Genomic DNA, 112,490 nt, shown 5'->3' with positions numbered 1-112,490 from the left:
CGGCTTGGCCAGGTAATCGTTCATTCCGGCGGCCAGGCAGAGTTCACGATCGCCCTGCAAGGCGTTGGCGGTGAGGGCGATGATCGGCAGCTCGGCGCAGCCCGGCAGTTGGCGAATCTGGCGGGTGGCTTCGTAGCCGTCGATCAGCGGTAGCCGGCAATCCATCAGGATCGCGGTGAAAATCAGGCTCTCGGCGCTGCGGATCGCTTCGGCGCCGTCGGTGGCCAGGCTGACTTCAAAGCCCAGGCTGCGCAGCATGGCTTCGACCACGGTGCGGTTGACCGGGTTGTCTTCCACCAGCAGCACATGGCGGCCGTCGCCCGCGCTGGCTTTGCCTTCGGCGTTGGCGGCGATGGCCGGCACGCTGTGCTGGTCGATGGCCAGCGGGATTTCCAGGGTGAACACCGAACCGCGACCTTCTTCGCTTTGCGCGCGCAGGGTGCCGCCCATGCGTTCGGCCAGGGTGCGGGCGATGGGCAGGCCCAGGCCGGTGCCGCCGTAACGTCTTGAAATGGAACTGTCGGCCTGCTGGAACGCATCGAACATCAGTTCCAGGCGCTCGGCGGAAATGCCAATGCCGCTGTCGCGCACGGTGCAGGTGAACCACACCAGTTCATGGTCGAGGGGTTGCCAATGGGGCTCGACGCTGACGCTGCCGTGCTCGGTGAACTTGAGCGCGTTGCCGATCAGGTTCACCAGAATCTGGCGGATACGCGTCGGGTCGCCCTGCACGCGCAACGTGTCCAAGCCCGGCGGGATCGGCAGTTCGAGGCTCAGCCCGCGCTGCTGGGCGCTGTGCTGGAAGGCCTGGGCGCAGCTGTTGATCAGGTCTGCGAGGTTGAACGGAATGTGTTCCAGCTCCAGGGCCGCGCGTTCGATGCGCGAGAAGTCGAGGATGTCATTGATGACCTTGAGCAAATGTTCCGTGGACTCAGAGGCCAGCGCCGCATATTCGGTCTGCTCTTCGGTCATCTCGGTGGTTTCCAGCAACTGCAGCATGCCCAGCACGCCGTTCATCGGCGTGCGCAGCTCGTGGCTCATCATCGCCAGGAAGTCCGACTTGGCGTTGTTCGCCCGTTCGGCTTCCTCGCGGGTCTGGATCAGTTGCGCCATGGCCTGCTGCTGTTCGCGGCTGGCCTGGTTGAGGCCTTCGGCAAGGTTGTTGATGTGCCGCGAGAGGTCGCCCAGTTCGGAGTCATCGACAATCGGCAGCGGGGTCTTGTAGTCGCCTTGCTGGATCGCCTTGACTGCATTGCCCATCGCGCTGATCGGCTGCGACAGGCTGGCGGCCAGGCGCCGCGCGAGCAGGAAGGTGAACAGCAGGGCGAACAGCGCGAGCACACCGGCCTTGAACAGAATCTCCTGTTGGCGCTGGCTGAAGGCATCGTTGGACATGCCGACGATCACCCGGCCCAGGTAGTCGGCACGCGGCGCCTTGGGTTCGTTGAGGTTGTCCTGGAAAAAGTCATTGCCCAATTGGATGTGTTGCAGGCGGATCGGGGCCTGGAACACTTTGACCGACAGCGAGCGGTCGTGGTTTTCCGAAGGTTGCTCGACGTACACCAGGATGTTCTCGGCGCTGTCCTGGATCTCCAGGAAGCGCACATGGGGCGTGGCCAGCGTCGCGCGCAGCAGGCTGTCGAGCACGTCGTTGTTGCCGGAGATCACCCCGTATTCGGTGGCCGGGGCCAATTGGTTGGCGATCAACTGGCCGGTGTGGTCGAGTTCCTGGCGCAGGTCCTGGATCCGCACGAAGGTGAAGAAGCTGATCAACAGCAACGTCAGCAACAGCGCCGGCCCCAGGGTGATGAGCTGGGTGCGGGTGTTGATGTCCCAACGACGACGTAAGGTCATGGGCGTTGTTCTCCTTCGGCCAGGCGGGCGGCGACGTTGGCTTCGTCGACCTGTTCGATGCCCAGTGAGCGTGCGACTTGCGGGTTGCCCACGACTTTGAAACGCTCCGGGTACACGGCGCGCGGCCAGCCGGCCGGCGGGTGATCGAGCAGGCGGTCGAGCACGGCCAGCCAGTCGGTCTGGTCGCTGTAAGTACTGGCCAGGCTGCCGGCCTTGACGAAGCCGGCATTGGGCCCCACCAGCGGCAGTTGCCGGGCATAACTGCTCAGCAGCAGGTTCTTCGCGGTTTTCGGGTTGTATAACTGCGGGTCGTCAAGGCCGAGCAGCACATCGCTGTTTCTGAACAAATGCTGCAGCGGGCGACTGTCGTTAATGTCGTCCCAGCGCTGGGGCACGATCTCCAGGCCCATCGGCGCGGCGTACTGGCGCAACTCGCGGAGCAGGAATTCACTGTCGGCGCCGTAAAGCACGCCGATGCGGCGGGCCTGGGGCAGGATTGTGGCGATCAGCCGCAGCTGGCGCTCCAGCGGCGGGTCACTCCACAGCAGGCTGATTTTGCCCGGCACGCCCTGGCCCAGGCGCTGGTGGGCCTGCAGGCGGCTGATGCGCAACACCAGGGTCGACGGCCCCTGGGCGTCCTGCAGGCGCCAGTCGAGGCTGGGCAGGTCCAACAGGATCAGGCGCGTATTGGCCGGTAAGCGGCTGGGCACGGGCAGGTTGGCGAGGGGGGTGAAGGTCACACGGTCGTCGGGGCGCTGCTGGGTGAGCGCCTGGACGAAGGCCTGCACCCCGGCGCCGTCTTCGGCGGCGGTCAGCAGGATATCGGCGCTCCAGGCCGGTACGCTGAGCAGCAGGCACAGCAGCAGCAGGCCGCGTTGCCAGCGTCTGGGGAGAGAGAGGAGGGTCATCCGTGACTGAGCGCCCATGTCAGAACTCTAACTCCGCGCTGAAGTAGAGCACTTGGCGATGGTCGTAGTTGTTGTCGGCCCAGGTGGTGGGCTGGTTGTCCAGGCGTTGTTGCAACATGCCGGCCAGTTCCACGTTGGCGTTGCCCAGGGCCATGCGCTTGGCGACCCGCAGGTCGACCCGTTCGAAGCGATAGCGGTTAAGGGCGTCGTCGCCATAGTAGAACAGGGCGCTGGACCAGCCTTGCCCCCATTCGCGCAACCAGCCGGCCGAACCGCTGTTGCGTGCGGTTTGCGCCTTGTCCAGCGGGTTGCTGGTGCTTGCGTCGACGTAAGCGTAGGTCAGCCGCAGGCGGTCGGCGTTGCTCATGCGCCAGTCGAATTGGGATTCTGCGCCGGTAAAGCGCGAGCTGTTGGCGTTGCTGGCAATGTACTGATTGTTGCGCAGCGGCGAACTGATCATGTCGGTGATTTCGTCGTAGAACAGTTTCACGTCCATGTTCAGCCCGATGTCGGCAAAAAAGCCGTTATAGCCCAATTCACGGGATTTCATCAGTTCTTTGTCGAGGTTGCCCGGACCGCGCGTGACCACGAAGTACTGCCCGGAATTCTGCCCGTAGGCCGGCGAGTCGAGGTTGGTGACGCGATAGCTCCAGTTGACGTTGTTCTCGAACATGTCCGGCGAACGGATCGCCTCGGAGTACACCGCGCGCAGGCCGTGGCGCGGGTTGATCAGGTAGTTGACCGCCACCCGCGGCGTCAGCGAGTTGCCGCTCAGGTGGGTGTCTTCGTACATGGCGCCGCCCTGCAGCAACCAGTGCTCGCTGGCGCGCCATTCAAGCTGGCCGAACAGGCGCCAGGTGGTGTCATCCAGAGTGCCGTTGAAATAGGTGTCGGAGTCGGCGCGGTCATAGCGATAGTTCATACCGCTGACCAGGCGCAGGCTGTCGGACAGGCTCAGGGTGTCCTGGATCTCCAGGTCGTAGCGGCTTTCGCGGGTGCTTTGGTCGATGTCGCCGCATACCGGGTCTTTACCGCCATCACCCCATTGCTTCAGCACTTGCTCGGCTAGCGCCTGCTCGGCGCTACTGCCTGGCGGCGGTTTGTCTGGGGTGTAAGCGTCCATATGCCGGGCCAATCGCTCGGCATAATTGGGGTTGAGCTGCCACAGCCGGGTCAATTCCGGGCTGAACGACACCTTGGCGTCACAGGCTTTCCAGATCTGCCGGCGGTCCCATTGTTGGGCCGAGCCCTGGATATACAGGCTGTGTTCGGGATTGAAATCGAAATTCCAGCGCAGGGAGCCGGCATAGTCCTTGGCGGTAACGTCGGAATTGTTGCCGCCCTCGGTAATCCCGGCGAATACCGGCGTGTAGGTATAAGGACGCTGGTTGGTCCCTTCCTTGGCATTCAGTTGCCAGTCGATGCTCTGTTGCGTGTTCAGCGTCTGGCTCACCGCCAGGCTGAAGCGGTTGAGACGCCGGCCGTCACGACGGTCGGCGCCCACCGCGTTGCTGTCAAAGCCATCGTCCTGCTGCCCGGACATCGACAGGCGCAGGTCGCCGGTTTCCCAGCCTACGCCCTGGCTGGCATAGAAGTCGTTGATCCCGCGTTCGCCGCGTACCACTTTTACCCTTGAACCGTGGCTGTCGGCCGGTGAGCGCGTGAGGATATTCACCACAGCCATCAACGCATTGGCGCCGTAGCTGACGGTGTTGGGCCCGCGGAACACTTCGATGCGCTCGATGTCTTCCATGGCCACCGGAATATCGCTCCAGTCCACCGTGGCCAGGCCTGCGCGGTACACCGAGCGGCCGTCGATCAAGACCTGCATGCGTCGCGCATCGCTGGCATTGGTGCCGTGGTAGTTCACCGCCGCCTGGTTGCCGCTGGTGTAGCCGACCATCATGCCCGGCACCAGCCGCAGCAACTCAGCGATGTCCCGCGCGCCGCTGGCCTTGATCAGTTCGCTGTCGATCACGGTCATGCTGCCGGGCACGGCGGCGGCCGATTGTTTGAGGCGAGTGGCAGTCAGCACCTGTGGCAGCGGTTGGTTGTCGAGGAACAGGTCGTCGGCGAACACCGCGCCGCTGCACAACAGCATCAACCACAACGATGAACGGGGAGGAGGGCCCAAATACACGGCACGGCCTTGATAATTACGGATAGCCGACCATGTTAACCGAGGCCGGGCCATTTGCCAGTCGTCGCCTTTGCAATTACCCCGCGTCGCTATGGCATTTTCCGACAGGCGTGTGAATTGATACGGGGGCTGGCCGCAAGCGGGGGGCTCCGTATAATGCGGCCATCGCCACTGGTATGGATTAACGGATTGCATATGACTGAACAGCGCCCTATTGCGGTCCTGGGAGGCGGAAGTTTTGGTACCGCCGTGGCTAACCTGCTGGCTGAGAACGGTCATGCGGTGCGCCAGTGGATGCGCGATCCCGAACAGGCCGAGGCCATTCGCGTCCATCGAGAAAACCCTCGTTACCTTAAAGGCATCAAGATTCATCCGGCGGTCGAGCCGGTCACCGACTTGCAGGCGACCCTGGAGGCCTGCGAGCTGTGTTTCGTCGCGCTGCCTTCGAGTGCGTTGCGTTCGGTACTCGCGCCTCACGCCGAACGCCTGGCGGGCAAGCTGCTGGTCAGTTTGACCAAGGGCATCGAGGCGCACACCTTCAAGCTGATGAGCGAAATCCTCGAAGAGATCGCCCCGCAGGCGCGCATCGGCGTGCTGTCCGGGCCGAACCTGGCGCGGGAAGTGGCCGAACATGCGCTGACCGCCACCGTGATCGCCAGTGAAGATGAAGCACTGTGTGAGCGGGTCCAGGCCGTGCTGCATGGGCGCACCTTCCGCGTGTACGCCAGTGGCGATCGTTTCGGCGTCGAGCTGGGCGGTGCGCTGAAAAACGTCTACGCGATCATTGCCGGGATGGCGGTGGCGCTGGGCATGGGCGAGAACACCAAGAGCATGCTGATCACCCGCGCGCTGGCGGAAATGACCCGCTTCGCGGTGAGCCAGGGCGCCAACCCGATGACGTTCCTGGGCCTGGCGGGCGTGGGCGACCTGATCGTCACCTGCTCGTCGCCGAAAAGCCGTAACTATCAGGTCGGTTTCGCCCTCGGCCAGGGCCTGAGCCTGGAGGACGCCGTGGCGCGCCTGGGCGAAGTGGCCGAAGGGGTCAATACCCTCAAGGTGCTCAAGGCCAAGGCCCAGGAGGCCGGCGTGTACATGCCGCTGGTCGCCGGGTTGCACGCGATCCTGTTTGAAGGGCGCACCCTGAATCAGGTCATCGAATTGCTGATGCGCGCCGAGCCGAAAACCGATGTCGACTTTATTTCCACCAGTGGTTTCAACTGAGGAACGCGTCATGAACGATCCGAAAGCAGCTCCCAAGTACGAGTCCATCGCCCTGCGCATCTTGTGGATGCTGGTGTTTGCCCTGGTGTGGCAAGTGGCGCAATTCCTGCTCGGTGCGTTGGTGGTGGTGCAACTGATTTACCGGCTGGTCTACGGCGCGCCGAACCTGGGCCTGATGAATTTTGGCGACAGCCTGAGCCAGTTCCTCGCGCAGATCGGCCGCTTCGGCAGTTTCCACACCGAGCAAAAGCCCTGGCCATTCGCCGACTGGCCGACGCCGCGTGCGCCGGAAGGCGAAGCCGCCCACAGCGTGCCGCCAGCACCGCACCCGGTGCGCGATGAAGAGCCAAAACTGTGAAACTGTGGATTTTGCGGCACGGTGAGGCCCAAGCGCATGCCCGCACCGATGCCGAGCGCGAGCTGACCGAGCATGGCCGCGCCGAAGTCTTGCGCAGCGCGGCGCACCTGATCGGCCAGCCCATCAGCGCGATCATTGCCAGCCCGTATGTACGGGCGCAGCAGACCGCGCAGTTGGTGCGTGAAGCGCTGGGCTTCGTGCCGGACATCCGCACCGTGCCCTGGCTGACACCGGACGGCAATCCGCAGCAGGTGCTGGAAAAGCTCGACACGGATGAGAATGTGCTGCTGGTCAGCCATCAGCCGCTGGTCGGCAGCCTGATCAGCTTTTTGCAGCATGGTCATCAGCGTCAATCGCTGCCGATGTACACCGCCAGCCTGGCGGAGTTGGAGGGGGAATGCCCGCTGGCGGGGCTGATGAGCCTGGTCAGTGTGAAACATCCGTAGGCGCTTTCACTGCTTTGTGTGTGCTATATAGTCAGCCGAGCAAGTGCTTGGTTGGCTATCATCGGACCACAAAGGAGCGCGTCCCATGCCCGTCGCTTTTCGTTTGCCGTTGCAGGTCTTCTTCGAACGTGAAGCGCGGCATCCGCGCAAACCCTTCCTGGTGCAGCCCGTCGGCGGCGACGAGGTACAGACCCTCACTTGGGCCGAGGTCGGCCACCAGGCCCGCTGCGCCGCGCATTGGCTGCGTGCGAGGGAACTGCCCCAGGGTTCGCACGTAGCCCTGATCTCGAAAAATTGCGCGCACTGGATCATCGCCGACCTGGCCATCTGGATGGCCGGGCATGTCTCGGTGCCGCTCTATCCCAACCTCACCGCCGATTCCGTCGCCCATGTGCTGAAGCACTCCGAGGCGGCGCTGGTGTTCATCGGCAAGCTCGATGACTGGCCCGCCATGGCGCCCGGGGTTCCGGCCGACGTGCCCACCATCGGCCTGCCGCTGTGTCCGGCGGGCGACTTGGATTTCAGCTGGGCCGAGCTGCAAGCCTGTTCACCGATCCAGGATCAGCCGCTACCTGCCGCGTCGGATCTGGCCACCATCATCTACACCTCCGGCACCACCGGCCTGCCCAAGGGCGTGATGCACAGCTTCGGCGCCCTGGGCTTTGCCGCCACCGGTGGCACCGAATTGTTCGGCCTGGGGGAGGGTGACCGGCTGCTGTCGTACCTGCCCTTGTGCCATGTGGCGGAGCGGATGTTTGTGGAATTGGCGGCGATCTATACCGGGCAAACCGTGTATTTCGCCGAAAGCCTTGAGACTTTTTTGAGGGACCTGCGTCGGGCACGGCCGACGGCGCTGTTCGGGGTGCCGCGTATCTGGACCAAATTCCAGATGGGCGTCTACGGCAAGATCCCGGCGACGCGCCTGGAGCGCCTGTTGCGGCTGCCCTTCATCGGCAAACGCGTGGGCCGCAAGGTGCTGGCCGGCCTGGGCCTGGACGCGTTACGCATTGCGCTGTCCGGCGCGGCGCCGGTGCCCGAAGCCTTGTTGCGCTGGTATCAGCGCCTGGGCCTGGATGTGCTGGAGGTGTACGGCATGACCGAGAGTTGCGGCTATTCCCATGTGTGTCGCCCCGGCCAGCAGACAATCGGCTGGATCGGCCTGCCATGCCCGGGCGTTGAAGTGCGTATCGACCCGCTCGGCGAAGTGCAGGTGCGCAGTGGCGCGACCATGCTCGGTTACTTCAAGGACCCGGAAAAAACCGCCGAAACCCTCACCCCGGACGGCTTCCTGCGCACCGGCGACAAGGGCGAGCAGGACGCCGAGGGCCGTCTGCGCCTGACCGGGCGCCTCAAGGAAATCTTCAAGACCAGCAAGGGCAAGTACGTGGCCCCGGCGCCAATCGAAAACCGCCTGGCCGAACATGCACGGATCGAACAGGTGTGTGTGGTCGGCGACGGCCTGCCTGCGCCGATGGGCCTGTGCGTGCTGTCGGCGGCGGGCCCGGCGGATGCGCGCCAGGCCTTGCACGGCAGCCTTGAACGCTGGCTGGAGCAGGTCAACGCGGCGTTGGACAAGCATGAGCGCCTGCGTCAATTGGTGGTGGTGAAAGACAGTTGGGCGGTGGAAAACGGCTTCCTGACACCGACCTTGAAGATCAGGCGCAATGTCATCGAATCGACCTACGGCCCACAGTTTCAGGTGTGGAGCGAGCGCACCGAAGTCATTCTGTGGCAGGATTAGGGCCATCATATAACCAATAGGGACAACGGTATGAGCCTGTGGCGCACCCAACCCAATATCGAACAACTCAACGCTCTGCAGAAAAACACCATCGGTGAAGTGCTGGACATTCGCTTCGAAAGTTTCGACGAAGAATCCCTGACCGCCAGCATGGTGGTCGATCAGCGTACCCATCAACCCTACGGCCTGCTGCACGGCGGCGCGTCGGTCGTGCTGGCCGAAAGCGTCGGCTCCATGGCGGCCTACCTGTGCATCGATGCGAGCAAGTTCTATTGCGTCGGCCTCGAGGTCAATGCCAACCACCTGCGCGGGGTGCGCAGCGGGCGGGTGACGGCGGTGGCGAGGGCGATTCATATCGGCCGCACCACCCAGGTGTGGGACATCCGCCTGACCAACGATGATGGCAAGTCCAGCTGCGTCTCGCGCCTGACCATGGCCGTAGTGCCCCTGGGCGAGAACCCGCCGGCGCGATAGGCGTGGCGTGAGTGTCATCATTCCTGGCGGTTACGGTCATTGCCGTAACGGTCGGGCGTGGTGACAATCAATGTCTGTTTTTATAGATGGAACCGGTATGTCGCAGCACGTGTTTTTTGCCCACGCCAATGGCTTCCCTTCGGCTACCTACGGCAAGTTGTTTGCCGGCCTGGCCCCGGAATATACCGTCGCGCACCTGCCGCAGCACGGCCACGATCCACGGTTTCCGGTGGACGACAACTGGCAGAACCTGGTGGACGAACTGATCCACCATCTGCAACAGCAGCCCGAGCCGGTGTGGGGCGTGGGCCATTCCCTGGGCGGCGTGTTGCATTTGCACGCGGCCATGCGCTGCCCGCAGTTGTATCGCGGCGTGGTGATGCTCGACTCGCCGGTGCTGACCCGTGCCGACCGCTGGGTGATCCGCGCCGCCAAGCGCTTTGGTTTTATCGACCGCCTCACCCCGGCCGGGCGCACCCTGGGCCGCCGTGAAGAATTCGCCGACCTGGACGCCGCGCGCAGTTACTTCGCCGGCAAGACCCTGTTTCGCGGCTTCGACCCGGAATGCTTCGACGCTTACCTGCAACATGGCCTGTATCAGGTCGGCGATCGCCTGCGCCTGCGTTTCGATCCGGCCACTGAAATCAGTATCTACCGGGGCGTGCCCCACACCAGCCCGGGCCAGGTGCGCCAGTTGAAAGTGCCGCTGGCGGTGGTGCGCGGGCGCCAGAGCCGGGTGGTGATGCGCCACCACGCCAGCGGCGTCGGGCGCCTGCCCATGGGAGAAATGCTCACCATGCCCGGCGGCCATATGTTCCCCCTCGAACGCCCCCAGGACACCGCGACCTTGCTCAAGCAGCTGTTCGCCCGTTGGGAAGCCCGCGAGCGCAGTTGCGCATGAGTACGCCGGTCGAAGAAGTGCGCCTGAGCCTGCCGCATATCGAATTGGCCGCGCATCTGTTCGGTCCCGAAGACGGTCTGCCGGTGATCGCCTTGCATGGCTGGCTGGACAACGCCAACAGCTTCGCGCGGTTGGCGCCGAAACTGCAGGGCATGCGTATCGTCGCCCTCGACATGGCCGGCCACGGGCATTCGGCGCATCGTCCGACGGGGGCCGGTTATGCCTTGTGGGATTACGTCCACGATGTGCTGCAGGTCGCCGAACAACTGGGCTGGAAACGTTTTGCATTACTTGGCCATTCCCTCGGCGCCATCGTCTCCCTGGTATTGGCCGGTGCCTTGCCGGAGCGGGTGACGCACCTGGGTTTGATCGACGGTGTGATCCCGCCGACCGCCTCCGGCGAGAACGCCGCCGAACGCCTGGGCATGGCGTTGCAGGCGCAATTGAACCTGCAGGGCAAGCGCAAGCCGGTCTACAGCAACCTTGATCGCGCCGTCGAAGCGCGGATGAAAGGGCTGGTGGCCGTCAGCCGCGAAGCCGCTGAACTGCTGGCCCAGCGCGGTTTGATGCCGGTGCCGGGCGGTTACACCTGGCGAACGGACAGCCGCTTGACCCTGGCATCGCCGATGCGTCTGACCGACGAGCAAGCCATGGCTTTCGTGCGCCGCGTAGGTTGCCCTACTCAACTGGTGGTCGCCGCTGACGGCATGCTGGCGAGACATCCCGAATTGCTTTCCCAGCTACCGTTTACCGTGACGACCCTGCCCGGTGGCCATCATTTGCACTTGAATGACGAGGCGGGCGCGGTCCTTGTTGCAGACTGTTTCAATCGGTTCTTCTCTGCACCTTGACTTGGCGCGGTCAACTGCCGAGGCTGGGCGGATTGAAAGGGAGTCAACCATGAATGATCTCAACACCGATCTTGAAACTGCTGCGACCTCCGATGGCCAGGGCTCAACTATCCGATGAGCGTGCGTAAAGGCTGTATCCGTGCCCTCGGGCTGTGTGTGTTCAGCCCGTTGGTGTTCGCCGCCGATGTGCCGGGTAGCCAGGACTTGCCCGCCGTGGCCCGTCAGGTCGACGCGCAAATCGTCGATTATCGTCCCGCCGAAGAAAAAGAGCGCATCTACCCCATGGGCGCGATCCGCAAGATCAGCGGCCAGTTGCGTTACGAAGCCCAGGCCACCGCGCGCGGCCAGGCCACCGCCATCACCTATGAACTGCCCGCCGAGCACACCTCCAGCGCTGCGTTCACCGCCACGCGCGAAGCGCTGCAGCAGCAGGGCGCGCAGCTGTTGTTCTGGTGCCAGGCCCGTGACTGCGGTGAAAGCAGCCTGTGGGCCAATGAAGTGTTCGGTAATGCCAAGTTGGTCGGCGCCGATGGCCAGCAGGAATACCTGCTGTTGCGTCTGGCCGCCCCGCAGGACAATTCCCTGGTGGCGTTGTACGGCATCACCCGCGGCAATCGCCGGGCTTACCTGCATGTCGAACAGATCGATGCCGACGCCCCGCTCGGGGAACTGCTGCCGACCTCCGCCACGCTGTTGCGCGAACTCAAAAGCACCGGTGAGCTGGATTTCCCGGCTTTGGGTGCAGACCCCGATGCCACCTGGTTGACCCTGATTTCCCGCGGTTTGAACCTCGACACCACCCTGCGTGTCAGTTTGACCGGCCCCCATGCCGAAGCTTGGCGCCAGGCCCTGATTGACAAGGGCGTGCGGGCCGCACGCCTGGAAACCGGTACCGAGCCAGCCAAAGGCCTGCACCTGCATCTGATACGCTGACCGAAACAGGGCGAACGGACCCGCGCCGTTCGCCTAAACTGACTGCCTTCAGCCTTTTCCTAGAGAAACTCCATGCTCAATAACGATCGCCTGCTGGTGCAAATCCTGCTGCTGGTGCTGTTCGGTGCCAGCTTCTGGGTGATGGCGCCGTTCTGGTCGGCGCTGTTCTGGGGGGCGGTGCTGGCGTTTGCCAGTTGGCCGCTGATGGTGTTGCTGACCCGCTGGCTGGGCGGCCGCGAATCCCTGGCCGCTGGCATCCTGACCTTGGGCTGGATGCTGCTGGTGGCGGTGCCGCTGGTATGGCTGGGGTTCAACCTTGCGGACCATGTGCGCGACGCGGTGACGTTGATCAAGGATATTCAGGTCGACGGTTTGCCGGCGGCGCCGGCTTGGTTGGGGTCGATTCCCTTTGTCGGAGAACGGCTGGTGGCGATGTGGGACAGCATCGACCAGCAGGGCGCGGCGCTGATGGTCAGCCTCAAGCCGTACCTGGGGCAGGTGGGCAACTGGCTGCTGGCGCGCAGCGCGCAGATCGGCGGCGGCATCCTGGAGCTGACCCTCAGCCTGGTGTTCGTGTTCTTTTTCTACCGTGACGGGCCGCGCCTGGCGATGTTCGTCCACCGCCTGCTGGAGCGCTTGATCGGCGAACGCGCCGGTTACTACATCGAACTGGTGGCCGGCACCGTGCAACGCGTGGTCAATGGCGTGATCGGTACGGCCGCCGCTCAGGCCGTGCTCGCGCTGATCGGCTTCCTGATCGCCGGGGTGCCGGGCGCGCTGGTGCTGGGTATCGTCACGTTCCTGCTCAGCCTGATCCCCATGGGGCCGCCGCTGGTGTGGATTCCGGCCACGGCCTGGCTGGCGTGGAAGGGCGATTACACCTACGCAGTGTTCCTCGGCGTGTGGGGCACGTTCATCATCAGCGGCGTGGACAACGTGCTCAAGCCGTACCTGATCAGCCGTGGCGGCAACCTGCCGCTGGTGATCGTGTTGCTCGGGGTATTCGGCGGCCTGATCGCGTTTGGCTTCATCGGCCTGTTTATCGGCCCGACCTTGCTCGCCGTGGCGTACAGCCTGCTGATGGATTGGAGCGCGACCCAGGCCCAGAGCCGCCGCGAAGACGAACCGCTGTAGCTGATTGACCAAGATTTATGGGGGGGCTGGCGGGCGTTGGCCGTCAGGCGCGGGGCAACCACATCACGGCGGTCAACCCGCCGCCCGGGGTTTCCTCCAGGCTCAACCGCCCGCCCAGGCGTTCCACCGCGTCCTTGGCGATGGTCATGCCCAGGCCCACGCCGCCGGAGTTGCGGTTGCGCGAGCCTTCCAGCCGATAGAACGGTTCGAACACCGCCTCGCGCTTGTCGGCGGCAATCCCGGGGCCGTGGTCAATCACGCGGATGGTCAGGGCCTCGCGGCTGTCCTCCAGTTCCACGCGCGCGCTGCCGGCGTAGCGCAAGGCGTTGTCGATCAGGTTGTTGAGGCATGAACGCAACGCCATCGGCTGCACCTGCAAAGGCGCACAGGTGCCGGCACATTGCACATTGGAACCTTGGTCCTGGGCGTTCTCACTGATCGACTCCACCAGCGCCTGCACATCCAGCCAGTGCCGGCTTTCGCTGGTGCGTTGTTCGTGCAGGTAGCTCAAGGTGGCGTCGAGCATGCCGATCATGTCGTTCAGGTCCTGGCGCATCTGGCCTTGCAGCTTGGCGTCTTCGATCTGCTCCAGGCGCAGCTTGAGGCGCGACAGCGGGGTGCGCAGGTCATGGGAGACCGCGCCGAGCATGCGCGCGCGCTGACCGACTTGTTCGCGAATACGTTTTTGCATCAGGTTGAAGGTTGACGCGGCCTGCTGGGCTTCCCGGGGGCCCGATTCGTCGAGAGGCGGGCTGTCGAGGTCCAGGCTCAAGCGCTCGGCGGCCTCACTCAGGCGCTGGATCGGCCGGCTCAACAATTTGGCGCCATACCAGGCGGCGATGATCAACGAGAAAAACTGAAACGTCAGCGGCACCACCGGGCCGCCAAACCATGGGCGAGGGCGTTTAGGCAGCGGCCTCATCGTGCCGTCCGGTTGCTCGACGAAGGTGTCCTTGCGCGGTGGCGGAGGCGGGTCATAGTGGTGGAACCAGAAAAATGCCAACGCATGGGCCAGTACAATCGCCAACAGCAACACACCGAACAACCGGCCGAACAGCGTGTTGAGGGCGTTGCGCATCAGCCGATATCCCGTGCGTCGAACAGATAGCCTTCACCGCGCACGGTCTTGATCAACTGCGGTGCTTTGGGGTCATCGCCCAGCTTCTGGCGCAGGCGCGAGACCAGCAGGTCAATGCTGCGATCGAAGGCCTCGATGGAACGACCGCGGGCCGCATCCAGCAACTGTTCGCGGCTCAACACCCGGCGCGGCCGCTCGATAAACACCCACAGCAGGCGGAACTCGGCGTTGGACAGCGGCACCACCAGGCCATCGTCGGCCACCAATTGGCGCAACACGCTGTTGAGCCGCCAGTTATCGAAGCGGATATTGGCGCGCTGCTCGGTGCGGTCGTCGCGCACCCGGCGCAGGATGGTCTGGATGCGCGCCACCAATTCACGCGGCTCGAACGGCTTGGACATATAGTCGTCGGCGCCCAGTTCCAGGCCGATGATGCGGTCGGTGGGTTCGCAGCGGGCGGTGAGCATCAGGATCGGAATATCCGACTCGGCGCGCAGCCAGCGGCACAGTGACAGGCCGTCTTCGCCCGGCAGCATCAGGTCGAGCACCACCACATCAAAGGTTTCGGCTTGCATCGCCACGCGCATCGCGGTGCCGTCGGTGACGCCGGTGGCGAGAATATTGAAGCGCGCCAGGTAGTCGATCAGCAGTTCGCGGATCGGCACATCGTCGTCGACAATCAGCGCGCGGGTGTTCCAGCGCTTTTCATCGGCGCTCACCGCGTTTTTTTGCTCGTCGTTCAGCGGGACGGAAGTATGCATAGTGCGATCATCTGCCTGGTGGTAGCGGTCAGCATAGGCGCCCAGCCCCATGGCTGGTAGTGCTGGTCGGTGGGTCGTGCGGGCGAGGCTAGCGGTAGGGCGTGTTGAGGGCATGTCGTGAATGTATCTGCTTTGATACAAATGGCCGAAAGGTCCGCCTGAGTGCGCTTGGTCAGTATTTACCGATCATCGGATCCCGCAACGGCGTCGCTTGCGCTACAATCCGCGCCGATTTCGACTTGCCTGAGAGCCCATTCCAATGTCCGTCTGCCAGACTCCTATCATCGTCGCCCTGGATTACCCCACCCGTGACGCCGCACTGAAGCTGGCTGACCAGTTGGACCCGAAGCTGTGTCGGGTCAAGGTCGGCAAGGAACTGTTCACCAGTTGCGCCGCGGACATCGTCGGCACGCTGCGTGACAAAGGTTTCGAGGTGTTCCTCGACCTGAAATTCCACGACATCCCCAACACCACCGCGATGGCGGTCAAGGCTGCCGCCGAAATGGGCGTGTGGATGGTCAATGTACACTGCTCCGGCGGCCTGCGCATGATGGCCGCCTGCCGTGAAGTGTTGGAACAGCGCAGCGGCCCTAAACCCTTGCTGATCGGTGTGACCGTGCTGACCAGCATGGAGCGCGAAGACCTGGCCGCGATCGGCCTGGATATCGAACCTCAGGAGCAAGTGCTGCGCCTGGCGGCCCTGGCGCAAAAAGCCGGCCTCGATGGCCTGGTCTGTTCGGCGCTGGAAGCCCGGGCGCTCAAGACCGCCCACCCGTCGCTGCAATTGGTCACCCCGGGGATTCGCCCGGCGGGCAGCGCCCAGGATGACCAGCGCCGTATCCTCACGCCGCGTCAGGCCCTGGACGCCGGCTCGGACTACCTGGTGATCGGCCGCCCGATCAGCCAGGCGGCGGACCCGGCCAAGGCATTGGCGGCAGTGGTCGCCGAGATCGCCTGATCGATCACCGATCAACCATGTGGGAAGGGGGCAAGCCCCCTCCCACATTGACATCTGCTGTGTATCAGCTGACTTTGAGCACCAGCTTGCCGAAGTTCTCCCCGTTGAACAGCTTCATCAGCGTCTCCGGGAACGTCTCCAGTCCTTCCACAATGTCTTCCTTGCTCTTGAGCTTGCCCTGCGCCATCCAGCCGGCCATTTCCTGCCCGGCGGCGGCAAAGTTCGCCGCGTGATCCATCACCACGAAGCCTTCCATGCGTGCGCGATTGACCAGCAATGACAGGTAGTTGGCCGGGCCTTTTACCGCGTCCTTGTTGTTGTACTGGCTGATCGCACCGCAGATCACTACGCGGGCTTTCAACGCCAGGCGGCTGAGCACGGCGTCGAGAATGTCGCCGCCGACGTTATCGAAATACACATCCACGCCCTTGGGGCACTCGCGCTTGAGCGCGGCGGGCAGGTCTTCGTGTTTGTAATCGATGGCGGCGTCGAAGCCCAGTTCATCCACCAGGAACTTGCACTTGTCGGCGCCACCGGCAATGCCCACCACGCGGCAGCCTTTGATCTTGGCAATCTGCCCGGCAATGCTGCCCACCGCCCCGGCCGCGCCGGAAATCACCACGGTTTCGCCGGCCTTGGGTGCGCCGGTCTCGAGCAGGGCGAAGTAGGCGGTCATGCCGGTCATGCCCAGCGCCGACAGGTAGCGCGGCAGGGGCGCAAGCGTGGGGTCGACCTTGTAGAAACCACGCGGCTCGCCGAGGAAGTAATCCTGCACCCCCAGGGCGCCGTTCACGTAGTCCCCGACGGCGAATTTAGGGGTGTTCGAGGCGATTACCTTGCCTACACCCAGCGCCCGCATCACTTCGCCGATGCCGACGGGCGGAATGTAGGATTTGCCCTCATTCATCCAGCCGCGCATGGCCGGGTCGAGGGACAGGTATTCGTTGCGCACCAGCACCTGCCCATCCTGTGGCGTGCCCACCGGCACTTCCTGGTAGGTGAAGGTCTCCCGCGTGGCCGCGCCGACCGGGCGTTTGGCGAGCAGGAACTGGCGGTTGGTCTGGGCAGTCATGGCAAGGACTCTTGAGAAATGAAGCCTGATTGATAGACCCATAATGGCCTGCGAGCAAGGTCGGCCGAGGACTGCGAATGCTTGGCGATAGGCTTCGATGATAGTCAGCCGGGCGGTCTTATCATTGTGATTCATGCAGCGCCAACCGGCCTTCTGATAGTGCTGACGCGCCCGTGTCGGGCTTGGCTAGACTCGGCCCACGGCTATTTCTCCCATAGGACATCCCCCATGAGCATGACGTTTTCCGGCCAGGTTGCCCTGGTCACCGGCGCCGCCGCCGGTATTGGCCGCGCCACCGCGCTGGCGTTTGCCGCCGAAGGTTTGAAGGTAGTGGTTGCCGACCTCGACGTAGCGGGCGGCGAAGGCACTGTCGCGCTGATCCGCGAGGCCGGTGGCGAGGCGCAGTTCGTGCGCTGCAACGTCACCCTGGAAGCCGATGTGCAGCAATTGATGGCGCAGACCGTCGCCGCGTATGGCCGCCTGGACTACGCCTTTAACAACGCCGGGATCGAGATCGAGAAAGGCAAGTTGGCGGACGGCACCCTCGATGAGTTCGACGCGATCATGGGCGTCAACGTCAAGGGCGTGTGGTTGTGCATGAAGTACCAATTGCCGTTGCTGCTGGCCCAGGGCGCTGGTGCGATCGTCAACACCGCGTCGGTGGCGGGGCTGGGTGCCGCGCCGAAGATGAGCATCTATGCCGCGTCCAAGCACGCGGTGATCGGCCTGACCAAATCGGCGGCCATCGAGTACGCGAAAAAGAACATCCGCGTCAACGCGGTATGCCCGGCCGTGATCGACACCGACATGTTCCGCCGTGCCTATGAAGCTGACCCGCGCAAAGCCGAATTCGCCGCGGCCATGCACCCGGTCGGGCGCATCGGCAAGGTCGAGGAAATCGCCAGTGCGGTGTTGTACCTGTGCAGTGACGGTGCGGCGTTCACCACCGGCCACGCCCTGGCGGTGGACGGCGGCGCCACCGCGATCTAGGACTCCAAGCCGCACCTCATTCGAAAAAGTTTGAGGTGCTGTGGGGCATTTCCATAGCTGGCAAAACGCCGTGATCCAATGTGTATCAGGAGGTAAATAAGTCAATAAAATCAATACTTTAGTTACTGTTGGCGACCGGTTGGAGCGGGCTTCTGTGCTTAACTGTTTTGGGTTGAATAACAGATAGTTAAGTGAGTGGCTCATGGATTTAGGGATCGATCGACAAGCCCTTGTACCGGTGGTGCAGCAAATCGTCAGCGCGGTGGCGGAATGGATTCGCAAGAGCGGGGTCAGCCCCGGTACACGCTTGCCGTCCATCCGCCAACTGGCCCTCGACAACCTGCTCAGCCAGTCCAGCGTGATCGAGGCATTCGAGCGCATGGAGGCCCAGGGCCTGCTGACCTCGAAGCAGGGCTCCGGGTTTGTGGTGGCGCAGCCGCCGGTGGCTCAGGAACGCCACTGGTATGAAGGCGCGGAGCGAGAGTGGGGCGCTTTCACCGACAGCCCGTTGGGCGAGTTGAAACTCGGCTGCGGTTGGCTGCCGGACGCCTGGCGCGAAAGCGATGACATCAGCTACGCGATCCGCGAAGTCAGCCGCATCGATACCGGCGGCCTGTTCAACTACAGCACGCCACTGGGGCTGCCGGCGCTGCGCGAGCAACTGCTCAAGCGCCTGACCCAGATTCACGTGGCCACCAGCCTCGACCGCATTCTCACCACCCATGGCGCCAGCCATGCCCAGGACCTGCTGATCCGCACCTTGCTCAAGGCCGGCGACACGGTGGTCGTGGAAACCCCCGGTTATGGCAACCTCTTTCGTCAGTTGGCCTTCCACGGCGTCACGCTGCTGGAAGTGCCGCGTACCCAGGGCGGCCCGGACGTCCCGGCGCTGGAAGCCCTGCTGCGTCGCCATCGTCCCAAGTGCCTGTTTATCAACAGCCTGTATCACAACCCCACCGGCACCAGCCTGTGCCGCAAGGTGGCCGAGCGTTTGCTGGCGCTGGCGCACAGCGAAGACTTTCTGATCATCGAAGAAGATGTCTACGCCGACCTGCAACACGCCAGTTGCACGCGGCTCTCGGCGCTGCCCCATGATGACCGGGTGATCTATGTCTCGAGTTTTTCCAAGACCCTCAGCAGTGCCCTGCGCGTCGGCTACCTCAGCGCCAGTTCGCCGATCATTGCGCAATTGGTACACCTCAAGACACTCACCGGCATCGGCACCTCGCGTTTTGCCGAAGCGGTGATGGCCACGTTGCTGGCCAACGGCACCTATCGCAAATGGGTGCAGCGCCTGCGCAAACGCCTGAACGCGCAAATGGCCGCGACCTTGCAGGTGCTGGAGGATGAGGAATGGCAGGTGTTCGCCGTGCCCGCCGGCGGCATGTTTGTCTGGGCGCGGCCTCGCATGGCCGACCGTTCACGCTTGCAGGCGTGTGCGCGGCAACTCGGCGTGTTGATGTCGCCGGGGGCGCTGTTCAGCCCCACGGGTGAACACAGCGAGTGGCAGCGCATCAATGTGGCCTATGCTGCTGATCAGCGGGCCCTGGCGTTGTTCCGCGCCGCGGGGCCTGCCAGATCGACCTCGACCATTCTGAAAACGACGAGTGTGTAGCTTTTTGCCATTATTGTGGCGCCAACGACTTGTGTTCAGGGCCTTGGGGTTGCGAATCTCGCTGCTGGGAAACCGGACTTGATGGCATCCGCCATTGCAAGAGGATTCAAGTGCAATGATTTCGGCCGTGCAACGACGTTTCGCCAACCTCGGTATGGCGAAAAAACTGGGTTTGGGCTTCAGCCTGGTGCTGCTGTTGACTGCGTTGGTCGCAGCGATTGGCGTGTGGTCCCTGCAAACCGTTGGCCTGCGTTTCGAGGGCCTCAAGAGCATGTCTTCGCTCAACAGCGGGCTGCTCAAGGTGCGTTTGATCGAGCAGGACTACGCGCTGCACGCCGACCCCAAATCCGTCGACGCCCTGCATGAGCAAGTCGATGCCTTGGCCGCCCTGGCCGCCAGCCTCAAGGCCGAGTCTGCGACCAACGTGCCGCTGATGACCGAGGTCGAACAGGCCCTGGCGGCTTACCGCAAGGCGTTCGATGAGTTCGTCGAACTGACCCAGACCAAGGACCTGGCACTGGAAATGGCCAGTTGGTCGGTGTCCAGCGTGGCCAATAACCTCGATGTGTTGCAGGCCGGCCTGGCAGACGATGGCGCCTATGGCCTCAAGGAAAGCCAGGGCAAGGAGGGCGCCGAGTTTATCGAGCAGGCGGGGCAGGTCAGCCAGGTTTCGCGGCTGATGCTGCAAGCCATGAACGAGGCCCATGTGCGCCTCGATCAGAGCCGCAAAGGGCAGGAAGACAACGCCGAACAAGGCAAGATCGAACAGGCCGAGCAGGCGCTGGCCCAGGTCGAGTTACTGAAGACCTCGGTCAAGGACGCCGGTTACCAGACGGTGCTCAATGAGGTCGGCGGGCATATCGCTGCGTTCAATGAAAAGCTCGGCGAATACACCGGCCTGCTGGCCCAGGAAAAAGTGGTCTACAAACAATTGCATGATCGCGCCGATCAAGTGGTCAGCCGCGTCGACCAGGCGTATGCCGCCGAAGATCAGTCGATGCAGGCGCAGTTGAAGAAAAGCGCGCTGCTGATTATCGGCTCCTCGGCCCTGGCGCTGTTGATGGGCTTGATTGCGGCCTGGGTGATTACCCGGTTGATCGTCGCGCCGCTGCGCCGGGTGATCGCGGTGGCCCAGCAGATCGCAGCCGGCGATTTGAGTGGGCGCATGGACGTCAGCCGCCGCGATGAAATCGGCCAGTTGATGCAGGCGATGCAACAGATGGGCAGCGGCTTGAGCGATATGGTCAGCAGGCTGCAAGCGGGCATCGAGCAATTGGCCAGTTCGGCGCATTCGCTGTCCAGCGTCACCGAGCAGACCAACATCGAGGTCAGCAGCCAGAAGGAAGAAACCGAGCAGGTCGCCACGGCGATGAACCAGATGACCGCCACGGTCCACGATGTGGCGCGCAACGCCGAAGAGGCCGCACAGGCTGCGCAGACCGCCGATGACAAAGTCGACAGCGGCCAGCAGGTGGTGCGCCAGAGTTTGCAGCGCATCGAACAGCTGGCCACGTCCAGCACCAGCGCGAGCGCCAGCATCGACAGCCTCAGCAGCGAAATCCAGAACATCGGCAGCGTGTTGAGCGTGATCAAAAGCGTGGCCGAACAGACCAACCTGCTGGCGCTCAACGCAGCCATCGAGGCCGCGCGCGCCGGTGAGCAAGGCCGTGGTTTTGCGGTGGTGGCCGATGAAGTGCGGGCGCTGGCCAAGCGCACCCAGCAATCGACCGAGGAGATCGAGCGCCTGGTCGGCACCTTGCGCAGCGCGGCGCAAGCGTCGGTGCAGCAGATCCAGCAGAGCGGCGAGTTGGTGAAGCTGGCCGTCAGCGATGCACTGGAAACCGAAAGCGCGCTGGGCAGCATTGCGGTCGCGGTGTCATTGATCCAACAAATGAATCAGCAGATTGCGGCGGCGGCCGAGCAACAGAGCTCGGTGGCCGAAGAGATCAACCGCAGCGTCACCAGCATTCGCGCGAGTGCCGATCAATCGGCGTTGAGCATGCAAGGCAATGCCGCGTCGAGTATTGCGCTGGCGCGGTTGGGCGCGGAACTCAAGGGCATGGTGGGGCACTTCCGCCTTTGATCGCCGCCGCTGGGCCGCGATCAAAGGGCCGGGGCGCGATCAGGCGTGGTTGGCGAGGAAGGTCAGCAGCGCTTCATTGACGAAGTCCGGGTTCTCGCGGCTGGAGATATGCCCGGCGTCGGGAATCAGGCTCAGGCCGCAGCCGATCAGGCTGGCCATCTGCTCGGACTCGGCGGGTGGGCGAGGCGTGTCCTGTTCGCCGCACAGCACCAGGGTGGTGTCGGCGTCCAGGCGTGACAACTGCTCCAGCACATCTGCGCGGCTGAAGATCAGCCGACCCAGGGGCACGATGCTGTCCAGCAGGCGCGCCGTGGGGTAGCCCTGCAAGACTTTGCGGAAATCCTGGTACAGCGCCGATGCGCGGTCGATACCCGGGCGGAAAAAGATCGGCGCGACCACATCCAGCAGCGGCTCGGGGATGGCGCCGGCGTCTTCGATCATCTTGAACAGCGAAAAGTAGTGCTGGCGCGTGGCCTCGGGTTCGGCGCCGAGGTAGGTGTCCATCAGCACCAGGCTGTTGACCCGCTCGGGTGCCAGCAGGGCCAGGCGTGCGCCCCACATGCCGCCGACTGACAAACCCACCAGATTGACCTGGGCAATCTGCAATTGGTCGAGCAGTGCCAGGGCCTGGCGCGCCAGGTCGTCCAGGGAGCGCGTGTGCGCCGGCAGCGGCCCGGACTCGCCGTGGCCCCACAGTTCGGGGACGATCACGCGGTATTGCTGCGACAGCGCTTCGATCTGCGGTGCCCACATGTCGCGGTCCCACAGGTAACTCGAACCCAGCAGGACGACCGGGCCGCGGCCCTGGTCAACATAGTGCAGCGGTTGTCCATCAATCACGGCGACAGGCATAGCGGGCCTCTAACTTCACGGAGTGAGGGGGACTTTTGTACGCGAGTCGGCGGCGAGGGGATAGATGCTAAATGATGGCATGTGGCGAGGAGCGCTCGCCACATGGGGTGGGGGAGGTCAGTCGTAGATGACTTTTTTCTTCCATTCGGCATCGGTGTCGGCGACTTTCAGGCCTTCGGTCAGTTCGTTGACTTCATCTTCCGCCGGTTTGCTGTTGGTCAGCACCGTGGAGTTGGCGCGCGCCAATTGACTCTCCAGCAATTGCAGTTGCTCTCTGTAGATCGCCGGCTCAGGCTGTTTGCGCAGGTACTGCACGCCGCGCTCGAAGGCCAGGCGCGCCTGGCCCGGCTGGTTCTGTTGCAGGGCATGCTGGCCAAGGTTGTTGAAGAACTCGATGTGCAGCAGGACCAGGATGTGGCGAATCTCCCTGATCCAGTGCTTGGCTTCATTGGCCGGCAGGAAACCGTCCTGGGCGGCGCGGGTGACCTGACCGTGCAGGGCTTCGAGCAGGAAGCGCACGTCCTTGGCCTTGGCTTCGGTCTGGATCGGGCCGGGCGGGTTGTTGACCGGGATCGATTCGCCCTGGGCCACCAGCGCATTCAGTTCGGCGATCCGCGCCTTGAGCGGTGCGCTGGACTTGTTGAGGTGCAACAAGCGCTGGTTGACGTTGAGTTCCAGGCGGGTCAGCAGCAGCTTGAGTGCCGGAGTCATCAACTGGCCGGGGAAGGTCTCGGTGATTTCACCACAGCGACGCAGCCGGTCATTAAGCTCGATCACGGTGCGTTGCTTTTCCAGTTTGTTGTTTTCCACCACATGGTTCATATAGCCAATGGCGATCAGTATTGCGATCCCGGCTATTACCAGCAGGGTGATCATGAGTGGTGTCACCGGTGCGACCTCTTTATAGGGTTTGCTGTGGAGTGTAGTGACTGAGACATCTGCCGGATAGGACTGTTCGACCAGTTGCCCAGGTAGTTTCTTCTATATACGTAAGCATTCCCTGCGTAGATGCACAATGCCATCAGTTGCTGAGCGAACTATAGCGTCTTGTCGGGCGCCAGAATATAGGCGTCAAGGCGCGGACGCGCAGAATGCCCGCACGGGCCTGGAAAGGGGGGCGAAGTCATTGATTTAAATAAATTTATCCTGGGGGGTTGACGACCTTTCAATCCATCCATAGAATGCGCGCCACTTGCAGCGTAAAGCACACAGCGAAACGCGGCAGGGAGTGAATGTTGTACGTGTGTCCCCTTCGTCTAGTGGCCTAGGACACCGCCCTTTCACGGCGGTAACAGGGGTTCGAGTCCCCTAGGGGACGCCAATGCGGGAATAGCTCAGTTGGTAGAGCACGACCTTGCCAAGGTCGGGGTCGCGAGTTCGAGTCTCGTTTCCCGCTCCATTTTTAAGCAGTGTTGCCTTCGGGCGGCATTGAGTGAAACCAGGACCAAGTCTTCGGACGAGGCCTCTGGGCACTGAAATACACACCATGTGTTTCAGTAGCGTGTCCCCTTCGTCTAGTGGCCTAGGACACCGCCCTTTCACGGCGGTAACAGGGGTTCGAGTCCCCTAGGGGACGCCATTTGCGGGAATAGCTCAGTTGGTAGAGCACGACCTTGCCAAGGTCGGGGTCGCGAGTTCGAGTCTCGTTTCCCGCTCCAATTTTTGATTTGCAGTGTCCATCGGGCCTGGGAGTCAGCGAAAAAAAGACGCTTCGGCGTCTTTTTTCGTTTCTGCGATAAATCAAATATTGCATCTGCTGTGGGTGGCTTGAGCGCTTCGGGCTATCCGACACACCTCAACCGCGCCTGCACAAAAAACAATGCCCTCCATAGAGGAGGGCATCGGTTTGAGGTTGGCTGCATCAATCCCGTCAGCTAGCGTCCATGCCGTTCAATCGGACACGAGCGTGTGCGCGCAGCGTTCGGGCTTGATGGAAACGGCCTAGAGCTTTTTCGCCATGTCACGCAGCATGAACTTCTGGATTTTGCCTGTCGACGTCTTCGGCAACTGTGTGAACACCACCGTGCGTGGCACCTTGAAGCCCGCCAGGTGTTCGCGACAGAAGCTGATGATGTCGGCTTCGCGGACGTTCTGGTGGTCGGCCTTGAGGGTGACGAAGGCGCACGGCGTTTCACCCCATTTTTCATCGGGGCGGGCGACGACCGCGGCTTCGAGGATTGCCGGGTGGCGGTACAGTACGCCTTCGAGTTCGATGGTGGAGATGTTCTCGCCGCCGGAGATGATGATGTCCTTGAGCCGGTCGCGGATTTCGACGTAGCCGTCAGGATGGGTCACCGCCAGGTCGCCGGTGTGGAACCAGCCGCCTTCGAACGCTTCGGCGGTTGCCGTCGGGTTCTTCAGATAGCCTTTCATCACCGTGTTGCCCCGCATGAAAATCTCACCGATGGTGTGGCCATCATGGGGGGTGGGTTCGAGGGTTTTCGGGTCGGCAACCATCACGCCTTCCAGGGTCGGGTAGCGCACACCCTGGCGCGCCTTGATCTGGGCGCGTTCTTCCAGGGGCAACTCATCCCATTCCGAGTGCCAGGCGCACAGGGTCACCGGGCCGTACACTTCGGTCAGGCCGTAGACGTGGATCACCTTGATGCCCATTTCTTCCACGGCGCCGATCACCTTGGCGGGTGGCGCCGCGCCGGCGACCATCGCGTTCACCGGGTGGTCGATGGCAGCCTTGGCCGAGTCGGGCATGTTCACCAGGGCGTTGAGCACGATTGGCGCGCCACACAAGTGGGTGACCTGATGCTCGCGGATCAGGTTGAGGATTCTCTGTGGGTCGACGCGGCGCAGAAACACATGGACCCCGGCCAAGGCCGTGATGATCCACGGGTAGCACCAACCGTTGCAGTGGAACATCGGCAGCGTCCACAGGTACACCGGGTGGTTGCCGATCGCCCAGATCATTTGGTTGCCCAGGGAGTTCAGATAGGCCCCGCGGTGGTGGTAGACCACACCCTTGGGGTTGCCGGTCGTGCCCGAGGTGTAGTTCAGCGAGATGGCTTGCCATTCGTCTGCAGGCCACTGCCAGGCGAAATCCGGATCGCCCTCTGCGAGAAACGCCTCGTAGTCCAGGTCGCTGACCGGCTGGCCTTCGCCGTATTCCGGGTCGTCGACGTCGATGACCAGCGGCGGATGGTCAAGCATGCCGATGGCCGCGTGCACCACATCGTGGAACTCACGGTCGGCGATCAGTACCTTGGCTTCGCCATGCGCGAGCATAAAGGCGATGGCCTCGGCATCCAGGCGCACGTTGAGGGCATTGAGTACCGCGCCAATCATCGGCACGCCAAAATGCGCTTCGAGCATGGCCGGGATGTTGGGCAGCATGACGGCCACGGTGTCGTTTTTGCCGATCCCGCGACCGGCCAGGGCCGAGGCCAGGCGCCGGCAACGGCTGTAGGTTTGCGCCCAGGTGGCGCGTATCGATCCGTGGATCACGGCAGGGTAATCGGGATAAACGCTGGCAGTGCGTTCAATGAAGCTTAAAGGCGAAAGAGCAATGTGATTAACGCTGGTCGGCTCGAGGCCTTGGTCGAAAATGGACATGGTGCGGATACCCGGTGGCTGATTATTAGCTCTATTGTTCGAGACGCTGGTAACGGCAGTTAAGCTGACGGTGCCGGCCTTGAGGCTTTATCGTTGGCACGCCGGTCCCTGCGGGAAAAGCTCAATGACTTCTCCGGCGGCTTTTATATACTGTCCGCGCAGATATATGGAAGTACTACCTGTGTTGTATAGTATATGTACTATATCTTGATGAAACGCTTCCGCTGACCTCGACGTTCCCCTCCCTGTATAGGTTCCATGATGATCGGCAACTCCGTGCGCTTGACAGGCGGTTCGCCGCTGCTCAGGCATGACCCGCAGCCGAGTCTGCTGCTCGATGCCCAGGCTCGGCCGCTGGAGTTCAACGCCGCGCTGCTGGCGTTGCTTGAGCAGTTGTCCCTGGTCGATTGTATGAACCTGTTGCCGATCAATTGCTTGCCGCTGGTGCAGGCGTGCCTGGGGCAACAGCGGGCGATCGAAAACGTCGAGGCACAGTTCGCCGAGCGCATTCTGGTGTGGACGTTCATTCCCGACCCGGGTGAAAACCGCGTGCTGGCGCGCTGCCGGGAAGCCAGCGCGCAGATTGTCGCCGAGCGCGAATCCACCAAGGCGCGGCGCCTGTATCGGTTGATCATCGAAAACACCACCGACCTGATTTCCCGGCACACCCCGGATGGCGCTTTTCTCGACGCTTCACCGGCTTCCTGGGCCTTGCTGGGCTATTGGCCGGGGGAATTGCGCGGGACTCGGGCACAGCGCCTGTTCCATCGGCAGGGCTTGGCGGGGTTGGTGCGGCGCGCCCGGGAGGGCCTGGAGCAGGACGGTTATTACACCATGACCTATCGCATCCGCCATCGCCAGGGCCATTACCTGTGGTTCGAAACCGCCTGCCGGGCGATCCGCGAGACCTACACCGGCACGGTGGTGGAGGTGGTCAGCGTATCCCGCGACATCACTGCCAGGGTCCAGGCCGAGGAAACCACCCTGACCGAACGCGAGCTGCGCGAGGCCCAGCAACGCCATCATCAGGACGAACTGGCGCACACCGCGCGCGTGGTGACCCTGGGTGAACTGGCATCGGGTATCGCCCATGAAATGAATCAGCCGCTGGCGGCGGTGGTCAATTACGCCAACGCCAGCCAGCGTTATCTGGCCGCGATGGGCAGCGATTCGCCGGCGGCCGAACGGGTGGCTCAAGGCCTGGAACGGATCTCGGTGCATGCCAATCACGCCGCGCAAGTGATCAAGCGCTTGCGTGCGTTTCTGCGCAAGGGGCGCCGCCGCATGGAGGCGCTGAACCCCGGCGAGGTCGCCCGCGAAGCGGTGCGCCTGTGTGCCTGGGAGGCCAGCGATTGTCAGGTGACGATCGAGGATCGCCTGCCGGATAATCTGCCGCTGATTTACGCCGATCGGGTGTTGCTGGAACAGGTGCTGCTGAACCTGCTGCGCAATGCCATCGAGGCGAATCGCGAAGCCCATCCCGGCCAGCCCTCGCTCATCGTCATGAGTGCCTTGGCGCAGCGTGACGGGTGGGTGCAGATCGACGTGAGCGATCAGGGCCCCGGTGTCTCGCCGGCGCAGTTGGAACAGATATTCACGCCGTTCTATACCAGCAAGGCCAATGGCCTGGGCCTGGGCTTGTCCATGAGCCGCAGCATTATCGAAGGCTTCGGTGGCGAGTTGCAGGCCGAACCGATGCCGGTCGGGCTGCAAATGTGCTGCCGCTTGCCCACGCTCGCGCAGAGCGGCGCTCCACAATAAGAAGAGGAATCAAGCGATGGTGAGCGTGACGGAACAGGTGGTGTATGTGGTGGATGACGACCAGGGGATGCTCGACTCGACCGTCTGGTTGCTCGAATCGGTGGGCCTCAAGGCGCTGCCGTTTACCAGTGGCCGCGAGTTTCTCGACGCCTGCGACAGCCGCCTCAACGCCTGTGTGCTGCTGGATGTACGCATGCCGGGCATGGGCGGCCTGAATGTGCAGGAGCACATGCGCAGCCGTGATTTGCACCTGCCGGTGATTTTCGTCAGCGGCCACGCCGATGTGCCGATTGTGGTCCGCGCGTTCAAGGCCGGGGCGCATGACTTTATCGAGAAGCCCTACAACGAACAGTTGCTGCTGGACAGTGTCCTGCAGGCCCTGAGCAAGGCTGATCATCGCCAGAGCCTCGGTGAAGGGCCGGCGCGGGTACAGGCGCGGCTGCAGCAACTCACGCCACGCGAGCGCGATGTATTGCTGCCGTTGGTGCAGGGTTATACCAACCGCGAAATCGCCGAGCAGTTGGGCGTCAGCGTCAAGACCATCGATCTGTATCGCGCGCGGGTCATGAAGCGCATGGCGGCCAGCCATTTGCCGGAGCTGGTGGGGATGGCGATTGCCGCCGGCCTGGTGGACCCCCTGCAATTGCGCTGATAGGCCTCAGGCCACGGCAATCTGCAGGCTCGGCCGGTCGCTGGCCCTTGTTGCCAGCACGCGCTCGATGGCGCCGGTCAGCAGGTTTTCCAGTAACTCGGTGCGTTCGGCATCATCCAGCGCCTGCCCGGCCAACCAGCTCGGCGCATTGTTCAGCAGCGTGGCGATCGCGTGGCCGGCCGCTTGCAGGGCGTGGACACTCAGCCGCCGCGGTCGCCCGAGCATTTGCAGCAGTCGGTGCTCGTATTGTTCGCGCAACTGCCGGACCCGTAGCTGCTGGTCTTCCGTGAGGCAGCCGCAATCACGCTCCACCAGGCGGAAGTGCCATGGCATCTCTCGATGCAAATTCAGGTGGGCGTGGATCAGCCGTTGCAGGTTGTCCTGGCGTGAGCGCGGCCGTTGCTCGACGCGCCCCAGGGTGGTCAGCAGTTCTTCGTAGAACTCTTCGATCCAATCCAGCAGCAGGTGCTGCTTGCTGGGGTAGTGGTGGTACAGCGAGCCCGGGGTCAACCCCAGGCTGCTGGCCAGCTCGCGCATGCCGACTTGACCGAAGCCTTTACTGGCGAGCAACTCCAGGGCCTTGTTGCGGTGTTCGCACAAGCGCGAGCGATACTCAGCCATAGGTATGGAAGCCGCGCCCGGTCTTGCGCCCCAGGTAACCGGCGGCCACCATTTCCTTGAGCAGCGGCGCGCTGCGGTATTTGCTGTCCTGGAAGCCCTCGTAGAACGCTTCGAGGATCGCCAGCAAGGTGTCCAGGCCGATCAGGTCGGCCAGGGCCAGCGGGCCGATCGGCTGGTTGCAGCCCAGGCACATGCCGGCGTCGATGTCTTCGGCGCTGGCCAGGCCTTCCTGGAACACCAGGATCGCTTCGTTGATCATCGGCACCAGAATCCGGTTGACCACGAAACCCGGGCGGTTGCCGGCGGTGATCGCAGTCTTGCCCAGGTGCTGCGCCAGCTCGATGGCCTGGGCGTGGGTCGTGTCGCTGGTCTGCAGGCCACGGATCACTTCGATCAGGCCCATCACCGGCACCGGGTTGAAAAAATGCAGGCCGATAAAGCGCTCGGGGGCGTTAACGCCGGCCGCCAGTTCGGTGATGGACAGCGAAGACGTATTGGAGGCAATCACGCATTGCTCATCGACATGAGCGGCGATCTGTTGCAGCACGCGCCGCTTCAGTTCGAGGTTTTCCGTGGCGGCCTCGATGACCCATTGGGCATTCGCCAGGCTGGCGTAGTCGGTACTGGTGCGGATCTTGCCCAGCGCCGTATGCTTCTGGGGTTCGCTGAGGATGCCCTTGCTGACTTGGCGATCGAGGTTCTTGCCCACGGTGGCCAGGGCTTTTTCCAGGGCGCCGGCGGAGATGTCCAGCAAGGTCACGTTGATGCCGGCCACGGCGCAGATCTGGGCGATGCCGTTACCCATGGTGCCCGCGCCGATCACGCCGATATTCTGCAGATTCATCGTCAGTCTCTCTTCAATTGTGCGCTGCCGTCGCACGGCAGACATGCCTTGCAATACGGTCCATTGGGCGAGAGTCTAGGGCCCGACAATGTGGCGGCCTATGCCGAAACCTGTCAGTTGTATTGGCGTTTCTTACCATGTGTCCGCTACAGGAACTCAGAATGATGCCCACCCGGGAAAAGGATTCGGTTGCCGTCTACTTCGTGCAGGTCATGATCCATGCACTGCGCGATCAGCCCGAGCGGCTCGCCGCGGTGCTGTGCGAAGCGGGCATCGCGCCGGCGTTGCTGACCCAGCCCGAGGCCCGGGTGCCGGCCAGCGCGTTTGCGGCGTTATGGCTGATTCAGATCCGTGAGTTGAACGACGAGTTCTTCCGCCTGGACTCCCACGGCATGCCGCCGGGCAGTTTCGCCCTGATCTGCCGTGGCCTGATCCAGGAGCCGAACCTGGGCAAGGCGCTCACCCAGTGCCTGGCCAGTTTCGCCCTGTTCCTGCGCGACTTTCGCGGCAGCCTCAGCGTGCATGGCAAGCGCGCGGTACTCAGCCTGGAAGTTGGCGGCGGCGATGAGGACACCCGGCGTTACGGTGAGGAAACCTTCCTGGTACTGATGATCAGCCTGCTGTGCTGGCTGGGCGGACGCCGCGTGCCCATCGATCGCGCCGACTTTCGCCATGTGCGTGCGCCGCTCAGCGACGATCAATTGCTGTGGGGCTACAACCTGACGTTTGGCGCGGCCCGCACCGAAATCGAGTTCGCCAGCAGCTACCTGCGTCTGGCCGTGGTGCAGGACCTGGCGTCGCTCAAGGTGTTTCTGCGCAGCGCGCCGCAATGGCTGGTGATCCGCTTTCGCAACCAGGACGGCATGGCGACCCAGGTCTACCAACGCCTGCGTGGCAGCCACTACAGCCAGTGGCCGGCGCTGGAGGATCTGGCCGTGGATTTGCACATGAGCCCCAGCACCTTGCGCCGCCGATTGGAGCGCGAAGGTTGCTCGTTTCAGGAGATCAAGGACGAAGTGCGCCGCAGCCTGGCGCTGGAACTGCTCTGCCAGACGCGCGCCAGCATCGGTGAAATCGCCGCGCAATGCGGTTTTCAGGAACCCAGCGCATTCCATCGCGCGTTCAAGAAGTGGACCGGCGAAAGCCCGGGGCGTTACCGCGAGCGGGTCCAGGGCAAAGTGTCGCGGCCTGCGCGCCTGGACGCCTGAGTCATTTTCGGTTGAGCGCCGCGTCGCGGTAAGTCCTGGGTAACTCGCCGGTCCATTGGCGAAAGGCCCGGGTGAACGCCGAAGGGTCCGAGAACCCCAGCTGTTGCGAGGTCTGGTTGATCGACATCGACGTCTGGCTCAAGTAATGAATGGCCATGTCGCGGCGTACCCCGTCCTTGAGTTTCTGGAACTTGCTGCCTTCGGCCAGCAGCTTGCGCCGCAGCGTTCTTTCCGTCAGGTGCAGCTCACTGGCGGTGCTCTGGATGGTGGCCTTGGCGAGATCGCTGACGTTCTCCAGGTGGTCCAGCACCCGTCGCGTGTAAACCGGGTAATAGGCGGGGCGGGTGAACCAGTCCACCGGTGCGCGCTGCAGGTGGTAGGCCAGGGTTTCCGCGGTTTGTACCAGCGGCGCGGTGAGCATCCGGGCGTCGAACACCAGGCAGGTCTCAGGTTGGTCAAAATGCGTGGGGCACGGAAACATCAAGCGGTATTCCGCTGAATGGGCAGGCTCGGGATGGTCGAACGTCACCCGCTTGAGCGTGATCCGCTGGCCGATCAGCCAACTGGGGAAACGATGCCAGAGCAAGAGTAAAAACCCCCTCAACAGGTAACCGGGGTCCAGGCTCGGGTCGCTCAAGGCCATGGAAAACATGGCCTCATCACCGACGACTTTCAGCTCCAGGTGCAGGGAGTCGTTCATCACGTTGTAGAAATGGCTGAGCTTGTAATACACCGAATGCAGGTTGTGCGAATGGATCACTTGCTTGGCCATTATCGCGAAGCAGCCCTTCGGGCAGCGCTGTGAACCTGCGCCGAAAAACTCATCATCACTCAAGCGCCACACGGCCTGCATCAAGCGACTGAACTGGTCGGGGGTGATGCGCAGGTGCAGGTTGTCCAGGCGCTTGCGGCTGATGCCGGCTTCCTTGAGCAATACCTCTTCGTCCAGCGCGAGGCGGCGCGCAGCCGTCATCAGGATGTGGGCGAAGTACATGGAGATGGAATAACGCTCGATGCCCATCGTTCAGGAGTCCGGCAGCAGGGGAGGTTAGTTTAGCCAAAAGTGACTGTCCGTTTATGTCTGTTTTTCGACTGATTTGGTAATTGCCACGCGGGGCTGGATCGGAGGAAGCTGAATAGAGCTTTGCGCTGCTGGCTTCGTCCCTGCTTGCTACCGACCCGGGTTTTTAAGGTAATGGCCGTTTTGGTCAATTACCCGGCATGGGGTCGCGGGCGAAGGGTGTAGCGGCCTGTCTAACGAGTGAATGAGGAAAGTAACAATGAGTGGTTATGCCCATCCGTACCGCGACACCGAATTCGTGCTGGAGGAACTGGTCGGATTTGAGCAGTTGTGCGCGAGCGCCCAGCTTCAGGATGTCAACAGCGAGTTGGTCAGCGCCATCTTGAGCGAGGCAGGCCGCTTGGGCTCCGGCGTGCTGGCGCCGCTCAACCGGGTCGGTGATACCCAAGGTACGCACCTGGGGGAACAGGGTGTGCAAGAGGCACCGGGTTTTGCCGAGGCATATCGGCAATTCCAGGAAGGCGGCTGGCCCTCGTTGACCGCTGCGGAGCAACACGGCGGGCAGAACCTGCCGAACGTGATCGGCACGGCCGTCAATGAGATCTGGCACTCAGCCAATATGGCGTTCGCCTTGTGCCCCATGTTGACCCAAGGCGCCATCGAAGCCATCGCCCATCACGGCTCGGCCGAACTGCAAGGCGCCTACCTGGAAAAACTGGTGAGCGGCGAGTGGACCGGGACGATGAACCTGACCGAGCCGGATGCCGGCTCCGATCTGGCGGCCATCAAGAGCCGCGCCGTGCCCCAGGGCGACCACTACCTGATCACCGGGCAGAAGATTTTCATCACCTGGGGCGATCACCAGATGACCGACAACGTCGTGCATTTGGTCCTGGCACGCTTGCCGGATGCGCCGGCGGGCGTCAAAGGCATTTCGCTGTTCGTGGTGCCCAAGTTCCTGCTCGATGCCCAGGGCCAGCCGGGTGTGCGCAACCGCGTGCAGTGCATCTCCCTGGAACACAAACTGGGCATTCATGGCAGCCCGACCTGCGTGATGAATTTCGGCGATCCCGAAGGGGCCGTCGGTTATCTGCTTGGCGAGCCGCACATGGGCCTGGCCTGCATGTTCACCATGATGAACCACGCCCGCCAGAGTGTCGGCCTGCAGGGGCTGTCGATTGCAGAGCGCGCTTACCAGCAGGCCCGTCAATACGCCAAGGACCGTCTGCAGGGCACGCGCAAGGATGGCAGCCGTTTCTCGATCATCCACTTTCCCGATGTGCGCCGGATGCTGTTGCAGATGAAAGCGTCCATCGAAGCGATGCGCGCGTTGTCGCTGGTGGCCGCCGCCGAAGTCGACCGTGCCGCGCATGCGCCCACGCCGGAGCTGGCGCGCCATCACCAGGGGCGGGTCGATGTGTTCACCCCGATCGTCAAAGGCTGGCTGACCGAACTGGCCCAGGAGGTCACCTCCCTCGGCGTGCAAATCCACGGCGGCATGGGCTTCATCGAAGAGACCGGCGCGGCGCAGCATTATCGCGATGCGCGCATCCTGACCATTTATGAAGGCACCACCGGCATTCAGGCGCTCGACCTGGTGGGGCGCAAGACCCTGCTGAACCAAGGCGCGTTACTGAACAGCCTGCTCGAGGAAATGGATGAAACCGTCGAGCAACTGCGTCACATCGATGCCCTCGACTATCAGGCCGTGGCACTGGCCGCTGCGCTCGGCGCCGGGCGCGAGGCCTTGTCGCGGTTACTCGACAACGCCAAGCACGATGCGGATTGGGCCGGCAGTGTCAGCGTCAACTTCCTGATGCTCTTCGGCTACCTGTCGGGCGGCTGGCTCATGGCGCGTTCTGCTGTGCAGGCGCATGCGCAGTTGGAAGCCGGCACGGGCGATGCGGCCTTCCTCAAGGCCAAGGGCGTCAGCGCACGCTTCTACGCGGAGCAATTGTTGCCGCGGGTACACGCATTGTTGGCGGCGGTCAGCGCTGGGAGCGCGAGCATCATGGCGTTGGATGAAGAACAGTTCTGACAGCGCGTTGGTTTTTGTGCCTAACTTTTTTGAGGTTCACCCCATGCATCACCAGCGCATCCGCCTGGATTCCTTGCACGAAAAAATCATGAGCGCGGCGCAGGCCGCCGCGTTCATTCAAGACGGCATGACCGTGGGCATGAGTGGTTTCGGTGGCGCAGGGGACGCCAAGGCCGTGCCGCTGGCGCTCATCGAACGAGCGCGGCAGGATCCGCTCAAGATCAACCTGATCACCGGCGCGAGCCTCGGTCGTGGCCTGGACGGGCAGATGGCCGAGGCCGGGCTGCTGGCGCGGCGCATGCCGTTTCAAGGCGACCCGGTGCTGCGCAAGGCGATCAACGAAGGCCGTGTGGTGTTTATCGACCAGCACCTGAGCGAAGTGGTCGAACAACTGCGTGACGGCAGCCTGCCCAATCCGGATATTGCGGTGATTGAAGCGGTGGCGATCACTGAGCAGGGCCATATCGTGCCGACGTCTTCGGTCGGCAATTCGGCCAGTTTCGCCCAGACGGCACGGCAGGTCATCGTTGAGCTGAACCTGGCCAGCAGCCCCTATTTCGAAGGGATGCATGATATTTTCCTGCCCCACGGGCGCCCTGGCCGCGGGCCGATTCCGGTCATCCGCGCGGATGATCGCATCGGCACCCAGGCCATCGAAATTGACCCTGCCAAGATCGTCGCCATCGTGCTCTGCGACACGCCGGAATCTGCGATTCCGATGCTGCCGCCCGATCATGAGACCCAGGCGATTGCCGACCATCTGGTGGCTTTTTTCGAGCAGGAAGTGGAGCACAAACGCTTGGGCAGAAGCCTGGCGCCGTTGCAAGTCGGCGTCGGCTCCATTGCCAACGCCGTCATGTGCGGGCTGATCGATGCGCCGTTCACCGACCTGGTGCAGTACTCGGAGGTGTTGCAGGATTCGACCTTCGAATTGCTCGACGCGGGCAAGCTGAAGTTTGCCTCCGGCTGTTCGATTACCTTGTCCGGCCCCTGCGGCCAGCGGGTGTTCGGCAACCTGGGAAAATACGCCGACCGCCTGGTGTTGCGGCCCCAGGAAATCTCCAATCACCCGGAAGTGATTCGACGCTTAGGTGTGATTGCCATCAACACCGCGCTGGAGTTTGACCTGTACGGAAACGTCAATTCCACCCACGTTTGTGGCACGCAGATCATGAATGGCATCGGCGGTTCGGGAGATTTCGCCCGCAACGCGCTGCTGTCGATTTTCGTGACCAAGTCGATCGCCAAGGACGGTGCGATTTCCCGCGTGGTGCCGATGGTCAGCCATGTCGACCACACCGAGCATGACGTCGATATCCTGGTGACTGAGCAAGGGCTGGCCGACCTGCGCGGCCTGGCGCCGAAAGAACGGGCCGAGTTGATCATCAACCACTGCGTGCATCCGGATTATCGCGAGGCGTTGCGCAGCTACTTCAAGGCCGCGTGCGCCAAAGGTGGGCATACGCCGCATGTGTTGAGCAAGGCCTTGAGCTGGCACATCAACCTGCAGGAAACCGGTTCGATGCAGGCGGCCGCCGTCGGCGTCTAGGGTGTCTGCGCCAACTGAAACAAGCCCGCCATTGCGGCGGGCTCCTGCCGCATTCAGAGCTGCGGTAACTGACCGACCCGCGCCATCATTTCGGTGACGATTTGCAGGTCGAGGAGGAACTGCTCGACGGTCTTGAACTCATTGTCGGTGTGCCCGGTGTACTTCTCTTCCGGGCGTGCCAGGCCGAACTGCACGCCGTTGGGCAGTTCATGCACGGAGGTGGCGCCGGCCGAGGTGCCGAACGCGTGTTTCATGCCCAGGTTTTCCGTGGCCACCGCCAACAAGGCCTTGACCCACTCACCTTCCGGGTTGCGGTACATCGGTTCGGCGATCGAGTAGGTGAAGTTCACGTTGACCTTGGTTTTCTTGTCCCAGGCGCTGAGCTTGTCGGCAATTTGCGCTTTGAGTTTCTCCGGCGACTGACCCTTGGGCACGCGCAGGTTCACCGCCAGCTTGAAGCTCTTGTCATCGAGGTCGACGAACGTCAGCGAGGTGGTCAGCGGGCCCATGAAGTCATCGGCGAAGCCCACGCCCAATTTGCCGCCCAGGTAATCCAGGCCCCAATTGTCGGCGGCATAGCGCGCCGCGTCGGTGATGTGGTTGTGCTTGAGGGCGATCTTGCCGTCGACGCTGTGGATCAGCTCCAGCATGCGCGCGACCGGGTTCACCCCGGATTCCGGTTCGGACGAATGCGCCGAGACCCCGGTGACCGTCAACTGCACCTGTTTGCCGACCACCTTGGCGCTCACCTGGAAGTCACCGCCATTGCGCTCGGCGTATTGCGTACCGGCCTCTTGCAGGCTGGCCGCCAACTCGGCGGGTTTGTCGCTGAGCAACGTGGCGACCGACGCCGAGGGAATCTGGTTGGTGGCCTTGCCGCCGGTCATGGCGATGATCTCTGCGCCTTTGCCTTCGCCTTTGCGGCGTGGGAAGGTGGCCATGATCGTGCCGTAGCCTTTTTCGGCAATGACCACCGGGTAGCCGCCATCCAGCGCCAGGTTGTACGGCGGCGTCGGGTTGCGTTCGAAGTAATAGGGGATCGCGTCGCCGGAGGTTTCCTCGGTGGTGTCCACCAGCAGCTTGAACGTGCGCGCCAGCGGCAGCTTCTCTTCCTTGATCACCTTCATGGCGTACATCGCCACCACGATGCCATTTTTGTCGTCTTCAGTCCCGCGGCCGTACATGCGGTCGCCAATCAGCGTGACCTTGAACGGATCGAGCCGGGTGCCGTCTTTCAACACCCAGTTTTCCGGCGTCACCGGCACCACATCCGCATGCGCGTGGATGCCCACCACTTCATCGCCGCTGCCTTCCAGGGAGATTTCGTACACGCGGTTATCGATGTTACGGAAGTTCAGGTTGAAGGCTTTCGCCAGGCCCTGCAGCTTGTCGGCGATCTTGAGGAATTGCGGGTTTTTGTACTGCGGCACGCCGTCGACGTTGAACGTCGGAATTTCCACCAGCTCGCGCAGGGTCTCGGTGGCGGCCTTGGCGTATTTCAGCCGCGCATAAATGCCCAGCAGGCGATTGATTTCGTTCTGTTGCTCGGCGCTCAGGGGTTTGTGCTCGAGAAAGGCGCTGATCGCCGGCCCCGTATCGCTGGTTTTGCCCAGCTCGCCCTGGGCCAGGGTGCCGAGGAAACTGTTGAAGTCAGTGACCGAGGTTGCGCTGAATTCCTTCAGAATCGCCGTGCTCTGCTGTGGGGTGATGTTGGCGAAAGCCGGGCTGACGAAGGTCGAGAGGCTCGCGGCGAACACGCTGGCGGCGGCCAATTGCTTGAGTGGAAAGTACATGGCGGGACGCATTCCTTTGCTGGTAGTGAGTGGGGTATTTCTGATCATTAAGTCAGAAATATTTCCACACACTACCACCACAGGGACTGAGAATGGCAGACCTTGGTGTAGGAAATTTCTCAGTCAAGCGCCCCCGCGTCGAAGGGTACATCCCTGTGCGCGCGGGCGTTGAATCGTGTCCAGGTCAAGGTTGGCCAGGGTGCGGCGCAGGGTAATCGGCCGTTACGTCCAGTGCTTTGGCGTAGGGCCCATCCCACAACTGCTCATGCAATTGGCCTATACGCTTGGCCATCGCTTCGCTGCGCATGACCACCTCCAGGTTGCGCGAATTATCCAGATAACCGCCCAGCCAATTGCTGGTGCCGACCCAGGCCACTTGCCCGTCGATCTCCAGGGTCTTGCTGTGGATCACCCGTGCGTAGGGGATAAACCCTTGCTTGGCCTGGGGCAGGGTGACGATCTTGATCTGCACGTTGGGCAGCACTGCGAGGCTTTTCAAATAGGGCAGTTCCAGCGCATCGGTGTTCCAGTTGGACACCATCAGCTTGATCGACACCCCGCGTGCGGCGGCGGCACGCACCGCGTTGTCGATCACCGCATAGTAGGGCCGGGTTTTATCCGGGCCGTAGGACAGCGGCGCGTAGTCCAGCAGTTGCACGCGCACTTCGTGCTTGGCTTCGCCGAGCAGGCGCGGCAGTTCGAGTTGGGAGTCGCCCACCCCGGGCGGGTTGTAGCGTTGCGGGCTGGCCACCAGGTAATTGCCGCTGCGCGCAGGCGCCTGGCCGGCCATCGGCAGCGGTACCGGGCTGTGTGCGCTCAGCGCCGCCTGGGCTTGCCAGTCCTGATCGAAAATCGCCTGGACCTGGCCGACCACCGTGGCGTCGGTGATGCGCAGCCCGGTTTCGTGGATATGTTCCAGGGACCGCCAGTCGAAATTCTGGCTGCCGACAAACGCCTGCTGCCCATCCACCACCATGTATTTGGCGTGGATGATGCCGCCACTCAGTTGCGCGTAGGGCAGCACGCGCAAGGTCAGGTTGGGAATCGCGCGCAGGCGTTCCAGGGTGGAGGCTTCTGATAGGCGAATGCCTTTTTCCTCCAGCAGGAAACGAATTTTCACGCCGCGTTTACCGGCGGCTTCCAGGCGCTCGATCACCCGCTCCAGCACCGAGCCTGGATGGTCGGCGGCATAAAACTGGCCGATGTCGATCGTGCTTTTGGCGCCATCGAACAGCTCGATCCATACCGGGCCCGGCTGGCGTAGATCGGCGCTCGCCAGGTCGGTGTCCAGCGGCACGGTGTGTACCAGTTCAAACCCCGGAATTGAAAAGTCCGCCTGGGCCAGCGGACTGAGCAGCAAGCCGGCGAGGCCAGCGATACGGCATTTCATCGATAGGGACATAGGCATCTCGTCAGGGAAAAAGACAGGGCGGGCGCCTCACGCGCCCGCCCTGACAGTCATGCCGTGCGGCTGTGCAACGAGGTCGGCACCAGGTGCGGCACTTCGCCTTGCACGCGGGCCCCGGTGGCAGCGCGGATCAGCAGGATCTTCAACTGATCGTTGATGCGTTCCAGGCTGTCCTGGAAGAAGTTGTGGAACACCACGCAGAACAGCGCGATGGCGATCCCCAGGCCCGTCGCGAACAACGCGGTGCCGATACCGCCGGAAATCTGCCCAGGGTCGGACACCCCCGCGCTGGCCAACGCCTTGAAGGTGTCGATGATGCCGAGGATGGTGCCGAGCAAGCCCAGCAACGGCGCGGCGGTGGTGATGGTTTCGATTATCCACAGGCTGCGGGCCAGCGGGGCGCGGGTGGTCAGGTACTGGGTTTCGATCACATCGTCCAGGTCCTTGCGCGAACCCTGCGAGGCTTTCTGTGCCAGCACCGGCATCACCATGTTCAGCGGCAGGCTGTCGCGGCGGCTCAGGCTTTCCGGCAGGTCACGTTCGCTGTGTACGTGGGCGCCCAGCACCTCGGTCAAGGCACGGGCCTGGCGGCGCACATAGGCGAAGTAAATACCGCGCTCGATGGTGATAAAGATGGCGATGGCCATCGCGGCGTACATCACATAGAAGGTGATGTCGTGGAGCAGGTTCATGTTCATGTTCGATTACCTCGCCGTTAGAAATTGGCTTCCAGGGACACCGTCACGGTGCGTTCCAGGCCAACGATGTAGGCCGGGTCGCCGTCGCGGAAACCGCTGTAGCTGGCCGCGTTGGTCTTGGTGGTGTACACGCCGTCCAGGTACTTCTTGTCGAACAGGTTGTCGACGTTCAGGCGCAGGGTTGCGTCCTTCACCACTTTCTTGTCCACCGGCAGGTAGATACCGGCGCCGGCGTTGAACACGGTGCGGCCGGAGATGGCTTCGTCGTTGGTCAGGTCACCGTAGAGCTTGCTGGTGTATTTGCCGCCGAAGGTGCCGTAGAAGCGTCCGTCGTCATACCCGATGTTGGCGGCCAGCATGTTTTTCGGCACGTTGGCGAACTGCTTGCCGCTGGTGGGCAACAGGATGGCTTTGCCCGCGTTGTACACGGTCAAGTCGTCCTGTTGCTCGGCCTTGGTATAGGTGTAGGAGGTGTAGTAGTTGAAGTGGTGGGGCAGCAGGCCGCTCCATTCCAGCTCCAGGCCGCTGTTGTTGACCGATCCGGCGTTGATGTCGGCGAAGTCGCCGTTGACGTCCTTGGACGAAACCTGGCGATCCTTGAACTGCATGTAGAACAAGGTGGCGGCCACGGTCATGTCGTCGCCGGTGAAGCGCCAGCCCAGCTCATGGTTCCAACTGGTTTCCGGCTTGGAGTTGATCGAGTCCACGCCCTTGTCGTACAGCACGTAGTTCTGTGGGATACGCATGTTGCGCGACAGGCTGTAGAACAACTGGTCGCGTTCGTCGAGCTGGTACTTGAGGCCGGCGTTGGGCAGCAGCTTGTTGTAGGTCTGGTGACGTTTTTCCGGCTGCTCGGTGAGGCTGCCGTTGTTGGTGCCGTCGCGCTTGACGTTCATGTAGGCCAGGCCGGCCACCAGGGTCCAGTCCGGGTTGATGTACCAGGTGTCCTGGGCCCAGACTTTCTGCGCCGGCGTGACGGTGAAACGATCGCGGCCTTGCACGGTGTTGCCGTTGGCATCGACCACGGAAGTGCCGTCCGGCCAGGTGTCGGTAGGCTTGCCGTTGCTCTTGAGCGCGATGAACGGTTGGGTCTGGCTTTGGCGCGCGCGCTCGTACCAGTAGCCGAATTGCAGGCTGTGATCGCCCAGGTCCCAGTTCAGTTTGGTGGTAATGCCGGGGCGCCAGGTCTGGGTGCGGGAGGGGCGGTAGTACACGCCGGTGGTCGAGGAACCGTCGGCATTGTATTGCGCGGCGGTGGGCAAGTTGCCCAGGTCGAAGACGCCGCCTGCGTTTGAGCCGCGGTTCAGCGCGTAGCTCGACGAGTTGACGCCGCTGCCGTTACCCCAGAAGTAATACGGGATCACCGACAGGGCCAGGTTGTCGGCCAGTTTGAACTGGGTATTGAGCACGCCGGTAAAGGTCTGGAACGGGTTCTGCGCGAGGGCGTAGTAGCTGTTGAGCTTGCCGTTGCTGCCGACCGTCGGTGTGGCGGGGTAGGGGTCGAACTTGCGGCCGTTCTGCTGGAACTGCGATTTGGTCAGTTGGCTGTAACTGTTGTTGTCCTGCTCGTGGTACTTGAGGATCAGGTTGGCGGTGTTGCCGTTGCCGGCGTCGAAGAAGCTGTTCCACTCGACCTTGTCCGCACGCACGGCGCCCGAGCCGCGCCACATCTGCCCTTCGGTATGGGACGCCGACAGCCAGTTGCTCAGGCCGTTGACCTCGCCGGTGTTGAGCCGGGCAAAGGTCTTGCGGGTGGCGTTGCTGCCGATGGTCTGTTTGACGAAGGCCCCGGTTTCCTTGGTGGGGCGAATGGTCACGATACCGATGTTGCCGCCGCTGGAACCGATGTGCGGGCCGTCGGCCTCCGACGAGCCTTGGGTGACGAAAATCTGGTCGATGTTTTCCGGGTCGCCCAACAGGTTGGAGTACAGCGCGTAGTTGCCGGAGTCGTTGATCGGCATGCCGTCCACCGACATTCCCACCTGGTCGGAGTTAAGCCCGCGCATGGTGAAGCGAAAGCCCGACAGGCCGGTGGCATCTTCGCTGGAGATGTTCAGGCCCGGGGTGTACTTGAGCTTGTCGATGGCGTTGCCGGTGGCGGTTTGTTTATCCAGCGCTTCCTTGGTTATCGTGGAGCGCCCCTTGATGCTTTCTTCCTGCACCATGTAGCCGCCACCGGCAGTGGCCTTGCCTTGTACTCCGATGGTGCCGACGTCGCTGTCGCCGGTGTCGGCCATGACCATGCCATGCCCCATGCTCGCGGCAACGAGTGCCAGATGAATCCGTGTGAACCTCATCAGTGTCGTCCTAGTGTCGGGTGCTTATTGCACGCTGTAGTTGAAGGTGGCGGTGAAGCGCTGCTCGTTGCGCCCCCCGAAGGCTTGCTCGGGGAACGGCTTGACCTGCTTGATACGCCGCAGGCTGTTGGCGGCGGCCCGGTTGAGCAACATGCTCGAGGCCGGGGTCTGCACGCCGGAGTCGAGTACCCGACCCTGGCGGTCCACCAGCAGCCAGACCACCACGTCGCCACTTGGGCGTTCGAGGGAGGCCTGGCGTCCGGTGGGGTATTGCTTGTAAGTGTCCAGCTCGTTACGCAAACCCTTGAGGTAACCGCCCTCCAGGGCCTGACCGTCGACCTTGGGCGGTGCGGGCGTGGCCGGAGTCGGCGCAGCCTGGGCGACCGCCGCGGGCGCGGGTTTGGCCGCCACCGGGGGCGGCGTCGGCGTGGGTTTGGCGACCACGGGCTTGGGCACCGGCTTGGGCTTGGGTTCAGGTTTCGGCACCGGCTTGGGCGGTGGCGGGGGCGGTGGTGGAGGGGCCGGCTCGGCCTCTTCATCCTCGATCACCGGCGGTGGCGGTGCTTGCTCCACCACGGGTGGCGGCACCACCTCGGGCTCCGGCTCGACCAATGCCAACTCGACCGCCGACTCGTCGTACACCGGTTCGACCTTCAACGTCTGGGACTGGATACCCAGTGCAATCAGCACCAGGGCGATCAGGGCCGGGACACTGCCCAGCAGCCGACGCGCACGAAACAGGACATACATGATCAGGACTTACGCGTGGCGATGGACACGGAGGTAAAGCCACCCAGACGCAGGGTGTCCATCACCTCCACCAGGCGCGAAACCTCCACGCCCTTGTCGCTGTTGACGATGATCGTCGACTTGGTATCCGGCTTTTCAGCCGCCTTCAGCGCCGGTACCAGAGCGTCGACCGTGAGGTCCTTGCCATCCAGTTGCAACTGGCCTTCCAGGCCCAGGGTGAGGATGAATTTGTTCTGCGGCTTGAGCTGCTGCGAACTGCTGGCGCTGGGCAGTTGAGTCTTCATGCCGAGTGCCGGAATCACGTTCAGACTCACGAGTACGAAAAACACCAGGAGGAACATCATCACGTCGATCATCGGGATCAGTTCGATGTGTGCCTTGCGTTTTTTCGGTTCATCCCAGGTTCTCATTCCGCTACCCCGTTATTGAATTAGGGGCGACACGCTAACAACGAAAAATGACCGAACGGTTAACTTTAATTTACGTTTTGACGTGTCTAGGACGTGTCTTACAGATCGGTTTCCGGTCAATTTCACGACGTAATGAAACTGAAACGCCGGGGGTACATTCTCGAAAAATTTACACCGAGAGCCGTCTTGTATGAGTCAGTCATTGCCGCATTTGTTGACTTCGCGTTTGCTGTTGCGGGCGCTGGAAAGCGAGCAGGCCGCGGTACTTTCCAGCCTCGCCAACGGGCCGAAGATTGCTGACAACACGGCCAACATTCCATCGCCCTATACCCTGGAAACGGCCCGGACGTTTATTGACGGGATGCAAGACAAATACCGCGCCGGCAACCTGTTGAGCCTGGGCATGCACCTGCGCGAAACCGGCGAATTGATCGGCATCGTCAGCCTGCGTCTCAATGCGCGTCACCACTACGGGCACCTGGGCGGATGGGTGGCGGCGCACTGTCGCAACCAGGGCTATGCCGCCGAGGCAGCGCGTGCGGTGATGGACTTCGGGTTCGCCGAACTGGGCCTGTACCGAGTGGGCAGCCAATGCTTTGCCCGCAACAAGGAGTCGGCGCGGGTCATGGAGAAAATCGGCCTGCTGTACGAAGGCTGTATGCGCGCCGCGTTTCTCAAGAATGGGGTGTATGAGGACTTGCTCGGGTTTGCGACCGTGCGCAATGACTGGGAGCGCCTGGCGTGAGTCGCGCGGTTGACCATGATCGGCGCCGGGTGCTGGCCGGGCTGGCGCTGGCCACCACCTTTTCGATCCTCAGCCCGTTTGCCCGCAGTGCGGGGATCGATTATCCGTTCACGTTGGGCGTGGCCTCGGGTGATCCGTTGCCGGATGGTTTCGTGATCTGGACGCGCCTGGCGCCGTTGTTCAATGCGGCGGACGGTCGCGGCGGGTTGGCGCGTGCGGTGCCGGTGCGTTGGCGGGTCGCCAGCGATGCGGGGATGACGCGCATTGTGAGGCAGGGTGAGGTGATGGCGAGCGAGCGCTTTGCCCACTCCGTGCATGTGGAAGTCGCGGGGCTGGAAGCCGGCAGGCCGTATTGGTATCAGTTCGAAGGGCTGGGGGCGCAGAGCGCGGTCGGGCAGTCGCGTACCGCGCCGGCTTTGCATGCCCTGGCGACGGCGCGCTTGGGGTTCGTGTCGTGCTCCCACTGGGAACGCGGGTACTTCAGTGCCTATCGTCACCTGGCGGCGGAGCAGCCGGACCTGGTGTTTTTCCTCGGTGACTATATCTACGACAATTCCTACGCGGCAGATTCGGGAAAAGTCATTCGTTCCCACGGCAGCGGCAACGCGCTGACCCTGAGCGACTATCGCAACCGCTATGCGCTGTACAAGACCGATCCGGATCTCCAGGCCTTGCACGCGGCGGCGCCCAGCGTGGCGACCTGGGACGATCATGAGGTGCAGAACGACTATGCCAGCCGCTGGTCCCAGGACCCGAAGGTTGCCGTGGCGCAGTTTCTCAAGCAGCGGGCGGCGGCGTATCAGGCCTATTACGAGCATATGCCGCTGCGCGTGAGCAGCCTGCCCAACGGGCCGGATATGCGCGTTTATCGGCGCCTGGACTACGGCCGCCTGGCACGTTTCCATGTGCTCGACGGTCGACAGTATCGCTCCGAGCAACCGTGCATTCAGGCCAACGGCAGTCATCAGGGCCACATCGCCGCCAACACCTGCAGCGACTTGCGCGACCCCGCTCGCACCATGCTCGGTTGGCAGCAGGAGGCCTGGCTGGACCAGGGGTTTGCCCAGTCGAAAGCGCAATGGAACGTGATCGCCCAGGACTTGCTGGTGGCGCCGCTGCTGCAGCGCGACCTGACCCAGCACACGCTGGGCTATTGGACCGATGGTTGGGATGGCTACATGGCGAACCGTTCACGGATGCTCGCGTCCATCGCGCGCCACCAGGTCAACAACCCGGTGTTCTGGGGCGGCGATATACATTCATTCTGGGCCACCGATTTGCATGCCGATGCCAACAACCCGGACTCGCCCGTGCTCGCCACCGAGTTCGTCGGCACCTCGGTGACCTCCGATGGGCCGCCTTACGACGCCTTCACCCAGATGCTGCCGCAGAATCCCCATGTGAAGTTTTTCGACAGCCGCCAGCGCGGGTATGTATCGGTGACGCTAGCTGCCCAGCGCATGCTCACGGACTTCCGTGTGATTACCGATCCGCGTGACCCGGCCGCCACGGTGTCGACGCTCAAGTCGTTCGTGGTGGAACCGGGGCGGGCCGGGGCGATCGCGGTTTAATCCAGGCTGTAGCGCACCGACAGCGTGCCCTTTTTCTCCGACACGGCCAGGATCGTCACCTGGCCCAATTCGCCTAATGCCTGGACATGCGTGCCACCACAGGCATACGCGGGCAACTCGCCGAAGCCGACTTCGCGGATGCCGTCTTCCAGGCGCATCTGGCGCGGGTAGTCGGCGGCGATCCAGTGGTCGAGTTGTTGTTGAAGCGTGTCGGCCTCCATGGCTTGTGCGCTTTCGCCGCGGATAAAGGTGATCTTGCCTTCGCCCGGCCAGTGGTGGGCCTTGATCGGCATCCAGCCCAACGCCTCGCCGGCGTTGCCGATCAGGTGTCCGGCGGAATGCAGGCGGGTGTGCAAGGCACGGCGTGGTGCATCGACCCGTGCGTTGATCGGGCCCGGTTCTACGGGCTGGTCGAGGTAATGCACCACGCGCTCCGCCTCCTGGGTCACCCGCAGCACCCGGCTGTCGCCCAGCCAGCCGGTGTCGAATGGCTGGCCGCCGCCCTGGGGGTGGAAAATCGTCGACTGCAGCGTGACCGCAAACTGCTCTTCGTGGGCGGTGCAGCTCAGCACTTCAAGCTCGGCGGTCAGGTGGTCGTGGGTGAAAAACAGGCGCTCGGTCATCGTCTACATCCGCATCAAGGTTCTGCGGGCAGTATAAATAGTGCGCAAATGGGTGATAATCCGTTCAATTATCAATGGACTTGTGCGTCATGAGTATCAATCTTCCTTTGCCGCTGCTGGGTGAAATGGCGATTTTCGTCAAAGTGGTGGAAGCCGGCAGTTTTTCTGCGGCAGCGCGACAACTGAGCGTGTCGCCTTCGGCGGTGAGCCGCAGCATCTCGCGTCTCGAACAGGCGTTGGCCACGCGCCTGCTGCAACGCACCACGCGCAAACTGCGTTTGAGCGAGGGCGGCGAAGAGGTGTTCAAGCGTTGCCAGGAGATGGTCAACGCGGCGCGCTCGGTGATGGAAATCAGCGGCCAGTTCACCCACGAGGCCGAGGGCCTGGTGCGGGTCAGCGTGCCCAAGGCGGTGGGGCGGTTCGTGGTGCATCCGTATATGCCGGAATTTCTGCGGCGCTATCCCAAGGTCGATGTGCAACTGATCCTCGAGGACCGGCAGGTGGACCTGATCGATGACAACGTCGACCTGAGTATCCGTATCACCGACAGCCCGCCGCCGGGCCTGGTGGGGCGGCAATTACTGCCCATCGAACACGTGTTGTGCGCGACGCCGCAGTACCTGGCCGAGCATGGCACGCCGAGTCATCCCCATGATCTGCTGGCGCACAGCTGCATCTACCTGGGCGAAACCCCGGGGGACTCGCGCTGGAAGTTTCGCCGGGCGGGTAAGGCGGTCACGGTGGGCGTGCGGGGGCGGTATGCGGCGAACCACACCGGCGTGCGCCTGGATGCGGTGTTGCAGCATGTGGGGATTGGCAGCTTGCCGTATTTCACGGCGCGGCATGCGTTGGATGAGGGGCGCCTGGTGCAGGTGTTGCCGGCGTGGGACTTTATTGCGTCCTACCATGGCGAGGCCTGGCTGCTGCACTCGCCGACGCGGTACCTGCCGCCGAAGGTGCGGGTGTTCATTGATTACCTGGTGGCGTGCATGGCCACCGAGCCGACGCTGCGCCGACGGTAGTGTGGGAGGGGGCTTGCCCCCGATAGCGGTGGATCAGTCATGCATGTATTGGCTGACACACCGCCATCGGGGGCAAGCCCCCACCCACATTGAATGATCAGTGCTTGCTCTGGTCCTGCGGCATCGCCAGCAGCTGTTTTTCCTGGTTCCAGTCGAACGGTTCATCGTTCTGTTCGGCTTCAAAGCGACGCTCTTCCAGGGCCTGGTACAGGTCCAGTTCTTCATCGGGCATGAAGTGCAGGCAATCGCCGCCGAAGAACCACAGCAGGTCGCGTGGCACCAGATGGGCGATTTGCGGGTAACGCAGGATGACCTGGCTCATCATGTCCTGGCCCAGGTACTGGCTCTCGATCGGATCGATCGGCAGCAGGGCGCGCAGTTCATCGAAACGCTCCAGGAACAGCAGGTGGCTTTCCTCGGGCACCTGTTCGGCTTCGCCGACGGCAACCAGGATGCTGCGCAGGTGGTCGAGCAAGACGAGATGATCGGCAACGACGTTGGACACGAGATAAGTCCTCAAAGCAAAAACGGGCGCGAGAGTATATAGCTCAAGCGCCCGTAATTATATGGCCTGGGGGATCAGCGGACTTTACCCGCGGCCTGGGCCAGTTCTTCCTTGCTGAAATCATCCACGTCGATCACCTTGCGCCGTGCCGCTTCGGCTTCACGCAGGGTTTGCGCCTCGGCCGGTTGCAGCACCCCGGCGTGCAGTGCGGCGTCGATGGCCGGTTCGCCGGCAGCCGGTTTGACCTGGCCGCTTTTGAGGGCCGCATGCAGTTTTTTCTGCAGCGGATGGCTGGCGGCGAGCAGGTCGCAGGCATGTTGCAGGGCGCCCACCGGGTCTTGCGCCGATTGCGGGCGGTAGCAGCCAGCCAGCAGTTCTTCGAGGGTCGGATCGCCCTTGGCGCGACCGATCACCGCGGCCACTTCGGCATCCAGCGCATCGGACGGGCCGGTATGGCGACGGCCGAACGGGAACACGATGACCCGCAGCAGGCAACCGAGCAGCTTGTTCGGGAAGTTGCTCAGCAGTTCATCCAGCGCGCGTTCGGCTTCGCCCAGGCTTTCTTCCATGGCCCAGGTGAACAGCGGTTCCAGGTGGTCCGGCGAATCCAGGTCGTGATAACGCTTGAGCGCCGCCGAAGCCAGGTACATATGGCTCAGCACATCGCCCAGGCGTGCCGACAGGCGTTCGCGGCGTTTCAACTCGCCGCCCAGCAGCATCATGCTCAGGTCGGCGAGCAGGGCGAACGCCGCAGCTTGGCGGTTCAGCGCGCGGAAGTAAGCCTGGCTCAAGCGGTTGCCGGGGGCTTTTTCGAAGTGGCCGAGGCCCAGGTTGAGCACCAGGGTGCTGGCGGCGTTGCTCACGGCAAAGCCGATGTGCTGCATCAGCAGGCTATCGAATTCCTTGAGCGCCTGGTCGTGGTCTTCGCGGCCGGCCAGGGCCATTTCCTTGAGTACGAAGGGGTGGCAACGGATCGCGCCCTGGCCAAAGATCATCAGGTTGCGCGACAGGATATTTGCGCCTTCCACCGTGATGAAGATCGGCGCGCCTTGCCAACTGCGGCCCAGGTAGTTGTTCGGGCCCATGATGATGCCCTTGCCGCCGTGGACATCCATGGCGTGGCTGATGCATTCGCGGCCGCGCTCGGTCAGGTGGTACTTGAGGATCGCCGACAGCACCGAGGGTTTTTCGCCGAGGTCCACCGCGTTGGCGGTGAGCATGCGCGCGCTGTCCATCAGCCAGGCGTTGCCGCCGATGCGGGCGAGGGCTTCCTGGATACCTTCGAAGGCCGCCAGCGGCACGTTGAACTGCTCGCGCACCTGGGCGTATTGGCCGGTCACCAGGCTGGTGAACTTGGCTGCGCCGGTGCCGACCGCCGGCAGGGAAATCGAGCGGCCCACCGACAGGCAGTTCATCAGCATCATCCAGCCCTTGCCGAGCATGTCCTGGCCACCGATCAGGTAGTCCAGGGGGATGAACACGTCCTTGCCGGAGTTGGGCCCGTTCATGAACGCGGCGCCCAGCGGCAGGTGACGACGACCGATGTCAACGCCCGGCGTATCGGTGGGAATCAACGCGAGGCTGATGCCCAGGTCTTCTTCTTCGCCCAGCAAGTGGTCCGGGTCATGTGCCTTGAACGCCAGGCCGAGCAGGGTCGCGACCGGGCCCAGGGTGATGTAGCGTTTTTCCCAGTTCAGGCGCAGGCCGAGGGTTTCCTCGCCTTGCCATTGACCTTTGCAGATCACCCCGGTGTCGGGCATGGCGCCGGCGTCGGAGCCGGCCAGCGGGCCGGTCAGGGCGAAGCAGGGAATATCGTCGCCACGGGCCAGGCGCGGCAGGTAGTGGTTGCGTTGTTCATCGGTGCCGTAATGCAGCAGCAGCTCGGCCGGGCCGAGGGAGTTGGGGACCATCACGGTGGACGCCAGGTCGCCGCTGCGGGTCGCGAGTTTCATTGCCACCTGGGAGTGGGCATAGGCGGAGAAGCCTTTGCCGCCGTACTCCTTGGGAATGATCAGGGCGAAGAAACCATGGGTCTTGATGTGTTCCCAGGCGGCGGGCGGCAGGTCCATGGCCTGGCCGATTTGCCAGTCGCTGACCATCGCGCACAGTTCTTCGGTCGGCCCATCGATGAACGCCTGCTCTTCTTCGGTCAGGCGTGCCTTGGGGTAGGCCAGCAACGTGTTCCAGTCGGGGCGGCCGCTGAACAGCTCGCCGTCCCACCAGACGGTGCCGGCGTCGATGGCATCGCGCTCGGTCTCGGACATTGGCGGCAAGACCTTCTGAAACCAACTGAACAGCGGCTTGGTGAAGTATTCGCGGCGCAGGTCGGGCAGCAGCAGCGGCGCGGCCACGATGGCAATCAACACCCAGCAGATCAGCAGCAGCCAACCCGGTGCGTGGCTCCAGGCGCCCATCGCCAGCAGGTATACGGCGACCACGCCGAGGGTGGGCAGGGGCGCGGTGCGGCGGTGTGCCAGGTAGGCAATGCCGACCACCAGAACCAGTATCCACAACAACAACATATTCAATCCTCCGTGAAACCAGGGGCGAAACCACCGTTGAGCTTAGTCGGCATCCGAGAAAGCGCGGTGATCAGGGTGTGGCGAGTTGTACTGGAAGCACCTTGGGATCACCGATCACCAGGCGCCGACATTTGGCCGAATCGTCGTTATCGCTGTGGCGGACCTGTCGTTAGACTCCAGGCTTCCCCCGGAGATCAAACCCATGGAAACGTACCTGAATCCCAGCCGCTTCATCGATAGTGACCACCCTGCGGTGGTGGAGTTCGCCGAAAAACATCGCGGTTCCAGCGCGGATTCAGGTGACCAGGCAGTCAGTCTTTATTACGCCGTGCGTGAGGCGGTGCGCTACAACCCCTATACCTTCAGCCGCGACCCCAACACCCTGAACGCCAGCTTCGCCCTGGCTGCCGGCCAGAGCTACTGCGTGCCCAAGGCCACCTTGCTCGCCGCCTGCGCACGGCACTGCGGGATTGCGGCGCGCATCGGCCTGGCGGATGTGCGCAATCACCTGTCGACGCCACGCCTGATCGCGCTGCTCAAAAGCGATGTATTCGCCATGCACGGTTATACCGAGCTGTACCTGAACGGGCGCTGGGTCAAAGCTACGCCGGCGTTCAACCAGCAATTGTGCGAGCTGTTCGATGTGCCGCCGCTGGCGTTCGATGGGATCAACGACAGTGTGTTCCACGCCTTCAATCGCCAGGGCAAGCGCTCGATGGAGTACGTGGTGGACCATGGGCAATTTGCGGATGTGCCCGAAGATTTCTTCTTTGCCCACCTGGAGAAATGTTACCCGCACCTGTTTGGCGAGCAGATGCCGAGCGTGCTGGGTGACATGCAGGACGATTTAAGCCGCCCGTGAACCGGCGTATGCTGCTGCGTTCATCAAGCCATGTTCATCAACAATAAGGCGCGGTCATGCTGAAGATCTGGGGGCGTAAAAATTCATCGAACGTCAGGAAAGTCCTGTGGTGCGCCGAGGAACTCGGCCTGGACTATGAGGCCATCGATGCGGGCGGGGCGTTTGGCGTGGTGGACACGCCGCAATACCGCGCATTGAACCCGAACGGCCGGGTGCCGATGATCGAAGACGGCGACTTCGTGCTGTGGGAATCCAACACCATCGTGCGTTACCTCTGCGCCAAGCAGGCGTCGAACTGGTACCCGAGCGACGTGAAGGCGCGGGCCAGTGCCGAAAAATGGATGGACTGGACCACCTCGACCCTCGCCGAGCCGTTCAAGGCGGTGTTCTGGGGCGTGGTACGCACCCCGGCGGAAAAACAGAACTGGGACAGCATCAACGCCGGGCGCCAGGCCTGCATCGATGCACTCGGCACCGTGGAGAAGGCGCTCGCCGAACAGCCCTACCTGTCGGGCGACGCCATCGGCATGGGCGATATCCCCTTGGGCTGCTTTGTTTACGCCTGGTTTGAAATGCCCATCGAACGCCCGGCCATGCCCCACCTGGAGGCTTGGTACCAACGCCTGCAACAGCGCCCGGCGTACCGCAAAGCGGTGATGACCGCGTTGACCTGATACTGACTATTAATACAGGTGACTGTACTTGTGCGGCGCGGGCAAGCACCATGTTTGTCATGCGCCGCCGTTGAACGATGCACGGTGTGCCCTCATCTATTGTCCCTATTCCCTTCTTTGGTGCGTATTCCGCTATGAGTTCCGCTCTGTCCATCCGGCAGCTAACCAAAACCTACGGCAACGGTTTCCAGGCCCTGAGTGGTATCGATCTGGACGTTGCCGAAGGTGATTTCTTCGCCTTGCTCGGCCCCAATGGCGCCGGCAAATCCACCACCATTGGCATTCTCTCGACCCTGGTCAACAAGACCAGCGGCACGGTGAATATCTTCGGCCATGACCTGGACAAATCCCCGGCGGCGCTCAAGCGTTGCATCGGCGTGGTGCCCCAGGAATTCAACTTCAACCAGTTCGAAAAGACCTTCGACATCGTCGTGACCCAGGCCGGCTACTACGGCATCCCGTCGAAAGTCGCCAAGGAACGCGCCGAGCAGTACCTGACCCAACTGGGCCTGTGGGACAAGCGCGACGTGCCTTCGCGTTCGCTCTCCGGCGGCATGAAGCGACGCTTGATGATCGCCCGCGCGCTGGTCCACGAACCGCGCCTGCTGATCCTCGATGAGCCCACCGCGGGGGTGGACATTGAACTGCGTCGCTCGATGTGGACCTTCCTCACCGAGCTGAACCAGAAAGGCATCACCATCATCCTCACCACCCATTACCTGGAAGAGGCTGAGCAACTGTGCCGCAACATCGGCATCATCGACCACGGCACCATTGTCGAGAACACCAGCATGCGCAACCTGCTGGGCCAGTTGCATGTGGAAACCTTCCTGCTCGACCTGAAGACCGAACGGTCGGCGCCGCCGCAATTGCTCGGCTACCCATGCCGCCTGGTGGACAGCCGCACCCTGGAAGTCCAGGTGGATAAAGCCATGGGCATCACCGCGCTGTTCGGCCAATTGGCGACCCAGCACATCGAAGTGCTGAGCCTGCGTAACAAAACCAATCGCCTTGAGGAGTTGTTCGTGTCCCTGGTGGAAAAAAACCTGGCGAAGGTGGCGGTATGAATTCTGAACTGCAACCCAACCTCATCGCCCTGCAAACCATCGTCTACCGCGAAGTGAAACGCTTTACCCGGATCTGGCCGCAGACCCTGCTGCCGCCGGCGATCACCATGGTCCTGTACTTCGTGATCTTCGGTAACCTGATCGGCCGGCAGATCGGCGGCATGGGCGGTTTCACCTACATGGAGTACATCGTGCCGGGCCTGATCATGATGTCGGTGATCACCAACTCCTACGGCAACGTGGTGTCGAGTTTCTTCGGCAGCAAGTTCCAGCGCTCCATCGAAGAACTGATGGTTTCGCCGGTGTCGCCGCACACCATTCTGATCGGCTACACCTTGGGCGGCGTGCTGCGTGGCTTGATGGTCGGCGTGATCGTGACCTTGTTGTCGTTGTTCTTCACCCAACTGCAAGTGCATCACCTCGGCATCACCCTGGTGGTGGTGGTGCTGACGGCGACGATCTTCTCGCTGCTGGGCTTCATCAACGCGGTGTTTGCCCGCAACTTCGATGACATTTCGATCATCCCGACCTTCGTGCTGACGCCGCTGACCTACCTGGGCGGGGTGTTCTACTCCATTACCTTGCTGCCGCCGTTCTGGCAGACCGTGTCGCTGGCCAACCCGGTGCTGCACATGGTCAACGCCTTCCGCTACGGCATCCTGGGCGTGTCGGATATCCGGATCAGCGTGGCGATCACCTTCATGGTCGTGGCCACGGCGGTGTTGTACATCGGTTGCGCGCGGTTGCTGGTGAGCGGGCGCGGGATGCGGACGTAACGCCGGATTGCACGCCGTAAAAAATGTGGGAGCGGGCAAGCCCGTTCCCACATTGGTTTCTGAATAACGTCTTTACCCTTGCAGCGCCAACTCGATCAGCGCGTGCAGCTCATCCACCGCCAGTGGCGCGGGGGAGAACAGAATGCGAAACACCGTCGGCGCCGCCAGCAGGTTGATCAGGCGGTCCGCGCTCGGCGGTGGCGGCGTGGCGTTCGGGTAGCGCTCGACGATCGTTTGAAGCTGCCCGCTCAGGATGCTCACGCAATACCCTGGCGTCTGGCTGGATTGCACATCGCGCATCATGTTGCGCCCCGGCTCCGAACTCATCTCATCCAGGTATTGCTCGGCCCACGCCCGCAGGTCGCCGCGCAGGCTGCCGGTGTTGGCCGGCGCGCTGTCCGGGCGCATGCGCGCCAGGGCCACATCGGCGAGCAACACCGAGAGGTCGCCCCAGCGGCGGTAGATGGTCGACGGCGTGACGCCCGCGCGCGCCGCGATCATCGGTACGGTGACGCTGGACCGCTCATGGGTTTCCAGCAGTTCGCGCACCGCCGAATGGACGGATTCTTGTACCCGGGCACTACGGCCCCCCGGGCGGAGGCCTTCTTTTATCGCCATGCCTGTGACCTTAACACAAAGAATTTGCTTTAAGCGGCGAGCAGTAGCACACTCGACAAAAGCAAAATATTAGCTTTAGCGGAGCGTGCCCATGTCCAGCCTCACTTCTCATCGTTCCAGCCTGGTGTTCCTGGCGATCACCTTGCTGACGTTCCTGGCGGCCTCCAGCGCGCCGACGCCGTTGTATCACCTGTACCAGGAGGGCCTGCATTTTTCCTCGGGCATGCTCACACTGATCTTCGGGGTCTACGCCTTGAGCTTGCTGGCCGCGCTGTTGACCGTGGGCTCGCTGTCGGATCACCTGGGGCGCAAGCCGGTGATTTTTGCCGCACTGGCCCTGAATATGCTGGCGATGCTGCTGTTTATCAATGAGAGCAGCGTGGCCTGGCTGATCGCCGCACGGACGCTGCAGGGTTTCGCCACCGGCATGGCCACCGCGGTATTGGGCGCGGCCCTGCTCGACACCGACCGCCAACAGGGGCCGCTGGTCAATAGCGTCGCGCCCTTGCTGGGCATGGCTTGTGGCGCGATGGGCAGCAGCCTGCTGGTGGAATTCGCGCCGCTGCCCACCCAGTTGATCTACTGGACACTGCTCGCGCTGATGCTCGGGCAGGCCATGTATGTGTGGCGTTTACCGGAAACCGTCAGCCGCATCCCCGGCGCGCTGGCGTCATTGCGCCCGACCCTGCACGTGCCGCCGCAAGCGCGCCGGGCGTTGTGGCTGTCGTTGCCGGTGGACGTGGCGGTGTGGGCCATGGGCGGCTTCTATTTGTCCCTGGCGCCGTCGCTGGTACGGGCGGCGACCGGCTCGACCTCCAACCTGATCGGTGGCGGCCTGGTCGCGGTGTTGACCTTGAGCGGCGCGCTGATGATTTTCAGCCTGCGCAATCGCCCGGCCCACAAGGTCCTGCGGTTGGGCGCCAGCCTGCTGGCCGTTGGCGTGGCACTGATCCTCGCGGCGGTCCACAGCGCCAGCCTGCCGCTGTTTTTCATCGCCACGTTGATCGCCGGCAGTGGTTTTGGCGCGGGCTTTCTCGGGGCCTTGCGCAGTGTGGTGCCGCTGGCCTTGCCCCATGAGCGGGCGGGGTTGATGTCGGCGTTTTACGTGCTGAGCTACCTGGCGTTCTGCCTGCCGTCTTTGCTGGCGGGCAATCTGATCCGCAGTTTTGGCCTCATCGCCACCACGGACGGCTATGGTGTCGTGCTGATCATGCTGACCCTCGGCGCCCTGGCCGGGTTGCTGCGCCAGGATGCATTGCGGGTCGGGTGCAAGGGCAGCGTCTGACGCTATATTGGTAAAATAGATAACAGTTAGAGATATTACCCGTTATATAGATATGCGCTCAGGTTCTACCATGGCCCCAACCTCCTACGAGGAAGAGGATTGCCATCATGACCTGCTCGACCACCCTGAACTACAAACCCTTCAGCCACCTGGCCCGTCCGCGGGAAGTGATCCGCCAGTTCACCCCGAACTGGTTCGCCGCCACCATGGGCACCGGGGTGTTGGCGCTGGCGCTGGCGCAACTGCCGGTCAATCTGCCCGGCATGTACGCCATCGCCGAAGGGTTGTGGCTGTTCACCATCGGCCTGTTCATCCTGTTCAGCGCCTTGTATGCGGCGCGCTGGGTGATGTTTTTCGACGAAGCGCGACGGATCTTCGGGCACTCCACGGTATCGATGTTCTTCGGCACCATTCCCATGGGCCTGGCTACGCTGCTCAACGGTTTGCTGCTGTTCGGCCTGCCGCGCTGGGGTGCTGGCGTGGTGCCGCTGGCCGAAGCGCTATGGTGGCTGGACGTGGCGATGGCAGTGGCCTGCGGTGTGCTGATTCCGTTCATGATGTTCACGCGCCAGGAACACAGCATCGACCAGATGACCGCCGTCTGGCTGTTGCCGGTGGTCGCCGCTGAAGTCGCCGCCGCCAGCGGTGGCTTGTTGGCGACGCACCTGGCGGATGCCCACGGGCAACTGGTGATGCTGGTGACCAGCTACGTGCTGTGGGCATTTTCCCTGCCGGTGGCGTTCAGCATTCTGACCATCCTGATGCTGCGCATGGCCCTGCATAAGCTGCCCCACGCCAACATGGCCGCGTCGAGCTGGCTGGCACTTGGCCCGATCGGCACCGGCGCCCTCGGTATGCTGCTGCTGGGCGGCGATGCACCGGCGATCTTCGCCGCCAATGGCTTGCCCACTGTCGGTGAAATCGCCTACGGCCTGGGCTTGATCGCCGGGATTACCCTGTGGGGCTTCGGTTTGTGGTGGATGCTGATCGCGGTGCTGATCACCCTGCGTTACCTGCGCGCCGGTATCCCGTTCAACCTGGGCTGGTGGGGCTTCACCTTTCCGTTGGGGGTCTACGCCCTGGCCACGTTGAAGCTGGCGAATGTGTTGCACCTGGGGTTCTTCAGCGTAGTGGGCGGTATGCTGGTGCTGGCGTTGGCGCTGATGTGGCTGGTCGTCGCCAAGCGCACCGTGCAGGGGGCCTATAAAGGTGAGCTTTTTGTTTCGCCGTGTATTGCAGGATTAGGGAATAAGTAAGCGGGATTAGGTAAAGTCGTGGCCTGAAAAAAAACCAGGCCACGCAGGAACACGGACGATGAGCCACCCCTCACAATTCACCTTGCTGCGCACACGGCGCTTTCTGCCGTTCTTCATTACCCAATTACTGGGTGCCTTCAACGACAACATCTTCAAGCAATCGCTGATCCTGGCGATTCTCTACAAGTTGAGCATCGACGGTGACCGCGCCATCTGGGTCAACCTGTGCGCTTTGTTGTTTATCCTGCCGTTCTTCCTGTTCTCGGCGCTGGCCGGGCAGTTTGGCGAGAAATTCAACAAGGACGCGTTGATCCGCGCGATCAAGGTCGGCGAGATCGTGATCATGGCCGTCGGCGCCACCGGCTTTTTGTTCAATCATCTGGAACTGATGCTGCTGGCGTTGTTTGCCATGGGTACCCATTCCGCGCTGTTCGGCCCGGTGAAGTACTCGATCATGCCTCAGGCCCTGCGCGAGGATGAGCTGGTGGGTGGCAACGGCCTGGTGGAAATGGGCACGTTCCTGGCGATCCTGGCCGGCACCATCGGCGCCGGGATCATGATGTCGTCCGCCCATTACGCGCCGGTGGTGGCGGTGGCGATTGTCGGCGTGGCGCTGCTGGGTTACCTGGCCAGCCGCGGCATTCCGCGGGCGGCGGCGTCTTCGCCGCAACTGCGGCTGGACTGGAACATCTTCAGCCAGTCCTGGGCCACCTTGCGCCTGGGCCTGGGGCAGACCCCGGCGGTGTCGCGCTCGATCGTCGGCAACTCGTGGTTCTGGTTTGTCGGCGCGATCTACCTGACGCAGATCCCGGCCTACGCCAAGGAATGGTTGTACGGCGACGAAACCGTGGTGACCCTGATCCTCACGGTGTTCTCGGTGGGCATCGCGCTGGGCTCGATGCTCTGCGAAAAACTCTCCGGGCGTAAAGTGGAAATCGGCCTGGTGCCGTTTGGCTCCTTCGGCCTGACGGTGTTCGGCCTGCTGCTGTGGTGGCATTCCGGCGGCATGCCGCAGAACGTGCAGGCCAACGACTGGCTGGCGGTGCTCGGGTACGGCCAGGCCTGGTGGGTGTTGTTCGATATCCTCGGCCTGGGTGTGTTCGGCGGCTTCTATATCGTGCCGTTGTACGCACTGATCCAGTCGCGCACCGCCGAGAACGAACGGGCGCGGGTGATCGCCGCCAACAACATCCTCAACGCGCTGTTCATGGTGGTCTCGGCGATTGTGTCGATCCTGCTGCTGAGCGTGGCCAAGCTGTCGATCCCCGAGCTGTTCCTGGTGGTGTCGCTGCTCAACGTGGCGGTCAACGCCTACATCTTCAAGATCGTCCCCGAGTTCACCATGCGTTTCATGATCTGGCTGCTCAGCCATTCCATGTACCGCGTCGAGCATCACAACCTGGAACTGATCCCGGACGAAGGCGCGGCCTTGCTGGTGTGCAACCACGTCTCTTTCGTCGATGCGCTGTTGATTGGTGGCGCGGTGCGTCGGCCGATTCGCTTTGTCATGTACTACAAGATCTACCACTTGCCGGTGCTCAACTTCATCTTTCGCACCGCCGGGACGATTCCGATTGCCGGGCGTAATGAAGACATCCAGATCTACGAAAAAGCCTTCACACGAATTGCGCAGTACCTGAAGGACGGCGAGTTGGTGTGCATCTTCCCGGAAGGCAAGTTGACCAGTGATGGCGAGATGAACGAGTTCCGCGGTGGTGTGACGCGCATTCTGGAAGAGACGCCGGTGCCGGTGATTCCATTGGCGTTGCAGGGCTTGTGGGGGAGTTTTTTCAGCCGCGACCCTAACAAGGGCTTCTTTCATCGCATTTGGTCGCGCGTGACACTGGTGGTCGGCCAGCCGGTAACGGCGCAGGCAGCGACACCGTCGCACTTGCAGGGTTTGGTCGGGGAACTGCGGGGGGCGGTGAAGTAGCGAGCCGGGTTTACTCGGCATGCGTGCTGCTGGCGAGCGGTGTGGCGCCAGGATGTTCCGGCGTGACGCGGCTCCTTCATGCCCAGTCCGGTAATTTTTCACTCTATTGGAGGAACGTTTTCGGTCAGCACGCCACAGAGTTATCGTCTTCCTCTGCGTATGACGGGAGCTAACGATGGACTCAACTTCTACTTCTGCTTCTGCTGCTTCACCGCAGCCGCAGCTGGCTTACTCCGGCGAAGATCAAAAAGCCAACTCGGCCTATCGCGCGGCGAGTGATCCCGTCAGACAGGCCGCCCATGCGGCTCCGATCACTGCCAATGTGCCGTTTATGTACAACAATACTCATGGGCCATCCAGGGTGGAGATCGGTTCAGTCGAGGCTGGCCCGGTGACTTATGGCAGTGACTCCGATCTCCAGCGGCGTGCAAGGCAATCTGATGCTGCGCCGGCCGATTCATACTTCCAGAGCGCGCCCAGTCGTGAACAGGTTCGCGCCAAGGCCGAGGGCCGGCAAGGCAGTATTGATTTTGGCAGCCCTTCATCACCGTCTGCGCCGACCAAGGTCGACCCGAGTCGGGGATACCATGATGGCAATGTCAGCATTACTCGCGAACGTGGCACCTCGTCTCGTGCACAACGGAACCATGAGACCCTTCGCATCAAAACCGGCAATGGTGATGATTCTATCCATATCGAAGAAAGCCGGGACGGTGGGCTCCTCGCGCAGATCAATGGGAAGTCCTACGACATTCAACATCATGAAAATCCCGCAATCAAACAGGGCGTTGTGGTCGAAACCGGCGGGGGGAATGATGGCGTCAGCATCGGTTACGGGGGGAGTCGGGAAACGTTTATCTATGCCGGCGCGGGTAACGATACGGTTTACGCCGGGTCGGGCAAGACGAATGTGTTCGGCGGGGAGGGTTCTGACGTGATTAACCTGGGCAGCGGTGAAAGCTACGCCGAAGGTAATGATGGAAATGACTTTATCACCGGGGGCAGTGGCAATGCTGTGATTTACGGTGGCAAAGGCAGCGATGAATTGCGTGCAGGCGGAGGGCCAGATACCAAAACCAACTACGTGGATGGCGGGGAGGATAACGATCTGATTTATGGCGGAAGGGGGCACAACATTCTGCATGGCGGACCGGGCGATGACCATATCGTCGGGGGAGACAGCAATACTATTTATACCGGGAGGGGGCGGGATACTGTCCAGACAACCAATGAAAATGATCGTGTCTTCGGACGGCGAGGGGTCGACGATCTGAGCCAGCTCCGTTCCGAGTCAGGCTTTCGGGAAGTCGCCCCCCTTGACGTCGGTCATCGCGGGATCAAAGTCGAAGGAAGCCCGGAGTTCCGCCAGCGTGTAAATGATGACCTTGAGTTTCTCAGAGGCTCGCCGGTGGGGCAGAGGGTGCTTGCAAAAATCGATTCGCTTGAAGCGCCTGTCAAGATCCGACAAGGGGCCGATGGTAGTTTCTATGACTACAGTGATCCAGGTCTCGGAGTTACGCGCAGCGATGAAGGCCGCCGTGCTGATTATGGCGACGGTTTTGTCAAAGACGGCGTTGCGGGCATACCTGCAACAGATCCGGTCCTGACGTATCAACCTAACTTCATTGTGCCGGGGGACCAACGGCCTCCGATCGTTGTTCTGCAACATGAGCTCGCCCATGCGATCAATTTTGGTGAAGGCTCTGCGCTGACAGGTACGACTTTTTCAGGCACCAAAATGGTGGGCTACGACTCAAATGGCCGACCCCGGTTTATGCCGGTGTACGAGGATAATTTTGAGCGCCAGGCGGTCGGACTCTTCACCAGCCACGCCCCCTATAAATTCGACCCGAATCTGCCGGCCTCCACCTACAACGTCTGGCCCTTCACCGAAAACGCGCTGCTCTACGAGTTTGGTTTGCCATTACGCCAGCGCTATACGTAACCATGCGTCGATCGTTGCTGCGGGGGGAATTATGTAGGTGGGGGGCGAGACTGCGTGCCGGCAGAGGCTACGCGCTGATCTTGAGCCCCACCAACCCGGCGATGATCAACGCCACACTGGCCAGCCGGAACAGCGCCATGGATTCCCCGAACAGGATAATCCCGGCGATCACCGTGCCCACTGCACCCACGCCGGTCCAGATGGCGTAGGCGGTGCCCAGCGGCAATTCCTTCATGGCCAGCCCCAGCAGGCCGAGGCTGATGGCCATGGCGGCAATCGTCAGGGCGGTGGGCAGCGGCTTGCTAAAGCCGTCGGTGTATTTCAAGCCGACGGCCCAGCCGACTTCGAACAGCCCGGCGAAAACCAGAATGATCCAGGACATGATGACCTCCCTCTATAAAAGCGGGGTCGTCCCCTGATGTGTACGCGATAGCGTCGCGGGGTCGTCCCCGCGGCGTTCGGTAGAGTGCCGAAGATTGATCAAACGATCAAGTTTTTGCAGTGGCTTCCAGGGTGCGGCGGTCTTCCTTTTCGCTCATGCGGCGGAAGTACGTCGACAGCAGCGCCCCGGAAATATTGTGCCAGACACTGAACAGCGCACTCGGCACTGCGGCCAGCGGCGAAAAATGCGCGCTGGCCAGCGCGGCACCCAGCCCGGAGTTCTGCATGCCCACTTCCAACGCCAGCGACTTGCGTTGCGCCAACGGCAGCTTGAACAGGCGACCGGTGAAATAGCCCAGCACGTAACCGAAGCTGTTGTGCAGCATCACCACGGCCATGATCAGCAGGCCCGACTCGGCGATCTTGGCCTGGCTGGCGGCCACCACGGCGGCGACGATGATCACGATGCTCACCACCGATACCAGCGGCAGCACCTCCACCGCATGGCGGACCCGCTCGCCGAGCACACGTTGCGCCACCACGCCAAGCACGATCGGCAACAGCACCACTTGCAGGATCGACCAGAACAATTCCATGAACGACACCGGCAGCCAGGCCGAAGCCAGCAGCCAGATCAGCGCCGGGGTCAGCAGTGGCGCGAGGAGGGTGGTGACGGCGGCGATCGCCACCGACAACGCCAGGTCGCCACGGGCCAGCCAGGTCATCACGTTGGACGAGGTGCCGCTTGGGCAGCAGCCGACGAGGATCACGCCGACGGCGATTTCGGGCGGCAGGTTGAAGGCCCGGCACAGCAACCAGGCCACGCCCGGCATGATCACAAAGTGCGCGACCACGCCCAGGGCCACGCGCCACGGATGGCGGGCGACTTCGGCGAAGTCTTCGAGTTTGAGGGTCAGCCCCATGCCGAACATCACCAGGCCCAGCAGCGGGACGATGGCGCTTTTCAAGCCGATGAACCAGCCGGGTTCGACGAAGGCCAGCACAGCAAAGATCAACACCCAGTAGGCGAAGGTATTGCCGACGAAGCGACTCAAGGCGGCGAGTGCGCGCATGGGGAAGTCCTTATTATTAGGTGTACGGAAAAACCATTGTAGGAGCGAGCTTGCTCGCGAAAATCGTCAACGATGACGCGGGCATTTTGAATGCACGCGGCGCGCTCAGGTTTTTCGCGAGCAAGCTCGCTCCTACAGTAAGGCGATAGTGCGCTTAGATACCCTGTGGGGTCTCTTCGCCGCCCAGTGCTTCGATCAGCGCCGGCAGGAATTCGCCGAAGGTCAGCATCATCAGGGTAAAGCTGGCGTCCAGTTGGCCCAGGGCTTCGTCGCCACCGTCCTGTTCGGCCTGGTCCTGCAGCAGGTCTTCGAACTTCAGGCGCTTGACGGTCATCTTGTCGTCGAGCATGAAGGACAGCTTGTCCTGCCAGGCCAGCGACAGTTGGGTCACCACTTTGCCGGTGCTCAGGTGCAGCTGGATTTCTTCGCTGGTCAGGTCCTGGCGCTTGCAGCGCACGATGCCGCCGTCTTCGTGGGTGTCGCGCAGTTCGCATTCGTCGAGGACGAAGAAGTCATCGGCCGGTTTCTGGGTGGTGACCCAGTCGGTCATGACCGCGGTTGGCGCGGTTTTCACGGTGAGTGGGCGCACCGGCAGGGTGCCGATCACTTCACGCAGGGTCGACAGCAGGTCTTCGGCGCGTTTCGGGCTGGCCGAGTTGACCAGGATCAGGCCCTGTTTCGGCGCGATCGCGGCGAAGGTCGACGAACGACGGATAAACGCGCGCGGCAGGAAGGCCTGGATGATTTCATCCTTGATCTGGTCCCGTTCCTTTTTATAGACCTTGCGCATTTGCTCGGCTTCGATCTCTTCGACCTTCTCTTTCACGGCGTCACGCACCACGCTACCCGGCAGGATGCGTTCTTCCTTGCGCGCAGCGATCAGCAGGAAATCACCGCTGACGTGAACCAGGGGAGCGTCTTCGCCTTTACCGAAAGGTGCGACGAAACCGTAAGTGGTCAACTCCTGGCTTGCACAAGGGCGCGCCAGTTTGGTGGCCATTGCAGTTTCCAACGCCTCGGCATCAACAGGCAGATCTTGGGTCAGGCGATAGATAAGCAGGTTCTTGAACCACATGGGGTGAGTCTCTCCTTTATACAAAGGGGGGCATTATTGTCTTGATAGCGGCTGAGGCCAACCCTGCCTAAGCCATTGGAAGGGCTGAAAAAAAAGATTTAAGAAAGTGCTTGCCAGACCTTGGGTCGCTCCGTAGAATGCGCGCCACACCGAAACGAAGGGTGATTAGCTCAGCTGGGAGAGCATCTGCCTTACAAGCAGAGGGTCGGCGGTTCGATCCCGTCATCACCCACCATTCGCTTTATGTGTTACGCGCAGCGGTAGTTCAGTCGGTTAGAATACCGGCCTGTCACGCCGGGGGTCGCGGGTTCGAGTCCCGTCCGCTGCGCCATATTCGGTAACCTGGAACGCTGAACGCCAGGTCACCACAGAAAGCCCGCTCATTGAGCGGGCTTTTTTTTGCCTGGGATTCGGCGCCCTGGCGACGCCGCCCAACCTGCGTTCGCTGTGTGGTGAGATCGATCGGCGGTACACTTTCGCGGGCAATCTTCCGAACCAGCTTACTTCTCGCGCTTTTTCACGCGCGGCAGGGGACACCTCGAAGGCGGCAACATACGGTGAATATCGATACCCGCATCAAATTCCGCCATCTGGTGTGCTTTCTCGAAGTGGCGCGCCAGGGCAGTCTGGCGCGCGCCTCGGAAAAATTGGCGATCAGCCAGCCGGCGCTGTCCAAGACCCTCAAAGAACTCGAAACCCTGCTGACCGCCACTTTATTCGTGCGCAGCAAAAGTGGCGCGGCGTTGACTGAAGCCGGAGTGGCTTTTTTGCGTTATGCCGGGCCGAGCGTACAAGCGCTGCGAGAAGGGGTGAATAGCCTGCGTGCCGGCGAGCACGAACCCTTCACCGCCAGGCTCGGCGTGCTGTCCACCGTGGAAAGTTTGCTGGTGCCCGAGGTCGTCTGTCGTTTGCATGCCCGACATCCCGCGTTGGTCGTGAGCGTGGTGACCGGGCCGAGCGCGTACCTGTTGTCGCAATTGCGTGTAGGGGAGTTGGACCTGGTGGTCGGACGCATGACCGATAGCCCGCAGATCCTGGGGCTGATGTTCGAGCATCTGTACAGCGAATCCATGACCCTGGTGGTGCGTAACGGCCATCCGCTATTGGCTGACCCGCAGGCGCATGAACATATCGAAAATTATCCGCTGGTGTTGCCGCTGGCGGGGACGACGATCCGCAAATACGCCGACAGCCTGTTTGTGCAGCACGGCATCAGCCCGCCGCGCCAGCGTCTGGAAACCCTGTCGTTGATCTTGAGTCGGCGTTATGTGCAGGGCAGTCAGGCGATCTGGGTCGCGCCTTTTGATGCGGTCAGGCAGGACCTGAATCGAGGTGATCTGTTTGAGTTGGAGCTGGGTATTCGTGAACCCGGTGGTTCTGTGGGGCTGTGCAGCAATCCCGCGCTGACGATGTCCATGGCGGCTCAATGGTGCGTGGAGGTGTTGCGCGAGGTGGGCGAGGAATATCGCGAAGGCTGCTATCCATAACCATCTGGATATGGATAGGGTCGGTTTTTTCAGTGTTGGAGGGCGCCTGATCAGGCGAGACTGGGGCGGTGATTGCCGGTTACCCAGCGTTCACCCCTGATTTTCATCCATAACAAAAAGGAAACCGACATGTCTGATGCGGACAACAGCCGTTTCGTCATTCGTGATCGTAATTGGCACCCCAAAGCCCTAACGCCTGACTACAAAACCTCGATCCTGCGTTCCCCGCGTCAAGCCTTGGTGAGCATCCCCCTATCCCGCTCGGAAACCAGCGGCCCGGACTTTTCCCACCTGAAGATGGGGCAGCACGATAACGATCTGCTGCTGAACTTCAACCACGGGGGCTTGCCCATCGGTGAGCGCATCATCGTCGCCGGTCGGGTCTGTGACCAGTATGGCAAGCCGATTCCCCATACCCTGGTGGAGATGTGGCAAGCCAATGCCGGTGGTCGCTATCGACACAAGAAAGACAGCTATCTGGCCCCCATCGACCCTAACTTCGGCGGCGTCGGCCGTGCCTTGACCGACCGCGACGGCAACTACAGTTTCCGCACGGTCAAGCCCGGTCCGTATCCGTGGCGCAATGGTCCCAACGACTGGCGTCCGGCGCATATTCACTTCTCCATCAGTGGCCCGTCGATTGCCACGCGATTGATCACCCAGCTGTATTTCGAAGGTGACCCGCTCATCCCGATGTGCCCGATCGTCAAGTCGATCGCCAATCCGGATGCGGTGCAGAGCCTGATCGCAAGGCTTGATATGAGCATGGCCAATCCCATGGATTGCCTGGCTTATCGCTTTGATATCGTTCTGCGCGGTCAGCGCAAGACCCACTTCGAAAACCGTTGAGGAGGCACGTCCATGCCCGTTGAACTTCTGCCTGAAACCCCGTCGCAAACCGCCGGTCCTTACGTGCATATCGGCCTGGCGCTGGAGGCGGCAGGCAACCCGCCCCGCGAGCAGGAAATCTGGAACGAAATGGCCAAGCCTGGTGCGCCGGGGGAGCACATCCTGTTGCTGGGCCATGTCTATGACGGCAACGGTCACCTGATCCGCGATGCGTTCCTGGAATGTTGGCAGGCTGACCACGAAGGCGTTTACGACAGCGACTACAACCTGGAAAAGCCCTTCAACGGTTTTGGCCGCACGGCGACCACGGATACTGGCGAGTGGCAGATCCATACCGTCAAGCCGGGCACCGTGAAGAACGCTGCAGGTGTGCCGATGGCGCCGCACGTCAATGTTTTGCTGTTCGCGCGGGGCATCAATATTCACTTGCAGACCCGGGTGTACTTCGACGACGAAGCCCATGCCAATGCGGTCGATCCGGTGCTGAATCTGATCGAGCAGCCTCAACGTCGGGAGACGCTGGTCGCCAAGCGTTGCACGGTTGATGGCAAGTTGGCTTATCGTTTTGATATCCGCATACAGGGCGAAGAAGAAACAGTGTTCTTCGACTTCTGACGGAGGGGGGGCACGGCAAGCCCGCTCATTGAGCGGGCTTTTTGCGGTCTGGGCTTTGGAAAACCCAGTGCGGGGTGACCTGATAACGAGCCATCGGGTAAACGCAATAGCGCCGCGTTTGGCCCAGAAGAAGCCCGTTTTTACCGGGGCGCGCCGCTCATTGAAAAATATTTAAAATAAATTGCATTTAAATCAACACATTGCGGATTTTTCGTATATGATGCGGCCCACACCGAAAGTGAAGGGTGATTAGCTCAGCTGGGAGAGCATCTGCCTTACAAGCAGAGGGTCGGCGGTTCGATCCCGTCATCACCCACCATTCGCTTTATGTGTTACGCGCAGCGGTAGTTCAGTCGGTTAGAATACCGGCCTGTCACGCCGGGGGTCGCGGGTTCGAGTCCCGTCCGCTGCGCCATATTCGGTCACCTGGAATGCTGAACGCCAGGTCACCACAGGAAGCCCGCTCATTGAGCGGGCTTTTTTTTGTCTGCAATTCAGTTCGGCTCTCCCTGTGCGGCCTCGGCGTGGAGGGGCGCGATGGGGCGTCGACCGAGGAAAATCAACACCGCCGCCGCCGTCAGCAAGGTGAAGCCCGCCAGCAGTTGCAACAAGTTGTTGAAGCCGGCGATATAGGCCGTGCGCAACACCGCCACGGGCAGGCTCGCACTGGCGTGCTGCACATTGCCCATGACCAGGCTCTGCGCAATGACGGAAACGTCCAGCGCCGTGTGCTGCGGCAGATGATGCGCAACCAGGGCGCTCAACACCGCCAGGGTAACCGCCAGCGCCACGCCTTCACTGGCCACGCGTGTGGTATTGAAAATCCCCGCCGCCATGCCCGCACGTTCTTTGGGAACCACGCTGATCGCCAGCCCGTCCATCAAGCCCCATGGCAACCCGGTGCCGATGCCGATGATCAGCATCGCGACCACTGTCTGCCACGGCTGGCCGACCTGAACCAGGCTCAGCGCATACAAGCCCGCCGCCGCGATCAGCAGGCCAATGGCGCACAGCACGCCCGCCGACAGCCAGCGCGTGAGCGTCGCCGCGAGCATCGGCACCCCCAGCATGGGCGCCGACAGTGCGAGCATCATCAAGCCTGCCTCGGACGCGCCGTGGCCTTCGACGCCGATAAAGCGCAGCGGCAGCAACACGATCAGGACGATGTAGCAGTAACAGGTGCCGATCGGCAGCAGTTGCACGCCAAGGAAGCGCGCAAAGCGAAACAGCTGCAGGTCGAGCATCGGGTGGCGGACGCGATGTTCAACGAGGATAAACACCAGCAGCAACACGGCGGCCGCCGCCAGCAGGTACCGTGTGCTCGCCGCGCCCCAACCCTGTTCCGGCGCGAGGATGACCGCTGTGGTCAAGCTCACCAGCATGGCCGAAAACGTCAGCACGCCGGCCGTGTCCAGGCGCAGTGCCCGGGGATCGCGGCTTTCCCGCAGGGTCGGCGCGGCGAGCATGAGCGAGAGGCCTGCCAGCACGGCCGTGCCGAGGAAAATCGCGCGCCAGCCCCACTGTTCGATCAGCAGCCCCGACAACAGCGGGCCAAACGCCAGCCCCGCGCCGAAGGTGGTGCCCAGCAGGCTGAAGGCGCGCGTGCGCGCATGCCCGTCAAATTCCTGGGCCAGCGCCGCACAACCGCTGGCCAGCGCGATGGCCGCCGCGACGCCCTGCAGTGCGCGCAAGGCATCCAGCCAGAGCATGCCCGGTGCCACCGTCAGCCACAGGGAGGCGCCAGTAAACAGTGCCATGCCCCATAAAAACAGGCGCTTGCGCCCATAGCGGTCGGCGAGGGTGCCGGCGGCCATCAACAAGCTGCCGAAGCTGAGCATGAACGCGTTGGTGATCCACGCCAGTTGCGTGGGGTGGGCGGCGAATGTCTGGCCGATAAATGGCGTGGCGACAGCGCCGCCGGTAAAGCTCATGGGCAACACCAACGCCGCCAGGCAAATCGCGGCCAGGATGGCATGGCGGCCCGGGGCGGGCAGGGTCTCGGTGGTGGTGTGCATGGGGGGGCATTCCGGCTGTTTTATGAAGACAAAGACTCTAGACAGGATGCAATCATCGATAAACAGCCTTACATTCCACTCATAACGGACTGAATGGATGTAATGACGTGACGGATAATCTCAGCGGCGTGATCGCCTTCGTCAAAACGGCAGAAGCCCTCAGCTTCGTGGGGGCAGCGCGGGCACTGGGGGTTTCCGCCTCGGCGGTGGGCAAGAATGTCGCCAAACTCGAAGCCTCGCTGAATGTGCGCCTGCTGCACCGCAGCACGCGCAAAGTCGGCCTGACCGCCGAAGGTCAATTGTTCTACGAGCGCTGTCGGAAAATTCTCGACGACCTGCACGACGCCCGCGCCATGCTTTCCCATGCCATACAAGCGCCCCGTGGCAAATTGCGCGTCAGCCTGCCGACCATCGGCTACCGCTTTCTCTTTCCGCATATGCTCGCGTTCAGGCAGACCTACCCGGAGATCGAGCTGGAACTGGATTTCAACGACCACCTGGTGGATGTGATCGAGGAGGGCTTCGACGTGGTGATCCGCAGCGGCGGCCTGGCCGATTCGAGCTTGATGGCCCGCAAGCTGGGGCCGTTCAGGTTTGTGCTGTGTGCATCGCCCGCGTATCTGCGCGAGCACGGGCGGCCGGCAACCCTCGCCGATCTTGAGCGCCACCCATGCCTGCGTTATCGGTTTGCCACCACCGGCAAGATCATGGACTGGACGTTGTCCGCCAACCCCGCGATCACGGCGTTGCGCCTGCCCACGGCGCTGACGTTGAACAATATGGAAGCCATGCTCAGCGCCGCCGTCGACGGCCACGGCATTGCCTACGTGCCGGACTTTCTCGCCCGCGAAGCGCTCGCCCAAGGGCAGTTGGACACCGTGTTGGAGGGCCACTGCGAGGACGAGGGCCAGTTCTGGGCGTTGTGGCCGTCCAGTCGCCATCTCTCGCCGAAAATCCGCGTGTTCGTGGACTTCGCCGCCGCGCGCCTGTTCACAACCCGACCAACCGGTAGCCCACCTGCAACTCGGTAATGAAGTACTGCGGCTGCGCCGGGTCGGCCTCGAGTTTTTGCCGCAAATGCGCCATGTGTACACGTAGGTAGTGGGCGCGGTCGACGTAGTCCAGGCCCCACACGTCCAGCAGCAGTTGCCGGTGAGTCAGCACCCGGCTCTGGCCGCGAATCATTGCGCAGAGCAAGCGGTACTCGATGGGCGTCAGGTGGACCGGCTGGCCCGAGCGCGACACTTCATGGGTGGCCAGGTCGACCTCGATCTCGCCGAACGCCACCTTGCTGGTCGCCACCACGCTGCCGGTCTGCCCGTGCCGGCGCAGTTGGGCGCGGATGCGTGCGAGCAGTTCGGGCACGCCGAACGGCTTGGTCAGGTAGTCATCGGCGCCGGCGTCCAGGGCGGCGACTTTTTCTTCTTCGCGGTCACGCGCCGACAACACCAGGATCGGCACCGCCAGCCAACCGCGCAGTTCGCTGATCAGTTGTTTGCCATCGCCGTCCGGCAGGCCGAGGTCGACGATCACCAGGTCCGGCTGACGGCTGGCGGCATGGATCAGCGCGCGTTTGACGCTGTCGGCCTCGAACACCTGAAAACCTTCATCTTGCAGGGCAATGCCGACAAAGCGGCGGATGTTGGCCTCGTCTTCAACAATCAGAATGCGTGCAGTGCTCATAAGGGGTCCATGACGGGCGGGGTGCCCGCCGGTAGCGTGATGATGAAATGCATGCCGCACGCGCGGCCGGGGTTGGCGTCGATGCGCCCGCCGTGGGCCTCGACGATGCGTTTGGCCAGCGCCAGGCCCAGGCCGATGCCGGCGACGGACGATTCCTGCTGGCCGCGGGTGAAGGGTTCGAACAGATTCGCCGGCGCATGGCCGGGGCCGGTGTCGCTGACCTCCAGCACAATGCCCTCGCCGACCTGGCTCGCGGCCACGCGGATAGCGGTGCCCGGCGGGGTGTACTTGGCGGCGTTGTCCAGCAGGTTGACCAGCACCCGCTCGATCAGCAGCGCGTCGACTTCAACCAGCGGCAAGTGCGCGTCGAGCGTGGTGTGGACAGGGTGCCGCGCCAACGGTTCGCGCAATTGGCGCAGGGCGCTGCCGACGATTTCTTCCAGCGAGTGCCATTGGCGGTTCAGGCGCACGCCGCGTTCTTGCATGCGTGCCATGTCCAGCAGGTTTTCGATCAGGCGCTGCATGGACGTGGCTTGTTCGTGGATGCCGTGCAGCAGATCGGTCAGCGGCCCCGGCGGGGCGTGGGGCAGGGCGGTGTCGGCGGCGCCGATCAGCGTGGTCAAGGGCGTGCGCAGGTCGTGGGAAATCGCCGCGAGCAGGGTGTTGCGCATTTTCTCGCCTTCCATCTGCACCAGGGTGCTTTGCGCCACCTCGACGAAATGCACGCGCTCCAGGGCAATCGCCAGCTGGCTCATGCAGGCTTCGAGCAGGCGGCGTTCCTGTGGGTCGTTCAGGCGCTCGCTCTGCGCCAGTTCCAGCACCAGCACGCCGCGCACGCGCATCGGCGCTTTGAGCGGCAAGTAGCAGCCCTTGGCCGCCGACAGGGTGTCGGTGCCGTGGCCGGCGGGGTGGCCGTGGTCGTAAGCCCATTGGGCGATGCTGTCGTCGATCGGTAGCCCGCCCGCGCTGACGCTGTGTACGCCATCGGCGGCATCCGGCAGGGCCAGGCCGACCCGGGCTTCGAAGACGCCGCTGAAGGTGCGCAGCGCGACTTCGCTGATGTGCTCCACGGTCAGCGCGGCCGACAGGTCGCGGGCCAGGCGCGCCAGGGAGGTTGCGCGGCGTTCGCGCGCGGCAGCGGTGCGCGCTTCGTGGCGCAGGCGCGCGGTGAGTTGGCCGGTGATCAGGGCGATGCCGAGCATCAACGCAAAGGTGAAGAAATATTGGGTGTCGTTGACGGTGAATGAATAGCGCGGCTGTACGAAAAAGAAGTCGAAACACAGCACCGCGAGCATCGCGGCCCACACGCCGGGGCCGCGTCCATAGCGCAGCGCCACCAACACGACGGTGAGCAAAAACAGCATGACCACGTTGGCCAGGTCGAACACCTGCAAGAGCAGGGCGGCGCCGGCGCTGGCGGCGAAACAGGCGAGGCTGGCCCAGAGGTAGGCCAGTCGAGTGCCGGGCAGCGCCGCGGGTTTTTCGTGCACGACGGGCTTGCCCGGCAGCAGGCCGTGGGCAATCACGATCTGATCGATTTGCGGGTGATGGCGGCTGATCCGGTCGCTGACCGACTGATGCCAGAACCGCCACCGGCGGCGCGGATGATGGCCGAGCACCAGGCGATTGGCATTGTGCTCGCGGGCGCAGGCGACCAGGGCTTCGGCGACGTCCATGCCCGGCAGTGTGGCCGTGTCGGCGCCGAATTCGCCGGCCAGGGCCAGGGTCTTCATCGCGCTCAGGTAGCGCTGGGCGCCGCGTCCCTGGGCCGACGCGACGTGGACCACAATCCAGTCCGCTTCCAGCTTCTGCGCCAGGCGCGCCGCTTCACGCACCAGGCGTTCATCGCCAGCGTCACCGGCCACGCCGACCAGCAGCCGTTCGCGGGCCGGCCACAGGGCCTTGATCGACTGTTCGCGGCGGTACACGCGCATTTGCGTGTCGACCCGGTCGGCCGTGCGCCGCAGTGCCAGTTCGCGCAGCGCCAGCAGGTTGCCCTTGCGGAAAAAATGTTGCGACGCACGCGACGCCGCCGGGCCCAGGTACACTTTGCCGTCCTTGAGGCGTTGCAACAGATCGTCCGGCGGCAGGTCGATCACCACCACGTCGTGGGCGTTATCGAACACATGGTCGGGCACGGTTTCGCGCACGCGGATGCCGATGATCCCGCTGACCAGGTCATTCAGGCTTTCCAGGTGCTGCACGTTGAGGGTGGTCCAGACATCGATGCCGGCGCTGAGCAGCTCTTCCACGTCTTGCCAGCGTTTGGGGTGGCGCGAGCCGGGCACGTTGCTATGGGCCAGTTCATCCACCAACACCACGGCGGGATGGCGGCGCAGGGCGGCGTCGAGGTCGAATTCGCTGAGCGCGAACTCGCCATGCTGCAGCGCGGCGCGGGGCAGTTGTTCCAGGCCATGGAGCCACTCGGCGGTTTCCGCGCGGCCATGGGTTTCCACCACCCCGGCCAGTACGTCGCGGCCCAGGGCGACTTCGCGTTGCGCCGCGGCGAGCATGGCGCAGGTCTTGCCCACCCCGGCGTTGGAGCCGAAGTAGATACGCAATTTGCCGCGCAAGGCGGCCTGTTCTTCTTGTTGTACCCGCGCCAGCAGGGCGTCGGGGTCGGGGCGTGCATCGTTTAAGGCGGGCATATTCTTCCTCTGGTTGTCTGTAGGAGCGAGCTTGCTCGCGAAAAACCTGAGGGTGCCGTTGGGTGTCAGGTTTCCCGCGTTATCGTTAACGCCCTTCGCGAGCAAGCTCGCTCCTACAGTGGATGGGGCGCTATACGAGGCCCAACCCCGTCAGCAGCAGGTCGATCAGCTTGATCCCGGCAAACGGCACCAGCACCCCGCCCAGGCCGTAGATCAGCAGGTTGCGGTTGAGCAACGCCGCCGCGCCGATCGAGCGGTAGGTCACGCCGCGCAGGGCCAGGGGAATCAGCGCGACAATGATCAGCGCGTTGAAAATCACCGCGCTGAGAATCGCCGAGTTGGGGCTGGCCAGGTGCATCACATTCAATGCGCCGAGCTGTGGATAGGTCGCGACAAACGCCGCCGGGATGATTGCAAAGTACTTCGCCACGTCATTCGCCACGCTGAAGGTGGTGAGGGCGCCGCGGGTCATCAGCATCTGTTTGCCGACCTCGACCACTTCGATCAGCTTGGTCGGGTTGCTGTCGAGGTCGACCATGTTGCCGGCCTCTTTGGCGGCCTGGGTGCCGCTGTTCATCGCCACCGCCACGTCGGCCTGGGCCAGCGCCGGCGCGTCGTTGGTGCCGTCGCCGGTCATCGCCACGAGCTTGCCCTGGGCCTGGTAGTCGCGGATCAATTGCAGCTTGTCTTCCGGGCGGGCCTCGGCGAGGAAGTCATCCACGCCGGCCTCCACCGCAATGGCGGCAGCGGTCAGGCGGTTGTCGCCGGTGATCATCACGGTCTTGATGCCCATGCGCCGCAACTCGGCGAAGCGTTCCTTGATGCCGCCCTTGACCACGTCCTTGAGTTCGACCACGCCCAGCGCCTTGGCACCGTCGCTGACCACCAGCGGCGTGCTGCCACGCCGCGCGACTTCATCGACCTTGGCCTGCAAGCTTGTCGGAAAACTGCCGCCCAACGCCTCGATATGGCTGCGAATCGCGTCCGCCGCACCTTTGCGAATCGCCCGGCCTTCGGGCAGGTCGACCCCGCTCATGCGGGTTTGCGCGGTGAAGTGGACAAAGCTGGCGCCCAACTGGTGAATGTCCCGCGCGCGAATGTCGAACTTCTGTTTGGCCAGTACCACGATGCTGCGGCCTTCCGGGGTTTCATCGGCCAGGGACGCCAGTTGCGCGGCGTCCGCCAACTCGGCCTCTTTTATCCCCGGCGCCGGCAAAAAGCTGCTGGCCTGACGGTTGCCCAGGGTGATGGTGCCGGTTTTGTCCAGCAGCAACACGTCGATGTCGCCCGCCGCTTCGACTGCCCGCCCGGAAGTGGCGATGACATTGGCCGACATCATCCGGCTCATGCCCGCCACGCCGATGGCCGAGAGCAGGCCGCCGATGGTGGTGGGGATCAGGCACACCAGCAAGGCCACCAGCACCGTGGCGCTGACCACGCTGCCGCTGCCGCTCATGACCACGGCGAAGATCGAGTAAGGGCTCAGCGTGGCGATCACCAGCAGAAACAACAGGGTCAGGCCCACCAGCAGGATGGTCAGCGCCACTTCGTTCGGGGTCTTCTGGCGCTTGGCCGATTCGACCATCGAGATCATGCGGTCCAGAAACGACTCGCCGGGGTTGACGCTGATACGCACCACCAGCCAGTCCGACAGCACACGGGTGCCGCCGGTGACCGAGGAAAAGTCGCCGCCGGCCTCGCGAATCACCGGTGCCGATTCGCCAGTGATCGCGCTTTCGTCCACCGACGCCACGCCTTCAATCACGATGCCGTCCAGCGGTACCAGGTCGCCGGCTTCGATCAGCACCACCTGATCTTTGCGCAGCAGCGTCGCTTCCGTTGGCAGCCACGCCGCGCCGTGCTTGGGCTGTTGCAGCAACTTGGCCAGGGTCTGGCGTTTCATGCCGCGCAGGCTCGCGGCCTGGGCGCGGCTGCGTCCTTCGGCCAGGGCCTCGGCGAAGTTGGCGAACAGCACAGTGAACCACAGCCACAAGGTGATGCTGAGGATAAAGCCGCTGGGCGCTTCACCCTGGCCGCCCAGGGACTGGAACCACAGCAGGGTGGTGAGGATGCTGCCCAGGTAGACCACGAACATCACCGGGTTTTTCCATTGCGCCTGGGGCTGCAGTTTCTTCAGCGCATCCCCACACGCGGTGAGGACGATGGCGCGATCAAACAGAGGTAAACGAGCATTCTTCATGAGGGAAATCTCTTACTCACTGGCCGCAATAGGGGGCTGACGCGATGGCAGGCGGGCGTCCAGCGCAAGGTTGAGTTGCAGCACATTGACCCGTGGTTCGCCGAGCAGGCCGAGGGTGCGCGCGCTGGTGTATTGGTTGACCAGTTGCAGCAGCTCGGCTTCGGGGATCTGCCGCAGGCGCGCCACCCGTGGCAGTTGCAGCCGCGCATTGGCCAGCGAGATATGCGGATCGAGGCCTGAAGCGGAAGCGGTGACTGCGTCCACCGGAACCAGGGCATCGGCGGCCAGGCCGTTGTCCTGGCGATAGGCGTGGGCGCGTGCGGCCACCTGGTCCAGCAGCTTCTGGCTGGTCGGCCCCAGGTTGCTGGCGCCGCTGGAGCCGGCGTTGTATGGCTGCGACACGCTTTTGCTCGGGTCTTGCGGGTCGGCGCCGAGGGTCATGCTCGGGCGCCCGTGAAAGTACTCCGGCCGGGTGAAGTGCTGACCGATCAGGGCCGAGCCCATGACCAGGCCGTCGCGTTCAATCAGCGAGCCGCGGGCCTGGAACGGGAACACCAGTTGGGCGGTCACGGTGGTGAGCGCCGGGTAGGCGAACCCCGTCAACAGCATGAAAAACACCGCCGAAACCAGCACCGGGCGCAACAGCCCTTTGAATATCGATTGAGTCGTCATCCACGTGTCCTCAGTTGTACGTCTGGCCGGACAGCAACTGCAGTTGCTCCACCAGCGGGCCGAGCGCGAGCGCCGGCAAAAAGGTCAGGCCACCGACCACCAGCACCACGAACACCACCAGCAACATGAACAGCGGGGTCGCGGTGGGAATGGTGCCGGCACCGGCAGGCACGGTTTTCTTCATCGCCAGGGAACCCGCCACGGCGAGCATCGGCAGCATGGTGAAGAAGCGCCCGATCAACATCGCCAGGCCGATGGTGGTGTTGAAAAACGGCGTGTTCGCGTTCAAGCCGGCGAAGGCCGAGCCGTTGTTGGCGGTGCCGGAGGTATAGGCATAGAGCACCTCGCTGAAACCGTGGGGGCCGAGGTTGTTCAGGCTGGCCAGGGTGTCGGGCCACAGGGCGGCGAGGGCGGTGAAACCGAGGATGCTGATGGGGTGCGCGAGCACCGAGAGCATCACCAGTTTCATCTCCCGTGCCTCGATTTTCTTGCCGAGGAACTCGGGGCTGCGGCCGATCATCATGCCCACCAGGAACACCGTCAGCAGGGCGTACTGGATCAGGTTGATAAAGCCCACGCCGTCGCCGCCGAACACGCAGTTGAGCATCATCTGCGCCAAGGGCACGAAACCGCCCATGGGGGTCAGCGAGTCGTGCATGGTGTTGACCGAGCCGGTGGTCGCGGCGGTGGTGGTGGCGATGAACAGGCTGCTGTCGGCGATGCCGAAGCGCAGTTCCTTGCCTTCCATGTTGCCGCCGCTTTGTTCCAGCGACAGGCTCTGGTTGGCGCCGGCCTGGGTCAGCAGCGGGTTGCCGTTTTGCTCGGCGCCGTAGACCAGGGCGAGGAAGCCGATGAACATCACCAGGAAGGTGCCGAAAAACACCCAACCCTGACGACGCTGCACCAGCATGCTGCCAAAGGTGTAGGTCAATGCCGACGGGATCAGCAACATGCTGAGGATGTGTAGGATGTTGGTCAGCGGCGTCGGGTTTTCGAACGGGTGCGCCGCGTTCATGCTGAAGAAACCGCCGCCGTTGGTGCCGATGTGCTTGATCGACTCAAAGCTGGCCACCGCGCCGACAATCAACTGCTGCTGCGCGCCTTCCAGCGTGGTGACCAGCGCCTGGGAAGCGAAGGTCTGCGGCATGCCCTGCCAGACATACACCAGCGCCATGCCCAGGCACAGCGGCAGCATTACGCGGTAGAGCGTGCGGGTGAAGTCGACCCAGAAGTTGCCGAGGTCGCCCGAGTTGGAGCGGCTCAAGCCGCGAATGAAACCGGCCGCCGCGACCACGCCGGAGGTGGCGCCGACGCACATCAGAAAGGTGATGACCGCCATCTGGCTGAAGTTCGACAGGCTCGTCTCGCCCGAGTACGCCTGCCAGTTGGTGTTGGTAATAAAGGACACCGTGGTGTTGAACGCCAGGTCCGGCGTTTGCGCGGCCAGCCCCAGCGGGTTGATCGGCATCACCGCCTGCAGGCGCAGGACCAGATAGCCCAGCAGCATCATCGCCGCGTTCGACAGCAACAGCGCCGAACCGTAACGGGCCCAGCCCATGTTTTCCTGCGGGTCGATGCCCAGCAGGCGATAGGTACAACGTTCCGGCCAGGCATGGTAAGTCCCGGTGAACACCCGGGTCAGCCATTTGCCCATCAGTACCGCGAGTCCCGTCATCAACCCCAGGACCAGCGCAAATTCCAGCAGCGTGCTTAACATGTCGTGGCTCCGTTCAAATCTTGCCCATGGCGACAATGGCCATGGCAGTCGCAACAAAAAACACCAGGGAAAGGCCAATAAACATCAGGTCGTACATGGCGAACTCCCTAGAATTTTTCTGCGCGAATAAGTGCGTAGCCCAAGTAAGCGAACAGCCCCACGGCGCATAAGCCGCTGGCGATATAAATGAACGTGAGTGTGAGCACGGTGTAACTCCCCTGAATAAATAAGCCGCAATGGCGGACGCGGGGAGGTTAATCGCTGGGGTATCAAGCCCAGGCACTGATTAGCGGCGGCGGTATTAAGACGGTATAGAGACGAAGTTATGCGAGGCGAACGAAAAAAAGGGATAGCCCGCCGCCCGGGTATCCCTTGAAAAACTGGGGTTCTGCTGATGTTGACGCGCTGTTTATTTGGCTTTCTTTTTCTTCTCGCTGCGCGTGGCGAGGTGCTCGAAGCAAAACGCGGCGGTGCCGAAGAGTGCAATCATTGAGAGGACGACCATGCCTAAAGTTGAACTTTCCACGATGACTTCCTACGGATGTTTGGGGGTAGGAAGTGACGGTAGAACGTTCGCGCTTAGTGACTCAATAGAGGCGACGTAATCGTTATGGCGAATTGGCAATCTATACGCATTCTTTACGAAAAGCAGAACGACACAACATCTGCTTATTGTAATGAGATCTAAATGTGGGAGGCAGCAAGCCCCCTCCCACACAGCCCCCAACCTTACAAGTTGCGGCTATGCCGATAGTCGCTGACGGCTTCGTACACCGCTTTACGCAACCGGTTGATCCCGCCGATGGGGCGATGCGCCTCCAGCCCGAACCACGGGTTGAACGACTGGTTGTCGCACGCCAGGTTCAGCGCCGGCGTGTCGAAATCCTGGGCGGGGATCGTCACCTTGGCCACGGTTTCATAGGGCGCATCGCTTTCCTTCCATTCGATGCTGGTGTCTTCGATCGGCATGAACTTCTGCGGGTTCTGCCGCTGGATCTGCAACACGAAACACGCCGGCACGCGGTCGGTGGACAGTTGCTGGTTCAGCGCACTGCGCAGGAAGTTCGGCAGGTCCTGGTTCTGTTTGGGCGGCACGTAATCCGGGCAGCTTTGCGGGTCGGGTGCGACGCGGAACTTGGCGTTGGCCGCGCCGAACTTGTAGGGCGAGACGGAAAAGTACGTGGTCTGGGTCGGGCTGGCTGGCGCGGGGGCCAGGGTCGCCAGGGCGATGAACAGGTGGCGTACCTGCCAACTGCGCGGGTCGAGCTTGGGAAAAAATGCCAGGACCTTCTTGCCGTCTGCTTGGGCCCCGATGTTCTGCGCGTATTCGGCCACGTCGCTGACAAAGAAGTTCGGGTGGCTGAACATCACGAAGTCCTGCTCGGCCCGCGCTTGCTGGTCGGCGAGCAGCTGTTTGCCCGGCACGTCGAGCAGCTTGATGGCCATGCCGCGTGCATCGCGGATGCTGTCGAATTGCGGGTAGGCGTTGCCGTTGGACAGTCGCATCATGGCGTGCCAGGTCTTGCCCGGTTCGGCGAATACACCTTGGCGCAACGCCGGGTCGAGGTCGGCCAGCACACTGACTTCGGCCTTCACGCAACCGTGGGCCTTGGCATGAGCGTCGCGCAGGTAGCGCGTGCCTTCGCGGTGTTGGTCAACGATACGCACTGCCGTCTGGATAATGCCTTGGGTCATTGCCGCTTCACCGGACGGGATCTGCTCATCCGGCGACACCGGACCGCTGTACTGCCAGGCGTACCAGGCGGTGGCGGCCAGCCAGCCGAGCAGGCCAAGGGCCAGCAGCCATGCCAGGGTTTTGCCGAGCACGGTGCCGAGGCGCAGCCACAGGCGCGCGAGCATGGACGGTTGCTGGTTGTGCGAGTGGATAATCATGGCAGTTGTTGCTCCAGCGGGCCGCCGAGGACTTTGAGGTATTCGAGCAGCGCCCAGCGTTCCTGGGGCAGCAGGCCGCGGCCGATGACCCCGTTGCCACGCTGGCCGGCACGGAATTCATGGCCGCTGTTGTGGTTGCCGGTGATGCGCGTATCGAACAGGAAGGCATTTTTGAACGCGTCGGTCTGAAAGCCCAGGTGGCGCGGGTCGTAGTCGAAGGTGCCTTTATAGAAGGTAGTGGCGCGCTCGTCCTGGGGCGAGAGCAACTGGTAGATCGTCGGCACCGAGCCGTTGTGCAAGAACGGCGGGGTGGCCCACACGCCGGCCAGCGGCCGTGCTTTGTAGGCGCGCAACTCGCGCACGCCGATGGGCAGGCCGTAACCGTCCAGGCGTGGGCGCTCGGCCGGGGTGACGCCGGCGGCGCGGTAGGCGTGGTCCTCAACGAAGGCGGTGACGTAGGCCAGGCCCTTGGCCACGGAGATTTTTTTCAGGTCCAGCGGTTCGGTGGGCGTGGGGTGCAACTCGACGTTCAGTTGGGCCAGCTCCGCCGGGTCCCATTTCAAGGCGCTGAGGTCATAGCGCTGGTCGGCAATGTTGTTGGCGGCGCCAGGGTCGGTGCCGATGGCGTCCACCGGGAGCATCTTCAGTTGCTGTACCGGGCGGCCATTTTGCTGGGTGACGGCCGGCACATGGCAGCCGGCGCAGTTTTCGACGAACAGTGCGCGGCCCTGGGCGGCGAGGGGCTTGTCGATGGCGCCGAACAGGTCTTCCGGCCAGGTCGGCGGCTTGAGGCGCTGCAGGGTTTCTTCGATCAGGTTCAGGTCGCGCACCCGCACGCTCGACGGGTAGCGCGCGTCGCCCTGAAGCGGTTGGCCGGCGTTGTCGAAGAAGCCCAGGGTGGCTCCCACGCCGAGGGCTTCGCCGATATTGCGCGCCATCGGTTGTTGCGCTGAACCGTTCCACTGCACCCAGTCGAACGTCCAGATATCCCACAGCTGCGGGTAGTCCACAGGCGCGTTGGCAACGCGGTAATTGTCCGGCGAAATCGCGTCGCCGAAGCTGGCGTTGGCGATGCGGCCGAAGGCATCGGTGCGCCCCGGGCCTTCTTCGGTGGGGTAGAGGCCGCGATGGGTGTCGTTCCAGGCGACTTTGAGGAACTGGTTCAGCGACTGTTTGAAGTCCTGGCGCAGCAGTTGTTCATTGTGAGTGTCGTAATCGTGGCCGAGCACCTTGCGGGCGAAGCGCTCGAATTTCCAGGGGTTGTAATACGTCGCGGCGAGGCTGGCCACCAGGGCCTGGCCGAAACTGCCGCCGCGCAAGGTCGGCACGCTGGACGGCAGCACGTGCTGGGCCGAACCGCCGTCGATGCGCAGGGCCTGGCCGTTGAAATGCAGTTCGCCGGTGTGGCAGGCGGCGCAGGTGATGTCCAGGTATTCGGTATTGTTGCCGGCATTCTTGTGTCGAGCGAAGCCGACCGGCAGGTTGCCGGGGTTTTGTGTGCTGGGCACTTGCTTGGGGTCGACCAGGAAGCCGAAGCGTGCCAGGTACTCCGGGGCGGCGAAGCGCTGTTCGGAAAACGGCAGTTCCAGCGCGGTGAACCAGTCGTAATGCAGGCCTTTTACCTGGGTGCCCTGGGGCGTGAAGTAATAGGTCTGGCGGTCGGCGGCACTCCATTGGTCCTGGTAGCGTACCTGTTCCACGGGCACGTAGCCCGGCAGCCTGGGGTTGACGGTGTAATAGAGCACCACCGCCAGGATCAGGCCCAGCAGGGCGAGAATCAGCAATAAAACACGGGAAAAAATGCGCAAGATAACTATCCTTGTCGAGTGATTGCGTTGTTATGCCACTACGCCACAGGTGCGGCAAGTGGCCATGGTCCTGCTGACAGGCAGTCCCGCGATCCGTCGCGGGCGCCCATCATGAATGAAAATGCGTTTAAACACGTGAACTTATCAGAAGTTTCCTGCTCAGATGCCGGTAGCCATTGGTCGTGGCCGCCTGATAAGCTCGCGACTTTATTCGATTGCCCTTTTGGCGCATGAACAAGGAAATAGCATGAAACAGCATCGGTTGGCGGCGGCGGTGGCCCTGGTTAGCCTGGTACTTGCGGGTTGTGATTCGCAGACCAGCGTAGAGCTGAAAACCCCGGCGCAGAAAGCTTCCTACGGTATCGGCCTGAACATGGGCAAAAGCCTTGCCCAAGAAGGCATGGATGACCTGGATTCCAAAGCGGTAGCCCAGGGCATTGAAGATGCCGTCGGCAAGAAAGAGCAGAAGCTGAAAGACGACGAACTGGTTGAAGCGTTTGCCGCACTGCAAAAGCGTGCTGAAGAACGCATGGCCAAAATGAGCGAAGAGTCGGCAGCCGCCGGCAAGAAATTCCTCGAAGACAACGCCAAGAAAGACGGTGTAGTCACCACGGCTTCCGGCCTGCAGTACAAGATCACCAAGAAAGCCGACGGCCCTCAGCCTAAGCCGACCGACGTAGTGACTGTTCACTACACCGGCAAGCTCACCAACGGCACCACCTTTGACAGCTCCGTGGATCGCGGCAGCCCGATTGACCTGCCGGTCAGCGGCGTGATTCCGGGTTGGGTCGAAGGCCTGCAACTGATGCACGTCGGCGAGAAGGTCGAGTTGTACATCCCGTCCGACCTGGCTTACGGTGCCCAGAGCCCGAGCCCGGCGATTCCGGCCAACTCCGTGCTGGTATTCGACCTGGAACTGCTGGGTATCAAGGACCCGGCCAAGGCTGAAGCTCCTGACGCACCAGCCGCCAAGAAGTAATCGGCGCCTGAACACCCAACGCCCCGTCTCGACGGGGCGTTGTTGTTTTTGCCGCACGCTTGCACACTCAAGCCTGTGCAAACCCAAACGAACGTCCGCAAGGTGCGGCAGTCTGATCAAGACTCGAGTGCAGGTAGCCGGACGCAAGCGCCAAGTCAATGAATTCTTGGGTTTTTTTGATGTGCGCAAAAAACGCCCGATCTGACTGAAGGCCTTGTAAACCGTGGCTCTCAGCGGTGAAAACCGGCTCTGTTCACAAGGTTATCCACAATTTGTGTGGATAACCTTCTCTGTCCCATGGAACTGGAGTGCCGAATGAAACCACCCTTCAATTTCGCCCGTTTTCTGCCCATGGCCGCGCGCTTGCTGGGGCGTGGACGCTTGCCGACGCTGTTGTTCGCCGTGGCGGCCAAGGGCGCAAGCCAGGGCAACCGCCTCGGTAAGCTCAAGGATGACCTCAAGTTGCTCCAGGCCCTGTGCCTGGCCTACTGGCGGGGCGAGTACCGCGCGATCAGCCCGAAGGCGCTGGTGTCGGTCGTCGCAGGACTGATGTATTTCCTCAGTCCGATCGATGCGATACCGGACTTTATTCCCATGTTCGGCATGCTCGACGACATCGCCGTGCTGGCCTGGGTCATGAAGAGCCTGAGCGCCGAACTGAGCGCCTTTCGCGCCTGGCGTGAGGCGCAGCGTCCGGAAAAGCTCGCCGTGGTTGAGCGCCTGCCTGCGACGCCCGCGCTGCTGGCCCAGGAAAACCGGCAAAAAACCCCATGATACGGCGATCCCCCTGCGACCTTTGTGGCTGTTAGGATTACACTCCTTAGGAAAGCGCTTAAGGAAAGTGCTTACTTAGTAAGTGTTGTTATCCTACGGGGCTGTCATGGATATTCAGATAATTTCACGGGATGGCGAACCCGAATATGCGGTGTTGCCATGGGATCAGTACCAGGCGCTGCTAAAAGCCGCCGGTCAGCAGCAACCCGCACCAGCACCTTCTTCTACTGCCCACGCCGCGCCAGCCCAGGACCTGCACCCGCTTGCAGACCTGCGCGGCTTGCGCGAAGCCAAGGGCCTGGCTATTGAAGCCCTGGCCCGTACCGTGGGGATCAGCCCCTCGTACCTCGGATTGATCGAAAGTGGTGAACGCCAGCCGGATGCCGCGATCCGCCGCAGTCTGGCCTGGGAATTGGGCGTGGCAGGTTGGAGGGATGAATCTTGAGCCTACGTATCAGCCGTCAACACTGGGATGGGTTACTCCACGAACTGGACCAGGCGCGCCGCCAGCGCCACTTGCTGACTTACCGTGCGCTGCTGGAGCGCCTGCAATTTCCCACGCCGGCGATGCAGACCCTCACCGCCGCCCTGGAACATCTGGCGGCGCTGGACGCCAAGGCCGAGCAGCCGTTGCGCAGTTCCCTGGTGATCAGCCAGGGTGCCAGCCGCCTGCCGCGTACCGGTTTTTTTGAATGCGTGGAGCGCCTGGGGCGTTTTTGCGGGCCTTCCGATGGCGTGGCCGCCGCGTCCTGGCACGCTTCGGAGGTGGTGCGCGTGTTCGAATACGAGTACCCGGAATCCGCCGAGGCTTAAACCGGCAGGGGCAGCATGTCCAGGCTGTCGATCACGTGGATGCTGTAACCGGCGATGTCCTTGGCATGGTGTTTAGCCTGGGACGCCAGCTCCGCCAACTGGCTGGCATCGAGTTGTCCACAGGCCTGTGGATACAAATGCACCACGCCGATGGACAGCGACAACAGAGCATATTCCTGGCGCACACCCTGGCGGTTCAAGGCCACAAAGCAGCCGGCGTCCAGATGTTCTGCGCGATAGAAGCGTCGGCATTGGGTGTGGAAATCATCCAGCAGTTGATTGAGCCGTTTGCGCCAATCCTGCGGCCCGAGCACCAGCAAGAAGTCATCGCCGCCGATATGCCCGACAAAGTCGCGGCTGGGGTCGACCCTGTCATTCAGGCATTGCGCCAGGCACAGCAGCACTTCATCGCCACGCCCGTAGCCATAGATGTCATTGAACGGCTTGAAGCTGTCGATATCCACGTAGCAAATCACCGACTCGCGTTGCTGCTGCAACAGTCGCGTCAGGCACTGCTGGATCGGCACGTTGCCCGGTAGCAGGGTCAACGGGTTGGCGTAGCGCGCCTGCTGGATCTTCAGCTCGGTGATCAGCTTGAGCACATCGATCACCCGGCCCAGGCCGAGGTAGTCGCCGTTCAGCGTGATGATGAAGTCTTCCTCGATGCGTTGGCGGGCGCGGCTGGTCAGCAGCCGGCTGACCTGTTGCAGGGACTGGCTCAACTCCACCGCGAGAAAATCATCGCTCATCAGGCGGCTGATCGGCTTGCGCGCGAACAGGTCGGTGGCGAACGGTTTGAGCAGGGCGTCGGACAACGAATGGCGATGCACAATCCCGACCGGCCGGTCGCGCCCATCCAGCACCGCCAGGGAGTTGAGGTTGGCCTGGCGGCGGAAGGACTCCAGCACCTGGGCGGTGGCGGTGTCCTGATTCACTGCCGGCTGCTCGTTGAGCAGGGCGCTGAGGTCACTGCCTTCTTCGCTGAGGGCAATGTTGGCGTTATCGGGTTTGGGTAGCATCAGGCGCGCTTCCTGCGGCGGGTGTTCTTGGGGACGACAGAGCAAATAACCCTGGACCAGGTCGACCCCCATCTCGGTCAGCACCGCCAGCTCTTCCGGCAGCTCGATGCCTTCGGCAATCACCTGGGCGCGCGACGCCCGGGCGATCTGCAGGATAGAACCGACAAATTCGCGCTTGAGCGCGTCCTGGTGGATGCCGTCGATAAAGTGCCGATCGATCTTCACGTAATCCGGACGCAGTTCCGACCACAAGCGCAGGCTGGAATACCCTGCGCCCAAGTCGTCGAGTGCGATGGCGAAACCCATGTCGCGGTAGTGATGCAGGGCGGTTTGCAGCAGGTCGAAATCGTCGGTGGGCGACTGCTCGGTGAGTTCGATCACCACTTGGCTGGGGGGGATGCCGAAGTCCCGCAGCAGTTGCAGGGTGCGGCCCGGTTGGTGCGCGGTTTCCATCAGGGATTCCGGCGAGATATTGAGAAACAGCTTGCCCGGCAACTTCTGCTCGCTGAAGCGTCGGCATGCGCTTTCGCGGCAGGCTATTTCCAGTTCGCTGAGGCGCCCGGCATGGCCGGCCACGGCAAACAGGGCGACCGGGGAGTGCAGCGGGCTGTTGGACGGGCCACGGCTGAGGGCTTCGTAGCCGAGGATACGCCGCTCGGACAGACAGATGATCGGTTGGAACAGGCTGTGCAAACTGCCTTGAGCCAGGATAGAGCCCAATGCATTCAGCTGTTCGGTCATGGTCATGGCGATCTCGATCGAAAAAAAAGGACCGCAGGCGGTGAGCCGACGGTCCTTTATTTCACGACAGAATGATGTCTATATGATGACACTCTGCAGCGCGATCACATTAAATAGCCATCATTTACTGCTTGGCCACCTGTTTGGTCACTTTCAGGTAGTCCAGCAGAATCCGGCCTGTCTCGGCCAGGTAGGCGTCGTCTTCCGGCTTGGTTTTATCCGCCTCGGCCGGCAGCGCGTCTTCATCTTCTTTCTTCAGTTCCTTGAGTGGGTCTTCGCCCTTGGCCTTGCGGCGGACGTTTTCCAGCACCAGTTGCTGATTCTCGATGTCGGCGTGCTGCTTGCGACGATCCACTTCATTGAGGCTGACGGATTTTTCTTCCATCAGCTTCTTGGCCAGGGCCAGCTTGTCGCGGATGAACACGAACTCGGCATCCTTGGCGGAGCGGGTGTCGTGGTCAGCCTTCAACTGCGCCAGGAATGGCTTGAACGGGTCCGACGCGGGCTTGATCGCAGGACGGATGGTGTCCCACGGCATGGCCTCGGGCAGGGCGCTCTCGCCGATTTCCTTGGTGTCGATGATCGACGGGAAGTCGATGTCCGGCAGCACGCCCTGATGCTGGGTGCTCTGCCCGGAAACCCGGTAGAACTTGGCCAGGGTCAGTTTCAGCTCGCCATGGTTCAGCGGCTGGATGGTCTGCACGGTGCCTTTGCCGAAGGTCTGGCCGCCGATGATCAAGGCGCGGTGATAGTCCTGCATGGCGCCGGCGAAAATCTCCGAGGCCGAGGCCGACAGGCGGTTGACCAGCAACGCCATCGGGCCTTTGTAGAAGGCGCCCGGGTTCTCGTCTTCGAGCACGTCGACACGGCCGTCAGCGTTGCGCACCAACACGGTCGGACCCTTGTCGATAAACAGGCTGGTCAGCTCGGTGGCTTCCTGCAGGGAGCCGCCGCCGTTGTTGCGCAGGTCGATGACCACGCCGTCGACTTTTTCTTTCTGCAGCTCGGTCAGGATCTTCTTAACGTCGCGCGTGGTGCTCTTGTAGTCCGGATCGCCGGCCCGGAAGGCCTTGAAGTCCAGGTAGAAGGCCGGGATTTCAATTACGCCCAGCTTGTAGTCCTTGCCATCCTGCTTGAGGTTGAGGACTTTTTTCTGCACGGCCTGGTCTTCGAGCTTCACCGCTTCACGGGTGATGGACACGATCTTGCTGGTCTGGTCGTTCGGCGCATTGGTGTGCGGAATCACTTCCAGGCGCACCACGCTGCCTTTCGGCCCACGGATCAGCTTGACCACTTCGTCCAGGCGCCAGCCGACCACATCGACCATCTCTTTGTCGGCCTGGGCCACGCCGATGATCTTGTCGGCAGGGGCGACCTGCTTGGTCTTGTCTGCCGGACCGGCCGGTACCAGACGCACGATTTTCACCTGGTCATTGTCGCTTTGCAGGACGGCACCGATGCCTTCCAGCGACAGACTCATGTTGATATCGAAATTTTCCGCGTTATCCGGCGACAGATAATTGGTGTGCGGATCGTAGGACATCGCGAAGGTGTTGATGTAGGCCTGGAAGATATCTTCGGCACGGGTCTGGTCCAGACGTGCCAGCTGATTCTTGTAGCGCTTGGTCAACAGCTCTTGAATGGCCTTCGGCTCTTTGCCGGCGATCTTCAGGCGCAGCACTTCGTCCTTGACGCGTTTGCGCCACAGGTCATCCAGGGCGGCGGTGCTGGTCAGCCAAGGGGCGTCCTTGCGATCCACCAGAAGGCTTTCCTTCTCGGTGAAGTCGAACTTGTCGATGCCTTTGTCCAATTCACCCAGGGCGAAGTCCAGACGCGCTTTGACGCGGTCCAGGTAACGCTTGTAGATGGTGAACCCGGGCTGCAGGTCGCCGCTCTTGAGGAAGTCGTCGAACTGGGTCTTCCACTTGTCGAACTCAGCGATGTCGCTGGCCAGGAAGTAGCTGCGCGACGGGTCCAGCAGCTTGAGGTAGCTGTCATAGATGATCACCGAGCGAGCGTCGTCCAGCGGCGGCTTGCTGTAGTGATGACGCTTGAGCAACTCGACGACGTTAAGGCTGGCAATCACCTCATCGCGATCAGGCTGAAGATTGTCCCAGCTGTTGGCTGCGAACGTATTGGTCGACATCGACGACAAGCCGAGACCAATGAAAAGAGCTAGGGCGGTGCTGGGGAACAAATGCTTCATGCTGATTCGACGCGGGGGCAATTGATAACGCATATTAGGCCGTCTTTGAAGTCGCCGGTTCCATTTGGGCCGGTCGCATAATGCAAAAAGCCCGGCGATACAGCTACGGGCTCAGTCCAGACTCACTATGGAGGCACTGTGAAAGCATTGCAAGGCGTTGAAGGTCATGTGGAGTGGTTGGAAGAGCCAAGTCCTACATGCGATGTAGGTCAGGTTCGCATTCGGGTGGCGGCTGCGGGCCTCAATCGTGCCGATTTATTGCAGCGTGCGGGGCTGTATCCGCCGCCGCCGGGCGTCAGCAAGGTGTTGGGCCTGGAGTGTTCCGGGGTGATCAGCGAGGTCGGCGCGGGTTCGTCCTGGCAGGTCGGCGACCGCGTCTGCGCGCTGCTGGCCGGCGGCGGCATGGCCGAGGAAGTGGTGGTGGACGCCCGTCACGTGCTGCCGGTGCCGGAAGGCCTGTCGTTGATCGAAGCGGCGGCATTGCCCGAGGTGTATAGCACCGCGTGGTTGAACCTGTTCCAGCTGGCGGGCGTCAAGCCCGGCGAGAAGGTGTTGCTGCATGCCGGCGCCAGTGGCGTGGGTTCGGCGGCGATCCAGCTGTGCAAGGCGTTCGGCAGCCCGTGCTGGGTCAGTGTCGGCTCGGCGGATCGGTTGGCCTACTGTGAAGCCCTCGGCGCCCAGGGCGGCGTGGTCCGCACGGACGGTATCGAAGGGCTGCGGGATTTCGGGCCGTTTGACGTCATCCTCGACCCGGTCGGCGCCAGCTACGCGGCGCTGGACCTCAAGTTGCTGGCCCTGGACGGTCGTTGGGTGCTGATCGGCCTGATGGGCGGGCGCGAGGCGCAACTGGACCTGGCGCAGGTGCTGGGCAAGCGAGTGCAACTGCTGGGCTCGACCCTGCGCAGCCGTGACGATCAGTTCAAGGCCGACCTGTTCAGTGACCTGAGCCAGCATGTCTGGCCGTTGTTTGCCGAAGGCCGCTTGAGCCCGCAACTGGCCAAGACCTTCCCGATCAACGATGCCGAGGCGGCGTTTGCTGAGCTGGCGACCAACCAGATTTCCGGCAAGTTGGTGTTGGTGATCGACGACAGCCTGACCTGACCCCGAATTGGAATGTGGTCAATGTGGGAGGGGGCTTGCCCCCGATGGCGGTGTATCAGATGAAATATTCTTCACTGACACACCGCCATCGGGGGCAAGCCCCCTCCCACATTTGGATCTTGGTCGAATCAGGCCCAGCGGTGGACCGGCCAGCCGGCTTTTTCGGCGTGCTCGCGCAATACCGGGTCGGGGTTCACCACCTGCGGGTTATCCACCTTCAGCAGCAGCGGCAGATCATTGCGCGAATCCGAATAGAAGTACGCGCCTTCCAGGGTTTCTCCTTCCTGCTCCAGCCATTCGAGCAAACGGGTGATCTTGCCTTCGCGGTAGGTCAGGACGCCGACGGTACGGCCGCTGTACACGCCGTGGCTGACATCCAGCTCGATCCCCAACACTTCATCGATGCCGATACGCGCCGCAATCGGCGTGACCAGGTGGGTGCCCGACGCGGAAATCACCAGCACCCGGTCGCCGTTCGCGCGGTGGCGGGCGATGGTGCGGGTGGCGTCGCTGTAGATCAGCGGTTCGATCACGTCCTCGACCCAGGGCTCCACCAGGTGCTCGATCTCCTCCGGCGTGCGGCCGATCATCGGCTCCAGGCTGAAGTCCATGAACTCTTCCATGGCCAGCTTGCCCTGGCTGTAGGCGTCCATCAGTTCGTTGTTCTTGCGCATGAACGACTCGGGGTCGACCCAGGCCAGGCGGCCCATCTGCTCGCTCCACAGGGTGGCGCAGTCGCCGTGGATCAGGGTGTCGTCCAAATCAAAAATTACCAATGCCATCCGTCACACTCTCTTAAAAAATCACTGCTGCTCAGGCTACTTCACACAGTGCGCTCGGGTCGATGGAAAGTGCCAGGCGCTGGCCGTCGGGGTGCAGATCGTCCGCCGAGCGGTTGAGCACGTCCACCACCAATTCCACGCCGCGCGCTTCGATGCGGTAGCGAATCACGTTGCCCAGCAGGCTGTGGCTGCGCACCAGGGCGTCGAGTTCGCCGCTGCGGCTCAGTTCGATGGCTTCCGGGCGAATCGCGATGCGCCCGCTGATCGGCCGTTGCAGCAGTTGGCTGGCCTTGTCCGCGTCGAGCAGGTTGTAGTTGCCGATAAACCCGGCGGCAAACACATCCACCGGCGCGGTGTAGAGGGTTTCGGCATCGCCGCTTTGCACGATCTTGCCCTGGTTCATCAGGAAGATCCGGTCGGACATGGTCAGCGCTTCTTCCTGGTCATGGGTCACGAAAATCGTGGTCAGGCCCAACTCGCGCTGGATCTGGCGGATCTGCTCGCGCAGGTGCTTGCGGATGCGCGCATCCAGCGCCGACAGCGGTTCATCCAGCAGCAACAGGCGCGGGCGGGTCACCAGGGAGCGGGCGAGGGCCACGCGCTGGCACTGGCCGCCGGACATCTGGTGCGGGTAGCGCCCGGCCAGCTCCTTGAGCTCCACCAGTTGCAGCACGTCCTGCACGCGTTTGTGGCTGTCGTCGGCGTTGACCTTTTGCATGCGCAGGCCGAAGGCGACGTTTTGTTCCACGGTCATGTTGGGGAACAGCGCATAGCTCTGGAACACCATGCCGATCTGCCGTTTCTGCGGGCTCAAGGGCACGATGTCGTGGCCGTCGAGGAGGATCTGGCCACTGTCGACCGAGGTCAGGCCGGCGATGCAGCGCAGCAAGGTGGACTTGCCGCAGCCGGACGGGCCGAGCAGGGTGACGAATTCGCCCTTGGCGATCTCGCAGTTGATGTCACTGAACACCGGGGTGCCGGCGTAGCCTTTTTGCAGGTGTTGGACGCTGACGAAGCTCATTGGCTTTTGTCCTTGTTCAAGATGTTGGCGGCCCAGGTCAGCACCAGCACAAAGAAGAAATAGGAAATGACCACGGCACTGGTGAAGTGGCCGCTGCTGTTGCGCATGTTGTTCAGGTACACCTGCAGGGTTTCGTAGCGCGTGCCCACGAGGATATTGGCGAACACGAACTCACCGAACAGGAACGAAAACGACAGCAGCAACGCCACCATCAGGCCCTTGCGCAGGTTGGGCAGCACCACCAGGATCGCTGCCTGCCAGGTGCTGGCGCCGAGCAGTTGCGCGGCGTCCATCAGGTCGCGCAGGTTGATGGCTTGCAGGTTGTTGGTGATCGCGCGGTACATGAATGGCAGCGCCACGGTGAAGTAGCAGCCGATCAGAATCCACGGCGTCCCCACCATCGCCAGCGGCCCGGAGCCATAGAGTTGCAGCAGGCCCACCGACGACACCACCGGCGGCACCGCGAACGGCAGCAGGATCAGGATGTTCATCAACGCGTCGAGCCTGGGGAAGTGGTAATGCACCACGAACAGCAGCGGCAGGATCAGCACCACCGACAAAATCAACGCGCCCACGCACACCAGCAGGGACTGGCCGAAAGCCATCAGAAAGCGCGGGTCGCTCCACAGTTGCACGTACCACTTCACGGTAAAGCCGGCCGGCAAGATCGTCGCCGACCAGCTGCTGGCAATGGAGTAGACAAAGGTGCCGATCAGCGGCAGCACCAGGATCGCGAACAACAGGTACACCACCACCCGGTGGTAGAGAGAGGCCGGGCCGGCTTCAGCGCGAGACATGGTAGCTCCTCTTGAGCAGCAATTGATGGACCACGGTGACCACGGTCATCAGCGCCACCAGCACCACGGCCAGGGCGCTGGCCATGTTCGGGTCCAGGGAGATGTCGCCGGACACCATCGCCGCGATCCGGATCGGCAATACGTTGAAATTGCCGGTGGTCAGCGCGTAGACCGTGGCGTAGGCGCCGAGGGCGTTGGCCAGCAGGATCACGAAGGTGCCGAGCAGCGCGGGGGTCAGCACCGGCAGGCCGATGTGGCGCCAGAACTGCCAGCCGTTGGCACCCAGCAGGGCGGCGGACTCGCGCCAGTCTTCGCGCAAGGCATCGAAGGCCGGGTAGAGCAGCAGCACGCCCAGCGGGATCTGGAAGTAGGTGTAGAGAATGATCAGGCCGGTCTTGGAGTACAGGTTGAAGTCCTGAATGATCCCGGCCTGCTTGAGCATGATGGTGATGCTGCCGTTGAAACCGAGCAGGATGATGAAGGCAAAGGCCAGGGGCACGCCGGCGAAGTTGCTGGTCATGTTGGCGAAGGCGGTGACGAAGTTGCGCAGCGGCGAGTCCACGCGGCGCAACGAGTAGCTGCCGAGCACCGAAATGATGATGCCGAACACGCTGGAGTAGAAGCTGATCTCCAGGCTGTACTGGATCGCCTGCAGGTAGAACTTCGAACTGAAGATTTTGCTGAAGTTGGCCAGGCCCCAGCCGAACTCTTCCGATTGCAGGCTGTTGATCATCACCCACGCCAGCGGGGCAATTTCAAACACGATGAAGAACAGCGCGAAAGGCATCAGGCAGAGGATTGCCAGCCATTTGCTGCGGGTCATGGCACTCACTTCAACAGCTCCCGGCAGACAGGTTTGTCGTGGGGCACGCCCAGCAACGCGCAGACGGTGCCGCACAGCTCGGTTTGCCTGGGCGTGGCGTCGGGATCGAAGGTGAAGGCCGAGCCGATCACGAACAGCGGCACTTCGCGTTCTTCCGGCAGCAGGCCGTTGTGGGAGCGGTCGTTGTTCATGCCGTGGTCGGCGGTCACCAGCACCTGATAGCCGGCGTCGAGCCAGCCTTGCAGGTAGTCGGCCAGGAGGATGTCGGCCGAGCGTGCGCTGTTGCGGTATTGCGCGCTGTCGAGGCCGTGCTTGTGGCCGGCGTCGTCGATGTTCATCGGGTGGACGACCAGCAGGTTCGGCGCGTGTCTGCAGCGCAGGCTTTCGGCGTCGGCGAACAGGTGCGAATCCGGGTAGTGGTCCTGCCAGTAGAAGTGCCCGTGCTGGATCGCCAGGGTCTTGTCGTCGGTATGCCGGTCACGGGCGGCGATAAAGGGCGTGCGGTTATACAACTCGCTGACCCAGTGATAGGCCGCCGCGGCGGTGGTGAGACCGGCGTCGCGGGCGTAATGGAACAGGCTGCGCTGGTTGGACAGGCGCGACACATGGTTGTGAGTGATGCCGCTGTCGATCGGCGGCACGCCGGTGAAGATGCATTCGTAGAGCGGCCGGGAGAGTGACGGCAGTTCACATTCGAGTTTGTAGAGGGCTGCGCGTCCTGCGCCGACGTAGGCTTGCAGATGCCCCATGGCATGACGGGCAACCTCGAAGTTCAGGCCGTCGAGCACCACAAGGATGACGTTGTGCTTCATAGGGGGAGACGCTCCGCAACAGATGGGTTTGGATCGGGTTTGCGGTTGGGACCGGAACAAATGTGGGAGCAGGCAAGCCTGCTCCCACACTGACCGCATCTACAGCTCAGGCATTACTGCATATTGATGATGACTTCTTCCTGCCACTTCTGCGGCAGTGCCTTGGAGCTCTTCTCCCAGGCGTCGGCATCCTTGATCGGGGTGACGTGCTTGTATTGCTCGTTCGGCAGCAGCTTGTCCTGCACTTCCTTCGGCAACGTCAGGTGTTCGGCGCGAATCGGCCGCGCATTGCCCTTGGCCAGGTTGATCTGGCCGGCGTCGCTGAAGATGTATTCGCGGGCCAGTTTGGCGGCGTTCGGGTGCTTGGCGTATTTATTGATGATGGTGGTGTAGCCGGAAATCACCGAACCGTCCGATGGGATCAGCACCACGTAGTCATCCGGGTTGGCCATCTTGGCTCTGTAGCTCAAACCGTTGAAATCCCAGACTACGCCGACTTCCACTTCGCCCTTTTCCATGGTGGCGATGGTCGGGTTGGCGAGGGACAGGCGACCTTGCTTGGCGATGTCGGCGAACATCAGCAGGGCCGGCTGCAGGTTTTTCTCGTCGCCCTTGTTGGCGATGGCGGCGGCCAGCACACCGTTGGCGGCTTGGGCGGCGGTGCTCACGTCACCGATGGAGACCTTGTATTTGCCGCTCTTCAAGTCAGCCCAGCTGGTTGGTACGTCCGAGCCGTGCAGCAGCTTTTTGTTGACGATAAAGGCGATGGTGCCGGTGTAGGCCAGCGCCCAGTTGCCGTCTTTATCTTTCGCCCAACCCGGGACCTGGGCCCAGGTGCTTGGTTTGTAAGGCTGGACCACGCCCTGTTTCACCGCGATCGGGCCGAAGGCCGCGCCGACGTCGCCGATATCGGCACTGGCGTTGTCTTTCTCGGCGGCGAACTTGGCGATTTCCTGGGCCGAGCTCATGTCGGTGTCGATGTGCTTGAGGCCGTAGGTCTTGGCCAGGTCATCCCAGGTGCCTTTCCAGTTGGCCCAGTCATCGGGCATGCCGACGCTGTTGACGGCGCCTTCCGCTTTTGCGGCGGCTTCGAGCGTTTTTAGATCGGTATCAGCGGCCATGGCGGCGGTGCACATGGCAATGGTCGAGCCTAACAGTGATGCCAGGAAAAGCTGTTTCATCCGAAGCTCCTTTGGGCGTTTTCAACGCGGCGTTTTATATGAACGTTAGCGGTGGTGTTGGTCTAGGTCAGCAATACCTGAGCCAATCTAGGCGGGATGGATGACAGTTTCATGTCGATGTCGTTTTTGAAGCGCCGATGTCGCTCGGCGCAGGTTTAGCGTAGACCATGCCCAAGCGCCCGCAGGCCTTGGACTTGGCCGACGGATTGCAAGGTTTGTCACGAGGCTCGAACGGGGTTGTCATCTGTCGGTCATCTGCAATGCCTAGGCTGGCATGCAGTGATACAAGCCCATTTATTGAGCGGTTTATGCACCTGAACGGTGCTGGTCTAGTCCAGATAGGTAACGTTGATGCGTGATGAGGCAATCAAGGCGGTGACATCCATCGGCCTGGCGCTGCAAGAGCAGATCGACCATGGCCTTTTGCCGCCAGCCAGCAAACTGCCCGCCGAGCGCAAGCTCAGCGAGTTGTTTGGTACCACCCGGATTACGGTGCGGGAAGCCTTGTTACAACTGGAGGCCCAAGGCCAGATCTATCGCGAGGAGCGCCGTGGCTGGTTTGTCTCGCCGCCGCGCCTGGCCTACAACCTGATGCAGCGCAGCCACTTTCACGCAATGGTCAACGATCAGGGCCGCGTGGCGTCGACCGAGGTGATCAGCGCGCGGCTGCAACCGGCATCGGCGGCGGTGTGTGCGTGGCTGCAATTGCCGGCGCTGTCCAGCGTGATCCAGATCTGCCGCCGGCGCAGGATCGATGAGCGCCTGGTGTTGTATGTGGAGCACTACCTGAACCCGCAGTATTTCCCCGGGATTCTGGCCTGCGACCTGAACCAGTCGATGACCGAGCTGTACGCGCGCAAGTACGATTTGCACTACGGGCGGGTACGTTTCGAGATTGTGCCGACCTCACTGCCGGTGGAAGCCGCCGCCGCGTTGCGCGTGTCGGTGGGCAGCCCGGGCTTGCGTATCGCCCGGGTCAACTATGACCAGCATCAGCGTTTGATCGACTGCGACCTGGAGTTCTGGCGGCATGATGCCATCCACGTGGGCGTGGATGTCATGGGCTCAGCGTCTTGATCAGTTGATCCACATTGCTTTCCAACGCCGTCACCGGGTCGGCGCCGTCGACGTTCAAGACCAGCAGTTGCGCGCCGCCGGCCGTCACCGCGGTTTGCACCGCCGCGCTTGGCGGGCGATGGTGCAGCACCACGGCCACCTCGTTGTCCTTCAGGCGGGTGCTCAGTTGCTGTAAGGCCTCGGGCGTCCAGTCGGCATCTGGGCGTGCGTCGGTGTCGAGCACTTCCAGGTTCAAGCTGCCGAGCAGATACGCAAAGTGATCACTCAGGCTGACCACGCTCAGGTTATCCGCCTGGGCCAGCCGTGCTTCGCTGTCGGCGGTGAGCTTGAGCAGGCGCAGCTTGAGGGCGGCCAGGTTGGCGTCGATTTGCGCCTTCGCGCCCGGTGCCAGGCGGCTCAGGTCGGCGGCCATCACATCGGCCATGCGCCCCATATTGTTGCTCGATTGCCACGGCTGGCTGTTCAAGCCATCGCTGACGCCCGGTTGCACGGCGATCCCCGGCAGGCCACCGTCCACCGGGCGCGCGGCGTCCACTTCGACGATGCGGATATTGCTGCGTCGCGCCACCGGGTACAGCGGGTCGTCGGCCCACAGCGAACGCAAGCCGATGACGGCATCGGCATCCATCGCCAACGTGCTCAAGGCCGGCGCGCCACGACCGGTGAAGTAGGACACCTGCCGCGAACCGGGCAGGTTGGCCGGCGCGGCGCGTTCGAGCTGTACGTCGCTGCCTTTAAGCAGCAGCTCCGCCAGGCCATAGGTAATGGGCAACGAGGCGAGGACCTTCACAGGTTTTTTCGCTTTGGTCAGCGCGGCGTGGCCCAGGCCTTGGTTGACTTTGAAACTCTTCGGATCAAAACCGTCGACGGCCAGCGCCGACGCGCTGGTCAGGCAAGCGATGGCCAAGGCCAGTGAGCGAAAGACAGGGTGCATTATCCAAGATTCCCTTTGAGGCTGGGCACGGTGCCGCGCGCGATGGCGGCGAGGGCGAAGGCGATACCGGCGACCAGGATGATCGCGGCGCCGGAGGGGATGGGCAGGTCGAAGATGATCGGCAGCAGGATGCCGCACAACGTGCTGACGGTGGCAATCGCCACGGAGACCCAGAAGAAGCCTTTGAGCGACTGGCTCAGCAGGCGTGCCGCCGCCGCCGGAATCACCAGCAGCGCGCCCACCAGGATCGCCCCGATGACCTTGACCGCTGCGACGGTGATCAACGTCACCAGGATCACGAACAGGTAATCCAGGGTCTTCACCGCCACCCCGCGTACCGCCGCCAATTGCGGGTTGAAGCTGGCGAGCATGATGCGGTTGTACAGCGGCAGGGCGAGGGCCATCACCAGCGAACCGACAATCGCCAGCACCAGCAGGTCGTTGCCATTGACCGTCAACACCGAGCCGAACAGCACGTTTTCCAGGATGTGAACGTTGATCTTGCCCGCCAGAATCAACAGCAGGCTTGCGCCCAACGCCAGGGACACCGAGAGGAACACGCCGATCAAGGTATCCGGCGCCAGGCCGGTGCGGTTGCGCAGGTAATTGAGCAGGATGCCGAACAGCAGGCAGTAGCCGAACAGCGCGCCATAGGGCCCGGTGTAGGGTTCGCCGAGCAGAATGCCCACGGCTACGCCGGTCAGCGCGGCATGGCCGACCGCTTCGGAGAAAAACGCAAAGCGTTTGACCACCACCAGCGTCCCCAGGCCGCCCAGCACCGGGCCGATCAGCAGGCCGGCGAGCAGGGCGTTGACCACAAAACCATAGGCCAGCGCCTCCGGCAGGTAACCGGAAGAGGCCCAGCCCTGGACCATCAGGCGAAACGCTTCATAACTCATGGCGCCAGGCTCCGAGGATGGGTGGAGAACAGGGTCAGCAGGCGATCCGGGGTCAGTGCGGCTTTGGGTGTGGCGTCGAACAGCACGCGGCGGTTCAGGCCGGTGACGCGGTCGGCGAGGCGGCCCACGGCGTCCAGGTCGTGCTCGATCCACAGCACGGTGATCCCGGCGCGGCGCCAGTCATCGAGCAGACGTTCGAACACCTGGATACCGGCTTCATCGAGGGCCGACATCGGCTCATCCAGCACCAGCAATTGCGGGGCCGGGATCAGCCCCTGGGCGAGCAGCACGCGCTGACGTTCACCGCCCGACAACGCGCCCATGCGCCGTTTGCGTTTGTCCTGCAGGCCGACCCGTTCCAGGGCCTCGCCGATGGCGCCGGCGTAATGCCTGGACAGCCCGAGAAACGCCGGGCGCCGCTGACACATCGCCGCCATGAAGTCATCCACGGTCATCGGCAGGCCTCGGTCGAACTCCAGCGCCTGGGGCACATAACCAATGGTGCCGGGCGTGTCCGGCCACGTCAGGCGCAGTTGCCCCTGGTGCGGCGTTTGCCCCAGCAGCGTTTTGATCAGCGAGCTTTTCCCACCACCGTTCGGGCCCACCAGTGCATGGATGCTGCCCGGCTGCACCTGGAAGCTCACGTCATCGAGGATCACGGTGCGGCCCAGGGTTAGCGACACCTTGTCGAAGTCGATCGTCGGGCCGACGCTGACCATGCTCAAGCGTTGCGCCGCCGTCATGCCCCCGACTCCTGAATCGCCCGCACCACCGTGTTGAGGTTGCCGGTCATTTCCACTTCGTACTTTTCAGCGCTGTATTCGCCGTAGGAGATATGCGACAGCGGGTACAGCCGGACCCCGGATTCACGCTGGATGGTCTCGACGTAGGTGGACGGGAAATCCATCTCCGAGAAGATCACTTTCACATCCAGGGCGCGCAATTCATCGATGGTTTTCTTCAACTGGCTCGGGCTGGGTTCGATGCCGTGGGCCGGCTCGACCACGGCGGTGACTTCCAGGCCGAACTCGCGCAGCAGGTAGTCGTAGGCTGCGTGGACCGTGGCCACGCGCAGGTCCGGGTTGGGCGCGCGGGTCAGCTTGGCCAGGGCCTCGGCGCGCATCTGCCGCAGGCGCTTGCCGTAGGCGCGGGCGTTCTGGGTGTAGGTTTTGGCGTTGTCCGGGTCGAGCTTGCCCAGTTCGCGGGCGATGTTGTTGACCTGGGCAATCGAGGCACTGATCGACAGGAAGGTGTGCGGGTTGACCACCTTGCCGGCGCCGCGCGCGGCGTTGCCGGTGGCGGCCAGCAACGGCACGTTGGCGTTGGCTTCGATCACCGGGATGTCCGGCCGCTCGCTGGTGGCGATCATGCGGTCGGCGAAATCGTCGTGGCCGACCCCGTTGAGCACGATCACATCCAGGGTGCCGATGCGCTTGATGTCGTCGGCGCGCGGTTCGTAGGCATGTGGGTTGAAACCGGCCGGAATCAGCGGCACCACCTCGGCCTTGTCGCCGACGATGTTGGCGACGTAGCTGTAATAAGGATGCAGGGTGATGCCGATCCGCAGGCGCTTGGCTGCCTCGGCGTTGGCCAGCGGAGCGAGCAGCAGGCTGATCAGGCTGACCAGCAGCAGGCGTACAAGGGGCGATGAAATAGACATGGGCAATCGGTCTTCTCGGTCTTCTCGGTCAGTGACGGTGCTGGCGGGTCACGCCGGCGTCGAATTGCGCGACCACTTGCTGCCAGCCGGCCGCGATCAGCGCCTGGTCGGTGAGGTCGGCGGGGGCGGCCAGGTCTGGGCGGCGGTTGAGCCAGATGTCCGGCTCGGCGCCCGTTACCCGCATCAGCAGCGAGCCGCTGGTGGCCGGTGTCTGGCTCACGCCGAGGTAGGCCGACGGCGCCAGCAACTGCCAGCGATGATCGCCACGGCTGACCGAGCTGGCGTCCTGGGCAAAGGGCGCAAAGCCTTCTTCGGCCAGTTGCGCGGGCGTCGGCAGCACGCTGTGTGCCTGCTGCAGCCAGTGGATTTCATCCAGGGTCACGCGCAGGTCGGCGTAGATGCCTTGCTCGGCGGCGCTGAGGTCGCGGCGCGCGTCCAACTGGTGGCTGGGCACGGCAACCACGGCCTGGGTTTCACCGTGCAGGGCCACCACCGTACCGGCCACCGCCAGAATGATCAGGCACAGCAGCAGGACATAGAGGGTTTCGTGCCCGGCCCCGGCTGGGCGTACCACCTGTGTCGTACTCATTGGGACGGGATATCCGCTTGGTCGATTTCAACGACGTGACCGGGGCCGGCATCGAACAGCACGTAGAACTCGGCTGAGGGCTTCTTGAAGGTCAGGGTCGAGTCCGCGCCGAGCTTGCCGGGCACGAGGATGGTTTCGTCGTAGCCGATCACATCCAGGGTCACGCCGGGGGCGCCGCTGCCGTCGGAAAAACCGCCGGTGCATTGGATCTGTTCGCCGGGGATTTCCTTGCATTCGCACATCGGGTTGTGGGCCACGGCTGTGGGACAGAAACCGGCGCACAGCAACAACGTGGCGCAGGCGCGGCTCAGGCGTATCAATGTCATGGTTTGACTCCTTGCTTGTTCAGCCAGGCAATGGTGGCAGGCGAGGCCTGGCTCAGCGCAATGGAACCCTGGTGCATCGTGCCGTCCCAGCCTTCCATGGTGACCCACAGTTCGGCGTCGGCCGGCGTGCGCTCGGGCACCGGCAGCAGCGCGCCCATGCGGTACGGCGTGCCGAAGAAGATCACCCCGGCGGCGCGCAGGCTGCGCGGTTTGCCGATACGCAGGTAGGTTGCCTTGACCTGCTCGGCGCAGTTGGCGCACAGGGCCGCATTGAAGAATTTCATCGGGCCGGCCGGGTCCGGGCGCGGGCCTTCGTTGCGGAACTCGGCGAGGGTCAGGCTCCAGGGCCCGACCTGCACCTCGCCGGCCACCCGCTCGCCGATGCCGCTGTCACCGCGAAACAGCGCGGCGTCGGCAAAGTACTTGGGCATGAAGCCCAGGGGCACCAGCAACAGCAGGACGTTAAGGTGGAATCTCCATTTCAGCCACACGGCGCGCAGCGGCGAAGGCGTTGCGGCAGCGACCTTGCTCATTGGTTGCCCTCCGTCATTTCAGCCTGCAGGGCCGCGACCGCTGCCGCCTGGCGCGGCGCCTTGTGGCTGCGCTTGAGGGCATGGAGGGTGGCCAGGGCGGTGCGTTTGGTCCAGATCAGCAGGCCACTCAACACCATCATGCTCAACACCAGGCCGAAGAATGCCCAGATCAGCTTGATCCACAGCCCGCCAAAGTCGCCGGTGTGCAGCGGGCGCATGGACTCGGTGACGAACTCCAGCGTCGAGCGGTTGGACAGCAGGTGCGAAACCGCCACTTCGCCGGTGTAGGGGTTGATCTGCGCGGTCTGGAACATCAACGGGTACCAGCCCCGCCCGCCGATCTGCAGATGGCTGTAGGCATTGAGTGGCAGGAACACGAAGCTGGTCTCCAGCCCCGGAATCCGTTGGCTGGCGATTTCGATCGCGTCGTCCAGGGCAATCATCGGCGCCGGCACGCCGGGGGCGGACGTCGGCACGTTCTCCCGGGCGATCACCGGCACGATGGGCTCGCTGGAGATGGAAATCTGGTTATCCCCCAGGATCGCCTGAATCAGGAACCAGGTGCCGGTGATGGAAATGACCGCGATGAACCAGATCGACCAGATACCGCTCAGGCGATGGAAGTCGCCCCAGAAGATCCGCGCGCCATGGCGGATGCGCAGGGTCGGGCGCAAAAAGCCCTTCCAGAAGCGCTTGTACACCACCAGCCCGGTGATCAACGACGCCAGCAACGGCAGGCCGAGCGCGGAGACCAGGTACCAACCCCAACTGAACCCATTGGTGAATGGCACCAGCCACCAGCCGTGCAGGGCGCGGGTGAATTGTTTGAAGTCGAACGCCGGGCTGATGCCCTGGATCGCCCCGGTGTAAGGGTTGACATAGACCTCCACCGAGCGCCCGTCGGGGTAGCTGAGGGTGACACTCAGGGCGAAGTGCGACTCGTCCGGGCGGATGATGGATTGCACGATCACCAGGGGCTCGGCGCGTTTGATGGCGTTGATCACCTGGTCATAGCTCAGCGGTTCGGCGTCGTCCGACGGCTTGCTGGCGCGGATTTCCGGGTTGGCCAGCCAGACGATTTCCTGGCTGACCACCGCCAGGGTGCCGGTGACGCAGACGATCAGTACAAAAAACCAGATGGGTAATGCCAGCCAGCTGTGTACGAGAAACCAGAGTTTTGAGCGCGACTTCTTCGACATGTGAATGGGAGTCTTGATCGGAGGGGGGCAATGAGGGCCCGGAAAAGGCCAGTCGTAGCTTTTGCTGACGCGACAGGCTGTATCTAAGTTAAGACGGATGAGAATGAGAAATCCCTAACCCAGATATGAAAGCAAATGTTTCAGGTTCACATTCGGGGCGCTGAGGCCTCGGTGCTGGGCAGCCCCCGTCTCAAGCCGACCCTCGATCAAACAGTGGCAGCGGGCCTGCCCGCGATGGCGCTCGGTCAGGCACCGCCCGACATCCCGCCATCGCGAGCAAGCCCGTTCCCAGGCTCAGCCTTGCTTGAACAGCGCTTCGGCGCGCTGGCGGATTTGTGCTTCGTTCAGATCCTCCTTGCGGGAGGCCAGGAACCACACATGACCGAACGGATCTCTCAGCGTGGCGGAGCGGTCGCCGTAGAACTGGTCCTTGGGTTCGGAAATGGACAGGCCGCCGGCTGCGACCGCTTGTCGATACTGCGCGTCGACATCGTCCACATATAAATGCAGGCCGACGCTGGTGTGGCCATCGCGCGGGCTGCCGAAGGCCATTTCACCGCAGGGCGAGGCGAGCATGATCGCCGAGTCTCCGATACGCAGTTCAGCGTGGCCGACCTTGCCATCGGGCATGTCCAGGCGCATGACTTGCGTGGCGTTGAAGGCTTTTTTGTAGAACTCGATGGCTTCGGCGGCTTTTTCGACGCCCAGGTAGGGCGTGATGCTGTGATAGCCCTCGGGGATAGGTTTTACGCTCATATCATTCTCCCTGAATTGTGTTTATGAAGGGACGGCCCTTTCACTATAGGCCACGCCAGCCGTGGCTTGCGGGCAACCGACGAGGTGTTGCCCAGGCAACAGTGAACCGGCAGATCGTTCCGCCATCAGTGCTGCGGCGGGCGCCAGCCGCAGCGACACCACGGGTTTCAGGGCGCGGCGCTGTCCCAGGGGGTCAAGGTGAACATTTCCCACAGGGAGCGGTTTTTCAACTGGGCTCCAACAACTGAGCCCCCGGCCCACGCTCACCGAGCAGGTCGCCCTGATTGCGCAACGGGCAGGCTTCCAGCGACAGGCATCCACAGCCAATACAGCCATTGAGCTTGTCGCGCAGGAGCATCAGCTTGTTGATGCGCTCGTCCAGGTCTGCCCGCCACGATGCCGACAAACGCTGCCAATCTTTAGCCGTCGGCGTGCGTCCATCCGGCAGGGCCTGCAACGCTTCACCAATCGTCGCCAGCGGAATCCCCAGGCGCTGGGCGATCTTGATCACCACCACCCGGCGCAGTACGTCGCGCGGGTAGCGCCGCTGGTTGCCGGCATTGCGATTGCTTTTGATCAGCCCCTTGGTTTCGTAGAAATGCAGGGCCGTGACCGCCACGCCGCTGCGGGCCGACAGTTGGCCAACAGTAAGCTCCTTGGTAACCATGAAAAACTCCGGATTAACCCTTGACCTTGACTTAACTAGAGGTTTTACCCTGCGTGGTATCGAATCACAAGATTCTGCCTACAGAGAAAGGGGAGTGTTCATGCAGGTATCAGAGAAGAATCGCAGTTTCACTCAATTGATCGAGTTTCAGGTCGAGCCCCAGCAACAGCTCGCCCTGGTCGCGGCATTGTCCATCCAGAGCGAGCGCCTGGCCCAAGGGCACGGCGGCTTTCTCAATGCGAGTGTGCAGGTCAGCGATGACGGGCGGCGGGTACTCAATTACCTGCAATGGCGCTCACGCGAGGACGGCGAGGCGGCCTTCCAGTGCGTTGAGCACGGCGAGGAAGATTTCTGGACACTGATACGCGCCCACCAGGCGACGGCCGTGACCTTCGGTTCGTTCCAGGTGCTGCACAGTTTCGAGCGCAGCCATGACAATGCGTTGCACTGCCGTTTAAATGGATAGGTGCAGCATGCGCTCACCCTGAACGTTTTCCCCCGGGCGGCGCTTGTTCACCGCCAGTTCGCCGATCTTGATCAGGCGCGTGCGTGTAACGTTGCGGCTCAGGCCCAGCAGGTTGGCGGTGTGGACCTGGTTGTAGTGGCTGAAGCGGTAGGCGGCACGCAGCAACGCGTCCTCGACTTTTTCATGCAGGGCACCGGCCTGTTCCTCGAACAGCTTTTGAAAGGCCCGTTCCAGCAAGGCTTCGGCACTGTTGTCGGTGCCGTGCGGGCTGTCGTCCTGACGCTCGATGCGCAGGTTCGACAGGCGTAAATCGTCGCGTTCGATCACGCCATTGCGGCAGATCAGCAAGGTGTGGTGAATCACGTTTTCCAGCTCGCGGATATTGCCTGGCCAGCTGTAGTTTTTCAGCTTGTGTTCGGCCTCGCGGCTGATGGTGACCGGGCCGTAGCCCAGGCGCTGGCTGTAGGCTTCGATGAAGTGTCGGGTCAGCGGCAGGATATCGCCGGGACGCTCGCGCAACGGGCTGAGTTCCAGGCTGACCACGTCGAGACGGTAGTAGAGGTCTTCACGGAAGTGCCCAGCGTTGATGGCTTTTTCCAGCTGCACGTTGGTCGCCGCAAGCACGCGCACATCGATGGGAATGCTCTTGCGCGAGCCCAGGCGCACTACCTCCCGCTCTTGCAGTACGCGCAATAATTTGACCTGGATCGCCATCGGCAAATCACCGATCTCATCGAGGAACAAGGTGCCGCCGTCGGCCTCTTCGAACCAGCCGGCCTTGGCGCTGAGGGCGCCGGTGAAGGCGCCTTTTTCATGGCCGAACAGCTCGGCTTCCACTAGCGATTCGGAAAACGCCCCGCAGTTCACCGCCACGAAGGGCCGGTTGCGTCGTGCGCTGAGGTTATGAATGTGGCGCGCCACCAGCTCTTTACCGGTCCCGGTTTCGCCGATGATCAACACGCTGGCTTCGCTGGGCGCCACTTGCTGGATATGGTCGAGCAGTGCCTGGGATTTCGGGTCTTCGAAGACCTGGGCCGTGGCGCGGATCGAGGTGGCGAGGGCGGGCGAGGGCGGTAAGGTTAAAAGCTGCATGGGCACCTCTTTATGAATAGAACGTAGGAGTCGGCAGGGACTGGTTCAACGCCCAGTCCCCCAGTTCGTGGAGTTTGTAGTCCACCGGGTCGTGCAGGCTTTGCGTGCGCAGGTTGCGCCAGTGCCGGTCCAGGCGCAGTGACGCATGGGTGGAGCGCGCGCCGGTGACTTCAAACAGGCGGCTGCACAACTCCAGGCCCTGGCGGCTGGCGGCGACCTTGGCGGTGGCGATGGCGATGGCCAGTTGGCCGCGTTCGTTTTCGCTGAGGTTCGGCCCCTGGGCCCAGGCTTGATCGAGCAGCGCGGCGGCGCGTTCCACCAGCAGGCGCACACCTTGCAGGGCCACCCAGAACTCGCCGTAGTGGTGCAGCACGTAAGGGTCTTGGCGCACATCCTCGGCGGTGGATTTATGCCACGCACGGGTTTCGGTGAGGGTGTAGTTGCGCGCTTCATCAAAGGCACCTTCGGCTATGCCGAGGAACATGTGCGTGAAGGTCAACTGTGCGATCAGTGGGCGCAGGCAGGCGAACGGTGTGCTCAGAGGGCCCGGGTCGAGCAGCAATTCCGACTCCTCGACGCGCACCCGTTCGAAACTGGCGCTGCCGCTGTCGGTCTGGCGCTGGCCGATATTGTTCCAGTCGTTGTGCAAGGTGATGCCGCTGCGCCCGCTGGGGATGGCGGCGATCAGCAACTTGCCGCCGGCGCTCTCATCCACCGCCGAGGCGATCAGCATTTCCGAGTCGCTGGCGCCGGAGCAGAAGCTCTTCTTGCCGGAGAACTCACGCCAACCGCCGAAATCCTTGACCTGCGTGCGCGTGTCCAGCGGGTTGAGGGCGTTGCCCCAGAACCAGTTTTTGCGTGCGGTCTGTTCGAACCACGGCTGCCATTGGTCCGGCCGCGAAAACAGGCGCACCGTAGCGAGCATCAGGTGGTGAAAACCGAAGACATGAGCGATGGAACTGTCGACCTTGGCGAATTCACGCACGATGGCCAGGGTGTCGCTCCAGCGCGCACCAAGGCCGCCGTATTGAGTGGGAATGCTCAGGGCCAGCAGACCGCTTTGGCGCAGGGCATCCCGTTCGGTTTTTGGCGTGCCGCCGCGCTCGTCGCGTTCGACGGCGGTGAGGGCGAATTCGGCGGCGAGCTGTCTGGCGGTCTGCAAAGGTGAGGGCAGGACGCTGTGGGGGTTGGCTGTCACGCGGTGTTCCTCATAGGGCTCTAATGCCGTGTGCTGTCTATTGGGCAATGCAGATCAACGGTGCGATCTCAGCATTCTCAGGCCTTGGCCGGCAGCACATCATTGGCAATCATCTCGCCAAACGGTCCGGTGAGATTGGTGACACCGCGCCCGGCCAGGCTGGCGTAGGGTTCCGGCAATAGCGGGAACACCAACTCGGCGAAGCGATAGGCTTCTTCGAGGTGCGGGTAGCCGGAAAAGATGAAACTCTCGATGCCCAAATCCGCGTATTCCTTGATCCGCTCGGCCACTTGCCGCGGGTTGCCTACCAGCGCCGTGCCGGCACCGCCACGGACCAGGCCGACACCGGCCCACAGGTTGGGGGCGATTTCCAGGTTGTCGCGGCGCCCGTCGTGCAAGGCGGCCATGCGGCGCTGGCCTTCGGAATCAAAGCGCGAGAAGGATTTTTGCGCGGCGGCGATGGTCTCGTCGCTGATGTGTTCGATCAGTTTGTCGGCGGCTTTCCAGGCGTCTTCTTCGGTCTCGCGCACGATCACATGCAGGCGGATGCCGAACTTCACGGTCCGCCCGCGGCGCGCGGCCCGTTCACGTACATCCGCGAGTTTTTCGGCGACGGCGGCGGGTGGTTCGCCCCAGGTCAGGTACACGTCCACCTGTTCGGCGGCGAGGTCGTGGGCGGCGTCGGAGGAACCGCCGAAGTACAGCGGTGGATAAGGCTTCTGCACCGGTGGGTAAAGTGCCTTGGCATTCTGCACACGCAGGTGTTTGCCTTCGAAGTCCACCGATTCGCCCTGCAATACGCGGCGCCAGATCTTGAGGAATTCGTCGGAGACTTCATAGCGTTCGCGGTGGTCGAGGAAGCTGCCGTCGCCGCGGTTTTCGTCGGGGTCGCCGCCGGTCACGACGTTGATCAGCAGGCGGCCGTTGGACAGGCGATCCAGGGTCGCCGCCATGCGCGCCGACACTGTGGGCGAGATGATGCCAGGGCGAATTGCCACCAGGTAGCGCAAGCGTTCTGTCAGCGGCACCAGCGCCGAGGCGATTACCCAGGAGTCTTCGCACGAACGCCCGGTAGGAATCAACACGCCGTAGTAGCCAAGGCTGTCAGCGGCCTGGGCGACTTGCTTCAGATAATTGAGGGTGACCGGACGGGCACCTTGGGTGGTGCCCAGGTAATGACCGTCGCCATGAGTGGGCAGAAACCAGAAAACATCCATGACGAATCCTTAAGCGATTTTCAACAGTGAGGGGACGTGCGCGGCGAACAAAGGGGCTGCGCGTTCTGCCGCAAGGCGAATACGGCTTTTCAAGGCTTCGTTGGTGATTTGGTAATCGGTGAAATCGGCTTCGGTGGCGTATACGCCGATCGGCAAGGTCAGGGCCTGGAAGAAGCTGAACAGCGGGCGCAACTGGTGATCGAGTACCAGCGCGTGACGTTCGCTGCCGCCGGTGGCGGCCAGCAGCACAGGGGTGTCGATCAGCGAGTTGAGGCCAACCAGGTCGAACAGATGCTTGAGCAGGCCTGGATAAGAACCGCGATAGACCGGTGCGGCGACGATCAGCAAGTCGGCCTGTTCGATGGCCAACAGTTGGGATTCGACCTCGGCCGGCAACTCATCGCGCGACAGTGCGCCGCCCAGTGGCCGGGCGATATCACCGAGTTCGATCAGGGTCGTCTGGATCGGCAACAACGTCGCCAGTTCGGCCAGCACGGCCTGGGTCAACACCAGGGTACGGGACGGGCGCCAGGTTCCGCCGGAGAGGGCAACGACATTCAGGGGACGGGTCATCAACAGTTCCTTTTTCAACAGTGGCATAGCAGGGGAAGTGAGCCGGTCTGAGCAAGAGCTGTACCAACGGCTGCAGGCCTTGATCCGCCTGGGCTGCGGGCTCACTGCTGAAAAACGTTGCTGTTGTCTGCCTGGTGTTTTGTTGAATGGCTGTTGCCTGCGCAACAGTTGCCTGGCGAACAGTGTCGAATTCGCGTGGAGCCATTTATAGAGGGTTATGTTTATTCCGTAAATGAACGTATTTCCATATTTATAGATCTTAAAGGAATATAAGGGTGGCGCTGATGAGGATGTGGCGACGGGTGATAGCGACTATCACGGATGGTGATTTTTCACTGTCCAGGGTCGGGAGTAGCCTGTGTTCATTGACTTGAGACCTTCTTCGCAGAGCCGTCGCCATGAACCGATTTTTTGCTGTTTCCTTATTACTCGTCACTTCTGTCGTTGCCGGTTGTGCGACCCATCCTTCGCCTGAATTACGCCCTTACACGGCGCAAGAAACCCGGGAACTGGCGCTGGAGGCGTTGAGCCGTCGCGGCTTGTCGTTTGACGAATATCAACGCCAGCGGGCTGCCCTGACCGGTCAGGCACAACAACCTTTCAGTTTTGCTCACCAGGGCGAAATGAACGCCGAACGTAATGTGACCCTGCATGGCCGCCCCAGTTGAGCCGGCGCTCAGTGGCAAAAAGCCCGAGGTTTCTCAAGAAGCCTCGGGCTTTTTGTTTGCCATGGCGCTATGTCAGCCTGTTAAGCTGAATTTCAGGAGCGTTCCTACGCACATTTACCTCAAGTGGTCCTTTTTTAATGGCATTCGATCGGGTAAACCTGACGACCTCTGTTCCGGTCGATGCCCCTGAGACGTTGCTCTCGGGAACCTGCTCTGCGAGTCCCTAAGGTTATGAATAAACGTCCGTTGTATTTCGACTACGCCGCCACCACCCCGGTGGAGGAGCGGGTCATCCAGGTGATGGTCGAGTGTCTGGGCTTGCACGCCAATTTCGGTAACCCTGCGTCCAGTTCCCACGCCTTCGGCCAAGCGGCCCGGCAAACGGTTGAACAGGCGCGTCGCCAGGTGGCCGAGCTGGTCGGTGCCGAGCCGGAGCAGATCGTCTGGACGTCCGGCGCGACGGAGTCCAACAATCTCGCGATCAAGGGGGTGACTCAAGCGCGGGGCTTGGCGGGTGGGCATATCATCACCAGCCAGATCGAGCACAAGGCTACGCTGGACACCGCGCGGCAGATGCAGGAGGCCGGAGTGGCGGTGACCTACCTGGCGCCGGACGCCGATGGGTTGATCAGTGCCGAGGCGGTGAGTGAAGCACTGCGTGAGGACACCTTCCTGGTATCGCTGATGTTGGTGAACAACGAGTTGGGCACCCTCAACGACATCCCCGCCATTGGCGCGCGGGTGCGTGACCACGGCGCGTTGTTGCATGTGGACGCGGCACAGGGCGCGGGCAAGGTGGCGATCGACCTGGCGCAATGGCCGGTGGATTTGATGTCGTTTTCCGCGCACAAGGTGTATGGCCCCAAGGGGATCGGCGCGCTGTATGTCGGGCCGCGGGCGCAGCGGAAGGTGTTGGCGCAGATTCACGGCGGTGGCCACGAGGGCGGCTTGCGCTCCGGTACACTGGCAACCCACCAGATTGCGGGCATGGGCGCGGCGTTCGCCTTGGCGGCGCAGGCGTTCAGTGAAGAGCAGGCGGCGATCGTGGCCTTGCGCCAGCGCCTGCTCGATCAACTGGCGTCGGTCGTCGGTGTGCGTCTCAATGGCAGCGCCACCCAGCGCATTCCCCACACCCTCAGCCTCACCTTCGGTGAAGGCGAGTTCAACGCCGCGGCCTTGAGTGCGGGCATTGCTTTTTCCGCCACCTCGGCCTGCAATTCGGCGAGCAATGCGCCCTCCCATGTGCTGCTGGCGCTGGGGCATGATGCCCGCAGCGCCGGTCGAACCATTCGCTTGAGCCTGGGGCGGTTCACCACCGAGCAGGATATCGACCAGGCCGTGCAGTTGATCAAGGCCGCCCTTGCCAGTGCGCCGGCGTTCTGGGCGGTCTGATTCTTCATTCGTAATCCATAACAATTATTCGTGGTTAGCAGGAGACACAATGAGTACGCAGCCTTTGACCCATGGAACGGTTCCCCAGCGCCTGGCGCATACCCGTGAATTGATGCGCCGCGAAGGCATTCATGCCTTGCTGGTGCCGTCCGCTGACCCGCACCTGTCCGAATACTTGCCGGGCTACTGGCAGGGGCGTCAATGGTTGTCGGGCTTCCACGGCTCGGTGGGGACGCTGATCGTCACCGCGGATTTCGCCGGTGTCTGGGCCGACAGCCGCTACTGGGAACAAGCGACCAAGGAACTCAAGGGCAGCGGTATCGAGTTGGTGAAGCTGCAGCCGGGTCAACCTGGCCCGCTGGAGTGGCTGGCCGAACAGACGCCGCAGGGCGCCGTGGTGGCGGTCGACGGTGCGGTAATGGCCGTGGCGTCGGCGCGTACCTTGGGCGGCAAACTGGCGGAGCGCGGTGCTCGCCTGCGTACCGACATCGACCTGCTGAATGAAGTCTGGAGCGACCGCCCGGCGTTGCCGAATCAGCCGATCTACCAGCACCTGCCACCGCAGGCCACCGTCAGCCGTGGCGAAAAACTCGCTGCACTGCGCGCCAGCTTGAAAGAAAAGGGCGCCGACTGGCACTTCATCGCCACCCTGGATGACATCGCCTGGTTGTTTAACCTGCGCGGTGCCGATGTATCGTTCAACCCGGTGTTTGTGTCCTTCGCCCTGATCAATGCGCAACAGGCCACGCTGTTTGTGGCGCTGAGCAAAGTCGATGCCGCGCTGCGGGCGGTGCTTGAGCAGGATGGCGTGACCTTGCGCGATTACAGCGAAGTCGCCGATGCCCTGCGCGCGGTGCCATCGGGCGCGAGTGTGCAGGTTGATCCGGCACGCGTGACCGCCGGTTTGCTGGAACACCTGGACGCCAGCGTCAAGCTGGTGGAAGGGCTGAACCCGACGACGCTTGCCAAATCCCGCAAGAGCCTGGCCGACGCGGAACATATCCGCCTGGCCATGGAGCAGGATGGCGCGGCCTTGTGCGAATTCTTCGCCTGGCTGGAGAGTGCGCTGGGCCGTGAACGCATCACTGAACTGACCATCGACGAACACCTGACGGCCGCACGTACCCGCCGTCCCGGTTATGTGTCGCTGAGTTTCAACACCATCGCTGCGTTCAATGCCAATGGCGCGATGCCGCATTACCACGCCACCGAAGAAGAGCATGCGCTGATCGAAGGCGATGGCCTGCTGCTGATCGACTCGGGTGGCCAGTACTTGGGCGGTACTACCGATATCACGCGGATGGTGCCTATCGGAGCGCCGAGTGATGAACAGAAGCGTGATTGCACCCGCGTGCTCAAGGGGGTGATCGCCCTGTCCCGTGCTCATTTTCCCAAGGGCATTATGTCGCCACTGCTCGATGCCATCGCACGCGCGCCGATCTGGGCCGAAGGTGTGGACTACGGCCATGGCACGGGGCACGGTGTAGGTTATTTCCTCAATGTGCATGAAGGTCCGCAGGTCATCGCCTACCAGGCCGCTACTGCGCCGCAAACCGCGATGCAGCCGGGCATGATCACCTCCATTGAACCGGGTACTTACCGTCCGGGGCGTTGGGGCGTGCGTATCGAGAACCTGGTGTTGAATCGCGAAGCGGGCAAGACCGAGTTCGGTGAGTTCCTCGAGTTCGAAACCCTGACCTTGTGCCCGATCGACACCCGTTGTCTGGAGCCGTCGTTGCTGACGGCGGAGGAGCGCCAGTGGCTCAATGCGTACCATGCCGAGGTGTGTCAGCGTTTGAGCCCATTGCTCAGTGGCGCTGCGCTGGAGTGGTTGCAGGTACGGACCGCGGCTATTTGATCGGTCGCTGCTCGGCAAGTGCCGCTTGTGATTTACGCGCAGGCGGCCGGTCGCAGCGTCGCGAAGGGCTGCGCGGGGTCGAGGCGTTCGGTGGGCGCTGCGGAGCAGTCGGAAGTGGACTGCTCGGGCCGCTATTTACAGATGACGATCATGCTCCGGCTGGTGTAACCGGCAGGGTTGAGGCCGAAGGGGTAGTCCCCAGGCTCCTCGGAGTTGTCACCGGACTTGGCGATAACCCGGTAGCCCTTGGCGCCGCATGAGTTGACTGCACTGATGTAGCACTGGTCCCAGGAGGAGGACAGCCCGGAACAGTTGATATGCAGCCCTTTTTTGCCCCGTTTCACTTCTGTCTTGGTGGTCGCGGCACAGCCAGCAATGGCCACGACCATTAACAGTATCAAAATTCGCTTCATTCCCATCCTTAATAGCCGCTTCGAAAAAATTGCCTGAAGCTGGCTTTACTCGCTCTCGATTGTAGCGTTCGCGCTGTCCTTGTCGAAACTCTCCATGAATGACATTTGTTTGCGGCCTAAACATGGCCCAAATGAGCGACAAATACCAGAGTTACCGTCAAAGATGATTAATCGGCTGGTACTAGAGGTTTGGCCTCGTTTCGCATGGTCAGCGTGGCGCCAACGGAGGCCAGGATAATGCAGGAGATGGCCAGCCACTGTGCGAGCGACAAATGCTCCTGCAGGAAGAACAGGCCCGAGAGCGCGCCGAATGCGGGCTCAATGCTCATCAAGGTGCCGAAAGTACGGGCGGGCAGGCGAGTCAGCGCGACCATCTCCAGGGTGTAGGGGAGCGCCGTGGACAGGATGGCGACGCCGATGGCAACTGGAATCAGCGCAGGCGTCAGCAATGCCGCGCCCGCATGAACGATGCCGATCGGTGCGACGAACAAGGCGGCGATCATGACGCCGAGGGCAGCAGTTTGCACGCCGTTGTCATTCCCTGCCTTTTGGCCGAACAGAATGTAGAGCGCCCAGCAAACACCTGCGCCTAGTGCATAAGCCGCACCGACCAGGTCAATCCCCGTGCTGGTTTCTCCCGTGGGGATCAACAGCAGAAGACCGACAACCGCGAGGGCGATCCACAGAAAGTCCACCGCGCGGCGCGATGCATAGAGGGCGACGGCGAGCGGCCCGGTGAACTCCAGGGCTACCGCGATACCAAGGGGGACTGTGCGTAGCGACATATAGAAGAGGAAGTTCATGCCGCCTAACGCCATTCCGTAAACAATCACGGTGCGCAGGGATTTGGCCGTCAGCGTGGCCCGCCATGGGCGCAATATCAGCAACATGATGATGCTGGCGAAAATCAGGCGCAGCGTGGTGGTGCCTTGAGCGCCGACGATAGGGAACATGGTCTTGGCCAGCGAAGCGCCGGACTGGATGGAAGCCATGGCGATCAACAGCAGGCCGACGGGAAACAGTGCCGAGGCCAGGCTGCGAGGGGAGGTGGTCATTGGGGTGTTCGTCCGAGGTCATATTTGAGTAGCAAAGAGCCCTATGATGCTTAAGTGTGTGTCGCTGAGCAATATATTGCTCAATTATCAGTTTTCTACCTTCTATATAGAGTGGATTGGGAGGTTTTCCGCTGTTTGATAGAAAAACCAAATTAAAGGTTGACGGCAAATCCTGGACGTCTATAATTCGCCCCACTTCCGGCGCAGTCGAAACGGAAAACTCCTTGGTAAACAAAGAGTTACACGAGATTCGACAGCGGCCTGCTTCAGTTCATCGAAGCCTGGAAGGAGTTGGTAGAGCGGTGTTGTTTGGCTCTATTAACGTTTCGATCTTCTCGGTCGAAAGCGGAGAAAAAGAGGTGTTG

At 62.5% G+C, this 112,490-nt stretch carries 101 protein-coding genes, 8 tRNA genes and 1 pseudogene (1 of these 110 running past the window's edge); 52 read left to right on the top strand and 58 right to left on the bottom strand.

The genetic code is table 11. From position 1 onward, the window contains the following. The 3 genes in view from ACP7E3_RS23030 to ACP7E3_RS23020 are tightly spaced (at most 1 nt apart) and all read right to left on the bottom strand, a layout consistent with a single transcriptional unit that may run on beyond the window. On the bottom strand, window positions 1–1,854 hold the 5' portion of the coding sequence (locus ACP7E3_RS23030) for an ATP-binding protein (protein ID WP_057003703.1). Its footprint begins 48 nt before the window's first position; 1,854 of the gene's 1,902 nt are visible here — the first part of the coding sequence; the start codon lies at window positions 1,852–1,854; the stop codon falls past the left edge of the window. Next, the gene (locus tag ACP7E3_RS23025) at window positions 1,851–2,780 is read right to left on the bottom strand and encodes an ABC transporter substrate-binding protein (RefSeq protein WP_288080467.1); all 930 of its coding nucleotides are present in this window, start codon (window positions 2,778–2,780) and stop codon (window positions 1,851–1,853) included. The genes ACP7E3_RS23030 and ACP7E3_RS23025 overlap by 4 nt, the downstream gene beginning before the upstream one ends. A 1-nt stretch (window position 2,781) precedes the next feature. Continuing rightward, the gene (locus tag ACP7E3_RS23020; RefSeq protein WP_353847389.1) at window positions 2,782–4,902 is read right to left on the bottom strand and encodes a TonB-dependent receptor plug domain-containing protein; all 2,121 of its coding nucleotides are present in this window, start codon (window positions 4,900–4,902) and stop codon (window positions 2,782–2,784) included. A 195-nt stretch (window positions 4,903–5,097) separates the two neighbouring features. On the opposite strand from ACP7E3_RS23020, the gene ACP7E3_RS23015 reads away from it, so the two are divergent. The 9 genes from ACP7E3_RS23015 (at window position 5,098) to ACP7E3_RS22975 (ending at window position 12,961) form a co-directional block, all read left to right on the top strand. Beyond that, complete coding sequence (locus tag ACP7E3_RS23015) at window positions 5,098–6,123, top strand: NAD(P)H-dependent glycerol-3-phosphate dehydrogenase (protein WP_017846784.1); 1,026 nt, start codon at window positions 5,098–5,100, stop codon at window positions 6,121–6,123. 10 nt (window positions 6,124–6,133) lie between these two features. Then, window positions 6,134–6,481, top strand: a complete 348-nt coding sequence (locus ACP7E3_RS23010; RefSeq protein WP_017846785.1) for a DUF4389 domain-containing protein — start codon at window positions 6,134–6,136, stop codon at window positions 6,479–6,481. After that, a complete protein-coding gene (sixA, locus tag ACP7E3_RS23005) occupies window positions 6,478–6,927 on the top strand; it encodes a phosphohistidine phosphatase SixA (protein ID WP_426124481.1) in 450 nt (149 codons plus the stop codon). The genes ACP7E3_RS23010 and sixA overlap by 4 nt, the downstream gene beginning before the upstream one ends. An 85-nt stretch (window positions 6,928–7,012) precedes the next feature. Beyond that, entirely contained in the window at window positions 7,013–8,668 is a 1,656-nt protein-coding gene (locus ACP7E3_RS23000; protein WP_177030007.1) for an AMP-binding protein, read from the top strand. A 30-nt stretch (window positions 8,669–8,698) separates the two neighbouring features. Beyond that, on the top strand, window positions 8,699–9,142 hold the full coding sequence (locus ACP7E3_RS22995) for a hotdog fold thioesterase (RefSeq protein WP_017846788.1): 444 nt from the start codon (window positions 8,699–8,701) through the stop codon (window positions 9,140–9,142). Between the two features lie 97 nt (window positions 9,143–9,239). Further along, window positions 9,240–10,043 carry an alpha/beta fold hydrolase gene (locus ACP7E3_RS22990; protein ID WP_017846789.1) on the top strand — a complete coding sequence of 268 codons (804 nt, stop codon included), beginning with the start codon at window positions 9,240–9,242 and terminating at the stop codon, window positions 10,041–10,043. Next, window positions 10,040–10,894 carry an alpha/beta hydrolase gene (locus ACP7E3_RS22985; RefSeq protein ID WP_057003700.1) on the top strand — a complete coding sequence of 285 codons (855 nt, stop codon included), beginning with the start codon at window positions 10,040–10,042 and terminating at the stop codon, window positions 10,892–10,894. Before ACP7E3_RS22990 ends, ACP7E3_RS22985 begins: the two co-directional genes overlap by 4 nt. Before the next feature lie 114 nt (window positions 10,895–11,008). Next, window positions 11,009–11,827, top strand: a complete 819-nt coding sequence (locus ACP7E3_RS22980; RefSeq protein ID WP_057003699.1) for a DUF4892 domain-containing protein — start codon at window positions 11,009–11,011, stop codon at window positions 11,825–11,827. Between the two features lie 72 nt (window positions 11,828–11,899). After that, the gene (locus ACP7E3_RS22975; RefSeq protein WP_046384183.1) at window positions 11,900–12,961 is read left to right on the top strand and encodes an AI-2E family transporter; all 1,062 of its coding nucleotides are present in this window, start codon (window positions 11,900–11,902) and stop codon (window positions 12,959–12,961) included. Window positions 12,962–13,004: 43 nt separating this feature from the next. Here the strand turns inward: ACP7E3_RS22975 and ACP7E3_RS22970 are convergent, their stop codons facing one another. Both ACP7E3_RS22970 and ACP7E3_RS22965 read right to left on the bottom strand, forming a co-directional pair. Next, window positions 13,005–14,039, bottom strand: coding sequence for a sensor histidine kinase (locus ACP7E3_RS22970; protein WP_046384182.1), 1,035 nt, complete (start codon window positions 14,037–14,039; stop codon window positions 13,005–13,007). Continuing rightward, the gene (locus ACP7E3_RS22965) at window positions 14,039–14,800 is read right to left on the bottom strand and encodes a response regulator (protein WP_046385333.1); all 762 of its coding nucleotides are present in this window, start codon (window positions 14,798–14,800) and stop codon (window positions 14,039–14,041) included. The genes ACP7E3_RS22970 and ACP7E3_RS22965 overlap by 1 nt, the downstream gene beginning before the upstream one ends. Window positions 14,801–15,059: 259 nt before the next feature. On the opposite strand from ACP7E3_RS22965, the gene pyrF reads away from it, so the two are divergent. Continuing rightward, complete coding sequence (gene pyrF, locus ACP7E3_RS22960; protein WP_017846795.1) at window positions 15,060–15,758, top strand: orotidine-5'-phosphate decarboxylase; 699 nt, start codon at window positions 15,060–15,062, stop codon at window positions 15,756–15,758. 64 nt (window positions 15,759–15,822) lie between these two features. On the opposite strand, the gene ACP7E3_RS22955 is transcribed toward pyrF, so the two are convergent. Next, complete coding sequence (locus ACP7E3_RS22955; protein WP_046384181.1) at window positions 15,823–16,830, bottom strand: NADP-dependent oxidoreductase; 1,008 nt, start codon at window positions 16,828–16,830, stop codon at window positions 15,823–15,825. A 228-nt stretch (window positions 16,831–17,058) separates the two neighbouring features. Here ACP7E3_RS22955 and ACP7E3_RS22950 point away from each other — a divergent pair, with 228 nt between their 5' ends. The 4 genes and pseudogenes from ACP7E3_RS22950 (at window position 17,059) to ACP7E3_RS22935 (ending at window position 21,518) form a co-directional block, all read left to right on the top strand. Then, complete coding sequence (locus tag ACP7E3_RS22950) at window positions 17,059–17,820, top strand: SDR family oxidoreductase (RefSeq protein ID WP_057003697.1); 762 nt, start codon at window positions 17,059–17,061, stop codon at window positions 17,818–17,820. A gap of 202 nt (window positions 17,821–18,022) precedes the next feature. After that, window positions 18,023–19,435, top strand: a complete 1,413-nt coding sequence (locus ACP7E3_RS22945; protein WP_057003696.1) for a PLP-dependent aminotransferase family protein — start codon at window positions 18,023–18,025, stop codon at window positions 19,433–19,435. Between the two features lie 115 nt (window positions 19,436–19,550). Then, window positions 19,551–20,657 (top strand): annotated as a pseudogene (locus tag ACP7E3_RS22940) (HAMP domain-containing protein); the annotation flags it as partial. Continuing rightward, window positions 20,637–21,518 carry a methyl-accepting chemotaxis protein gene (locus ACP7E3_RS22935; protein WP_370737521.1) on the top strand — a complete coding sequence of 294 codons (882 nt, stop codon included), beginning with the start codon at window positions 20,637–20,639 and terminating at the stop codon, window positions 21,516–21,518. The pseudogene ACP7E3_RS22940 and the gene ACP7E3_RS22935, both read left to right, overlap by 21 nt. Window positions 21,519–21,557: 39 nt before the next feature. On the opposite strand, the gene ACP7E3_RS22930 is transcribed toward ACP7E3_RS22935, so the two are convergent. Both ACP7E3_RS22930 and ACP7E3_RS22925 read right to left on the bottom strand, forming a co-directional pair. Next, the gene (locus tag ACP7E3_RS22930) at window positions 21,558–22,370 is read right to left on the bottom strand and encodes an alpha/beta fold hydrolase (protein ID WP_017846801.1); all 813 of its coding nucleotides are present in this window, start codon (window positions 22,368–22,370) and stop codon (window positions 21,558–21,560) included. Window positions 22,371–22,487: 117 nt separating this feature from the next. Continuing rightward, complete coding sequence (locus ACP7E3_RS22925) at window positions 22,488–23,258, bottom strand: hypothetical protein (protein ID WP_046384177.1); 771 nt, start codon at window positions 23,256–23,258, stop codon at window positions 22,488–22,490. Between the two features lie 357 nt (window positions 23,259–23,615). On the opposite strand from ACP7E3_RS22925, the gene ACP7E3_RS22920 reads away from it, so the two are divergent. From ACP7E3_RS22920 to ACP7E3_RS22905, 4 genes are all read left to right on the top strand, one after another. After that, window positions 23,616–23,691 (top strand) — tRNA-Glu (locus ACP7E3_RS22920). 2 nt (window positions 23,692–23,693) lie between these two features. After that, window positions 23,694–23,769, top strand: a tRNA-Gly gene (locus ACP7E3_RS22915). A 104-nt stretch (window positions 23,770–23,873) separates the two neighbouring features. After that, window positions 23,874–23,949 (top strand) — tRNA-Glu (locus ACP7E3_RS22910). A gap of 3 nt (window positions 23,950–23,952) precedes the next feature. Beyond that, window positions 23,953–24,028 (top strand) — tRNA-Gly (locus tag ACP7E3_RS22905). Between the two features lie 283 nt (window positions 24,029–24,311). Here the strand turns inward: ACP7E3_RS22905 and ACP7E3_RS22900 are convergent. Next, window positions 24,312–25,934, bottom strand: a complete 1,623-nt coding sequence (locus ACP7E3_RS22900; protein ID WP_017846813.1) for an acyl-CoA synthetase — start codon at window positions 25,932–25,934, stop codon at window positions 24,312–24,314. Between the two features lie 261 nt (window positions 25,935–26,195). Between ACP7E3_RS22900 and ACP7E3_RS22895 the strand changes: the two genes are divergently transcribed. Further along, complete coding sequence (locus tag ACP7E3_RS22895) at window positions 26,196–27,695, top strand: PAS domain-containing sensor histidine kinase (RefSeq protein WP_128192195.1); 1,500 nt, start codon at window positions 26,196–26,198, stop codon at window positions 27,693–27,695. A gap of 16 nt (window positions 27,696–27,711) precedes the next feature. Then, a complete protein-coding gene (locus tag ACP7E3_RS22890; RefSeq protein WP_017846815.1) occupies window positions 27,712–28,347 on the top strand; it encodes a response regulator transcription factor in 636 nt (211 codons plus the stop codon). Between the two features lie 6 nt (window positions 28,348–28,353). Here ACP7E3_RS22890 and ACP7E3_RS22885 read toward each other — a convergent pair whose 3' ends face one another. Both ACP7E3_RS22885 and ACP7E3_RS22880 read right to left on the bottom strand, forming a co-directional pair. Further along, window positions 28,354–28,968, bottom strand: coding sequence for a TetR/AcrR family transcriptional regulator (locus ACP7E3_RS22885; protein ID WP_126587881.1), 615 nt, complete (start codon window positions 28,966–28,968; stop codon window positions 28,354–28,356). Further along, window positions 28,961–29,812, bottom strand: coding sequence for a 3-hydroxybutyryl-CoA dehydrogenase (locus ACP7E3_RS22880; RefSeq protein WP_017846817.1), 852 nt, complete (start codon window positions 29,810–29,812; stop codon window positions 28,961–28,963). The genes ACP7E3_RS22885 and ACP7E3_RS22880 overlap by 8 nt, the downstream gene beginning before the upstream one ends. 161 nt (window positions 29,813–29,973) lie before the next feature. Here ACP7E3_RS22880 and ACP7E3_RS22875 point away from each other — a divergent pair, with 161 nt between their 5' ends. After that, window positions 29,974–31,020, top strand: coding sequence for an AraC family transcriptional regulator (locus tag ACP7E3_RS22875; RefSeq protein ID WP_046384175.1), 1,047 nt, complete (start codon window positions 29,974–29,976; stop codon window positions 31,018–31,020). 1 nt (window position 31,021) lies between these two features. Here ACP7E3_RS22875 and ACP7E3_RS22870 read toward each other — a convergent pair whose 3' ends face one another. Then, window positions 31,022–32,041: an AraC family transcriptional regulator gene (locus tag ACP7E3_RS22870; protein ID WP_046384174.1), complete on the bottom strand. Its 1,020-nt coding sequence runs from the start codon at window positions 32,039–32,041 to the stop codon at window positions 31,022–31,024. A gap of 259 nt (window positions 32,042–32,300) precedes the next feature. Between ACP7E3_RS22870 and ACP7E3_RS22865 the strand changes: the two genes are divergently transcribed. Continuing rightward, window positions 32,301–34,079 carry an acyl-CoA dehydrogenase gene (locus tag ACP7E3_RS22865; RefSeq protein ID WP_046384173.1) on the top strand — a complete coding sequence of 593 codons (1,779 nt, stop codon included), beginning with the start codon at window positions 32,301–32,303 and terminating at the stop codon, window positions 34,077–34,079. 43 nt (window positions 34,080–34,122) lie between these two features. Then, window positions 34,123–35,628 carry an acetyl-CoA hydrolase/transferase family protein gene (locus ACP7E3_RS22860; RefSeq protein ID WP_046384172.1) on the top strand — a complete coding sequence of 502 codons (1,506 nt, stop codon included), beginning with the start codon at window positions 34,123–34,125 and terminating at the stop codon, window positions 35,626–35,628. A gap of 53 nt (window positions 35,629–35,681) precedes the next feature. On the opposite strand, the gene ACP7E3_RS22855 is transcribed toward ACP7E3_RS22860, so the two are convergent. The 6 genes from ACP7E3_RS22855 to ACP7E3_RS22830 all read right to left on the bottom strand — a co-directional run bounded on the left by ACP7E3_RS22855 (window position 35,682) and on the right by ACP7E3_RS22830 (window position 42,984). After that, a complete protein-coding gene (locus ACP7E3_RS22855) occupies window positions 35,682–37,421 on the bottom strand; it encodes a dipeptidase (RefSeq protein WP_426124471.1) in 1,740 nt (579 codons plus the stop codon). A gap of 184 nt (window positions 37,422–37,605) precedes the next feature. Next, window positions 37,606–38,823: a phospholipase D-like domain-containing protein gene (locus ACP7E3_RS22850; RefSeq protein WP_046384170.1), complete on the bottom strand. Its 1,218-nt coding sequence runs from the start codon at window positions 38,821–38,823 to the stop codon at window positions 37,606–37,608. A 56-nt stretch (window positions 38,824–38,879) separates the two neighbouring features. Further along, window positions 38,880–39,527: a MotA/TolQ/ExbB proton channel family protein gene (locus ACP7E3_RS22845; RefSeq protein ID WP_046384169.1), complete on the bottom strand. Its 648-nt coding sequence runs from the start codon at window positions 39,525–39,527 to the stop codon at window positions 38,880–38,882. Window positions 39,528–39,544: 17 nt separating this feature from the next. Next, window positions 39,545–41,824: a TonB-dependent receptor gene (locus tag ACP7E3_RS22840; RefSeq protein WP_046384168.1), complete on the bottom strand. Its 2,280-nt coding sequence runs from the start codon at window positions 41,822–41,824 to the stop codon at window positions 39,545–39,547. Between the two features lie 24 nt (window positions 41,825–41,848). Continuing rightward, window positions 41,849–42,574 (bottom strand): energy transducer TonB family protein, encoded by a 726-nt coding sequence (locus ACP7E3_RS22835; RefSeq protein WP_426124468.1) that lies wholly within the window; start codon window positions 42,572–42,574, stop codon window positions 41,849–41,851. A gap of 2 nt (window positions 42,575–42,576) precedes the next feature. Then, window positions 42,577–42,984 carry an ExbD/TolR family protein gene (locus tag ACP7E3_RS22830; RefSeq protein ID WP_005786670.1) on the bottom strand — a complete coding sequence of 136 codons (408 nt, stop codon included), beginning with the start codon at window positions 42,982–42,984 and terminating at the stop codon, window positions 42,577–42,579. Between the two features lie 190 nt (window positions 42,985–43,174). Between ACP7E3_RS22830 and ACP7E3_RS22825 the strand changes: the two genes are divergently transcribed. Further along, window positions 43,175–43,729 carry a GNAT family N-acetyltransferase gene (locus tag ACP7E3_RS22825; RefSeq protein WP_126587875.1) on the top strand — a complete coding sequence of 185 codons (555 nt, stop codon included), beginning with the start codon at window positions 43,175–43,177 and terminating at the stop codon, window positions 43,727–43,729. After that, window positions 43,726–45,300 carry an alkaline phosphatase D family protein gene (locus ACP7E3_RS22820; protein ID WP_426124466.1) on the top strand — a complete coding sequence of 525 codons (1,575 nt, stop codon included), beginning with the start codon at window positions 43,726–43,728 and terminating at the stop codon, window positions 45,298–45,300. The genes ACP7E3_RS22825 and ACP7E3_RS22820 overlap by 4 nt, the downstream gene beginning before the upstream one ends. Here ACP7E3_RS22820 and ACP7E3_RS22815 read toward each other — a convergent pair. Further along, the gene (locus ACP7E3_RS22815) at window positions 45,297–45,923 is read right to left on the bottom strand and encodes a hypothetical protein (RefSeq protein WP_017846825.1); all 627 of its coding nucleotides are present in this window, start codon (window positions 45,921–45,923) and stop codon (window positions 45,297–45,299) included. The genes ACP7E3_RS22820 and ACP7E3_RS22815 overlap by 4 nt on opposite strands. Before the next feature lie 89 nt (window positions 45,924–46,012). Here ACP7E3_RS22815 and ACP7E3_RS22810 point away from each other — a divergent pair, with 89 nt between their 5' ends. Further along, window positions 46,013–46,945 carry a LysR family transcriptional regulator gene (locus ACP7E3_RS22810; RefSeq protein WP_128192200.1) on the top strand — a complete coding sequence of 311 codons (933 nt, stop codon included), beginning with the start codon at window positions 46,013–46,015 and terminating at the stop codon, window positions 46,943–46,945. A 97-nt stretch (window positions 46,946–47,042) separates the two neighbouring features. Here ACP7E3_RS22810 and ACP7E3_RS22805 read toward each other — a convergent pair whose 3' ends face one another. Then, entirely contained in the window at window positions 47,043–47,450 is a 408-nt protein-coding gene (locus tag ACP7E3_RS22805) for a PA2817 family protein (RefSeq protein ID WP_017846829.1), read from the bottom strand. A 74-nt stretch (window positions 47,451–47,524) separates the two neighbouring features. Then, window positions 47,525–49,972, bottom strand: a complete 2,448-nt coding sequence (locus tag ACP7E3_RS22800) for an acyl-CoA dehydrogenase (RefSeq protein ID WP_426124463.1) — start codon at window positions 49,970–49,972, stop codon at window positions 47,525–47,527. Between the two features lie 202 nt (window positions 49,973–50,174). Here ACP7E3_RS22800 and ACP7E3_RS22795 point away from each other — a divergent pair, with 202 nt between their 5' ends. From ACP7E3_RS22795 to ACP7E3_RS22780, 4 genes are all read left to right on the top strand, one after another. Further along, entirely contained in the window at window positions 50,175–50,834 is a 660-nt protein-coding gene (locus ACP7E3_RS22795) for a transglutaminase-like domain-containing protein (RefSeq protein WP_046491106.1), read from the top strand. 56 nt (window positions 50,835–50,890) lie between these two features. Then, a complete protein-coding gene (locus tag ACP7E3_RS22790; RefSeq protein ID WP_017846832.1) occupies window positions 50,891–51,508 on the top strand; it encodes a glutathione S-transferase family protein in 618 nt (205 codons plus the stop codon). Between the two features lie 134 nt (window positions 51,509–51,642). Beyond that, complete coding sequence (locus tag ACP7E3_RS22785; RefSeq protein WP_017846833.1) at window positions 51,643–52,575, top strand: ABC transporter ATP-binding protein; 933 nt, start codon at window positions 51,643–51,645, stop codon at window positions 52,573–52,575. Then, entirely contained in the window at window positions 52,572–53,351 is a 780-nt protein-coding gene (locus tag ACP7E3_RS22780; RefSeq protein WP_017846834.1) for an ABC transporter permease, read from the top strand. The genes ACP7E3_RS22785 and ACP7E3_RS22780 overlap by 4 nt, the downstream gene beginning before the upstream one ends. A 72-nt stretch (window positions 53,352–53,423) precedes the next feature. On the opposite strand, the gene ACP7E3_RS22775 is transcribed toward ACP7E3_RS22780, so the two are convergent. Continuing rightward, a complete protein-coding gene (locus ACP7E3_RS22775) occupies window positions 53,424–53,969 on the bottom strand; it encodes a TetR/AcrR family transcriptional regulator (RefSeq protein WP_046384160.1) in 546 nt (181 codons plus the stop codon). A gap of 91 nt (window positions 53,970–54,060) precedes the next feature. On the opposite strand from ACP7E3_RS22775, the gene ACP7E3_RS22770 reads away from it, so the two are divergent. The 4 genes from ACP7E3_RS22770 (at window position 54,061) to ACP7E3_RS22755 (ending at window position 60,388) form a co-directional block, all read left to right on the top strand. After that, window positions 54,061–55,254: an MFS transporter gene (locus ACP7E3_RS22770; RefSeq protein ID WP_046384159.1), complete on the top strand. Its 1,194-nt coding sequence runs from the start codon at window positions 54,061–54,063 to the stop codon at window positions 55,252–55,254. 107 nt (window positions 55,255–55,361) lie between these two features. Continuing rightward, window positions 55,362–56,510: a TDT family transporter gene (locus ACP7E3_RS22765; protein ID WP_057005847.1), complete on the top strand. Its 1,149-nt coding sequence runs from the start codon at window positions 55,362–55,364 to the stop codon at window positions 56,508–56,510. A gap of 58 nt (window positions 56,511–56,568) precedes the next feature. Continuing rightward, window positions 56,569–58,443, top strand: coding sequence for an MFS transporter (locus ACP7E3_RS22760; protein ID WP_426124458.1), 1,875 nt, complete (start codon window positions 56,569–56,571; stop codon window positions 58,441–58,443). A gap of 175 nt (window positions 58,444–58,618) precedes the next feature. Then, on the top strand, window positions 58,619–60,388 hold the full coding sequence (locus tag ACP7E3_RS22755) for a M91 family zinc metallopeptidase (protein WP_426124456.1): 1,770 nt from the start codon (window positions 58,619–58,621) through the stop codon (window positions 60,386–60,388). A 67-nt stretch (window positions 60,389–60,455) separates the two neighbouring features. Here ACP7E3_RS22755 and sugE read toward each other — a convergent pair whose 3' ends face one another. The 3 genes from sugE to rdgC form a co-directional block, all read right to left on the bottom strand. Further along, a complete protein-coding gene (gene sugE / locus ACP7E3_RS22750) occupies window positions 60,456–60,770 on the bottom strand; it encodes a quaternary ammonium compound efflux SMR transporter SugE (RefSeq protein WP_017846842.1) in 315 nt (104 codons plus the stop codon). Window positions 60,771–60,876: 106 nt separating this feature from the next. Further along, the gene (locus ACP7E3_RS22745; protein WP_017846843.1) at window positions 60,877–61,842 is read right to left on the bottom strand and encodes a bile acid:sodium symporter family protein; all 966 of its coding nucleotides are present in this window, start codon (window positions 61,840–61,842) and stop codon (window positions 60,877–60,879) included. A 154-nt stretch (window positions 61,843–61,996) separates the two neighbouring features. Beyond that, entirely contained in the window at window positions 61,997–62,917 is a 921-nt protein-coding gene (rdgC, locus tag ACP7E3_RS22740; RefSeq protein ID WP_017846844.1) for a recombination-associated protein RdgC, read from the bottom strand. A 159-nt stretch (window positions 62,918–63,076) separates the two neighbouring features. On the opposite strand from rdgC, the gene ACP7E3_RS22735 reads away from it, so the two are divergent. The 7 genes from ACP7E3_RS22735 to ACP7E3_RS22705 all read left to right on the top strand — a co-directional run bounded on the left by ACP7E3_RS22735 (window position 63,077) and on the right by ACP7E3_RS22705 (window position 66,283). Beyond that, window positions 63,077–63,152 (top strand) — tRNA-Val (locus ACP7E3_RS22735). Between the two features lie 19 nt (window positions 63,153–63,171). Next, a tRNA-Asp gene (locus ACP7E3_RS22730) sits at window positions 63,172–63,248 on the top strand. A 226-nt stretch (window positions 63,249–63,474) separates the two neighbouring features. Further along, window positions 63,475–64,404, top strand: a complete 930-nt coding sequence (pcaQ, locus tag ACP7E3_RS22725) for a pca operon transcription factor PcaQ (RefSeq protein WP_017846845.1) — start codon at window positions 63,475–63,477, stop codon at window positions 64,402–64,404. 129 nt (window positions 64,405–64,533) lie between these two features. Next, window positions 64,534–65,253 (top strand): protocatechuate 3,4-dioxygenase subunit beta, encoded by a 720-nt coding sequence (pcaH, locus tag ACP7E3_RS22720; protein WP_017846846.1) that lies wholly within the window; start codon window positions 64,534–64,536, stop codon window positions 65,251–65,253. A 12-nt stretch (window positions 65,254–65,265) separates the two neighbouring features. Continuing rightward, window positions 65,266–65,868, top strand: a complete 603-nt coding sequence (pcaG, locus tag ACP7E3_RS22715) for a protocatechuate 3,4-dioxygenase subunit alpha (RefSeq protein ID WP_426124452.1) — start codon at window positions 65,266–65,268, stop codon at window positions 65,866–65,868. Between the two features lie 243 nt (window positions 65,869–66,111). Then, window positions 66,112–66,187 (top strand) — tRNA-Val (locus tag ACP7E3_RS22710). Between the two features lie 19 nt (window positions 66,188–66,206). After that, window positions 66,207–66,283: transfer RNA gene (locus ACP7E3_RS22705), tRNA-Asp, on the top strand. A 79-nt stretch (window positions 66,284–66,362) separates the two neighbouring features. Here the strand turns inward: ACP7E3_RS22705 and ACP7E3_RS22700 are convergent. Continuing rightward, entirely contained in the window at window positions 66,363–67,883 is a 1,521-nt protein-coding gene (locus tag ACP7E3_RS22700) for an MFS transporter (protein WP_126589467.1), read from the bottom strand. 107 nt (window positions 67,884–67,990) lie between these two features. Here ACP7E3_RS22700 and ACP7E3_RS22695 point away from each other — a divergent pair, with 107 nt between their 5' ends. After that, window positions 67,991–68,914: a LysR family transcriptional regulator gene (locus ACP7E3_RS22695; RefSeq protein WP_046384153.1), complete on the top strand. Its 924-nt coding sequence runs from the start codon at window positions 67,991–67,993 to the stop codon at window positions 68,912–68,914. Here the strand turns inward: ACP7E3_RS22695 and ACP7E3_RS22690 are convergent. The 8 genes from ACP7E3_RS22690 to ACP7E3_RS22655 form a co-directional block, all read right to left on the bottom strand. Further along, window positions 68,874–69,566, bottom strand: a complete 693-nt coding sequence (locus tag ACP7E3_RS22690) for a response regulator (protein ID WP_046384152.1) — start codon at window positions 69,564–69,566, stop codon at window positions 68,874–68,876. The two genes, ACP7E3_RS22695 and ACP7E3_RS22690, sit on opposite strands and share 41 nt — an antisense overlap. After that, window positions 69,563–72,214, bottom strand: a complete 2,652-nt coding sequence (locus ACP7E3_RS22685; RefSeq protein ID WP_046384151.1) for a sensor histidine kinase — start codon at window positions 72,212–72,214, stop codon at window positions 69,563–69,565. The genes ACP7E3_RS22690 and ACP7E3_RS22685 overlap by 4 nt, the downstream gene beginning before the upstream one ends. Window positions 72,215–72,344: 130 nt before the next feature. Beyond that, window positions 72,345–74,414: a potassium-transporting ATPase subunit KdpB gene (kdpB, locus tag ACP7E3_RS22680; protein WP_108524447.1), complete on the bottom strand. Its 2,070-nt coding sequence runs from the start codon at window positions 74,412–74,414 to the stop codon at window positions 72,345–72,347. Window positions 74,415–74,426: 12 nt separating this feature from the next. Further along, entirely contained in the window at window positions 74,427–75,086 is a 660-nt protein-coding gene (kdpC, locus tag ACP7E3_RS22675) for a K(+)-transporting ATPase subunit C (RefSeq protein WP_126589465.1), read from the bottom strand. A 10-nt stretch (window positions 75,087–75,096) separates the two neighbouring features. Beyond that, complete coding sequence (gene kdpA, locus ACP7E3_RS22670) at window positions 75,097–76,803, bottom strand: potassium-transporting ATPase subunit KdpA (protein ID WP_169864053.1); 1,707 nt, start codon at window positions 76,801–76,803, stop codon at window positions 75,097–75,099. A 107-nt stretch (window positions 76,804–76,910) separates the two neighbouring features. Then, the gene (gene kdpF / locus ACP7E3_RS22665) at window positions 76,911–77,009 is read right to left on the bottom strand and encodes a K(+)-transporting ATPase subunit F (protein WP_074851717.1); all 99 of its coding nucleotides are present in this window, start codon (window positions 77,007–77,009) and stop codon (window positions 76,911–76,913) included. A gap of 523 nt (window positions 77,010–77,532) precedes the next feature. Then, window positions 77,533–78,663 carry a catalase family protein gene (locus ACP7E3_RS22660; RefSeq protein ID WP_407691837.1) on the bottom strand — a complete coding sequence of 377 codons (1,131 nt, stop codon included), beginning with the start codon at window positions 78,661–78,663 and terminating at the stop codon, window positions 77,533–77,535. Between the two features lie 29 nt (window positions 78,664–78,692). Then, window positions 78,693–80,504, bottom strand: coding sequence for a di-heme-cytochrome C peroxidase (locus tag ACP7E3_RS22655; protein WP_426124447.1), 1,812 nt, complete (start codon window positions 80,502–80,504; stop codon window positions 78,693–78,695). Between the two features lie 247 nt (window positions 80,505–80,751). On the opposite strand from ACP7E3_RS22655, the gene ACP7E3_RS22650 reads away from it, so the two are divergent. From ACP7E3_RS22650 to ACP7E3_RS22635, 4 genes are all read left to right on the top strand, one after another. Further along, entirely contained in the window at window positions 80,752–81,483 is a 732-nt protein-coding gene (locus tag ACP7E3_RS22650; RefSeq protein ID WP_017846882.1) for an FKBP-type peptidyl-prolyl cis-trans isomerase, read from the top strand. A gap of 315 nt (window positions 81,484–81,798) precedes the next feature. Beyond that, window positions 81,799–82,257: a YkvA family protein gene (locus tag ACP7E3_RS22645; RefSeq protein ID WP_017846883.1), complete on the top strand. Its 459-nt coding sequence runs from the start codon at window positions 81,799–81,801 to the stop codon at window positions 82,255–82,257. Between the two features lie 106 nt (window positions 82,258–82,363). Continuing rightward, window positions 82,364–82,702 (top strand): helix-turn-helix domain-containing protein, encoded by a 339-nt coding sequence (locus ACP7E3_RS22640; RefSeq protein WP_046385332.1) that lies wholly within the window; start codon window positions 82,364–82,366, stop codon window positions 82,700–82,702. Beyond that, window positions 82,699–83,070, top strand: a complete 372-nt coding sequence (locus ACP7E3_RS22635) for a hypothetical protein (protein ID WP_017846885.1) — start codon at window positions 82,699–82,701, stop codon at window positions 83,068–83,070. The genes ACP7E3_RS22640 and ACP7E3_RS22635 overlap by 4 nt, the downstream gene beginning before the upstream one ends. Here the strand turns inward: ACP7E3_RS22635 and ACP7E3_RS22630 are convergent. Continuing rightward, entirely contained in the window at window positions 83,067–84,836 is a 1,770-nt protein-coding gene (locus ACP7E3_RS22630) for a bifunctional diguanylate cyclase/phosphodiesterase (RefSeq protein ID WP_057005839.1), read from the bottom strand. The two genes, ACP7E3_RS22635 and ACP7E3_RS22630, sit on opposite strands and share 4 nt — an antisense overlap. 118 nt (window positions 84,837–84,954) lie before the next feature. Continuing rightward, window positions 84,955–87,036: a carboxy terminal-processing peptidase gene (locus ACP7E3_RS22625; protein WP_169850794.1), complete on the bottom strand. Its 2,082-nt coding sequence runs from the start codon at window positions 87,034–87,036 to the stop codon at window positions 84,955–84,957. A gap of 138 nt (window positions 87,037–87,174) precedes the next feature. Between ACP7E3_RS22625 and ACP7E3_RS22620 the strand changes: the two genes are divergently transcribed. Continuing rightward, the gene (locus tag ACP7E3_RS22620; protein ID WP_026140008.1) at window positions 87,175–88,137 is read left to right on the top strand and encodes a zinc-binding dehydrogenase; all 963 of its coding nucleotides are present in this window, start codon (window positions 87,175–87,177) and stop codon (window positions 88,135–88,137) included. Between the two features lie 128 nt (window positions 88,138–88,265). Here ACP7E3_RS22620 and ACP7E3_RS22615 read toward each other — a convergent pair whose 3' ends face one another. The 6 genes from ACP7E3_RS22615 to ACP7E3_RS22590 form a co-directional block, all read right to left on the bottom strand. Continuing rightward, window positions 88,266–88,919 carry an HAD family hydrolase gene (locus ACP7E3_RS22615; RefSeq protein WP_017846889.1) on the bottom strand — a complete coding sequence of 218 codons (654 nt, stop codon included), beginning with the start codon at window positions 88,917–88,919 and terminating at the stop codon, window positions 88,266–88,268. A 31-nt stretch (window positions 88,920–88,950) separates the two neighbouring features. Then, a complete protein-coding gene (locus tag ACP7E3_RS22610; protein ID WP_057005837.1) occupies window positions 88,951–89,940 on the bottom strand; it encodes an ABC transporter ATP-binding protein in 990 nt (329 codons plus the stop codon). Next, entirely contained in the window at window positions 89,937–90,737 is an 801-nt protein-coding gene (locus ACP7E3_RS22605; RefSeq protein ID WP_017846891.1) for an ABC transporter permease, read from the bottom strand. Before ACP7E3_RS22605 ends, ACP7E3_RS22610 begins: the two co-directional genes overlap by 4 nt. Continuing rightward, entirely contained in the window at window positions 90,724–91,560 is an 837-nt protein-coding gene (locus ACP7E3_RS22600; RefSeq protein ID WP_164887057.1) for an ABC transporter permease, read from the bottom strand. Before ACP7E3_RS22600 ends, ACP7E3_RS22605 begins: the two co-directional genes overlap by 14 nt. Before the next feature lie 5 nt (window positions 91,561–91,565). Then, window positions 91,566–92,372 (bottom strand): alkaline phosphatase family protein, encoded by an 807-nt coding sequence (locus ACP7E3_RS22595; protein ID WP_057005836.1) that lies wholly within the window; start codon window positions 92,370–92,372, stop codon window positions 91,566–91,568. A 113-nt stretch (window positions 92,373–92,485) separates the two neighbouring features. After that, on the bottom strand, window positions 92,486–93,553 hold the full coding sequence (locus ACP7E3_RS22590) for an ABC transporter substrate-binding protein (protein WP_426124441.1): 1,068 nt from the start codon (window positions 93,551–93,553) through the stop codon (window positions 92,486–92,488). Between the two features lie 351 nt (window positions 93,554–93,904). Between ACP7E3_RS22590 and ACP7E3_RS22585 the strand changes: the two genes are divergently transcribed. Continuing rightward, window positions 93,905–94,630 (top strand): UTRA domain-containing protein, encoded by a 726-nt coding sequence (locus ACP7E3_RS22585; RefSeq protein ID WP_017846895.1) that lies wholly within the window; start codon window positions 93,905–93,907, stop codon window positions 94,628–94,630. Here the strand turns inward: ACP7E3_RS22585 and ACP7E3_RS22580 are convergent. The 10 genes from ACP7E3_RS22580 to soxR form a co-directional block, all read right to left on the bottom strand. Then, entirely contained in the window at window positions 94,611–95,564 is a 954-nt protein-coding gene (locus ACP7E3_RS22580; protein WP_426124439.1) for a metal ABC transporter solute-binding protein, Zn/Mn family, read from the bottom strand. The genes ACP7E3_RS22585 and ACP7E3_RS22580 overlap by 20 nt on opposite strands. Continuing rightward, a complete protein-coding gene (locus tag ACP7E3_RS22575) occupies window positions 95,564–96,463 on the bottom strand; it encodes a metal ABC transporter permease (protein ID WP_017846897.1) in 900 nt (299 codons plus the stop codon). Before ACP7E3_RS22575 ends, ACP7E3_RS22580 begins: the two co-directional genes overlap by 1 nt. Next, on the bottom strand, window positions 96,460–97,206 hold the full coding sequence (locus tag ACP7E3_RS22570) for a metal ABC transporter ATP-binding protein (protein ID WP_057005834.1): 747 nt from the start codon (window positions 97,204–97,206) through the stop codon (window positions 96,460–96,462). Before ACP7E3_RS22570 ends, ACP7E3_RS22575 begins: the two co-directional genes overlap by 4 nt. Beyond that, window positions 97,203–98,123 carry a metal ABC transporter substrate-binding protein gene (locus ACP7E3_RS22565; RefSeq protein ID WP_017846899.1) on the bottom strand — a complete coding sequence of 307 codons (921 nt, stop codon included), beginning with the start codon at window positions 98,121–98,123 and terminating at the stop codon, window positions 97,203–97,205. The genes ACP7E3_RS22570 and ACP7E3_RS22565 overlap by 4 nt, the downstream gene beginning before the upstream one ends. 28 nt (window positions 98,124–98,151) lie before the next feature. After that, the gene (locus ACP7E3_RS22560) at window positions 98,152–98,712 is read right to left on the bottom strand and encodes a DUF6162 family protein (RefSeq protein WP_426124436.1); all 561 of its coding nucleotides are present in this window, start codon (window positions 98,710–98,712) and stop codon (window positions 98,152–98,154) included. Further along, complete coding sequence (locus tag ACP7E3_RS22555) at window positions 98,709–99,038, bottom strand: hypothetical protein (RefSeq protein ID WP_017846901.1); 330 nt, start codon at window positions 99,036–99,038, stop codon at window positions 98,709–98,711. The genes ACP7E3_RS22560 and ACP7E3_RS22555 overlap by 4 nt, the downstream gene beginning before the upstream one ends. After that, window positions 99,035–99,571, bottom strand: a complete 537-nt coding sequence (locus tag ACP7E3_RS22550; protein WP_017846902.1) for a hypothetical protein — start codon at window positions 99,569–99,571, stop codon at window positions 99,035–99,037. Before ACP7E3_RS22550 ends, ACP7E3_RS22555 begins: the two co-directional genes overlap by 4 nt. Further along, window positions 99,568–100,770 (bottom strand): PepSY-associated TM helix domain-containing protein, encoded by a 1,203-nt coding sequence (locus tag ACP7E3_RS22545; RefSeq protein WP_057005831.1) that lies wholly within the window; start codon window positions 100,768–100,770, stop codon window positions 99,568–99,570. Before ACP7E3_RS22545 ends, ACP7E3_RS22550 begins: the two co-directional genes overlap by 4 nt. Window positions 100,771–101,064: 294 nt before the next feature. After that, a complete protein-coding gene (locus ACP7E3_RS22540; RefSeq protein WP_046384136.1) occupies window positions 101,065–101,526 on the bottom strand; it encodes a VOC family protein in 462 nt (153 codons plus the stop codon). Window positions 101,527–101,752: 226 nt separating this feature from the next. Further along, entirely contained in the window at window positions 101,753–102,193 is a 441-nt protein-coding gene (gene soxR / locus ACP7E3_RS22535) for a redox-sensitive transcriptional activator SoxR (RefSeq protein WP_017846905.1), read from the bottom strand. 100 nt (window positions 102,194–102,293) lie between these two features. Between soxR and ACP7E3_RS22530 the strand changes: the two genes are divergently transcribed. Then, on the top strand, window positions 102,294–102,659 hold the full coding sequence (locus ACP7E3_RS22530) for an antibiotic biosynthesis monooxygenase (RefSeq protein ID WP_017846906.1): 366 nt from the start codon (window positions 102,294–102,296) through the stop codon (window positions 102,657–102,659). On the opposite strand, the gene ACP7E3_RS22525 is transcribed toward ACP7E3_RS22530, so the two are convergent. From ACP7E3_RS22525 to msuE, 4 genes are all read right to left on the bottom strand, one after another. Beyond that, a complete protein-coding gene (locus tag ACP7E3_RS22525; protein WP_046384135.1) occupies window positions 102,648–103,751 on the bottom strand; it encodes a sigma-54 interaction domain-containing protein in 1,104 nt (367 codons plus the stop codon). The genes ACP7E3_RS22530 and ACP7E3_RS22525 overlap by 12 nt on opposite strands. Before the next feature lie 10 nt (window positions 103,752–103,761). Continuing rightward, complete coding sequence (locus ACP7E3_RS22520) at window positions 103,762–104,949, bottom strand: acyl-CoA dehydrogenase family protein (protein WP_057005830.1); 1,188 nt, start codon at window positions 104,947–104,949, stop codon at window positions 103,762–103,764. A 77-nt stretch (window positions 104,950–105,026) separates the two neighbouring features. Further along, complete coding sequence (gene ssuD / locus ACP7E3_RS22515) at window positions 105,027–106,166, bottom strand: FMNH2-dependent alkanesulfonate monooxygenase (protein WP_079443254.1); 1,140 nt, start codon at window positions 106,164–106,166, stop codon at window positions 105,027–105,029. Between the two features lie 9 nt (window positions 106,167–106,175). Then, window positions 106,176–106,739, bottom strand: a complete 564-nt coding sequence (gene msuE, locus ACP7E3_RS22510; protein WP_177034414.1) for an FMN reductase — start codon at window positions 106,737–106,739, stop codon at window positions 106,176–106,178. Between the two features lie 398 nt (window positions 106,740–107,137). Here msuE and ACP7E3_RS22505 point away from each other — a divergent pair, with 398 nt between their 5' ends. The 3 genes from ACP7E3_RS22505 to ACP7E3_RS22495 all read left to right on the top strand — a co-directional run bounded on the left by ACP7E3_RS22505 (window position 107,138) and on the right by ACP7E3_RS22495 (window position 110,657). Beyond that, window positions 107,138–107,407 carry a hypothetical protein gene (locus tag ACP7E3_RS22505; protein ID WP_046384132.1) on the top strand — a complete coding sequence of 90 codons (270 nt, stop codon included), beginning with the start codon at window positions 107,138–107,140 and terminating at the stop codon, window positions 107,405–107,407. A gap of 231 nt (window positions 107,408–107,638) precedes the next feature. Beyond that, window positions 107,639–108,799 carry a cysteine desulfurase family protein gene (locus ACP7E3_RS22500; RefSeq protein ID WP_426124430.1) on the top strand — a complete coding sequence of 387 codons (1,161 nt, stop codon included), beginning with the start codon at window positions 107,639–107,641 and terminating at the stop codon, window positions 108,797–108,799. 49 nt (window positions 108,800–108,848) lie between these two features. Continuing rightward, on the top strand, window positions 108,849–110,657 hold the full coding sequence (locus tag ACP7E3_RS22495) for an aminopeptidase P family protein (protein WP_017846913.1): 1,809 nt from the start codon (window positions 108,849–108,851) through the stop codon (window positions 110,655–110,657). Between the two features lie 131 nt (window positions 110,658–110,788). Here ACP7E3_RS22495 and ACP7E3_RS22490 read toward each other — a convergent pair whose 3' ends face one another. Beyond that, a complete protein-coding gene (locus ACP7E3_RS22490; protein ID WP_046384130.1) occupies window positions 110,789–111,070 on the bottom strand; it encodes a hypothetical protein in 282 nt (93 codons plus the stop codon). A 167-nt stretch (window positions 111,071–111,237) separates the two neighbouring features. After that, entirely contained in the window at window positions 111,238–112,125 is an 888-nt protein-coding gene (gene rhtA, locus ACP7E3_RS22485) for a threonine/homoserine exporter RhtA (RefSeq protein ID WP_046384129.1), read from the bottom strand. Window positions 112,126–112,490: the final 365 nt, after the last annotated feature.

It is taken from the genome of Pseudomonas sp. PSPC2-3, from assembly GCF_049898265.1.
In the GTDB taxonomy this organism is placed as follows: domain Bacteria; phylum Pseudomonadota; class Gammaproteobacteria; order Pseudomonadales; family Pseudomonadaceae; genus Aquipseudomonas; species Aquipseudomonas veronii.
This window is presented reverse-complemented; position numbering and strand designations above follow the sequence as displayed.

Bases quoted from the DNA above. Each gene is read 5' to 3' on its own strand.
- ACP7E3_RS22860 (WP_046384172.1), top strand. From the start codon at position 34,123: ATGCATCACCAGCGCATCCGCCTGGATTCCTTGCACGAAAAAATCATG.
- ACP7E3_RS22800 (WP_426124463.1), bottom strand. From the start codon at position 49,972: ATGTTGTTGTTGTGGATACTGGTTCTGGTGGTCGGCATTGCCTACCTG.
- ACP7E3_RS22875 (WP_046384175.1), top strand. From the start codon at position 29,974: ATGATGCCCACCCGGGAAAAGGATTCGGTTGCCGTCTACTTCGTGCAG.
- ACP7E3_RS22630 (WP_057005839.1), bottom strand. From the start codon at position 84,836: ATGACCATGACCGAACAGCTGAATGCATTGGGCTCTATCCTGGCTCAA.
- ACP7E3_RS22590 (WP_426124441.1), bottom strand. From the start codon at position 93,553: ATGAAACAGCTTTTCCTGGCATCACTGTTAGGCTCGACCATTGCCATG.
- ACP7E3_RS22555 (WP_017846901.1), bottom strand. From the start codon at position 99,038: ATGACATTGATACGCCTGAGCCGCGCCTGCGCCACGTTGTTGCTGTGC.
- ACP7E3_RS22815 (WP_017846825.1), bottom strand. From the start codon at position 45,923: ATGACCGAGCGCCTGTTTTTCACCCACGACCACCTGACCGCCGAGCTT.
- ACP7E3_RS22810 (WP_128192200.1), top strand. From the start codon at position 46,013: ATGAGTATCAATCTTCCTTTGCCGCTGCTGGGTGAAATGGCGATTTTC.
- ACP7E3_RS22865 (WP_046384173.1), top strand. From the start codon at position 32,301: ATGAGTGGTTATGCCCATCCGTACCGCGACACCGAATTCGTGCTGGAG.
- ACP7E3_RS22785 (WP_017846833.1), top strand. From the start codon at position 51,643: ATGAGTTCCGCTCTGTCCATCCGGCAGCTAACCAAAACCTACGGCAAC.
- ACP7E3_RS22980 (WP_057003699.1), top strand. From the start codon at position 11,009: ATGAGCGTGCGTAAAGGCTGTATCCGTGCCCTCGGGCTGTGTGTGTTC.
- ACP7E3_RS22770 (WP_046384159.1), top strand. From the start codon at position 54,061: ATGTCCAGCCTCACTTCTCATCGTTCCAGCCTGGTGTTCCTGGCGATC.
- ACP7E3_RS22900 (WP_017846813.1), bottom strand. From the start codon at position 25,934: ATGTCCATTTTCGACCAAGGCCTCGAGCCGACCAGCGTTAATCACATT.
- ACP7E3_RS22855 (WP_426124471.1), bottom strand. From the start codon at position 37,421: ATGTACTTTCCACTCAAGCAATTGGCCGCCGCCAGCGTGTTCGCCGCG.
- ACP7E3_RS22550 (WP_017846902.1), bottom strand. From the start codon at position 99,571: ATGAGCAAGGTCGCTGCCGCAACGCCTTCGCCGCTGCGCGCCGTGTGG.
- ACP7E3_RS22880 (WP_017846817.1), bottom strand. From the start codon at position 29,812: ATGAATCTGCAGAATATCGGCGTGATCGGCGCGGGCACCATGGGTAAC.
- ACP7E3_RS22760 (WP_426124458.1), top strand. From the start codon at position 56,569: ATGAGCCACCCCTCACAATTCACCTTGCTGCGCACACGGCGCTTTCTG.
- ACP7E3_RS22660 (WP_407691837.1), bottom strand. From the start codon at position 78,663: ATGCTCGCGCGCCTGTGGCTGCGCCTCGGCACCGTGCTCGGCAAAACC.
- ACP7E3_RS22505 (WP_046384132.1), top strand. From the start codon at position 107,138: ATGAACCGATTTTTTGCTGTTTCCTTATTACTCGTCACTTCTGTCGTT.
- ACP7E3_RS22625 (WP_169850794.1), bottom strand. From the start codon at position 87,036: ATGAAGCATTTGTTCCCCAGCACCGCCCTAGCTCTTTTCATTGGTCTC.
- ACP7E3_RS22545 (WP_057005831.1), bottom strand. From the start codon at position 100,770: ATGTCGAAGAAGTCGCGCTCAAAACTCTGGTTTCTCGTACACAGCTGG.
- kdpB (WP_108524447.1), bottom strand. From the start codon at position 74,414: ATGAAGAATGCTCGTTTACCTCTGTTTGATCGCGCCATCGTCCTCACC.
- ACP7E3_RS22870 (WP_046384174.1), bottom strand. From the start codon at position 32,041: ATGGGCATCGAGCGTTATTCCATCTCCATGTACTTCGCCCACATCCTG.
- ACP7E3_RS22890 (WP_017846815.1), top strand. From the start codon at position 27,712: ATGGTGAGCGTGACGGAACAGGTGGTGTATGTGGTGGATGACGACCAG.
- ACP7E3_RS22595 (WP_057005836.1), bottom strand. From the start codon at position 92,372: ATGAAGCACAACGTCATCCTTGTGGTGCTCGACGGCCTGAACTTCGAG.
- ACP7E3_RS22560 (WP_426124436.1), bottom strand. From the start codon at position 98,712: ATGAGTACGACACAGGTGGTACGCCCAGCCGGGGCCGGGCACGAAACC.
- ACP7E3_RS22700 (WP_126589467.1), bottom strand. From the start codon at position 67,883: ATGCACACCACCACCGAGACCCTGCCCGCCCCGGGCCGCCATGCCATC.
- ACP7E3_RS22495 (WP_017846913.1), top strand. From the start codon at position 108,849: ATGAGTACGCAGCCTTTGACCCATGGAACGGTTCCCCAGCGCCTGGCG.
- pcaH (WP_017846846.1), top strand. From the start codon at position 64,534: ATGTCTGATGCGGACAACAGCCGTTTCGTCATTCGTGATCGTAATTGG.
- ACP7E3_RS22790 (WP_017846832.1), top strand. From the start codon at position 50,891: ATGCTGAAGATCTGGGGGCGTAAAAATTCATCGAACGTCAGGAAAGTC.
- rhtA (WP_046384129.1), bottom strand. From the start codon at position 112,125: ATGACCACCTCCCCTCGCAGCCTGGCCTCGGCACTGTTTCCCGTCGGC.
- ACP7E3_RS22935 (WP_370737521.1), top strand. From the start codon at position 20,637: ATGCAGGCGATGCAACAGATGGGCAGCGGCTTGAGCGATATGGTCAGC.
- ACP7E3_RS22835 (WP_426124468.1), bottom strand. From the start codon at position 42,574: ATGTATGTCCTGTTTCGTGCGCGTCGGCTGCTGGGCAGTGTCCCGGCC.
- pcaG (WP_426124452.1), top strand. From the start codon at position 65,266: ATGCCCGTTGAACTTCTGCCTGAAACCCCGTCGCAAACCGCCGGTCCT.
- ACP7E3_RS22985 (WP_057003700.1), top strand. From the start codon at position 10,040: ATGAGTACGCCGGTCGAAGAAGTGCGCCTGAGCCTGCCGCATATCGAA.
- msuE (WP_177034414.1), bottom strand. From the start codon at position 106,739: ATGACCCGTCCCCTGAATGTCGTTGCCCTCTCCGGCGGAACCTGGCGC.
- ACP7E3_RS22580 (WP_426124439.1), bottom strand. From the start codon at position 95,564: ATGCACCCTGTCTTTCGCTCACTGGCCTTGGCCATCGCTTGCCTGACC.
- ACP7E3_RS22615 (WP_017846889.1), bottom strand. From the start codon at position 88,919: ATGGCATTGGTAATTTTTGATTTGGACGACACCCTGATCCACGGCGAC.
- ACP7E3_RS22575 (WP_017846897.1), bottom strand. From the start codon at position 96,463: ATGAGTTATGAAGCGTTTCGCCTGATGGTCCAGGGCTGGGCCTCTTCC.
- ACP7E3_RS22990 (WP_017846789.1), top strand. From the start codon at position 9,240: ATGTCGCAGCACGTGTTTTTTGCCCACGCCAATGGCTTCCCTTCGGCT.
- ACP7E3_RS22610 (WP_057005837.1), bottom strand. From the start codon at position 89,940: ATGAGCTTCGTCAGCGTCCAACACCTGCAAAAAGGCTACGCCGGCACC.
- ACP7E3_RS22640 (WP_046385332.1), top strand. From the start codon at position 82,364: ATGGATATTCAGATAATTTCACGGGATGGCGAACCCGAATATGCGGTG.
- ACP7E3_RS22745 (WP_017846843.1), bottom strand. From the start codon at position 61,842: ATGCGCGCACTCGCCGCCTTGAGTCGCTTCGTCGGCAATACCTTCGCC.
- ACP7E3_RS22685 (WP_046384151.1), bottom strand. From the start codon at position 72,214: ATGCCCGCCTTAAACGATGCACGCCCCGACCCCGACGCCCTGCTGGCG.
- pyrF (WP_017846795.1), top strand. From the start codon at position 15,060: ATGTCCGTCTGCCAGACTCCTATCATCGTCGCCCTGGATTACCCCACC.
- ACP7E3_RS22690 (WP_046384152.1), bottom strand. From the start codon at position 69,566: ATGAGCACTGCACGCATTCTGATTGTTGAAGACGAGGCCAACATCCGC.
- ACP7E3_RS22645 (WP_017846883.1), top strand. From the start codon at position 81,799: ATGAAACCACCCTTCAATTTCGCCCGTTTTCTGCCCATGGCCGCGCGC.
- ACP7E3_RS22965 (WP_046385333.1), bottom strand. From the start codon at position 14,800: ATGCATACTTCCGTCCCGCTGAACGACGAGCAAAAAAACGCGGTGAGC.
- ACP7E3_RS22995 (WP_017846788.1), top strand. From the start codon at position 8,699: ATGAGCCTGTGGCGCACCCAACCCAATATCGAACAACTCAACGCTCTG.
- ACP7E3_RS22780 (WP_017846834.1), top strand. From the start codon at position 52,572: ATGAATTCTGAACTGCAACCCAACCTCATCGCCCTGCAAACCATCGTC.
- ACP7E3_RS22605 (WP_017846891.1), bottom strand. From the start codon at position 90,737: ATGTCTCGCGCTGAAGCCGGCCCGGCCTCTCTCTACCACCGGGTGGTG.
- kdpA (WP_169864053.1), bottom strand. From the start codon at position 76,803: ATGTTAAGCACGCTGCTGGAATTTGCGCTGGTCCTGGGGTTGATGACG.
- ACP7E3_RS22840 (WP_046384168.1), bottom strand. From the start codon at position 41,824: ATGAGGTTCACACGGATTCATCTGGCACTCGTTGCCGCGAGCATGGGG.
- ACP7E3_RS22955 (WP_046384181.1), bottom strand. From the start codon at position 16,830: ATGACTGCCCAGACCAACCGCCAGTTCCTGCTCGCCAAACGCCCGGTC.
- ACP7E3_RS22585 (WP_017846895.1), top strand. From the start codon at position 93,905: ATGCGTGATGAGGCAATCAAGGCGGTGACATCCATCGGCCTGGCGCTG.
- kdpC (WP_126589465.1), bottom strand. From the start codon at position 75,086: ATGACGACTCAATCGATATTCAAAGGGCTGTTGCGCCCGGTGCTGGTT.
- ACP7E3_RS22830 (WP_005786670.1), bottom strand. From the start codon at position 42,984: ATGAGAACCTGGGATGAACCGAAAAAACGCAAGGCACACATCGAACTG.
- ACP7E3_RS22525 (WP_046384135.1), bottom strand. From the start codon at position 103,751: ATGCAGCTTTTAACCTTACCGCCCTCGCCCGCCCTCGCCACCTCGATC.
- ACP7E3_RS22895 (WP_128192195.1), top strand. From the start codon at position 26,196: ATGATCGGCAACTCCGTGCGCTTGACAGGCGGTTCGCCGCTGCTCAGG.
- ACP7E3_RS22500 (WP_426124430.1), top strand. From the start codon at position 107,639: ATGAATAAACGTCCGTTGTATTTCGACTACGCCGCCACCACCCCGGTG.
- ACP7E3_RS22885 (WP_126587881.1), bottom strand. From the start codon at position 28,968: ATGGCTGAGTATCGCTCGCGCTTGTGCGAACACCGCAACAAGGCCCTG.
- ACP7E3_RS22970 (WP_046384182.1), bottom strand. From the start codon at position 14,039: ATGCGCAACGCCCTCAACACGCTGTTCGGCCGGTTGTTCGGTGTGTTG.
- ACP7E3_RS23015 (WP_017846784.1), top strand. From the start codon at position 5,098: ATGACTGAACAGCGCCCTATTGCGGTCCTGGGAGGCGGAAGTTTTGGT.
- soxR (WP_017846905.1), bottom strand. From the start codon at position 102,193: ATGGTTACCAAGGAGCTTACTGTTGGCCAACTGTCGGCCCGCAGCGGC.
- ACP7E3_RS22530 (WP_017846906.1), top strand. From the start codon at position 102,294: ATGCAGGTATCAGAGAAGAATCGCAGTTTCACTCAATTGATCGAGTTT.
- ACP7E3_RS22950 (WP_057003697.1), top strand. From the start codon at position 17,059: ATGAGCATGACGTTTTCCGGCCAGGTTGCCCTGGTCACCGGCGCCGCC.
- ACP7E3_RS23000 (WP_177030007.1), top strand. From the start codon at position 7,013: ATGCCCGTCGCTTTTCGTTTGCCGTTGCAGGTCTTCTTCGAACGTGAA.
- ACP7E3_RS23010 (WP_017846785.1), top strand. From the start codon at position 6,134: ATGAACGATCCGAAAGCAGCTCCCAAGTACGAGTCCATCGCCCTGCGC.
- ACP7E3_RS22845 (WP_046384169.1), bottom strand. From the start codon at position 39,527: ATGAACATGAACCTGCTCCACGACATCACCTTCTATGTGATGTACGCC.
- ACP7E3_RS22565 (WP_017846899.1), bottom strand. From the start codon at position 98,123: ATGTCTATTTCATCGCCCCTTGTACGCCTGCTGCTGGTCAGCCTGATC.
- sugE (WP_017846842.1), bottom strand. From the start codon at position 60,770: ATGTCCTGGATCATTCTGGTTTTCGCCGGGCTGTTCGAAGTCGGCTGG.
- ACP7E3_RS22775 (WP_046384160.1), bottom strand. From the start codon at position 53,969: ATGGCGATAAAAGAAGGCCTCCGCCCGGGGGGCCGTAGTGCCCGGGTA.
- ACP7E3_RS22600 (WP_164887057.1), bottom strand. From the start codon at position 91,560: ATGACCCGCAGCAAATGGCTGGCAATCCTCTGCCTGATGCCTTTCGCG.
- ACP7E3_RS22570 (WP_057005834.1), bottom strand. From the start codon at position 97,206: ATGACGGCGGCGCAACGCTTGAGCATGGTCAGCGTCGGCCCGACGATC.
- ACP7E3_RS22490 (WP_046384130.1), bottom strand. From the start codon at position 111,070: ATGAAGCGAATTTTGATACTGTTAATGGTCGTGGCCATTGCTGGCTGT.
- ACP7E3_RS22795 (WP_046491106.1), top strand. From the start codon at position 50,175: ATGGAAACGTACCTGAATCCCAGCCGCTTCATCGATAGTGACCACCCT.
- ssuD (WP_079443254.1), bottom strand. From the start codon at position 106,166: ATGGATGTTTTCTGGTTTCTGCCCACTCATGGCGACGGTCATTACCTG.
- ACP7E3_RS22540 (WP_046384136.1), bottom strand. From the start codon at position 101,526: ATGAGCGTAAAACCTATCCCCGAGGGCTATCACAGCATCACGCCCTAC.
- ACP7E3_RS22850 (WP_046384170.1), bottom strand. From the start codon at position 38,823: ATGTCCCTATCGATGAAATGCCGTATCGCTGGCCTCGCCGGCTTGCTG.
- ACP7E3_RS22930 (WP_017846801.1), bottom strand. From the start codon at position 22,370: ATGCCTGTCGCCGTGATTGATGGACAACCGCTGCACTATGTTGACCAG.
- ACP7E3_RS22975 (WP_046384183.1), top strand. From the start codon at position 11,900: ATGCTCAATAACGATCGCCTGCTGGTGCAAATCCTGCTGCTGGTGCTG.
- ACP7E3_RS22765 (WP_057005847.1), top strand. From the start codon at position 55,362: ATGACCTGCTCGACCACCCTGAACTACAAACCCTTCAGCCACCTGGCC.
- ACP7E3_RS22650 (WP_017846882.1), top strand. From the start codon at position 80,752: ATGAAACAGCATCGGTTGGCGGCGGCGGTGGCCCTGGTTAGCCTGGTA.
- ACP7E3_RS22825 (WP_126587875.1), top strand. From the start codon at position 43,175: ATGAGTCAGTCATTGCCGCATTTGTTGACTTCGCGTTTGCTGTTGCGG.
- ACP7E3_RS23025 (WP_288080467.1), bottom strand. From the start codon at position 2,780: ATGGGCGCTCAGTCACGGATGACCCTCCTCTCTCTCCCCAGACGCTGG.
- ACP7E3_RS22755 (WP_426124456.1), top strand. From the start codon at position 58,619: ATGGACTCAACTTCTACTTCTGCTTCTGCTGCTTCACCGCAGCCGCAG.
- ACP7E3_RS22945 (WP_057003696.1), top strand. From the start codon at position 18,023: ATGGATTTAGGGATCGATCGACAAGCCCTTGTACCGGTGGTGCAGCAA.
- rdgC (WP_017846844.1), bottom strand. From the start codon at position 62,917: ATGTGGTTCAAGAACCTGCTTATCTATCGCCTGACCCAAGATCTGCCT.